Origin of the sequence: Synechococcus sp. O70.2, from assembly GCF_047462135.1 — a bacterium.
GTDB lineage: Bacteria > Cyanobacteriota > Cyanobacteriia > Thermostichales > Thermostichaceae > Thermostichus.
In genome coordinates, this window is sequence record NZ_JANSIS010000002.1 from 1 (window position 1) to 114,587 (window position 114,587).

General features: G+C 60.3%; 99 protein-coding genes, 2 tRNA genes and 2 pseudogenes (1 of these 103 running past the window's edge). 64 read left to right on the top strand and 39 right to left on the bottom strand.

What is annotated here, in order from left to right; translation table 11 throughout:
- Positions 1–160 precede the first annotated feature (160 nt).
- The 6 genes from NW812_RS02555 to groES all read right to left on the bottom strand — a co-directional run bounded on the left by NW812_RS02555 (position 161) and on the right by groES (position 6,348).
- Positions 161–1,741 (bottom strand): iron uptake porin, encoded by a 1,581-nt coding sequence (locus NW812_RS02555; RefSeq protein WP_414393812.1) that lies wholly within the window; start codon positions 1,739–1,741, stop codon positions 161–163.
- Positions 1,742–2,026: 285 nt separating this feature from the next.
- Positions 2,027–2,098, bottom strand: a tRNA-Val gene (locus NW812_RS02560).
- A 38-nt stretch (positions 2,099–2,136) separates the two neighbouring features.
- Positions 2,137–3,300 carry a GuaB3 family IMP dehydrogenase-related protein gene (locus NW812_RS02565; protein WP_414393813.1) on the bottom strand — a complete coding sequence of 388 codons (1,164 nt, stop codon included), beginning with the start codon at positions 3,298–3,300 and terminating at the stop codon, positions 2,137–2,139.
- Positions 3,301–3,327: 27 nt separating this feature from the next.
- Entirely contained in the window at positions 3,328–4,164 is an 837-nt protein-coding gene (locus NW812_RS02570; RefSeq protein ID WP_414393815.1) for a DUF429 domain-containing protein, read from the bottom strand.
- Between the two features lie 147 nt (positions 4,165–4,311).
- The gene (gene groL / locus NW812_RS02575) at positions 4,312–5,946 is read right to left on the bottom strand and encodes a chaperonin GroEL (RefSeq protein ID WP_414393817.1); all 1,635 of its coding nucleotides are present in this window, start codon (positions 5,944–5,946) and stop codon (positions 4,312–4,314) included.
- A gap of 90 nt (positions 5,947–6,036) precedes the next feature.
- Positions 6,037–6,348 (bottom strand): co-chaperone GroES, encoded by a 312-nt coding sequence (gene groES, locus NW812_RS02580; RefSeq protein WP_414393818.1) that lies wholly within the window; start codon positions 6,346–6,348, stop codon positions 6,037–6,039.
- Between the two features lie 210 nt (positions 6,349–6,558).
- On the opposite strand from groES, the gene NW812_RS02585 reads away from it, so the two are divergent.
- Positions 6,559–7,371 carry a PhzF family phenazine biosynthesis protein gene (locus tag NW812_RS02585; protein WP_414393820.1) on the top strand — a complete coding sequence of 271 codons (813 nt, stop codon included), beginning with the start codon at positions 6,559–6,561 and terminating at the stop codon, positions 7,369–7,371.
- A gap of 52 nt (positions 7,372–7,423) precedes the next feature.
- On the opposite strand, the gene NW812_RS02590 is transcribed toward NW812_RS02585, so the two are convergent.
- Complete coding sequence (locus NW812_RS02590; RefSeq protein WP_414393822.1) at positions 7,424–8,407, bottom strand: apocytochrome f; 984 nt, start codon at positions 8,405–8,407, stop codon at positions 7,424–7,426.
- A gap of 142 nt (positions 8,408–8,549) precedes the next feature.
- A complete protein-coding gene (locus NW812_RS02595) occupies positions 8,550–9,068 on the bottom strand; it encodes a cytochrome b6-f complex iron-sulfur subunit (protein ID WP_414394364.1) in 519 nt (172 codons plus the stop codon).
- Between the two features lie 138 nt (positions 9,069–9,206).
- Here NW812_RS02595 and NW812_RS02600 point away from each other — a divergent pair, with 138 nt between their 5' ends.
- Positions 9,207–9,524: a DUF3067 family protein gene (locus NW812_RS02600; protein WP_414393824.1), complete on the top strand. Its 318-nt coding sequence runs from the start codon at positions 9,207–9,209 to the stop codon at positions 9,522–9,524.
- Between the two features lie 41 nt (positions 9,525–9,565).
- On the opposite strand, the gene NW812_RS02605 is transcribed toward NW812_RS02600, so the two are convergent.
- Complete coding sequence (locus NW812_RS02605; protein WP_414393825.1) at positions 9,566–10,807, bottom strand: ATP-binding protein; 1,242 nt, start codon at positions 10,805–10,807, stop codon at positions 9,566–9,568.
- A gap of 248 nt (positions 10,808–11,055) precedes the next feature.
- Here NW812_RS02605 and lepA point away from each other — a divergent pair, with 248 nt between their 5' ends.
- The 5 genes from lepA to NW812_RS02630 all read left to right on the top strand — a co-directional run bounded on the left by lepA (position 11,056) and on the right by NW812_RS02630 (position 15,590).
- On the top strand, positions 11,056–12,867 hold the full coding sequence (lepA, locus tag NW812_RS02610) for a translation elongation factor 4 (protein WP_414393826.1): 1,812 nt from the start codon (positions 11,056–11,058) through the stop codon (positions 12,865–12,867).
- A complete protein-coding gene (gene yqeK / locus NW812_RS02615) occupies positions 12,860–13,501 on the top strand; it encodes a bis(5'-nucleosyl)-tetraphosphatase (symmetrical) YqeK (RefSeq protein WP_414393828.1) in 642 nt (213 codons plus the stop codon). Before lepA ends, yqeK begins: the two co-directional genes overlap by 8 nt.
- 12 nt (positions 13,502–13,513) lie before the next feature.
- Positions 13,514–13,885, top strand: coding sequence for a ribosome silencing factor (gene rsfS, locus NW812_RS02620; RefSeq protein ID WP_414393830.1), 372 nt, complete (start codon positions 13,514–13,516; stop codon positions 13,883–13,885).
- Positions 13,886–14,320: 435 nt separating this feature from the next.
- On the top strand, positions 14,321–14,641 hold the full coding sequence (locus NW812_RS02625) for a hypothetical protein (protein ID WP_414393832.1): 321 nt from the start codon (positions 14,321–14,323) through the stop codon (positions 14,639–14,641).
- Between the two features lie 37 nt (positions 14,642–14,678).
- Positions 14,679–15,590 (top strand): histone deacetylase, encoded by a 912-nt coding sequence (locus NW812_RS02630; protein WP_414393834.1) that lies wholly within the window; start codon positions 14,679–14,681, stop codon positions 15,588–15,590.
- On the opposite strand, the gene NW812_RS02635 is transcribed toward NW812_RS02630, so the two are convergent.
- The 5 genes from NW812_RS02635 to sppA form a co-directional block, all read right to left on the bottom strand.
- Positions 15,587–16,738, bottom strand: coding sequence for an NAD-dependent epimerase/dehydratase family protein (locus NW812_RS02635; RefSeq protein WP_414393836.1), 1,152 nt, complete (start codon positions 16,736–16,738; stop codon positions 15,587–15,589). The two genes, NW812_RS02630 and NW812_RS02635, sit on opposite strands and share 4 nt — an antisense overlap.
- An 86-nt stretch (positions 16,739–16,824) precedes the next feature.
- Positions 16,825–17,763 carry a fused MFS/spermidine synthase gene (locus NW812_RS02640; RefSeq protein ID WP_414393838.1) on the bottom strand — a complete coding sequence of 313 codons (939 nt, stop codon included), beginning with the start codon at positions 17,761–17,763 and terminating at the stop codon, positions 16,825–16,827.
- 27 nt (positions 17,764–17,790) lie between these two features.
- Positions 17,791–18,249 (bottom strand): adenosylmethionine decarboxylase, encoded by a 459-nt coding sequence (gene speD / locus NW812_RS02645; protein ID WP_414393840.1) that lies wholly within the window; start codon positions 18,247–18,249, stop codon positions 17,791–17,793.
- A gap of 225 nt (positions 18,250–18,474) precedes the next feature.
- Positions 18,475–19,686: an alanine racemase gene (alr, locus tag NW812_RS02650; RefSeq protein WP_414393842.1), complete on the bottom strand. Its 1,212-nt coding sequence runs from the start codon at positions 19,684–19,686 to the stop codon at positions 18,475–18,477.
- Between the two features lie 43 nt (positions 19,687–19,729).
- Positions 19,730–20,755: a signal peptide peptidase SppA gene (gene sppA, locus NW812_RS02655; protein WP_414393844.1), complete on the bottom strand. Its 1,026-nt coding sequence runs from the start codon at positions 20,753–20,755 to the stop codon at positions 19,730–19,732.
- Positions 20,756–21,128: 373 nt separating this feature from the next.
- Between sppA and NW812_RS02660 the strand changes: the two genes are divergently transcribed.
- From NW812_RS02660 to NW812_RS02675, 4 genes are all read left to right on the top strand, one after another.
- A tRNA-Ala gene (locus tag NW812_RS02660) sits at positions 21,129–21,201 on the top strand.
- Positions 21,202–21,375: 174 nt separating this feature from the next.
- A complete protein-coding gene (locus tag NW812_RS02665) occupies positions 21,376–22,566 on the top strand; it encodes a hypothetical protein (RefSeq protein WP_414393845.1) in 1,191 nt (396 codons plus the stop codon).
- Between the two features lie 11 nt (positions 22,567–22,577).
- Positions 22,578–25,001, top strand: a complete 2,424-nt coding sequence (gene priA / locus NW812_RS02670; RefSeq protein ID WP_414393847.1) for a primosomal protein N' — start codon at positions 22,578–22,580, stop codon at positions 24,999–25,001.
- Positions 25,002–25,127: 126 nt separating this feature from the next.
- A complete protein-coding gene (locus NW812_RS02675; RefSeq protein ID WP_414393849.1) occupies positions 25,128–26,210 on the top strand; it encodes an isocitrate/isopropylmalate dehydrogenase family protein in 1,083 nt (360 codons plus the stop codon).
- 24 nt (positions 26,211–26,234) lie between these two features.
- Here the strand turns inward: NW812_RS02675 and NW812_RS02680 are convergent, their stop codons facing one another.
- Positions 26,235–27,161: a D-isomer specific 2-hydroxyacid dehydrogenase family protein gene (locus NW812_RS02680; RefSeq protein ID WP_414393851.1), complete on the bottom strand. Its 927-nt coding sequence runs from the start codon at positions 27,159–27,161 to the stop codon at positions 26,235–26,237.
- Positions 27,162–27,572: 411 nt separating this feature from the next.
- On the opposite strand from NW812_RS02680, the gene pheT reads away from it, so the two are divergent.
- The 3 genes from pheT (at position 27,573) to NW812_RS02695 (ending at position 33,046) form a co-directional block, all read left to right on the top strand.
- Positions 27,573–30,044 carry a phenylalanine--tRNA ligase subunit beta gene (pheT, locus tag NW812_RS02685; protein ID WP_414393852.1) on the top strand — a complete coding sequence of 824 codons (2,472 nt, stop codon included), beginning with the start codon at positions 27,573–27,575 and terminating at the stop codon, positions 30,042–30,044.
- Positions 30,045–30,144: 100 nt separating this feature from the next.
- Positions 30,145–31,041: an acetylglutamate kinase gene (argB, locus tag NW812_RS02690; protein ID WP_414394366.1), complete on the top strand. Its 897-nt coding sequence runs from the start codon at positions 30,145–30,147 to the stop codon at positions 31,039–31,041.
- A 160-nt stretch (positions 31,042–31,201) separates the two neighbouring features.
- Positions 31,202–33,046, top strand: a complete 1,845-nt coding sequence (locus NW812_RS02695; protein ID WP_414393854.1) for an ABC transporter ATP-binding protein — start codon at positions 31,202–31,204, stop codon at positions 33,044–33,046.
- On the opposite strand, the gene NW812_RS02700 is transcribed toward NW812_RS02695, so the two are convergent.
- Positions 33,043–33,249, bottom strand: coding sequence for a hypothetical protein (locus NW812_RS02700; RefSeq protein WP_414393856.1), 207 nt, complete (start codon positions 33,247–33,249; stop codon positions 33,043–33,045). The two genes, NW812_RS02695 and NW812_RS02700, sit on opposite strands and share 4 nt — an antisense overlap.
- A 171-nt stretch (positions 33,250–33,420) precedes the next feature.
- Between NW812_RS02700 and NW812_RS02705 the strand changes: the two genes are divergently transcribed.
- The 3 genes from NW812_RS02705 (at position 33,421) to NW812_RS02715 (ending at position 35,844) form a co-directional block, all read left to right on the top strand.
- Positions 33,421–33,792, top strand: a complete 372-nt coding sequence (locus tag NW812_RS02705) for a hypothetical protein (RefSeq protein ID WP_414393858.1) — start codon at positions 33,421–33,423, stop codon at positions 33,790–33,792.
- Between the two features lie 70 nt (positions 33,793–33,862).
- Positions 33,863–35,374 carry an AAA family ATPase gene (locus tag NW812_RS02710; protein ID WP_414393860.1) on the top strand — a complete coding sequence of 504 codons (1,512 nt, stop codon included), beginning with the start codon at positions 33,863–33,865 and terminating at the stop codon, positions 35,372–35,374.
- A gap of 119 nt (positions 35,375–35,493) precedes the next feature.
- The gene (locus NW812_RS02715; protein ID WP_414360780.1) at positions 35,494–35,844 is read left to right on the top strand and encodes a DUF1257 domain-containing protein; all 351 of its coding nucleotides are present in this window, start codon (positions 35,494–35,496) and stop codon (positions 35,842–35,844) included.
- 81 nt (positions 35,845–35,925) lie between these two features.
- Here NW812_RS02715 and NW812_RS02720 read toward each other — a convergent pair whose 3' ends face one another.
- Complete coding sequence (locus tag NW812_RS02720) at positions 35,926–37,164, bottom strand: phosphoglycerate kinase (protein ID WP_414393861.1); 1,239 nt, start codon at positions 37,162–37,164, stop codon at positions 35,926–35,928.
- Positions 37,165–37,299: 135 nt separating this feature from the next.
- Here NW812_RS02720 and pds point away from each other — a divergent pair, with 135 nt between their 5' ends.
- From pds to NW812_RS02735, 3 genes are read left to right on the top strand one after another with little or no spacing between them, the layout of a single operon-like run.
- On the top strand, positions 37,300–38,712 hold the full coding sequence (gene pds, locus NW812_RS02725) for a 15-cis-phytoene desaturase (RefSeq protein ID WP_414393863.1): 1,413 nt from the start codon (positions 37,300–37,302) through the stop codon (positions 38,710–38,712).
- 48 nt (positions 38,713–38,760) lie between these two features.
- Positions 38,761–39,648: a phytoene synthase gene (locus NW812_RS02730; RefSeq protein WP_414393864.1), complete on the top strand. Its 888-nt coding sequence runs from the start codon at positions 38,761–38,763 to the stop codon at positions 39,646–39,648.
- 50 nt (positions 39,649–39,698) lie between these two features.
- Positions 39,699–40,514, top strand: coding sequence for an ABC transporter permease (locus tag NW812_RS02735; RefSeq protein ID WP_414393866.1), 816 nt, complete (start codon positions 39,699–39,701; stop codon positions 40,512–40,514).
- Here the strand turns inward: NW812_RS02735 and NW812_RS02740 are convergent.
- Positions 40,511–40,933: a hypothetical protein gene (locus NW812_RS02740; RefSeq protein ID WP_414393868.1), complete on the bottom strand. Its 423-nt coding sequence runs from the start codon at positions 40,931–40,933 to the stop codon at positions 40,511–40,513. The two genes, NW812_RS02735 and NW812_RS02740, sit on opposite strands and share 4 nt — an antisense overlap.
- Before the next feature lie 427 nt (positions 40,934–41,360).
- Here NW812_RS02740 and NW812_RS02745 point away from each other — a divergent pair, with 427 nt between their 5' ends.
- The gene (locus tag NW812_RS02745) at positions 41,361–41,930 is read left to right on the top strand and encodes a DUF3727 domain-containing protein (RefSeq protein WP_414393870.1); all 570 of its coding nucleotides are present in this window, start codon (positions 41,361–41,363) and stop codon (positions 41,928–41,930) included.
- Between the two features lie 82 nt (positions 41,931–42,012).
- Entirely contained in the window at positions 42,013–43,794 is a 1,782-nt protein-coding gene (locus NW812_RS02750) for an NFACT family protein (protein WP_414393872.1), read from the top strand.
- 104 nt (positions 43,795–43,898) lie between these two features.
- Here NW812_RS02750 and NW812_RS02755 read toward each other — a convergent pair whose 3' ends face one another.
- On the bottom strand, positions 43,899–45,095 hold the full coding sequence (locus NW812_RS02755) for a serpin family protein (protein ID WP_414393874.1): 1,197 nt from the start codon (positions 45,093–45,095) through the stop codon (positions 43,899–43,901).
- A gap of 120 nt (positions 45,096–45,215) precedes the next feature.
- Positions 45,216–46,430, bottom strand: coding sequence for a lipopolysaccharide biosynthesis protein (locus NW812_RS02760; RefSeq protein WP_414393875.1), 1,215 nt, complete (start codon positions 46,428–46,430; stop codon positions 45,216–45,218).
- A 148-nt stretch (positions 46,431–46,578) separates the two neighbouring features.
- Between NW812_RS02760 and mrdA the strand changes: the two genes are divergently transcribed.
- The 4 genes from mrdA (at position 46,579) to NW812_RS02780 (ending at position 51,382) form a co-directional block, all read left to right on the top strand.
- Positions 46,579–48,471, top strand: coding sequence for a penicillin-binding protein 2 (gene mrdA, locus NW812_RS02765; RefSeq protein WP_414393877.1), 1,893 nt, complete (start codon positions 46,579–46,581; stop codon positions 48,469–48,471).
- A gap of 280 nt (positions 48,472–48,751) precedes the next feature.
- On the top strand, positions 48,752–49,060 hold the full coding sequence (locus tag NW812_RS02770) for an HU family DNA-binding protein (protein WP_414393879.1): 309 nt from the start codon (positions 48,752–48,754) through the stop codon (positions 49,058–49,060).
- A gap of 60 nt (positions 49,061–49,120) precedes the next feature.
- The gene (locus NW812_RS02775) at positions 49,121–50,302 is read left to right on the top strand and encodes a pyridoxal phosphate-dependent aminotransferase (RefSeq protein ID WP_414393881.1); all 1,182 of its coding nucleotides are present in this window, start codon (positions 49,121–49,123) and stop codon (positions 50,300–50,302) included.
- A 168-nt stretch (positions 50,303–50,470) separates the two neighbouring features.
- Positions 50,471–51,382 (top strand): hypothetical protein, encoded by a 912-nt coding sequence (locus NW812_RS02780; protein WP_414393883.1) that lies wholly within the window; start codon positions 50,471–50,473, stop codon positions 51,380–51,382.
- Positions 51,383–51,402: 20 nt separating this feature from the next.
- Here NW812_RS02780 and NW812_RS02785 read toward each other — a convergent pair whose 3' ends face one another.
- Both NW812_RS02785 and NW812_RS02790 read right to left on the bottom strand, forming a co-directional pair.
- Positions 51,403–51,879, bottom strand: coding sequence for a bis(5'-nucleosyl)-tetraphosphatase (locus NW812_RS02785; protein ID WP_414393885.1), 477 nt, complete (start codon positions 51,877–51,879; stop codon positions 51,403–51,405).
- 148 nt (positions 51,880–52,027) lie between these two features.
- Positions 52,028–53,449, bottom strand: coding sequence for a DUF2079 domain-containing protein (locus NW812_RS02790; protein ID WP_414393887.1), 1,422 nt, complete (start codon positions 53,447–53,449; stop codon positions 52,028–52,030).
- A gap of 358 nt (positions 53,450–53,807) precedes the next feature.
- Here NW812_RS02790 and NW812_RS02795 point away from each other — a divergent pair, with 358 nt between their 5' ends.
- The 4 genes from NW812_RS02795 to NW812_RS02810 all read left to right on the top strand — a co-directional run bounded on the left by NW812_RS02795 (position 53,808) and on the right by NW812_RS02810 (position 59,329).
- Positions 53,808–55,532: an electron transfer flavoprotein gene (locus tag NW812_RS02795; RefSeq protein WP_414393888.1), complete on the top strand. Its 1,725-nt coding sequence runs from the start codon at positions 53,808–53,810 to the stop codon at positions 55,530–55,532.
- Between the two features lie 142 nt (positions 55,533–55,674).
- Positions 55,675–57,081, top strand: a complete 1,407-nt coding sequence (locus tag NW812_RS02800; RefSeq protein ID WP_414393890.1) for a sugar transferase — start codon at positions 55,675–55,677, stop codon at positions 57,079–57,081.
- A gap of 18 nt (positions 57,082–57,099) precedes the next feature.
- Complete coding sequence (gene purC, locus NW812_RS02805) at positions 57,100–57,870, top strand: phosphoribosylaminoimidazolesuccinocarboxamide synthase (protein WP_414394369.1); 771 nt, start codon at positions 57,100–57,102, stop codon at positions 57,868–57,870.
- Positions 57,871–57,919: 49 nt separating this feature from the next.
- Entirely contained in the window at positions 57,920–59,329 is a 1,410-nt protein-coding gene (locus NW812_RS02810; RefSeq protein ID WP_414393892.1) for a DUF2157 domain-containing protein, read from the top strand.
- Positions 59,330–60,318: 989 nt separating this feature from the next.
- Here the strand turns inward: NW812_RS02810 and hemC are convergent.
- Positions 60,319–61,305 carry a hydroxymethylbilane synthase gene (gene hemC, locus NW812_RS02815; protein WP_414393894.1) on the bottom strand — a complete coding sequence of 329 codons (987 nt, stop codon included), beginning with the start codon at positions 61,303–61,305 and terminating at the stop codon, positions 60,319–60,321.
- Between the two features lie 265 nt (positions 61,306–61,570).
- On the opposite strand from hemC, the gene NW812_RS02820 reads away from it, so the two are divergent.
- The 6 genes from NW812_RS02820 (at position 61,571) to NW812_RS02845 (ending at position 67,426) form a co-directional block, all read left to right on the top strand.
- The gene (locus NW812_RS02820) at positions 61,571–62,032 is read left to right on the top strand and encodes a YlqD family protein (RefSeq protein ID WP_414393895.1); all 462 of its coding nucleotides are present in this window, start codon (positions 61,571–61,573) and stop codon (positions 62,030–62,032) included.
- A gap of 178 nt (positions 62,033–62,210) precedes the next feature.
- The gene (locus tag NW812_RS02825; RefSeq protein ID WP_414393897.1) at positions 62,211–63,638 is read left to right on the top strand and encodes a glycosyltransferase family 2 protein; all 1,428 of its coding nucleotides are present in this window, start codon (positions 62,211–62,213) and stop codon (positions 63,636–63,638) included.
- A 70-nt stretch (positions 63,639–63,708) separates the two neighbouring features.
- Positions 63,709–64,701 carry a ketol-acid reductoisomerase gene (ilvC, locus tag NW812_RS02830; protein WP_414393899.1) on the top strand — a complete coding sequence of 331 codons (993 nt, stop codon included), beginning with the start codon at positions 63,709–63,711 and terminating at the stop codon, positions 64,699–64,701.
- A 23-nt stretch (positions 64,702–64,724) separates the two neighbouring features.
- On the top strand, positions 64,725–66,032 hold the full coding sequence (gene serS / locus NW812_RS02835; RefSeq protein ID WP_414393900.1) for a serine--tRNA ligase: 1,308 nt from the start codon (positions 64,725–64,727) through the stop codon (positions 66,030–66,032).
- Between the two features lie 90 nt (positions 66,033–66,122).
- The gene (locus NW812_RS02840) at positions 66,123–66,557 is read left to right on the top strand and encodes a BlaI/MecI/CopY family transcriptional regulator (RefSeq protein ID WP_414393902.1); all 435 of its coding nucleotides are present in this window, start codon (positions 66,123–66,125) and stop codon (positions 66,555–66,557) included.
- Positions 66,554–67,426, top strand: a complete 873-nt coding sequence (locus NW812_RS02845) for a M56 family metallopeptidase (RefSeq protein WP_414393904.1) — start codon at positions 66,554–66,556, stop codon at positions 67,424–67,426. Before NW812_RS02840 ends, NW812_RS02845 begins: the two co-directional genes overlap by 4 nt.
- Here the strand turns inward: NW812_RS02845 and NW812_RS02850 are convergent.
- Positions 67,379–69,562: a tetratricopeptide repeat protein gene (locus NW812_RS02850; protein ID WP_414393906.1), complete on the bottom strand. Its 2,184-nt coding sequence runs from the start codon at positions 69,560–69,562 to the stop codon at positions 67,379–67,381. The two genes, NW812_RS02845 and NW812_RS02850, sit on opposite strands and share 48 nt — an antisense overlap.
- 120 nt (positions 69,563–69,682) lie before the next feature.
- Here NW812_RS02850 and NW812_RS02855 point away from each other — a divergent pair, with 120 nt between their 5' ends.
- On the top strand, positions 69,683–70,099 hold the full coding sequence (locus tag NW812_RS02855; RefSeq protein WP_414393908.1) for a thioesterase family protein: 417 nt from the start codon (positions 69,683–69,685) through the stop codon (positions 70,097–70,099).
- A gap of 243 nt (positions 70,100–70,342) precedes the next feature.
- Complete coding sequence (ilvB, locus tag NW812_RS02860) at positions 70,343–72,139, top strand: biosynthetic-type acetolactate synthase large subunit (protein WP_414393910.1); 1,797 nt, start codon at positions 70,343–70,345, stop codon at positions 72,137–72,139.
- Positions 72,140–72,209: 70 nt separating this feature from the next.
- On the opposite strand, the gene NW812_RS02865 is transcribed toward ilvB, so the two are convergent.
- From NW812_RS02865 to tatA, 5 genes are all read right to left on the bottom strand, one after another.
- The gene (locus NW812_RS02865) at positions 72,210–73,823 is read right to left on the bottom strand and encodes a glycoside hydrolase family 57 protein (protein WP_414393912.1); all 1,614 of its coding nucleotides are present in this window, start codon (positions 73,821–73,823) and stop codon (positions 72,210–72,212) included.
- A 124-nt stretch (positions 73,824–73,947) separates the two neighbouring features.
- On the bottom strand, positions 73,948–75,423 hold the full coding sequence (gene glgA / locus NW812_RS02870; RefSeq protein ID WP_414393913.1) for a glycogen synthase GlgA: 1,476 nt from the start codon (positions 75,421–75,423) through the stop codon (positions 73,948–73,950).
- Positions 75,424–75,552: 129 nt separating this feature from the next.
- On the bottom strand, positions 75,553–75,984 hold the full coding sequence (locus tag NW812_RS02875; RefSeq protein WP_414393915.1) for a DUF2996 domain-containing protein: 432 nt from the start codon (positions 75,982–75,984) through the stop codon (positions 75,553–75,555).
- Positions 75,985–76,026: 42 nt separating this feature from the next.
- Positions 76,027–76,392, bottom strand: a complete 366-nt coding sequence (locus NW812_RS02880; protein ID WP_414393917.1) for an NAD(P)H-quinone oxidoreductase subunit M — start codon at positions 76,390–76,392, stop codon at positions 76,027–76,029.
- Positions 76,393–76,589: 197 nt separating this feature from the next.
- Positions 76,590–76,844 carry a twin-arginine translocase TatA/TatE family subunit gene (gene tatA / locus NW812_RS02885; RefSeq protein WP_414393919.1) on the bottom strand — a complete coding sequence of 85 codons (255 nt, stop codon included), beginning with the start codon at positions 76,842–76,844 and terminating at the stop codon, positions 76,590–76,592.
- Between the two features lie 239 nt (positions 76,845–77,083).
- On the opposite strand from tatA, the gene glgB reads away from it, so the two are divergent.
- Both glgB and NW812_RS02895 read left to right on the top strand, forming a co-directional pair.
- Complete coding sequence (glgB, locus tag NW812_RS02890) at positions 77,084–79,384, top strand: 1,4-alpha-glucan branching protein GlgB (RefSeq protein WP_414393921.1); 2,301 nt, start codon at positions 77,084–77,086, stop codon at positions 79,382–79,384.
- A gap of 24 nt (positions 79,385–79,408) precedes the next feature.
- Positions 79,409–80,803: a TldD/PmbA family protein gene (locus tag NW812_RS02895; protein WP_414393922.1), complete on the top strand. Its 1,395-nt coding sequence runs from the start codon at positions 79,409–79,411 to the stop codon at positions 80,801–80,803.
- A gap of 24 nt (positions 80,804–80,827) precedes the next feature.
- Here NW812_RS02895 and NW812_RS02900 read toward each other — a convergent pair whose 3' ends face one another.
- Both NW812_RS02900 and lpdA read right to left on the bottom strand, forming a co-directional pair.
- On the bottom strand, positions 80,828–82,129 hold the full coding sequence (locus tag NW812_RS02900) for a class I SAM-dependent methyltransferase (protein ID WP_414393924.1): 1,302 nt from the start codon (positions 82,127–82,129) through the stop codon (positions 80,828–80,830).
- Between the two features lie 71 nt (positions 82,130–82,200).
- Positions 82,201–83,583 (bottom strand): dihydrolipoyl dehydrogenase, encoded by a 1,383-nt coding sequence (gene lpdA / locus NW812_RS02905; protein ID WP_414393926.1) that lies wholly within the window; start codon positions 83,581–83,583, stop codon positions 82,201–82,203.
- 112 nt (positions 83,584–83,695) lie between these two features.
- Between lpdA and NW812_RS02910 the strand changes: the two genes are divergently transcribed.
- The 13 genes from NW812_RS02910 (at position 83,696) to NW812_RS02970 (ending at position 94,765) form a co-directional block, all read left to right on the top strand.
- Positions 83,696–84,475 carry an HAD family hydrolase gene (locus NW812_RS02910; RefSeq protein ID WP_414393927.1) on the top strand — a complete coding sequence of 260 codons (780 nt, stop codon included), beginning with the start codon at positions 83,696–83,698 and terminating at the stop codon, positions 84,473–84,475.
- Positions 84,475–85,329 carry a M28 family peptidase gene (locus NW812_RS02915; protein ID WP_414393928.1) on the top strand — a complete coding sequence of 285 codons (855 nt, stop codon included), beginning with the start codon at positions 84,475–84,477 and terminating at the stop codon, positions 85,327–85,329. The genes NW812_RS02910 and NW812_RS02915 overlap by 1 nt, the downstream gene beginning before the upstream one ends.
- A gap of 244 nt (positions 85,330–85,573) precedes the next feature.
- Positions 85,574–86,335: a ChaB family protein gene (locus tag NW812_RS02920; protein WP_414393930.1), complete on the top strand. Its 762-nt coding sequence runs from the start codon at positions 85,574–85,576 to the stop codon at positions 86,333–86,335.
- 154 nt (positions 86,336–86,489) lie between these two features.
- The gene (locus tag NW812_RS02925; RefSeq protein ID WP_414393932.1) at positions 86,490–87,425 is read left to right on the top strand and encodes a DnaJ C-terminal domain-containing protein; all 936 of its coding nucleotides are present in this window, start codon (positions 86,490–86,492) and stop codon (positions 87,423–87,425) included.
- A complete protein-coding gene (locus tag NW812_RS02930; RefSeq protein ID WP_414393933.1) occupies positions 87,422–87,703 on the top strand; it encodes a chaperone modulator CbpM in 282 nt (93 codons plus the stop codon). Before NW812_RS02925 ends, NW812_RS02930 begins: the two co-directional genes overlap by 4 nt.
- Before the next feature lie 61 nt (positions 87,704–87,764).
- On the top strand, positions 87,765–88,514 hold the full coding sequence (locus NW812_RS02935; protein WP_414393935.1) for a photosystem reaction center subunit H: 750 nt from the start codon (positions 87,765–87,767) through the stop codon (positions 88,512–88,514).
- 102 nt (positions 88,515–88,616) lie between these two features.
- Positions 88,617–89,009 (top strand): 50S ribosomal protein L21, encoded by a 393-nt coding sequence (gene rplU / locus NW812_RS02940; RefSeq protein WP_414393937.1) that lies wholly within the window; start codon positions 88,617–88,619, stop codon positions 89,007–89,009.
- Between the two features lie 37 nt (positions 89,010–89,046).
- Positions 89,047–89,310, top strand: a complete 264-nt coding sequence (gene rpmA, locus NW812_RS02945) for a 50S ribosomal protein L27 (RefSeq protein WP_414393939.1) — start codon at positions 89,047–89,049, stop codon at positions 89,308–89,310.
- A 93-nt stretch (positions 89,311–89,403) separates the two neighbouring features.
- Positions 89,404–90,897, top strand: coding sequence for a cellulose synthase (locus NW812_RS02950; RefSeq protein ID WP_414393941.1), 1,494 nt, complete (start codon positions 89,404–89,406; stop codon positions 90,895–90,897).
- Positions 90,898–91,100: 203 nt separating this feature from the next.
- A complete protein-coding gene (locus NW812_RS02955; RefSeq protein WP_414393943.1) occupies positions 91,101–92,861 on the top strand; it encodes an MBL fold metallo-hydrolase in 1,761 nt (586 codons plus the stop codon).
- A gap of 59 nt (positions 92,862–92,920) precedes the next feature.
- On the top strand, positions 92,921–93,676 hold the full coding sequence (locus tag NW812_RS02960; protein WP_414393944.1) for an ABC transporter ATP-binding protein: 756 nt from the start codon (positions 92,921–92,923) through the stop codon (positions 93,674–93,676).
- 112 nt (positions 93,677–93,788) lie between these two features.
- Positions 93,789–94,370, top strand: a complete 582-nt coding sequence (locus NW812_RS02965) for a TIGR04376 family protein (RefSeq protein ID WP_414393945.1) — start codon at positions 93,789–93,791, stop codon at positions 94,368–94,370.
- Positions 94,371–94,471: 101 nt separating this feature from the next.
- A complete protein-coding gene (locus NW812_RS02970; RefSeq protein WP_414393947.1) occupies positions 94,472–94,765 on the top strand; it encodes a PipX family protein in 294 nt (97 codons plus the stop codon).
- 6 nt (positions 94,766–94,771) lie between these two features.
- Here NW812_RS02970 and pheS read toward each other — a convergent pair whose 3' ends face one another.
- Together pheS and NW812_RS02980 are read right to left on the bottom strand one after the other, a co-directional pair.
- Entirely contained in the window at positions 94,772–95,773 is a 1,002-nt protein-coding gene (gene pheS / locus NW812_RS02975; protein WP_414394371.1) for a phenylalanine--tRNA ligase subunit alpha, read from the bottom strand.
- Positions 95,774–95,885: 112 nt separating this feature from the next.
- Positions 95,886–96,497, bottom strand: a complete 612-nt coding sequence (locus NW812_RS02980; RefSeq protein WP_414393949.1) for a chromophore lyase CpcT/CpeT — start codon at positions 96,495–96,497, stop codon at positions 95,886–95,888.
- A gap of 679 nt (positions 96,498–97,176) precedes the next feature.
- Here NW812_RS02980 and NW812_RS02985 point away from each other — a divergent pair.
- From NW812_RS02985 to murJ, 6 genes are all read left to right on the top strand, one after another.
- Positions 97,177–97,695, top strand: coding sequence for a phycocyanin subunit beta (locus NW812_RS02985; RefSeq protein ID WP_414393951.1), 519 nt, complete (start codon positions 97,177–97,179; stop codon positions 97,693–97,695).
- Positions 97,696–97,780: 85 nt separating this feature from the next.
- The gene (locus tag NW812_RS02990) at positions 97,781–98,263 is read left to right on the top strand and encodes a phycocyanin subunit alpha (RefSeq protein ID WP_414393953.1); all 483 of its coding nucleotides are present in this window, start codon (positions 97,781–97,783) and stop codon (positions 98,261–98,263) included.
- 166 nt (positions 98,264–98,429) lie between these two features.
- Entirely contained in the window at positions 98,430–99,287 is an 858-nt protein-coding gene (locus NW812_RS02995; RefSeq protein ID WP_414393954.1) for a phycobilisome rod-core linker polypeptide, read from the top strand.
- An 18-nt stretch (positions 99,288–99,305) separates the two neighbouring features.
- Entirely contained in the window at positions 99,306–100,142 is an 837-nt protein-coding gene (locus NW812_RS03000; RefSeq protein WP_414393956.1) for a HEAT repeat domain-containing protein, read from the top strand.
- Positions 100,143–100,313: 171 nt separating this feature from the next.
- Positions 100,314–100,658, top strand: coding sequence for a DUF4278 domain-containing protein (locus NW812_RS03005; protein WP_414393957.1), 345 nt, complete (start codon positions 100,314–100,316; stop codon positions 100,656–100,658).
- A gap of 169 nt (positions 100,659–100,827) precedes the next feature.
- Positions 100,828–102,423 (top strand): murein biosynthesis integral membrane protein MurJ, encoded by a 1,596-nt coding sequence (gene murJ, locus NW812_RS03010; RefSeq protein WP_414393959.1) that lies wholly within the window; start codon positions 100,828–100,830, stop codon positions 102,421–102,423.
- Here murJ and sigC read toward each other — a convergent pair.
- Entirely contained in the window at positions 102,420–103,520 is a 1,101-nt protein-coding gene (gene sigC / locus NW812_RS03015; RefSeq protein ID WP_414393961.1) for an RNA polymerase sigma factor SigC, read from the bottom strand. The two genes, murJ and sigC, sit on opposite strands and share 4 nt — an antisense overlap.
- A gap of 541 nt (positions 103,521–104,061) precedes the next feature.
- Between sigC and NW812_RS03020 the strand changes: the two genes are divergently transcribed.
- Positions 104,062–104,625 (top strand): cofactor assembly of complex C subunit B, encoded by a 564-nt coding sequence (locus tag NW812_RS03020; protein ID WP_414393962.1) that lies wholly within the window; start codon positions 104,062–104,064, stop codon positions 104,623–104,625.
- Positions 104,626–104,629: 4 nt separating this feature from the next.
- Here NW812_RS03020 and mutS read toward each other — a convergent pair whose 3' ends face one another.
- Positions 104,630–107,305, bottom strand: coding sequence for a DNA mismatch repair protein MutS (mutS, locus tag NW812_RS03025; protein WP_414393964.1), 2,676 nt, complete (start codon positions 107,303–107,305; stop codon positions 104,630–104,632).
- Between the two features lie 373 nt (positions 107,306–107,678).
- Between mutS and NW812_RS03030 the strand changes: the two genes are divergently transcribed.
- The 3 genes from NW812_RS03030 (at position 107,679) to NW812_RS03040 (ending at position 110,138) form a co-directional block, all read left to right on the top strand.
- Complete coding sequence (locus tag NW812_RS03030) at positions 107,679–108,815, top strand: FecCD family ABC transporter permease (RefSeq protein WP_414393965.1); 1,137 nt, start codon at positions 107,679–107,681, stop codon at positions 108,813–108,815.
- Positions 108,812–109,645, top strand: coding sequence for an ABC transporter ATP-binding protein (locus NW812_RS03035; RefSeq protein WP_414393967.1), 834 nt, complete (start codon positions 108,812–108,814; stop codon positions 109,643–109,645). Before NW812_RS03030 ends, NW812_RS03035 begins: the two co-directional genes overlap by 4 nt.
- 70 nt (positions 109,646–109,715) lie before the next feature.
- A complete protein-coding gene (locus NW812_RS03040; protein WP_414393969.1) occupies positions 109,716–110,138 on the top strand; it encodes a hypothetical protein in 423 nt (140 codons plus the stop codon).
- Here the strand turns inward: NW812_RS03040 and ftsZ are convergent.
- The 4 genes and pseudogenes from ftsZ to wecB form a co-directional block, all read right to left on the bottom strand.
- A pseudogene (ftsZ, locus tag NW812_RS03045) lies at positions 110,020–111,043 on the bottom strand (cell division protein FtsZ); the annotation flags it as partial. The gene NW812_RS03040 and the pseudogene ftsZ sit on opposite strands and share 119 nt — an antisense overlap.
- 75 nt (positions 111,044–111,118) lie before the next feature.
- Positions 111,119–111,400, bottom strand: a complete 282-nt coding sequence (locus tag NW812_RS03050) for a hypothetical protein (protein WP_414393971.1) — start codon at positions 111,398–111,400, stop codon at positions 111,119–111,121.
- A 37-nt stretch (positions 111,401–111,437) separates the two neighbouring features.
- The gene (locus NW812_RS03055) at positions 111,438–111,692 is read right to left on the bottom strand and encodes a hypothetical protein (RefSeq protein WP_414393973.1); all 255 of its coding nucleotides are present in this window, start codon (positions 111,690–111,692) and stop codon (positions 111,438–111,440) included.
- A 151-nt stretch (positions 111,693–111,843) separates the two neighbouring features.
- Positions 111,844–112,975, bottom strand: a pseudogene (gene wecB, locus NW812_RS03060) (non-hydrolyzing UDP-N-acetylglucosamine 2-epimerase).
- A gap of 923 nt (positions 112,976–113,898) precedes the next feature.
- Here wecB and mgtE point away from each other — a divergent pair.
- On the top strand, positions 113,899–114,587 hold the start of the coding sequence (gene mgtE / locus NW812_RS03065) for a magnesium transporter (protein ID WP_414393974.1). It continues 691 nt past the right edge of the window; only the first 689 of its 1,380 coding nucleotides appear in the window; the start codon lies at positions 113,899–113,901; the stop codon falls past the right edge of the window.

Here is a 114,587-nt window from a genome sequence, read left to right on the forward strand (position 1 = left end):
GCCACTAGCTGCGGGTCGTGGAAGCAGGAAGAAAGCGTCAACCTGGAGCAAAAGTCCGCTTTTGTCCAGCGTTGTATCAGAGCGGCAAGGCTTGGGAAGCAAAAAAGGGATCCGCAGTGGCGGATCCCTAAATTTTTAACCTAGGCAGGACAGCAAGGGGTTAGAAGGTAAACACTGCCCGCAAAGCCCCCACACCAATGGTTGGGTCGTTGTCTCCTGGCCTGCCGCCGTTGGGGTTGCTTACAAAATAGGCAGCAGGTGTCAAGGTAATGTACTCATTGACCGGGAAGCTGTAGTAGACGTCCACTACGAAGGGGCGGGTATCCCACACGCCAGAATTGTCAGTGGTCACGATTGGCTGGCCGAAGACCACACCACCTTTGGCACCCTCCACGAACAGATCCGGGAAGACAAAGCCAAACAGCCAGCCGTTGAAGCTTTCGTCACCTGGATCGATAGTGCCAGCTGGTACCACATTAGGCAGGTTGTAATCGACATTGCCAGCGGTGAACCAGCCGGACACCGTAATCCGTGGACTTACATCCCACTTAGCGGCCACCGTAAAGGCATTGACCCGCGCAGAGGTGGTTACCTCAGTCCGGCGCAGCGGCCCTCGGAAGAGGTTACTGCCGGTGGCCAAGAAGCTGGGGCCTTTTGTAGCATCCTGCAGATAGGTGGTGGCGAACTGCAGGTAGAACTCCAGATCTTTTGTAGGCAAAAAGCCCAGCTCCACCGTGTGAGCGCTGTCGTTGCCCGTCAAACCGCTGTCACCAAAGCCGCTGCCTAAGTCCTGGGCGCCGCGAGTGCTGTAGGCGTAGGCTAAGCGAAGCTGGTCGCTGAGACGAGAGCGGAAGCCAAACAGCGTTCCACTGGGCACATCTCCCGTGGATTTGGGAAGGTCGGCAAAGTCAGAAAGGGCATCGAAGGGAACGCTGTATTGAAGGACGCTGGGCACCCCTGTGCCCGTGATGCCGGCGTAGATGGTGGCAGCGCCGTTAAAGGCAGGGAACTGATAGACCAACTGGGCCAGGGTGAAAGTGCCACCGCCACCCCCGCCAAAGCCAACGCCTGGATCCCCAGAGAAGAAGGCGGTTACCGCATCGCGAGCCTGCAGGCGGATGCGCAAACGGTCGCGGCCAGCAAAGGAGGCGTCGAAGTTCAGCCGCACCCGATAGGGCAGGGTAATGTTGGCTTGGTCCTGCTCAGCCACAACCCTTCCCCCAACAACCCGATCCTCTGTCAGGGCGCTGCCCAGAATAGCCGTAATCACCTCGGCATTCAACTTGGTAACCGGGTTGAAGACCTTGCCTTTGAGGTCGTTAATATCGGCCTCTGCTGCCTCTACCCGCCCCCGTAGAGCCGCCAGCTCAGCCGCAAACTCCTCCTGCAGCCGCTGCAGCGTAGCCAGGTCCTCTTTGGAAACCTTGTCGGCCAGCCCAGCAGCGATCAGCTCGTTAATGCGATCCAAGCAGGCGTTCATCCCAGCGGCAAACTCATAGCGGGTCATGGCTCGGTTGCCGCGGAAGGTGCGGTCGGGGTAGCCGGCAATACAGCCGTAACGCTCGACCAGAGATTGCAGCGCCTGGAAAGCCCAGTCAGTAGGCTGCACATCCGAAAGTTCAGAGATGGAGGTGACCGGCCCCGTCGCTTGGGCATAGGCCACCCCAGGGGTCAAGACTGCCGCTGCACCTAGAGTCCCAGCCAGCAGCGTTTTCCAGTAGTTCGCGTGTTTTGCGGGCATGTTTCTCTCCTTGTTCTTTGTCCTCACACCTGTCTTGGCTGTAGCAGTGCCTTCTAGAAGTAACAGGCCGTCTACCTCGAGAGCGAGCCTGACAATTGCGGACTTTAGAAGAGCAACATAGTACAGCCCCAGTCCATACCGTCTACCACTTTACACACTTTTTGAGCCAGACTCAATGCGAGATCCCCAGGGCTAGATAATTCAGGCTCCACACCCATTACTCTACCTCAGGGATCCGGCCCTGGCTAGCGGGTGTATCCCCCAAGCTGCCAGCCCGGATGGGGATGGGCGGTACCGGACTCGAACCAGTGACATCCTGCTTGTAAGGCAGGCGCTCTACCGCTGAGCTAACCGCCCTTGGGGATCCCGGCTACTGAGTTTAGCATTGGCAGGCGCTATCTCCCCATGCCCAGGCTCTGGGCTTTCTGGTACACCTTGCCCTCGGTGAGCAGGGAAGGGGCAATGCAGATCTCCACCTGCTGCATTTCCTTGAGGTTGGCGGCGCCCAGGGTGGCCATGCTGGTGCGCAGAGCACCCCAGAGGTTGTGGGTGCCGTCATCGAGGCGGGCGGGGCCGCACAAGATTTCTTCCAGGGTGCCGGTGCATCCCACGCGGATGCGGGTGCCGCGGGGCAAGACGGGGCTGGGAGTGGCCATACCCCAGTGAAAGCCGCGACCGGGCGCCTCTTGGGCACGGGCCAAAGGGGATCCGATCATCACTGCATCGGCCCCACAGGCAATGGCTTTGCAAATGTCACCCCCGGTAACCAGGCCGCCGTCGGCGATGATGGGAACGTAGGTGCCGGTTTCGGCCAGGAACTGGTCGCGGGCGGCAGCACAGTCGGCAATTGCGGTAGCCTGTGGCACCCCCACCCCCAGCACGCCGCGGGAGGTGCAAGCGGCCCCCGGGCCGATGCCCACCAGGACCCCCGCTGCTCCTGCTTGCATTAGCTCTAGGGCCACCTCGTAGGTGACGCAGTTGCCCACCACTACGGGAATGGGCATAGAGCGGCAGAACTGGGCCAAATCGAGCTTTTGCATGCCCTCAGGCACCTTGTGGTGGACGGAAACCACAGTGGCCTGGACGAAAAACAGATCCCCCCCCGCTTCCGCGACCAGGGGACCGTATTGGGCAGCGTGGGCGGGCACACAGCTAGCGGCAGCAATGGCGCCGGCAGCTTTGATCTGGCGAATGCGCTCTTGGATTAGCTCTGGCTTGACCGGCTCGCGGTAGAGGCGCTGCATCAGGGGGACGAACTCGTCTTTGCCAACTGCGGCAATCTGCTCCAGCACCTCGTCGGGATCCGCGTAGCGAGTTTGGATCCCATCCAGGTTCAGCACTCCAAAAGCCCCCAGCTTGGAGAGCAAAATCGCCATCTTGACGTCCACCACGCCATCCATGGCGCTGGCAATGATGGGGATGGGTCGTTGGATCCCTCCTATAGTGAAGTGGGTATCCACCAGGCTGGGATCCAGGGTTCGCCTGCCCGGCACCAGCGCAATCTCATCCAGTCCGTAAGCCCGTCTTGCCTGTCGATTGCGGCCCAGTTGGACGTTCATTTCTTTCCTCTTTAGCAAGAGGATCCCTTAATTAATCATGCCGCCAAGGAGGTCTCTAAAGCCAGAGAAAGTTTTGGAGTCAACTGGCTTCTTGGGCAAGGGTGTGAAGATGTGCCCTTCCTGCAGACTTCCGAAGCTGTGGCAGCGCTGGGATCCCCAGCGGAAGCCGTAGAGGGCAATGTAGGCGCACATCAAGGCATCGACTTGGTCTTCGTAGCTTTTGAGCTGGCGGCCTCTAAGGGATCCCACCTCCACTTGGAGCAGGGGCTCGTGGCCCTGCAGAGAGGGATCGGCGCTGGCCAAGGCGCGCAGATGTTGCTGGTACAGCCGCCAGGCCTGTTCTCGCTCCTGCCAGCTGCGGCGGGGACGCGCCTTGTAGGGGAGGCTGCGGCTAAGGCCAAACAGGCTCACGATGGCACTGTGGGGGAAGACTTCAGTAACTTGACGGGCCAAGCGCCCCTGCTCGATGCTGGCCTGCTCCTGAAAGCCGTAGCGGGCGAGGGCTTGCACCAGCGCTTCTCCTCGCACCTGACCATTTCTTTCCAGAAGCCGGCGGTTGGCGGGGTGAGCGCCAGCAGCGTAGGGTCGAAACACACGGTTGAGTTCGGCTTCTGCCTGCCGCTGGCCCCTCAAGTTAGGAACGCGCAAGGGGGCATCCACTGCCACCAGGCAGGGATCCCCTCTAGCTTGGGCTTGGATGTAGTCCACAATTTCCTCATTGGTCCCCAGAAGGCGGCTGTCCAGGAGGTAGCCTGTCAGGTTTTGAATGGCGGGATCCCGAATCTCCACCTCCAGCGTCGCCACCCCCGAAGGGTTGCGGGCTGACCAGGCCAGATCTAGGCCAATGCAGACTAACCGTGCCACGCCGCCTTCTCCTCTGCGCCCCCTGGGATAAGGAAAAGGGATCCCACCTGGGATCCCGAAAGATTATTTCAGGCAGTCAACTCTACCCCGGCAAGGCAGCAGACTCTCTGCTACCTGGAGAAGCCGTTGCCTCTTCGTGCCGGAGGATTAGTAGTCGTAGTCATCCGCGCCGCCGCCACCGCCAGCTGGCTTGTTGTTCTTGGGTTCGGGCTTGTCCACCACAATAGCTTCGGTGGTGAGCACCATGCCGGCAATCGAGGCAGCGTTTTGCAGGGCAGAGCGGGTGACTTTGGCTGGGTCAACGATACCCGCTTCGAACATATCCACATAGGCGTCGTTTTGGGCATCGTAACCCACCGTGAAGGGCTTCTCTTTCACCCGCTCCAGCACAATCGAGCCGTTCTGGCCGGCGTTCTCGGCAATGCGGCGCAGCGGAGCGCCCAGAGCACGGGCCACCAGCATAGCCCCCACCAGCTCATCGCCAGACAGGTTGGCCTGCGCCCACTCCGTAACCACCGGGATTAGGTGGGCCAAGGTGGTGCCGCCGCCGGGGACGATCCCCTCTTCTACTGCCGCCTTGGTGGCGTTGATGGCATCTTCCAGGCGCAGCTTGCGATCCTTCATTTCCGTTTCGGTGGCCGCGCCCACTTTAATCACCGCCACACCGCCAGCTAGCTTGGCCAGGCGCTCTTGCAGTTTTTCTTTGTCGTAGGTGGAGTCGGTCTCTTCAATTTGGCGACGGATTTGCTCGCAACGGGCTTTCACCGCCGCTTCGTTGCCCTCCGCCACGATGGTGGTGTGGTCTTTGGTTACCGTGACGCGGCGAGCCGAGCCAAAGGACTCAAGACGTGCATTCTCCAGCTTCAGGCCGCGCTCCTCGCTAATCACTTCGCCGCCGGTGAGGATGGCGATGTCCTCCAGCATGGCCTTGCGGCGATCCCCAAAGCCGGGCGCTTTCACCGCCACCACGCTCAGCACGCCCCGCAGCTTGTTCACCACCAAGGTGGCCAGGGCTTCCTTCTCAATGTCTTCGGCAATGATCAGCAGCGGACGACCGGCGCGGGCCACTTGCTCCAGAACCGGCACCAGGTCTTGCACCAGGGTAATCTTCTTGTCGGTGATTAGGACGTAGGGGTTCTCCAGAACCGCCTCCATCCGCTCCGTGTCAGTGACGAAGTAGGGGGAGATGTAGCCTTTGTCAAAGCGCATCCCCTCCGTCACTTCCAGCTCGGTGGTCATGGACTTGCCTTCTTCTAGGGAGATCACCCCCTCGCGGCCCACTTTTTCCATGGCCTCGGCAATCATGCGGCCCACTTCCTCATCGTTGCCAGCGGAAATGGCCGCCACCTGGGCAATGGCTTTGGAGTCTTCTACTGGGCGGGCATGTTCAGCAATTTTGTCCACTAGGAACTTCACCGCCTTGTCAATGCCGCGCTTGAGGGCAATGGGGTTGGCGCCAGCAGCCACGTTCTTGAGCCCTTCTTTCACCATGGCGTGGGCCAAGACCGTAGCTGTAGTGGTGCCGTCGCCAGCGATGTCGTTGGTTTTAGAGGCAGCTTGACGGATGAGAGAAACTCCCGTGTTTTCAATGTGGTCTTCCAGCTCAATTTCTTTGGCAATGGTTACCCCATCGTTAACAATCTGGGGTGCGCCAAATTTTTTCTCCAGCACCACGTTGCGCCCTTTGGGGCCAAGGGTAACGGCTACGGCCTCTGCCAAAATGTCCATGCCGTGTTCAAGAGCGCGACGGGCTTCTTCGCTGAAAATAATCGACTTAGCCATAGTCAACCTCCAACGGTCAGCCAACGAAGGATAAGCTAGAAGCTAGCAGCAGTTGGTCTCTTTTACAGCACTTGCCGCCTCTTGCTAGAACTACTGAACAATGGCGAGGATGTCCCGCTCAGCTAGCAGCACATACTCCTCGGTACCCAGCTTCACCTCCGTGCCGGCGTACTTGGAGTAGAGCACTCTGTCGCCTACTTTCAGCTCTATTGGAATAACCTTGCCATCGTCATTGCGCTTGCCAGGACCGACCGCAACCACTTCCCCTACTTGGGGTTTCTCTTTGGCAGTGTCAGGCAAAAAGATCCCGCCTGCGGTTTTCTCATCCTGCTGGGCAACTTTCACCAGCACACGGTCGCCCAGCGGCTTTAGCGTAGAGACGTTCAGCGTTACTGCAGCCATACCAAGTGTCCTCCGTGATGCCTATGGCAGGAAGTCAAAGGGTGATTGAGGAGTCAACTAAACTTGCATCCGTTGAGGCTTTAGCACTCTCGGCTTCCGAGTGCTAGTTTATCAGTCAGCTCTGCAGCCTGACAATAGCTGCAACGACAGACGAGGCGGTTGGGTGTGGATCTCCCGACTTCCTCTGCGCCTTTTGGGGGAGGAGAGGCGGTGCGAATTCCCTTGTTTCAGGTGGATGCCTTTACGGCAGTGCCCTTTAGGGGCAATCCGGCAGCGGTTTGCTTGCTGTCCCAGGAGCTGCCGCAGGAGCTGTTGCAGGCAATTGCGGCAGAGAACAATCTGTCGGAAACAGCTTTTTTGCTGCCCCAGGGATCCTGGGATGGCCTCCCCCACTACAGCCTGCGCTGGTTTACCCCCACAACGGAAGTGGATCTCTGTGGGCACGCCACCCTAGCTGCTGCCCATGTGCTCTTGAGCGAAGTTCACCCAGAAGCTCAGGAGGTGGCCTTCTCCACCCGCAGTGGCCAGGTGTTGGTGCGGCGGCAAGGAAAGCGGCTAGCGATGGATTTCCCCTCCCAGACTCCCCAACCTTGGCTGGAAGCGCAAGAACAGGTGGCGGCGGCCTTGGGGATCCCTCCTCTAGAGTTGTACCGCGGCAGCATGGGGGTAGCGGTGCTGGCTTCGGCGCAGCAGGTGCGGCAAGTCCAGCCGAATCGGGCTCAGGTGGAGGCGCTCTCTGTCTCCGGGTTAATCGTCACCGCTGCCGGAGCAGATTCAGAGGAGGGAGCGGATTTTGTTTGCCGCGTTTTCGCCCCCCGCTTGGGGATTCCGGAGGATCCCGTAACCGGCTCTGCCCAGTGTCTGTTGGCGCCCTATTGGTCGGAGCGGCTGGGTCGAACTGAGCTCAGGGTGCGGCAGCTCTCGACGCGGGGGGGTGAGCTCTGGTGTCGCTATCTCGGCGCTCGGGTGGAGATTGCCGGGCAGGCAGTGCTGGTGATGGTGGGAGAGCTGAGGATTCCTTAGAAAAAACACCCCGGCTGGTTCCGGGGTGCTGGGAATGATGGGAAGGGTGGGGCTAGCCCAAAAGTTCTGCCGCCTGAATAAGTTCCACTTGCTTTTTCTTGAGTACCAAGAGGAGCTGAGTGATAGCCACTGCCGCCAGGAAGGCCACCATCCACTTCACCCGATCCGGGCTCTGCAGCACCAGATCCCGCTCCACTTGGCCAAAGCCGCCCACGTTGGGGTTGTTGGTAACCGGATCCCCTTCTTTGACGCTGTCGCCAATGTTAACCACCAACTCCGGCCCCGGCGGCACCACCAGATGCTGGATACCGTTCTCAGTTTCGAAGCTGAGCACTCGCGTGCCCGGCAACTCGTATTCGGGTGGCACCAGGGCGGCCAGCTCTGCCGGCAGGTCGCTAAGATCCGACTCGATAGTGGCGATGCTGGTCAGGCGGCCGGTGGCGGGAGCGCGGAAGACGTTGTTGTTGCTGAGGCTGCCATCGGGGTTGATCTGGCCACGGCCCCGGTTGGCGCCAATGTAAACCCGATATTTCATGAAAGCCACTGAGGGATCCTCTTTCGGGTCAGGGGCTACCACCGGGAAGACGATTTCCTGGTGCTGCTCACCGGGCAACGGCCCCACCAGGAGGATGTTGGGCTTCTGGTCACTGTAGGGAGTGATGTAGGTCTCAGCGGTCTCCTGCCGCTGCTTTTCGGTCATTTCCTCCTCGGTGGCCAGGCGGAAGCCCTCTGGCAAGATCACCACCGCGCCAACATTCAAGCCGCCCTTGCTGCCATCTGCTAGCACCTGCTGCTTGCTTAGGTCGTAGGGAATCCCAACTTTAATGGTGAACACCTGACCGGGGGTAACCGCCTGCGGCACTTCAGCCCGGACAGGCATGGCGTTCAGGTGGCAGTTGGCGCAGACAATTTTCCCCGTTGCCTCGCGGGGGTTGTCGTAGGCCATCTGGGCATAGTAGGGGTAGGCTGCTGCTGGCGGAGATGCTACGACCATTAGCAGCAGCGCACACAAGGCCAAGAAAAAAATTCGCTTCATAAGCTCAACTCAAAATTGCAATTCCAATCTGCAAAAGCTCTTTGGATCCTTTCCTCGAGAGCCTGTGGACGCTCTGGCTAAGACCAACGCCGTGCCCTCTTCAGGCTTTCCTCTCGCCACCGCCAGCCCTGCAATGGCGCGTTTAGGCCTCGCGGAAATCGGGGCCCTGCCAAGGGCTAAAGCGAATGTTGTCGCCGTCCACCGTGGCGCTGACTAGCTCCAACGAACGGGGAGCCGGCCCCCGGATGACCTTGCCATTGGCTGCGTATTGGGATCCGTGACAGGGGCACTTGAAGAGGTTTTCTCCTGCATTCCAGGGCACCACGCAGCCGAGGTGGGTGCAGACGGCGTTGAGGCCGTAGTTAGCCACCGCTCCATTGTCGATCACGATGTAGGTGGGATCTCCCTTCAAGCCCTGGGCCAGAACGCGATCCGTAGCCGCGTGGGTAGCTAGCAGCTCGCTGACGCGAATTGGCCTGCCGAGGGCATCTTGGGCAATTACCCCCTCCCCTGTCCCACCGGCAGAGGGAGGAATGAAATACTTCACCACCGGGTAGAGGGCACCCACGACCACCACCCCCACCGAGCCGCTGAGAAGGGCGTTCAAGAGAACCCGCCGGCTCATGGGGGGCGCCTCAAAGTTGCTCATCGCTTCGGTCATAATGGTCAGGAAAGCCTGAGAAGTTTTAACGTTCGTTGACAAACGACACCATCCTAACCGAGCCCCCTAGCCAATTTCATTAAGAAATGCAAAGCTAGGAGCAGCTCGAGGGGGAGGCCGATGCATCCAAGCCAACCTATGACGGGATCCGAGTTGCAAGCTTTGCTGCGGGAGAAGTGGGGCTGCTCCTACGACGTGCAGCTGCGCCGCTTGGGGGGTAGGGTGGTGTTGTTGGTGATGTGGCGCTACCTAGAGCAGCCCTCTTTCCCCTTGACGGAAGCCGAGTATCTGGCTCGCCTGGAGTCGGTGATGGCCCATCTGCAGGCTTGGGGTGTGTGGGAAACGGTGCGGCGAGAAATTGAGGCTACCCGCCAGAAACCTCGCATAGGCAAGGCGGTGGCCATTCCTCTGAATTTGCAAGGGGTGGGAGAGCGGGCCTGCGAGTGGCTGCTGTAGCCTGGCTCTTCTCTACAACGGAAAACTCCACCGGCTTGCGGCTATCCAACTTCCACCAGGCCGGCCTGCAGGGCCTGCAAAAACTGGCGGGCGGTGCGACCGGAGAAGCCGTTCTGCTGCTGAGCCCAGATCAGCGCTTGGCGGCGCAAGGTATCTAAAGGCTGAGAGAGGCCCAGTCGCTGCGCCAAGTGTTCCACCGTAGCCAGATAGTCGGCTTGGCTAAAAGGGGCAAAGGTAAGGGTAAGGCCAAAGCGATCCCGCAGCGACAGCTTTTCCTGCACCGTATCCCAGGCGTGGATCTCTTGATCTTGGGGGTTGGGACGATCGCCAAAAAACTCGCGGATAAGGTGGCGGCGGTTGCTGGTGGCATAGAGGCGCACATTGGGCGGCGGTGGGACGAGATCTCCCTCTAGGAGCACCTTGAGCTGCTTAAACTCGGTTTCGTCCGCCTCAAAGGAGAGGTCGTCTACAAATAGGACAAAGGGCAGCGCCTGCTGTCGCAGCTCCGCCAAGATCTCCGGCAACTGCATCAAGTCTCTGGGTCTTAGCTCCAGTAGGCGCAGTCCCTGCGGGCCGTAGCGGCGCAACAACGCCTTCACCAGCGAAGACTTGCCGGTGCCCCGCGCTCCGTAGAGCAACACATGCAAAGCCGGATCCCCCCGCAGCAGCGCTTCGGTGTTGGCGGCCAGCTGCTGTTTCTGCCGTTCGTAGCCGTAAATCTCTTCCCATTCGGGCAAGTCGGGAGCAGGGATCCCTTCTAGCCCTGCTGGCCCCCAGCGAAAGGCCCAATAGCGGCCATAGAGCCCTGCCCCTGCTTGGCGGTAGTGGGCAATCAAGGCCTCCAGGCTCTGGCCCCAATCGGCCAAGGGGCGAGGATCCCAGCCAGAGCTGCTGCTGTTTTCATCTGGCCAGGAGATCCCTAGGCCCAGCGCCTGCATTTGCTCGGCGATCGTCTCCTGGCTATTGGCTAGGATTTGCAGGCAACGGAGATCGTGGCGGGCCGCTTGCAGAAGGGGTGCTGGGATCCCTTGCGGTTGCAGCGCCGCCCGCGAGAAAGGGTTATCGGCCCAGCGGATCTCCCGGATCAGCCACTCCCGCCAGCTCAAGCCCTGCTGGGCCAAAAGCTCAAACCAACGCCCATAGGCTCTCCAGCAGGGCAAGGGATCCCCGCTCATCAACTGCTGAATGAGCTCCTGCCAGGCTAGGGCCAGGGGATGGGCGCAGATGTCCCGAAACACCAGCAGCCTAGCCGCCGCTTCCGCCGCTTCTTCTAGGGGAGTCATTACGGCCCGCTACCCCAAGCCTTGCGCCAAGAGGGCTGCCTCCAAGTAGCGCGAAGAGGCACCCTACTACCTACTATGCAACAAACCTTAACCCTGGTTTGTCAGCTAGCCTTCACCCCCACCCAGGTGGCTAAGCCCTGCTTGCGCCAGGGTGCGGGCCACGGTGGTCGACTGCTGGATAAGCTTGGCTTAGCTAGAGGGACAAACAAGCTAGCATTGTAAAAAATCTTTGCCCTGACTTGGTTTCTATGACTGACGTCCCCGTCTCCCGCATTCGCAACTTTTCCATCATTGCCCACATTGATCACGGCAAGTCTACCCTTGCCGACCGGCTGCTGGAGGCAACCGGCACCGTCTCAGCCCGCGAGATGAAGCCGCAGCTTCTAGACAGCATGGAACTGGAGCGGGAGCGGGGCATCACCATCAAGCTACAGGCGGCCCGCATGAACTACCGTGCCCAAGACGGCCAGGACTATGTCCTCAACCTCATCGATACGCCAGGGCATGTGGATTTTTCCTACGAGGTCTCCCGCTCGCTGGCTGCCTGTGAAGGGGCGCTGTTGGTGGTGGATGCTTCTCAAGGTGTGGAAGCCCAAACCCTGGCCAATGTTTACCTGGCTTTGGAGAACAACCTGGAAATTATCCCCGTCATTAACAAAATTGACTTGCCTAGCGCCGACCCCGAGCGAGTCATTGCCGAGATCGAGCAGGTGATCGGCCTTGACTGCAGCGGGGCGATCCTAGCCTCTGCCAAAGTGGGCCTCGGTATCTCAGAGATTCTCGAGGCTATTGTGCAGCGGGTACCGCCGCCGCAGGATACGGTAGCGGATCCCTTGCGGGCTTTGATCTTCGATAGCTACTACGATCCCTACCGGGGTGTGATTGTCTATGTGCGCATTGTGGATGGGGAGGTGAAAAGGGGGGACAAGATTTGCTTCATGGCCTCTGGCCGGGAGTACGAGGTTACTGAGCTGGGAGTGATGCGCCCCCACCAAGAGCCGGTTGAGTCTCTCCACGCCGGGGAAGTGGGCTACATTGCCGCTGCCATTAAAAGCGTTGAGCACGCCCGCGTGGGGGACACCATCACCCTCGTTCATCGCAGGGCTCCTGAGCCTCTGCCCGGCTACAAAGAAGCCAAGCCAATGGTGTTCTGTGGACTTTTTCCCAGCAACTCGGATCAGTACGCCGAACTCAAAGAGGCCTTGGAAAAGCTGAAGCTCAACGATGCCGCTCTCCACTTTGAGCCGGAAGTCTCCCCTGCCATGGGCTTTGGCTTCCGCTGTGGTTTCTTGGGCCTCCTCCATATGGAGGTGGTTCAGGAGCGGCTAGAGCGGGAGTACGACCTGGACCTGGTGATTACAGCCCCAACGGTGGTTTATCAAGTTACCCTCAACAATGGCTCGGTGCTCCGGGTTGATAACCCCAGCAAGCTGCCTCCTCCCAACGAGCGCCTTAGCATTGAGGAGCCCATTGTCCGCGTGGAGATGATTTTGCCGGAGGAATTCGTTGGCGCGGTGATGGAGCTGTGCGAGACCAAGCGCGGCATCTTTAAGGATATGAGGTATCTGGCTCAGGGCCGCACGACGCTGGTGTACGAATTGCCTCTGGCGGAAGTGATCACTGACTTTTTTGACCAGTTGAAATCTCGCACCCGCGGCTACGCCAGCATGGACTACCAAATGGTGGGCTATCGGGCTGACGATCTGGTGCGCTTGGATATCCTCATCAATGGCGAGCCGGTGGACGCTCTCTCCACGATTGTGCATCGGGACAAAGCCTTTCAGGTGGGCCGGTCTCTAGTGGCTAAGTTGCGCGAGCTGATCCCACGCCACCAGTTTGAGGTGCCCATCCAAGCGGCGATTGGCTCGCGCGTCATTGCCCGCGAAACTATCCCTGCGCTGCGCAAAAATGTTTTGGCCAAGTGCTACGGGGGAGACGTAACTCGCAAGCGCAAGCTGCTGGAAAAGCAAAAAGAAGGGAAAAAGCGCATGAAGGCACTGGGAACAGTGGATGTGCCCCAAGAGGCGTTTATGGCAGTGTTGAAGTTGCAAAATGACTAACCTAGCCTTGCGGCGCGAGGAGGTGTTGGCCTGGCTGCAGGAGCGGGTGCCTCCTCCCCGCCTGCGCCACATCTTGGGAGTCGAGGCAATGGCCCGGCAACTGGCGGCTCACTACGGATTGGATGAGGAGAAAGCCGCTTGGGCAGGTCTGATGCACGACTTGGCTAAGTCTTTCCCGGCGGAGCAACTGTTGCAGCGGGTAGCTCGGGAGCGGGAGCTAGACGAGATTGAACGGGCTGAGCCCCACATCCTCCACGCCGAGGTGGGCTCCCTGTTGGCGCGGGAACAGTTTCAGGTGCAGGATGCGGAGATCTTGGCGGCCATCGCCAACCACACCCTAGGCCAGCCCGGCATGGGTCCGCTCAGTTGTGTGGTTTTTGTAGCCGATGCTCTGGAACCCAACCGCGGCAGCAGCCCAGAGCTGGAGCAGTTGCGGCGCCTGGCTTTTGTAGATTTATCTAAAGCTGTGGTGGGGGTTTGCGATCTAAGCCTGAGATTTTTGCTAAACCGGAATCAGGTGGTTCATCCACGCACCCTCATGACTCGCAATTATTTCCTGCTCCATCCTTTGGATCAAAAGGATTTCCAGAGGGCTGCGTCTCCAGTTCTTTCCGTCGTTTCAGGAGGGTCTTAGTTGCTACAGCTCATGCCTGCCCGTGCCAGGGATCCCGTCTATCGCATGGCGCTGAGTGCAGCTCGCGCAGCGGAAGAAAAAAAAGGTGGCGACATTGTCCTGCTGGATGTATCTCGGGTTTCCACACTGGCAGACTACTTTCTTCTAGTCAGTGGCTACTCGCTGACGCAAGTGCGCGCCATTGCCCAGGCAATTGAGGAAAGGCTTTGGGAGGAGTGGCAACGGACACCGCAGCGCATTGAAGGTCAAGACTCAGGCTCGTGGATCCTCATTGACTACGCCGATCTCATCGTCCACGTGATGATGCAAAACGAAAGAGAGTACTACGACCTGGAGTCTTTTTGGATCCAAGCCGAACGGGTTGAGTTGCCTTTAGCCGGCTAGATCCCTAGCTCTGCGGGTCGACCTTTCAGACTAGGACTTTGCCGGTTTTCCCTAGTCGGCTGTCAAGAAATATGTGAAGCACGTAAAGTTTTTAATAGTTCCATAGTTTCCTACATAGTTGCGTGCTAGCATAAACGCCGAGGAGTAGTAAGACCCTTGTTTCCAGGTGCAGAAGAGTTTCTATAGTCTTTGTTAAAGTTCCCACTCTGCACTTTCCAAAACGCCGATAATTTCCCGCTGGCGGTAATGCCAGCAGGAGCACAAGGTTAATAATTGACGACAGCTTCCTGCTAGTGGGGGAGTTGATTTACTTTGGCTTGAATGTCAAGCCTTTAGGGGAAAGTCTAGTGGCAAGAGCAGGGGAGAAGTAGGAGCTAGCGCCCTTTGTTTAATGCTTGTTTAAAAGCGGCCGAGATTCTTAGGAGGGAAGTTCTGATGGAAAAAATGTTGGTGAATATCATCGAGTACCTGGCATTGGCAGAACTGGAAACTTTACTCTGCACCGAGCACCCCCACCAGCAAGTGTTTCATGACGCCAAGGAGCGGGAATCCCTGCTGCAGCAGATTCTCAACCGGGTTCCCCCTGCTTATAGGTTGCTGGCTGCCGATGAATGCCCTAGCCGCGACCAGCTTAGCCCCTCAGAACTGGAGTTGCTCCGCTCGGTGGTGCGGGATGTGGTCAAGCAGAAGCTGCAACAGGACTCTTTTGAAGATCCCTACGTGGGAGCAGCGATGTCGGAGGTGTTCTACGGGTAGAAGGAGGGTTAGCTACACTGCGAAGGCGCTGCCTTAAATGCTGCCCGTTTACTATTCTGAAACTTTTCTTAGCCACAATACGGGTCCCTTTCATCCGGAACGCCCGGCCCGCCTGCAAGCTATTTCCAAAGCCCTGCGCAAGGCCCCTTTTGCCAACCAACTGGAGTGGCGGGATCCCCCCTTGGCTGAGCTGGGGGAGCTGGAGCGGGTCCACTCGCCTCGGCATATCCAACAGGTGGCCGAGCTGGCGGCAGCAGGTGGGGGTTACCTTGATGCCGATACAGTTGTCTCTCCAGGCAGCTTTGAAGCAGCGCGGCGGGCAGTGGGCGGCTGGATTGCTGCAGCGGCCTCGGCTTTGGCCACAGGACAGCCAGCTTTGGTGCTGTGTCGTCCGCCTGGGCATCACGCTGAGCCGGAGCGGGCAATGGGGTTTTGCCTCTTCAGTAACGCCGCCATCGCCGCCCTGTGGGCACTAGAGCAGTCAGGGGTCAGGCAGGTAGCCATTTTTGATTGGGACGTACACCACGGCAACGGCACCCAGGCGGTGGTGAAGCGCCATCCCCAACTGGCCTATGCCTCCATCCACCAGTTTCCTCTCTACCCCGGCACAGGACTGGCCGAGGAAACCGGGATCCACGGCAACCTCTGCAACGTACCTCTGCCTGCAGGATCCGACTGGTCGGCTTACGAAAAAGCCTTGCAGGAGAAGGTTCTGCCTTTCCTAAAAGCCTTTCAGCCCGATTTGCTGCTGGTGAGTGCCGGCTTTGACTGTGCCAAAGGGGATCCCTTGGCCGATATGCTGCTAGAGCCGGAAGACTTTGGTCGCATGACCCGTCTTTGCTTGAAAGAGGTAACCTCTAAGGCTGTCTTTGGCCTAGAAGGGGGGTATAACCTGGAAAACTTGGCCCGCGGCTGGCTAAGTGTAGCCCAGGCCTGTCTAGAAGGCTAGCCTCTCCATTTCACCTTAGGTAGAATCTGCCGCACGTCCACCCGGTCCTTGTACTTGAGGGCGAAGTTAAGCAGCGAATCCAGCAGCGAATCCGACAGGTAGTGAGGCTGAAGGCCCAGATCTAGAAGCTTGGTGTTCTTGGCGTTGTAGTAGTGCTCTTCCAGCTCAACGCGGGGGTTCTCCAGGTGTTGGATTTCCACCTTCAAGCCCATGGCAGCCGCAGCCTTTTGCACCATCACTGCTAGCTGCTCCACACTAAATTGTTCAGTGAACTGGTTCATCACCCGGAACTGACCTGGCTCAGGAGGATTGGCGATGGCCAGCTCCACACAACGCACGGTGTCGCGAATATCCAAGAAGCCGCGCGTTTGACCCCCTTTGCCGTAGACTGTTAGCGGATGGCCGACTGCTGCCTGAACACAGAAGCGGTTGAGGGCTGTGCCAAACACGCCATCGTAGTCGAGGCGGTTGATCAGCACCTCGTCCATGCCTGTTTCTTCCGTGAGCACGCCATACACCACCCCTTGGTTCAGGTCGGTAGCCCGCAGGCCCCAGACGCGGCAAGCAAAGTGAATGTTGTGGCTGTCATGGACCTTGGAGAGGTGGTACATGGATCCCGGCTGCTTGGGATAGGGCAGGGTATCCTTGCGGCCGTTGTGCTCGATGGTGATGTATCCCTCCTCGATGTCAATGTTGGGAGTGCCGTACTCACCCATGGTGCCCAGCTTCACCAGGTGGCAGTCGGGAAACTCCTCCTTGATGGCATAGAGGATGTTGAGGGTGCCCACCACATTGTTGACCTGGGTCATCACCGCATGTTCGCGGCTAATCATCGAGAAGGGAGCAGAGCGCTGCTCGCCAAAGTGCACAATAGCCTCTGGCTCAAAGCGGCGCATGCAGGAAATTAGGGCTTGGTAGTTAGTAACATCGCAAACAAAGATGGGAATATCCTTGCCAGTCAGCCCCTTCCAGCGATCCACCCGCTGCTCAAGCTGGGCAATGGGTGTCAGACTAGAAACTCCCAGTTGCAGATCCCAAAGCCGGCGGATATACGAGTCGAGGATGGCCACCTCGTAGCCCCTGTTGGATAGGTACAGGGCCGTTGCCCAGCCACAGTATCCGTCACCACCAATAACTAAAACTCTCATTGGGGAAGCGGAATTCGCCTGTTCACGAATCTACCAAGTTATGGCACCAAAGACAAATACCTCAGGAGCCCATTTTTACCAGCGACTTAGTCGACCTGAGGAGGGTTGTCTAGGGTGTAGACGGTGGTCTCAGCGGCAATGGCGCGGCGCACATAGACAGGAACCTGGTAAAGGCCCAGGAGGGCAGTGCCATCGAGGAAGCGCAGTTCCCCTCGACTGGGATCCAAGTGCTGAGCCAGAAGCTGGTCGATCTGTTCCGGCTCCGGCCTGGAGGGGATAGGAGTCTGAGCTGCTAGGGCAAATCCAAGAGGCTCGCCGTAGGTGGTGGCGTAGATGGCGTAGGGCTGCACAGCAGCAAACACGGTTTTGAGGGTGTGAACGATGCGGGTGTGCTGCTCCAACTCCAAGGGGCTTGTCGGCCCAGCCTGGAGGGCAAAAGCTCCACCGGGCTGCAACTTGGATCGGATCTGGCAGAAAAACTCCTGGGTAAAGAGGCGGGCGGCAGGGCCAGCTTCCACAGGATCCGAAAGATCGGAGAGGATGACATCCCAAACCGGCTCTGTCTGCTGGAGGAAGTCGAAAGCGTCGGCAATCACTACCTGTGCCCGCGGGTCCTCAAAGGCCCCCTGGTGCATTTCTGGCAAGTGTTCCCGACAGGCCTCCACCACCTCTCCGTCGATGTCCACCATCACCGCCTGCTCCACCGAGCGCCAGCGCAGCACCTCCCGCAGCGTTGCCCCTTCCGCTCCCCCCAGTACAAGCACGCGCCGAGGGATCCCACCCCCCTGGACAACTTGGAGGAGGGCAGGGTGGACGAGCGCCTCATGGTAGAGGAACTCGTCCAGCGTGGTGGACTGCCAATGCCCATCCAGCATCAAGCCCTTGCCGTAGGCCCCCATTTCGGCAATCAGCATTTCCTGAAAGGGGGTCTTTCGGTAGGCCAGGATGCGTGTAATAGCAAAGGCAGTGTAGCTCCAGGGGGTAAAGTACTCCTGGGCCCAGAAGAAGTTCCTTGGCAGGTTCATGGGTAGCTTGGCAAAGGTGGTGCGATCTCAGCGCCTTCGTCTAGCTGTTTCACAACTAACTGCCTCAGGCAAGGGCGTCACTTCCTCAAGGGACGCCGGCTCCGTGGTTCGGCGAGGCAGCTTGCGCAGCGAATGCCGTCGCGCTTGAAAGACCTCAATCAAATATTCACAGGCTGCTTCAGGCCGCGTATGGCGCCCGCAGGTAAACACATCCACCGCTGCATAACCCACTTCAGGCCAGGTGTGGATGGAGATGTGGGATTCTCCTAAGAGGGCCAGCGCCGTGATCCCCTGCGGCTCAAAGGGATGGTAAAGCTCACCCAAAAGGGTGGAATTGGAGCGTCTTGCCGCCTCCCGCAAGGCTTGCTGCACCAGGGAGACATCATCCAAGAGGTGGGCCGGGCAGTCGTACAGCTCTAGGATGCAGTGGATCCCGATTAGAGCCAGAGACCTATCCCCTAATTGGCCAGATAGCGTGTGTACCATACTATCCCCTAATTGGCCAGATAGACGACAAGAGCCGTGCAAGCAAAAGCACAGTTTTCTGATTGTCTCACAAATTGAGGCAGATTACAAGGAGCAGCGGCTTTCTTCTGGCCTATCGAGCAAGGGACGTGAGTTCTTCAAGCCAGAGGAAAAGAAGCAAGCTCAGGAAAAAGCCCCAGGGGACGGGAATTCTCTAACTGGTGGGAGCTTGCGCCAGTGGCAGGCTCAGGCGTTGACTAGCACCCTTGGCAGGCGAGCAGAAAGCCCGCAAAGCAACTCGTAGGGGATAGTGCCCAACTGATCGGCCCAGTTTTGGATCGATAAGCCCATGCTGCCCAGATGGGGGCCCAACAGCTCCACCACGTCTCCCACTTGGATGTCCGGCCTCTCGGTAACGTCCCACATGCACTGATCCATGGTGATGGTGCCCACCTGCTGGATCAGGCCGCCACGCACCCACCCTCGCAGCCAGCCGGAAAGCCGCCTTGGGATCCCATCGGCATAGCCAATGGCCAGAGTGGCAATGCGGCTGGGACGGCGGGTGATGTAGCGATGGCCGTAGCTGACACCCGTGTGGGCAGGCACCGTTTGAATGTGGGTCAGCCGCGCTTTAAGGCGCAGGATGGGTCTAAGCCCAGGCACCTGCAGGTGAGGAGCAGGAGACAAGCCGTAGAGGACTAGCCCCAGCCGCACGCGGGAGTAGTGAAGGCGGGTGAGGGCGGCGGCGGAGTTATCCAGATGCAACGGCGGCAAGGGATCCCCAGCCTGGCGGATCTGCTCTACCACCTGGGCAAAACGGGACTCTTGCTGGGCCATTGCCGGCGAGTTGGGCTCGTCTGCCGTTGCAAAGTGGGAGAATAGGCTACAGATCTCTAGCTCAGGGATCCGGCAGATCTGCCCCCACACAGCGGCAGCCTCCTGCCAAGGGATCCCCAGGCGGGTCATGCCGGTATCGACATTAACGTGGACCGGAACGGGCCGCCCGGCCCAGGAGGCCACCTGGCGCAGCAGGGGGATCTGCTCGGCGCGGGTAAGGCTAATCTCCAGCCGCGCTGCCATGGCCTGCTGGAGCTCCGCCCAGGTATTCAAAGCGCCCAGGATCAGGATCGGTGCCTGTAGGCCTGTCTGGCGCAGCTCGATCCCTTCGGCCAGCGTGGCCACGCATAGCCCCTTGGCCCCTGCAGCCACCAGCAGAGGAGCCACTAGCTGAGCTCCATGGCCGTAGGCATTGGCCTTGACCACCGCCCAGATCTCGACGTTTGGGCCTAGGCGGGCCTGCAACAGCCTTAGGTTTTCTCGCAACTGGGCTGCGTCAATTTCCACCCACGCGCGGCTGGTTAGCAGCTCTAGCTCCGGGTTAAACGCCGTCCAGGAGTCTGTCCTTGCTCCCGGCGCCGCAACCGCGGTCAAAGCAGAAGCGTCGCCCAACGTGGACACTTCTTGATCCACAACTCACCCTCACACCCGGCCAAGGTTAGATTTAGCGCAAAGTCCAGGCCGGCGCCATCCACAACAGCGGCAGCTCTGGGATCCCGCCAGCCTCCTCGTCTCCCAGCAGTTGACCCAGCCAGAAGCTTTGCCCTGCTGGAGGCAGCCCTTGGCTCAATAGCCGCCGCAGGGCGCGTTGGAACGGGTCTCTGGTTGCCGGCGACAGAGAGGGATCCCCGGTCATCCGCCGCAGATCCTCCACGGCTTCGGTGTACCCCCCCAAGGCGTCCACTAGGCCCAGCTCCACCGCCTGCGCTCCGGTGAAGAGGCGCCCATCGGCCAACTGGCGCAGTCGCACCTCATCCAAACTCTGCCGCCGCGCAATCATCTCCGCATCCAGCACCTCTTCCGCCCCTTTTTCCGGCAAGTGCTGGCGCCCGCGGGCCACATCGCGAATAAACTGGTCGAGGGTATTCTCCACCAGCTCTTGCAGCAGGCGCCGCTCTTGGGGAGTGGCAGGGCGAAAGGGGGAGAGCATGTCCTTGTACTCGCCGGTTTTGAAGGTCTGCGGCTCTATGCCGTAAGTGTCGAGCAGCTTGCTAAAGTTAAGGCCTCTGATGAGTACCCCTAGGCTGCCAGTCAGGGTGCCGGGGTTGGCGTAGATTTTGTCGGCAGCACTGGCCACGTAGTAACCGCCACTGGTGGCAATGTCCTCCAGGACGGCCACCACAGGCTTGCCGGCTTCGCGCAGGGCGGTAACGGCACGGTAGAGTTCCTGGCTGGAGCCCACGGCCCCGCCTGGGCTGTTGATGCGCAGCAGGACAGCCTTGACAGCGCTATCGTCAACCGCTTCCCGCAGCTGCTCTAAAGGGGAGGTGGGCAAGCCCACCAAGCTTGAGCGGCGCAAGCCGCCGATAGGACCCTCGAGAGCGACCACCTCGATGCGACTTGCCCCTTGAGGAGCTCCCCCTCGAGCCAACTCGGCTGCAGGGCGTCTACTGCCGACAAGGGTCGCAATTAGGCAAACCACCAGCAAAGCAGCCGCCAAAATGCGGTTCAACTGGCTTTCCTGAGTCACAACCCCCCCGTTGTCACTGACTTTGTTCTATCACCCAGCAGGCTTTTGTAGCGACTGCATCCCCACTGCTCTGCAGGCGAGCGAGGGGAAGGGCAGTGCAGACGGGGGAGGGTTGTAGTATACTGGCAGTTGTCACCCAGGTAGCCTACGGCAGGGTATTGCCAGGGCTAGAGCCCGGAGAAGTACGGGCAGCTGAGGTCCTCCACTGCGGACTAGGGGACTACGTAAAGCCCTTGCCAAGCGTGGGGTAGAGATCTTCCAAAGCTGGAGAGAGGTCAAAAGTAGCTGGTACCTTTGGTCAGCAAAGCCGCTTCTCTAGGCTAAAATTAGGAGTAGGGCTGTTGTCCACACCCTCTAGCTTCTAGTAGAACTTGGGGCTTTAGCTCAGTTGGTAGAGCACTTCAATGGCATTGAAGGGGTCAGCGGTTCGAGTCCGCTAAGCTCCATGGCAGTAGTCAGGCTGGGGAGTGAGGGAGTTAAGAGGAGCAGAAAGCTACGGCAGCTGCTTTGCCTAGCTGGGAGCCAGAAGGCATGGAGCTCTGCCGGCTAGCTTGAACCCCCCAGAAAATCTCCCTATACTTCAAGAAGCCTCGTCACCACCTCCACTGCTTCCTCTCCCTATGCAGGTTCCCTCCTCAGGCAAGCTGGACCCTACCCCTCCCGAGGCACAGGCTGGCCGTTCGGTCAAGGACTCTGTCTCGGAACCGGATCCCAAGTCAGAGCAGCCTTCGGCCCTGTGGCAGCAGCAGTTGGAGGCCCGGCTGCTCAAAGCTGAAGCGGAACTGCAAGAGCGGCGCACCCTTCAGGAAAGCCTGCAGGCTGAGGTGCAAGCCCTGCGCACTCAGCTGCAGGAGCGGGAGCGCGCCCTGCACCAGCTCCAGCAAACCTTGGCAGAGCAAAAGGTTCTGCTCTCGGAGCAAGAAGCTCAGCTAGCAGCACGACAACGACTCAACGAGCGGCAGCGCCAAGATATTGAGGCCCTGCAGGAGCAGCTTGAGCAGCTGCGGTTGGCCCATGCTCAGGAGCGCCGTCAGTGGGAACACCGCCAGCAGGAGCTCCAAGCCTCGCTGGTAGAAGCCCAGGACCTGGCTCAAAAACGGGTGGAGATGTTACAGCGTTTCAAGGCCGAGCTTTCTTTAGCCCGCACCCAACTGGCGGAAACGCAGGCAGAGCTGAGCAGACTGCGGGCTCTCTACACCGAGCAGCAGGCAGCTTGGCAGGGAGAGCGGGAGCGCCTTGAGGCGCGGCTAGCGGGCTATGCGGAGACGGAAGCGGAAGCGCAGCAGCGCTGGCAAGAACAACGGCAGGAATTGGAGGCAGCCCTCTCCCAAGCCCAGGCAGAGATTGCCCACTGGCAGGGGCAGTACGCCCAAGCTCAGCAGCGCATCGAGGCGTTGGAGCAGCAGCTTCAGGCGGCTTTGGATGAGCTTGCCGAGCAATCTGCCAAGCAATCGCAGCTGCGCTCTGCCCAGGTGGCCATTGCCCATTTGCAAGAACAAGCCGAAGCCTTGGAGGCGCAGGTGAAGGCTTTGCAGGCAGAGCGAGAGGCTCTTTTAGAAGAGAACCGATCCCTGAAAGAGAAGTGCGAGCAGCAACAGATGCATGTGCTTAGCCTCAAGGCGGCCCTGGAGCGCAGGGGTCTAGAGATCCCAGCTCGGGTTGATGGGGTTGCCAAAGGGGCTGACACACCCAAGGGAGCGGAGTCTCCTGCTTCCCTCCAAGCCGCCAAGCCCGCGCTTCAGCCGCGACCCCTGCTGGCTCGGGCTGGAAGGCGAGCAGTAGATCTGCCGCGGTTTTTGTCCCGTCCGTGAGGGATCCCGTTTTGCAGTCCGCTCCTCCCCGCTGGTTGGAGGTGTGGGTGGATCATCCTCGTTTGGGGGGGTGCTTCATCTACCGTGTGCCGGAGGGATGGGAGCCAGAGGCCGGCGACCTCCTCAGCGTCCCCTTTGGCCAGCAGGTAGCGGGGGCAGTGGCCCTGGGCTGGCGTGCCGAGTTGCCGGCAGGGGTAGAGCCCCAGTCGGTGCGGACAATTGAGGCAGTGGTGGCCAAAGGGATCCTGCCCAAGGAGTTCTGGCCCCTGTTGCAGCGGGTAGCCGATTACTATCTCACCCCCCTGGCGCAGGTGGTGCGCACGGTCTTGCCCCCTGGCTTGCTTAGCCGCTCCCAGCGACGGATCCGCCTGGTTCGATCCCCGCAAGGGGAATGTTCGCCGGCTGCCCAGGCTTTGCTGCGGCTGCTCCAGGAAAAAGGGGGGGAGCTGTCTTGGCGCTACCTCCAGCAGCAGGTGCCCGGCGCCGAGCTGGCCCTGCGGGAGCTGCAGCGGCGGGGTTGGGTGGAAAGTTTCTGGCAGGAGCAGCAGGGGGGTAGGGTAAAAACCCAGCAGGCAGCCACCTTGGTAGAGGACTCGCTGGAGGGGCTGAGCTTGCCCCAGCAGAAAGCGCTGCAGATCCTCAAGCAAAAAGGGGGGGAGCTGCTGCTAGCCGAGTGGGAGCGTCTGGCGGGGGTAAGCCGGTCGGTGTTGCAGAGTCTGGCCCGCAAAGGCCGGGTGCACCTCTACGAGCGGCCCCTGCTGCGGCTGGGGGAGGCCGGCCGGCCTGGGGAGAAAGATCTGCCCAAGCCTCTGACGCCAGCTCAGGCCGAGGCAGTGGCGGCCATTTGCCAAGCTCTGGGGCGAAACCAACGCTTTCTGCTGCACGGGGTCACCGGCTCGGGCAAGACAGAGGTGTACCTACAGGTCATTGCCCAGGTGCTGCAGCAGGGACGGTCGGCCTTGGTGCTGGTGCCGGAGATTGGCCTTACCCCGCAACTGACGGACCGCTTTCGGGCGCGGCTGGGATCCCGCGTGTGGACCTACCACAGCGGCCTCTCGGCAGGGGAGCGCTACGACCTCTGGCGGCAGATGGTGATCTCTGTCCCCCAGGTAGTAATTGGCACGCGCTCGGCGGTGTTTGCCCCCTTGGCCAATCTTGGCCTGATTGTCTTGGACGAGGAGCACGATGACAGCTTCAAGCAGGATCAGCCCCAGCCCTGTTACCACGCTCGACAAGTGGCGGAGTGGCGGGCTGAGCTGGCCAACTGTCCCCTAGTCTTGGGCAGCGCCACACCCGCAGTGGAAACCTACGCCGCCCACCTCCAGGACCCGCAGCGCTGGGTTCGTCTGGCCCTGCCGCAGCGCATTCCTCAGGCGGGGATCCCGGCCACTCTGCCCCAGGTGGAGCTGGTGGACATGCGCCAAGAGCTGCAGGCGGGCAACCGCGGCATTCTCAGCCGTCGCCTGCAACAAGCCTTGCACGAGACTTTGAAGAGGGGGGAACAGGCCATCCTCTTTGTCCCCCGCCGCGGCTACAGCACCTTTGTTTTGTGCCGCAGTTGCGGCTTTGTCCTCACCTGCGCCCACTGCGACGTCTCCCTTACCGTTCACCTAGAGGGCGGGCAGGAGCTGCGCTGCCACTACTGCGGCGCCCGCCAACCCCACCCCCAGCGCTGCCCTGCCTGTGGTTCGCCCTACCTAAAGCACTTCGGCACCGGCACCCAGAAGGTGGTGGAGGTGCTGCAGCAGCACTGGCCGCAGCTAGGGATCCTGCGCTACGACAGCGATGCCACCCGCCGCAAGGGATCCCACCGCAACTTGCTGGAGCAGTTTCGCAGCGGCAAGGCTCAGGTGCTGGTGGGCACCCAGATGCTCACCAAGGGGCTGGATATTCCCCAGGTGACGCTGGTGGGGGTAGTGGCTGCCGACGGCCTATTGCACCAGCCTGACTACCGCGCTGGTGAACGCACCTTTCAACTGCTCACCCAAGTGGCGGGCCGAGCAGGACGGGGATCCCTGCCGGGCCAGGCCATCATCCAGACCTACTTGCCGGAGCACCCCATCTTGCAAGCGGTGCTGGCCCACGACTACGAGGGCTTTGTCCAGGCCGAGCTGCGCCAACGCCAAGAGGGGGGCTACCCTCCCTACCGAGCCCTGGTCTTGATCCGCCTAAGCAGCACCTCCCTGGAGGCACTGGAGCGCTATTGCCAGCGCGTGGGCGAACGCCTGCAAGGGATCCCAGCCGAGATCCTAGGCCCAGGGCCAGCCCAAGTGGAACGGGTTGCCGGCCGCTACCGCTGGCAGATCCTGCTCAAACAGCTTCCTGGTCAGCCCTGGGATCGCACCCAGATCGATGCCCACTTGCGCAGCGCCCTTGGGCATATCCCCCAGGGGATCCGCGTCAGCCTCGATGTGGATCCGCTGCGGATCCTCTAGGGGTAGGTTGCCCTGGCCAATTCTTGGCCTCAACCCGTTCTATTTCTATAGTCTTTAAGCTTAGGGGATCCCTGGTCGACAACGGCCAAGGGTGCTTTGTGTGGCGTCAAGCAAGGAGAAGCGTTTGTGGCCTATCGTGTAACGTTGATTCCCGGCGATGGCATCGGCCCGGAAGTAACCAAAGCAATGACCACGGTCCTGGAAGCCACCGGGGTGGAATTGGAGTGGATCCGGGTGGAAGCAGGGGTAGAGGTGATTGAGAAATACGGCACGCCTTTGCCGCCGCAGGTGTTAGAGTCCATCCGAGAAACCAAAGTGGCCATCAAAGGGCCCATTGGCACCCCCGTAGGCACGGGCTTTCGCTCCGTCAATGTAGCCATCCGCAAAGAGCTAGACCTCTACGCCAACCTGCGCCCGGCCAAATCTATCCCTGGCATCAAAAGCCCTTTTCAAAACATCGACCTAGTGGTGGTGCGGGAAAACACTGAAGATCTCTACGCCGGGATCGAGTTTGAAAGGGGGACCCCCGAAGCTGTGCAGGCGCGAGAGGAGATGATGCGCCTTTCCGGCAAGTTCATCCGCGAGGGATCGGCCATTGCCATCAAGCCCATCTCAGAGTTTGGCAGCCGCCGCATCGTCAAGTTTGCTTTCGAATATGCCCGCCAAAATGGCCGCAAAAAGGTAACGGCCGTTCACAAAGCCAACATCATGAAGTTTACCGACGGGCTGTTTTTGCAGGTGGCGCGGGAGGTGGCCCAGGAGTACCCCGACATCGAGTTTGAGGATCGCATCGTGGACAACATGTGCATGCAACTGATGCAAAAGCCGCAGCTCTACGATGTGCTGGTGCTCACCAACCTCTATGGGGACATCATCTCGGATCTGTGCGCTGGCATGATTGGCGGGCTGGGGGTGGCGCCGGGGGCCAACATTGGCGATGGCATCGCTGTCTTTGAGGCCATCCACGGCTCAGCACCCAAATATGCTGGTCAGAACAAGGTCAACCCCTCTGCCCTCATCCTCTCCGGGGCCATGATGCTGCGCTACCTAGGCGAGCGGGAAGCCGCCGCGAGGGTAGAAGCGGCAGTGCAGTCGGTCATTGCCGAAGGCAAATACGTCACCTATGACCTGGCCCAAGGGGAGCCTGTGGGCACTCAGGAGATGGCCGAGGCCATCGCCGCCCGCGTCCAGGAGCTCGCTCGCGTCTAAAGCCGCAGCTTCAAGCAACCCCGCTCAATAGCCCAGAACTGGATCCACCACTCCCAACAAAGGCTCCCCCAGCCGAAAGCGGCGCACGTTTTCCCGCACCCGCTCAGACAAAGCGGGGATGATCATGGCATCGGTAACAGCTGTGTGGGGGGTAATTAGGCAGTTGGGCAAGCTCCAGAGGGGATGTCCAGGGGGCAGCGGCTCCGGGTCTGTAACATCCAGGGCGGCGCCCCGGATGATTCCTTCTTGCAAAGCAGCCACCAGGTCGGGAGTCACGATGTGTTTGCCGCGCGCCACATTGACCAGCCAGCAGCCGGATCCCATCTGCTCCAGCTCTGGCCGGGCGATGATCCCCTCGGTCTCGGGGGTAAGGGCCAAGGCCAGGATCACCACATCCGCCCCCGCCAGCACCGACTGCCGCTCTGCCAGCGTCACCACTCGGCCGGCTCCCGGCAAGGGATCCGCCCTGCGCCGCACTACATCGATGGCGCACTGAAAGGGCTGTAGCAACTGGATCAGGGCCTGGGCAATGCCCCCTGCCCCAAAAATCACCACCCGCTTGCCCCAGAGGCTGGTGCCGGATCCCGGCTGCCAAGTCTGGGCCAAAGCGCGGATCTTCAGATCCCGTAGGCCAGCCAGGGTGAGGGCCAGGGCATGCTCGGCCACTGCCTGGGCGTACACCCCCTTGCCGCAGGTCCACACGTAGGCGGGATGCAAGATCCCCGCTTGGGCAAAAGGCTCCACGCCCGCCCAGGGCAACTGCACCCAGCGGATCCCTTGGCCCTCTGCCAAGCAACGCCTTAAACCTGGCACGTCGAAACCATCGGTCCAGACCAGGGCTTCTGCTTCTGAGAGGGGCACAATTTCGCCGCCCCCTGCCAGGACTGCTGCCTTCAGCCAGGGGCGAAGATCCGCAGGCTCGACGGCAATGCGCTTGCCTTGAATGCCCATTGCGGCTGTCGGAGAAGTTCTTCACCTCTTTTTTGCCATCCTCCCCGCCCTAGAGGGTGGGAACTCTCGATGCCCTGCCCTAGGCTGCCTTGGTTGGGCCTACGGCCTGCCAAAGTACCCAGCAGGAGGGCAAAGCTTGTTGCGATTGGGGTCAGGACCTTGCCAGCCGGAAGAGATCCCAAACAGAGGGAGGAAAGGCAACTGGAAGAGTCTAGCTTGAAAAGTGATGCCTCTGCTTACCTCTGGCCTATGACGCTTTCCGAGTTCCTGCTCCTGATAGCCCTGCTCTTTCCAGGCATCTTGCTGTCATTGATCCTCATGGCCACCTTCGCTGCCGGGGGATAGGGAGTCTCTTGCCGGTTTTGGAGGGGGATCTGATAATGGGTGCGGCGTTGGCACCCTGGACTAGCGATGCGCATCTCCTTGAAGTGGCTGCGGGAACTGGTGGATTTTGAGCTTTCCCCAGAAGAGCTGGCGGAAGCCCTCACCATGGTGGGCTTTGAGGTGGAGGAGATCGAGGATCGCCGCCGTTGGGCAGAGGGAGTGGTTCTAGGCAAGATCCTGGCTGCCGAGCCCCATCCCAATGCCGATAGGCTGCGGGTCTGTCAAGTGGATTTGGGAGGCGAACAGCCGGCCACGATTGTCTGCGGAGCCGCTAACGCCCGTCCTGGCCTGCTGGTTCCTGTAGCTACGCCAGGCACCCATTTGCCGGCGGTGAACCTGACCATCGCCAAAGCGGAAAAGCGAGGGGTGCTCTCGGAGGGCATGATCTGTTCTCTAGCTGAGCTGGGCTTGGAGAAAGCTTCGGCGGGGATCCACGAATTTCCCCCCGATTTGGATCTCAAGGCCCATCCGCTGGGCTCTGATGTGCGCCCCCTGCTGGGCCTGGACGATGTGGTGCTGGATCTCACCTCCACCGCCAACCGGGCCGACGCTCTAAGCATGGTGGGGATTGCCCGCGAGGTGGCCGCCCTCACCCGCAACCCGCTACGCCTGCCACCCGTCCAGCCCCTGCAGGCTCTGCCCATCCCCAACTTCCAGTTGCGCATTGCCAATGCCAAAGCTTGTCCCGCCTACAGCGGCGTGCTGATTGAGGGGGTGAAGGTTGGCCCTTCTCCCGACTGGCTCAAACACCGCCTGGCCGCCGCCGGCATGCGCTCCATCAACAATGTTGTGGATGTTACCAACTTGATCCTGCTGGAATGGGGCCAGCCCCTGCACGCCTTCGATTGGGATCGCCTGCTGCAGGTCATGGGCAAGGAGGAACCCACCATCGAGGTGCGCTTTGCCCAGCCGGGAGAAACCCTGAAAACTCTGGACGGCCAAATCCGTACTTTGCACGCTGAAAACCATCTCATCGTTGCCGGCAGCCGACCGGTGGCCCTGGCTGGCGTCATGGGAGGGGAGGAGACGGAAGTAGACGAAGCCACCACCAAGGTTTTTCTGGAGGCAGCCCTCTTTGACCCCGTGGTCACGCGCCGCTCGTCCCGCTTGCAGGGGCTGCGCACTGAAGCCTCGGCCCGCTATGAGCGAGGGGTTAACTTGGCTACCCTTGAGCTGGCGCGGGATCGGGCGGTGCAGTTAATCTTGGAGCTGGCTGGAGGCGCGGTGGTGGGCCTGACCACGTTTGACCAGCGGCCACCCTTGGAGCGGACGCTCCAGCTGCGGCTGTCGCGGCTTATCGACGTGCTGGGGGACGAGGTGCAGCCAGAGGAAGTGGAGGAAATCCTGTCGGCTCTGGGCTTTCAGCTTTCCCGCTCTCAGGCAGTTGCCCCCAAGGCCGACCCCGCTACCGCGACGGCCAGCGTGGCTAGCTGCGTTTGGCAGGTATCTGTTCCCCCCCATCGCTTGCGGGATGTTGAGCGAGAGATCGACCTGATTGAGGAGTTTGCCCGCCTCTACGGCTACAACCGCTTCTCCGAAACCCTGCCCACGGAGCCGCTGGTGGGATCCCTCTCGACACGGGAAACTTTGACGCGGCAAATTCGCGAGGTGATGCGGGGCATTGGCCTGACGGAGGTGTACCACATCTCCCTTTGTCCAGCGGACGAGGACAGCTCCCTGGTCAAAATCGCCAATCCGCTTTCCCCCGAGTACTCCGCTGTGCGCAAGGCGCTGCTGCCTGGCTTGGTGGAGGCCTTCCGCTACAACTGGGCCCAGGGGAATGGCCCCCTGCAGGCTTTTGAGATTGGCCATGTCTTTGCCTATGCCCCTCCCTCCAGTCCTGAGCCCTATCAAGAGGCGGAGCACTTGGGGGGCATCCTGGGCGGGGATCTCAACCCCAATGACTGGCGGCACCACAACCGGCCCATGGACTGGTTCGAGGCCAAGGGGCTCTTGGTCTCGGCACTGGAGCGGCTGGGGTTTACCCCGGAATTTCGCCCGGATCCCCCTGAGGCGCAATCGCCGCTGTTGCACCCGGGTCGACAGGCCGGCATCTGGATTGAGGGATCCCGCCTTGGCCTATTCGGGCAGCTTCACCCCCGCCTTTGCCAGGAGAAAGATTTGCCGGAGGAGGTCTATGGGTTTGAGCTGGAGTTGGATCCCTTGCTAGCCAGCCTAGAGAGGCGGGGCCGGGTGCAATTTTCCCCCTTTTCCCCTTTCCCCGCCTCGGCCCGGGACATTGCCTTCTTTGCGCCGCTGGAGCTATCGGTGGCGGAAATCGAGGAGGTCATCCGCCAGGCGGCAGGCCCTCTGTTGCAGTCGGTGCAGCTTTTTGACGAGTACCGCGGCCAAGGGGTACCGCCAGGGCAGCGCAGTCTGGCCTTCCGGCTGGTCTACCGCGCTCTGGATCGCACGCTCACCGATGCCGAAGTGGAAGCTGCGCAAAACCAGGTGAGGGCCCAGCTAGAAAAGCACTTTCCGGTTACCTTGCGCAGCTAGCCGTCTGCTAGTTTCTAGTACGATCTTCGGGAAGTTTTACACGGGACTTTTGGCCGTGCAGAGCAACGCCTCTCTTTCGGCAGCAACCAGCTCTCAGGCTGTGGCCTGTGATCCCCTAACACGGGCGCAGATTCTCCTCGAAGCCCTGCCCTACATCCAGCAGTACCAGGGGCGCATCATGGTCATCAAATACGGCGGCGCCGCCATGGTGCAGCAGGAGCGCCGAGCTGAGGTGCTGCGGGATATTGTTTTTCTTGCCTGTGTCGGCATTCGGCCGGTGCTGGTGCATGGCGGGGGGCCGGAAATCAACAGTTGGCTCCAGAAGCTGGACATCCCTTTCAAGTTTGTCGACGGCCTACGGGTAACCGATGCCGCCACCATGGAGGTGGTGGAGATGGTGCTGGTGGGCAAAGTCAACAAACAGATTGTCCAGCTCATCAGCTTGGCTGGCGGATCGGCGGTGGGGCTGTGTGGCCGGGATGGCAACCTCATTAAAGCTCGCTCCCAGGGTCGAGCGGAAATTGGCTTTGTGGGGGAGGTGAGCAGCGTCAACCCGCAGGTGCTGCACACTCTGCTAGAGGGCAACCAGATCCCGGTCATTGCCAGTGTGGCCGCTGACGAGACCGGCCAAGCCTACAACATCAACGCCGACACCGTGGCCGGGGAGCTGGCAGCCTCTTTAGGGGCAGAGAAGTTAATCCTCCTCACCGATACCCCAGGTATTCTCAGGGATCCTGAGGATCCCAGCTCCCTGATTACGCTCCTGGATATCGAGACGGCTCGCCAGTTGATCCAGACAGGGGTGGTTAGAGGGGGAATGATCCCCAAGGTGCAGTGCTGCATTCGCGCCTTGGCCCAAGGGGTGCGGGCTGCCCACATTCTGGATGGCGGCTCCCCTCACTCCCTGCTCCTGGAGCTGCTGACCGATGCCGGTGTGGGCACCAAGATGGTCCCTTCTCAGTTCTCTGCCCAGTTGGGGAACGGAGCTTCCCTCTAGTCTTCGTTCGCGACAGCGGTGCGGCAATGGGATTTGCGCCCATGGCTGAGACATTGAACCACGGCTTGGCGGACCCTTGTCGGGTTTAGCTGGGCCCCAGCTCCTTGCTGGCGCGCACCAATCTCCACGAGGTGTCATCAGCGTTCTTGGGTAGAAGTCCGTGAGCCTTGCTACCTCTTCCTCCGAGGCCGCTTCCTCCAGGGATCCCCGAAGCGATTGGCGGCTGCTGCGGCTGCTCTGGCCCTACGCCCGGCGGCACCTGAAGCTGTTGTTGGCCGCCTTAGCCTTTCTGCCCCCCCTGGCCTTGGCGGATGCGGTGCAGCCCTTGATCCTGCAGCGGGCTCTGGATGGCCCCATCGCCCAAGCCTTTGCCCAGGGGGATAGTAGGCCCCTTGCCGGCCTCTGGCCCTACTTGGGCCTGCTGCTCCTCACGCTGCTCGTCCGCTGGGTTTTTCAAGCCTTGGAAGGGTATACCAGCCAGAAGCTGGGGCAGTTGATAACCCGCGACATCCGCAACGATCTCTTTGCCCACGTTCTGGCCCTGCCAGCTCAGTTTTTTGACCGCACCCCCGTGGGCAAGCTGATTACCCGCATCACCAGCGACGTGGAAGCGTTGGGGGACGTGTTTTCCACCGGTGCGGTTGGCATTGTCAGCGACCTGTTTACCCTGCTGGTCGTTGCCACGGTGATGCTCAGCCAGCGCTGGGATCTGGGCCTGCTGCTCATCCTCTTCGTCCTGCCTATTAGCGCTTTGGTCCTCGAGCTGCAGCGCCGCTTTCGCCTTGCCGACTTTCGCGCCCGGGAAGAGCTCTCCAAGCTCAACGCCTGGATCCAGGAAAACCTCTTGGGCATTGCTGTGGTGCAACTGTTTTGCCGGGAGCGGCTCAACAGCAAGATGTTTCAAACCATCAATCGGCGCCATATCCAAGAGGTGGATCAGACCATCTTCTACGACGCTGCCCTTTCTGCCGTTTTGGAGTGGGTTGCGTGGTTGGCAGTGGCTGCTCTCCTCTGGGTAGGCGGGCAGCAGGTCATCGCCGCTAGTAAGAGCAACTGGAGAGGATCCCTGCCCCTGCTTACGGAGCCCCTGACCTTGGGCAGCCTCTACGCCTTTATCCTCTTTTCCCAGCGCTTTTTTAACCCGCTGCGCCAGTTGGCAGAAAAGTTCACTGCCCTTCAGTCAGGGTTCACCGCTGTGGAACGCATCGACCACATCCTCAGCCTGCCGGTGGCCCTTCGGGATCCCGCCCAGCCGCGCCACCTGCCCCCCACTGCCAGAGGGGAGGTGCAGTTCGAGCACGTCTGGTTTGCCTACAACCCTGGCGAGTGGGTGCTCAAAGACCTCAGCTTCACCATCCGCCCCGGCGAAAAGGTAGCCCTCGTGGGGCCCACCGGTGCCGGCAAAAGCTCCATCATCCGCCTCCTTTGCCGCCTCTACGACGTCAGCCACGGCTGCATTCGCATCGACGGGGTGGACATTCGCGACCTGCCCCAGGCTGAGCTGCACCGTCACCTAGGGGTCCTCCTGCAGGAGGGCTTCCTGTTTTCCGGGGATATCCAGCAAAACATCACCCTAGGCGAGCAAGGGGATCTGGCCGAGGTAGAGCGGGTTGCTCGCCAACTTCACCTGCACGAGTTCATCGGCAGCCTGCCCCAGGGCTATGCCACCCCTGTGCGGGAGCGCGGCAGTAACCTTTCCAGCGGCCAGAAGCAGCTCATCAGCTTCCTGCGGGTCATGTGGCGGGATCCCAAGATCCTGGTCTTGGATGAGGCTACCGCTAGCCTGGATGTGGGCACCGAGGCCCTCCTCCAATCTGCTCTGCAAACTCTGCTGCGGGATCGCACTGCCCTCATCGTCGCCCACCGTCTCTCCGCCATCCGCGATGTGGATCGCATCCTGGTGCTGCAGCGGGGGGAGCTGAAAGAAGAGGGATCCCATGCGGAGCTCCTGGCCCGCAACGGTCTCTACGCCAAGCTCTATCGGCTGCAAGGTCTGGGTAGCTAGCGGGTCGAGCCGAAGCGAGAGCGAATTGCCCTTAGAGTGGTGAAGCTGGCATCCGCCAAAGCAATGCGCGCCCTACAGAGGAGCAGGTTGCCGCTGTCTAGGGCCGTATCTTTCAGGCTGGCCAAACCGTCGCCGGCTTGCACCAGGAAACGACGGCCCCACGTGAAGAAGCTTTTGCTGAAGGTGGCAATGAGGCGTTCCATGGGGAATGAACTTCTGCATCTCCTACTCAGCCTACTCTGCCAGCAGGGGATCTCCACAAGCCAGGAAAGCCCCCAAGAAGATCGTTACAGATTGTTAAGATTTTGCCGTCAAGACGTCAGGCTGGCTATGATGGCTTGCAAGCCCGGCGCGTAACGAGAAAACAGCTAGCCATGAGTCAGCGGCCAGAGGTTGGGGAAGGCCCAGAGGCCAAGCAAAAGGTAACGCTATATCTCTCGCCTGAACTGCACCGCAGGCTTAAGATCCGGGCTGCCGTGGAGAGGGAGCCGATGTCAGCGGTGGCCGAAAAGGCGCTTAGCTTCTACTTGCTCCACCCAGAGATCATCGAGGGAGTTCAGGGCAGTACCTACCGAGTTCACCGCTGTCCCGAGTGCAGTCACCCGTTTGTCATTCGCAACGGGGAGGTGGTCTCTCTCCGCCAACAGTCTGCCGCTGAAGCCATCCTGGAAGCGGTGGAGCCAGGATATTGGGAGGCTGCCACAGGTTCAGGGGAAGAGCGCCAGGACGCGCTGGTGCCCTGCTAGGCCGCTTCCCAGTTAGCGCCCACTTGCCTCAGCCTTTTTCCAGTTTCCCTCCGCGCAGTTGGTGTTTTCCATGCAAGAGCTCAGCATCCTCATCCAAGCTCAATACCCACTGCTTTACCTGGTTACCTCAGAGGAGGAGCGGGCGGAGGCAACCCTGGCGGCGATTGCCCGTACTCTTAGGCCGCAGCGGCGCTTGTTTACCTGGACGGTTACTCACGGCATTGTTGAATACGGCAACCCCCGCAGCCTAACCCAGCACAACACCCAGTCTCCCCAGCCTGCTATCCAGTGGGTGATGGAGCACAAGGATCCTGCCATCTTTGTTTTCAAGGATCTGCACGACTTTCTGGACAACCCTGAGGTCAAGCGCTGGCTGCGGGATGCTGTCGCCAGCCTCAAGGGATCCCACAAAACGCTTCTCCTCATGTCGCCGGTGCAGGTAATCCCAGTTGAGCTGGAAAAGGATATCTGCGTGGTGGACTTCCCCCTTCCCGACATGGCCACGCTAGAGCGCATCCTCAACCGGCAGCTGGAGCAGCTTCCGCGCGGGGGATCCCTGAGCCCCGAAACCCGAGAAAAGTTGGTCAAGGCAGCCCTGGGGCTGACGCAGGACGAGGCGGAAAAAGTTTACCGCAAGGCGGTGGTGATGCATGGCCGCCTCAGCGAGGCGGAGGTGGACATCATCCTTTCCGAGAAAAAGCAAATCATCCGCCGCAATGGCATCCTTGAGTTCATCGAAGAGGACGAGTCCATCGACGCGGTTGGCGGCCTTGAGGAGTTAAAGCGCTGGTTGCTGCAGCGTTCCGAGGCCTTTACCGAGCGAGCCCGCGCCTACGGGCTACCTGCCCCCAAGGGCTTGCTGATCCTGGGGGTACCTGGCTGCGGCAAGTCCCTGATTGCCAAGACTACCGCTCGTCTCTGGGGCTTGCCCCTGCTGCGCCTAGACATGGGCCGCGTTTACGATGGCTCCATGGTGGGGAAATCAGAGGCCAACCTCCGCAGCGCCCTGCGCACTGCCGAATCGCTGGCGCCAGCCATCCTCTTCATCGACGAGCTGGATAAAGCCTTTGCAGGAGCAGCAGGCTCTAGCGACTCCGATGGGGGCACCTCCAGCCGCATTTTCGGTTCCTTCCTCACCTGGATGCAGGAGAAGCGCGCGCCAGTTTTCGTAATTGCCACTGCTAACCGCGTGGATCGCCTTCCTGGAGAGTTCCTGCGCAAGGGCCGTTTTGACGAGATCTTCTTTGTGGATCTGCCCAACATCAACGAGCGCATGGAAATCTTTCGGATCCACCTGCAGAAGCGGCGGCGCGATATTAGTCGCTTTGACCTGCGCCAGCTAGCCGCTGCCTGCGAAGGCTTCTCCGGCGCGGAGATCGAACAAGTTTTGATTGCTGCCATGTATGAAGCGTTTGCCCAAAACCGTGAGTTTACCCAGTTGGACATTTTGGCAGCAACGAAAGCAACTCAACCGCTATCCCGCACCATGACGGAGCAAGTGGTAGCGTTGAGGGAATGGGCCCAGCAGCGGGCTCGGCCAGCAGCAGCTGCTGTAGCCGAGTACCAACGGCTGGAGTTCTAGTAAAAGGTTGAGGCCCACATCACTGCCGCATAGGTAGAGATGGCCTCAACCCTTCGCTAGAAGTCGCCCGTTGTTTCTGTTAACGTTCCAACCCCTACACAAAGGAGGAGAGAAACACCATGTCCCATTTTAGCACTCTGCGCACCAAAATCACCGACGGCCAAATCCTGATCAACTCCCTGCGCGATCTTGGCTACACCGTTAAGCTGAACGCCGAGGTGCGTGGCTACAATGGCCAGCGTGTTCGCGCTGACATCGTGGCCCAGTTGGAGGGCGACTACGATCTGGGCTGGTCCAAGAACCCTGATGGTTCCTACGACCTGATTGCCGATCTGTGGGGCGTGGCCAAGAAGTACAACCAAACCGAGTTGATCAACTCCATCAACCAGAAGTACGCCATCAACAAGACCTTGGCTGAGGTGAAGCGTCCCGGCTTGAACAACGCCAACGTTAAGGTGGTGGTGCACTAAGCCGGATCCTCTGTCCTCATCGCTAAAAAAGGGGGCTGGGCCCAGCCCCCACTTTTTTGCCTTTAAGGGGCTGCGCAGAACCTACGCTTCGCTGAGGGCGGCAATGCCGGGCAGCTCCTTGCCCTCAAGCAGTTCCAGGCTGGCGCCGCCACCCGTGGAAATGTGGGTCATCTTGTCCGCTAGGCCCGCTTTTTCCACAGCCGCCACCGAGTCGCCGCCGCCAATGATGGTGATGGCCCCGGCCTGGGTGAGGTCGGCCAGGGTGCGGGCAATGGCTTCTGTACCTGCGGCAAAGCGGTCAAATTCAAAGACGCCCATCGGCCCGTTCCAGACTACGGTCTTGCACCCCTGTAGGGCAGCCTGGAAGGCTTTGACCGATTCCGGGCCAATGTCCAAGCCCATCCAGTCTTCGGGGATGGCGTGGATGGAAACCGTTTGGGCGTTGGCTTCAGGGTCAAACTTATCGGCTACCACCACATCCACCGGCAGCAGCAGCTCGACGCCCCGGGCTTTGGCTTTCTCCATCAGGGAGCGAGCTAGATCCAGCTTGTCAGTTTCCACCAAAGACTTGCCAGTTTTAATCCCTTGGGCTTGGTAGAAGGTGAAAATCATGCCGCCACCCAGGAGGAGCTTATCCACTTTTTCCAAGAGCCGCTCGATGACGCCAATCTTAGTAGAGACCTTGGAGCCGCCGATGATGGCCGCCAAGGGCCGCTGCGGATTCTCGATGGCGCCGGAAAGAAACTGCAGCTCCTTTTCCAGGAGATAACCAGCTACAGCAGGCTGGAGGTAGGCAGTGACGCCAGCAGTAGAGGCATGGGCGCGGTGGGCGCTGCCAAAGGCATCGTTGACGAATAGATCGGCCAGCGAGGCCAGCTTGCGGGCAAATTCTGGGTCGTTGGCTTCCTCTTCGGGGTAAAAGCGAACGTTTTCCAAGAGGGCCACCTGGCCGTTTTCCAGGTTGTTCACCACCGCTTCGGCCTCAGGGCCAATGCAGTCGGGGGCAAAGGCCACCGGCTGGCCCAAAAGCTGGGCAAGGCGGACGGCTACAGGGGCCAGGCTGTTGCCCTCGCGGGTAATGTGAACAGCGCCGGTCTCTTTGTCTTTTTTGATGGGGCGGCCTAGGTGACTCGTGAGGATGACCTTGGCCCCTGCCTGGGCCAGGGCCTGGATGGTGGGCAGGGAGGCGCGGATGCGAGTGTCGTCAGTGATGTTGCCCTGAGGATCCAGAGGGACGTTGAAATCCACTCGCACCAGTACGCGCTTGCCTTTGAGATCAAAGCCAGATGACAACAGAGATCCCAGTGTTTGCTTGGCCATCTTTGTCGCTCCCCCTGGATTTTCTTCCGTATCCTACCAGGGATCGGATCCCGGCGGGAAAGCAGGGCTCTCGCAGCCGCCAGCAATTGTAACGGTTTGCAAATAGAATGGTAGTGTTGCTTGAGCGTCACCGTCATGCGCGTTGCCATTGCTGGGGGAGGGCTGGCAGGGCTGGCCTGTGCCAAGTACCTCTGCGATGCTGGGCATCAGCCGCTGCTTTTTGAGCGGCGGGATGTGCTGGGGGGGCTAGTGGCCGCCTGGAAGGATGCCGACGGCGACTGGATCGAGACGGGGCTGCACAACTTTTTCGGCGCCTACCCCAACACCTTGCAACTGTTCCGGGAGCTGGGCATCTCGGATCGCCTGCAGTGGAAGGAGCATAGCTTGATCTTCAACCAGCCAGACAAGCCGGGCACCTACTCCCGCTTTGACCTGCCGGACATTCCCGCCCCCTTCAACGCCATTGTGGCCATCCTGCGCAACAACGACATGCTCACCTGGAGCGAAAAGGTAAAGTTTGCTCTGGGGTTGGTGCCGGCCATGGTGCGCGGCCAGCGCTATGTGGAGCAGATGGATCGCTACACTCTGCTGGAGTGGCTGCGGCGGCAGGGCATTGACGAGCGGGTTAACACGGATATTTTCATCGCCGTCTCCAAGGCGCTGGCGTTCATCAACCCGGACGAGATCTCAGCCATGGTGCCCTTGACGGCCCTCAACCGCTTTTTGCGCCAGAAAGACGGCTCCAAGATTGCCTACCTGGACGGTGCCCCGCCGGAGCGGCTCTGCCAGCCGATGGTGGACTATATCGTAGCCCACGGCGGCCAGGTGCACTTGAACGCGGCGCTGCAGGCGATTGACCTCAACCCTGACGGCAGCGTGGCCGGCTTTCGCGTCGTCACTCCTTCCGGACCCCTGCAGGTAACTGCCGATGCCTACGTCTCGGCCCTTTCGGTGGATGCGCTCAAGGAGCTGCTGCCAGCTCAGTGGTGGGGGATCCCCTTTTTCCAAAAGCTGCGCGAGCTGGAAGGGGTGCCGGTGATCAGCCTGCAGATTTGGTTTGACCGCAAGATTACTCACATTGACCACTCCCTGTTTTCCCGCTCGCCTCTCTTAAGCGTGTATGCCGACATGAGCAACACCTGCCGCGCCTATGCCGATCCCCACCGATCCATGCTGGAGCTGGTGCTGGCCCCGGCTGCCGAATGGATCGAGCGCAGCGACGAGGAGATCTTTGCCGCCACCCTGGAGGAGCTGAAAAAACTCTTTCCCCAGCATCTCACCGGCCCCAACCCGGCGCGGGTGCGCAAATGGGTGGTGGTGAAGACCCCGCGCTCGGTTTACAAGGCTACTCCAGGCCGGCAGCAGTACCGCCCCACCCAAGTTACCCCCATTCCCAACTTCTTCCTGGCCGGCAGCTACACCTTGCAGCCCTTCCTAGGCAGCATGGAGGGAGCCATCCTCTCCGGCAAGTGGGCGGCTGAGGCTATCCACAAAGGGATCCCCTCCCCAGCGGCTGCTTGCTCACGTTTGGCACCGGCAGGGGTCTAGCTTCCCATAGTGTTGAGATGTGGCCCTGCGCCTCTGGAGACGAGCCCAATGAGTCCGCTTGAGCAGTCCTTTGCCCTCTGCCGCCAGATCACGGCTAAGCACGCCAAGACGTTCTATTTGGGGTCCCTACTCCTGCCTCGACCCAAACGGCGGGCCATCTGGGCCATCTATGCTTGGCTGCGGCAAACCGATGAGTTGCTGGATGGGCTAGAGGCCAGCCAAGTAGAGGTGGAAGTCACCCGCCGCAAGCTGGAGCAGTGGGGAGCTCATCTGGAGTCCCTGTTCCAGGGGGGGGAGCCGCAAGTCCCCACTGACCTGGCTCTTATCCACACCATCCGCACCTACCGCCTCTCCATTGAGCCCTTCCGCGAGATGTTGCGGGGGCAGAGCATGGATCTGGACATTCGGCGCTATGCCACCTGGGAAGAGCTGCAGGTCTACTGCTACCGCGTGGCTGGGGTAGTGGGCCTGATGTGCTCCGAGATCATGGGGTTTGTGCCAGGGCGGGATGGCCGCGAGGAGGCGGTGGCCTTGGGGATCGCCATGCAGCTCACCAACATCTTGCGCGATGTGGGGGAAGATGCCCGCCGGGGTCGGATCTACATCCCCCTTGAAGATCTGCGCCGCTTCAACTACTCGGAGCGGGATCTGTTTAACCACGTCATCGACGAGCGCTGGATGGCGCTCATGGACTACGAGATCCAGCGGGCTCGAGAGCTCTATGCCCAGGCGGAACGGGGGATCCCCACCCTGCAGCCGGACTCCCGCTGGCCGGTGGCCGCTTCGTTGATGCTCTACCGGCAGATTCTCAACGCCATCGAGCGCAACCACTACCAGGTGTTTCGCACCCGCGCCTATGTGTCCACCCTGGGCAAAGCCTTGGCGCTGCCGGTGGCCTGGTGGCGGTCGCGCCGCTCCAACTACTACGGCTATTAGCAAGCCGTTTGCAGTAGCGGCAGAAAACCAAGAAGTAGAAAGGAAAACCTATGGTCAGCCGTGCCCTGAGCCTACCCTATCGGCAAATCTGGGAAGACAGTTTAACCATCTTCTGGCGCGACTGGCTGGATCTGCGCGGGCGGGTCTGGCAGGTGGTGGCCTCGGGGCTGGTAGCCCCCCTCATCTACATCGTTGCCTTTGGGGTGGGGCTGGGCGGATCCCTGCGCTCAGAAGCCCTGGCCGATATAGCGGGATCCACGGCGGCGGGCTCTTACCTGCGCTTTATTCTGCCGGGGATGGTGGCGCTTTCCGCCATGACCATTAGCTTTGCCGGCACCACCTTCTCCATCTGTGGAGCGCGGCTATTTACCAAAAGCTTTGAAGAGCTGCTGCTTTTGCCCGTGCATCCGCTGGCGCTGCACCTGGGCAAGGTGTTGGCCGGCATTGCCCGGGGTTTGCTGACGGCTTTGGGGGTCTTGGCGGTGGGGGTGCTAGGTACAGGGGCCTGGGGCCTGCTTCACCCCTTGGCGCTGTTGGTGCTGCTTTTGGATTGCGCCGTCTTTGCCGGCATTGGGGTCATCGCTGGCTTGAAGGTGCCCAGCCTGGAGAGCGTGGGCGTGCTCACCAACTTTTTAATTACACCCATGTCCTTCCTAGGGGCCACCTTTTTCGATCCCAGTCAGTTGCCAACCTACCTGCAGGTTTTGGTCTACTGCCTGCCCCTTTCCTACGCCAGCATCGGCATGCGGGCGGCGGCCTACCAGCCCCTCTCCCACTTCCCCTGGTACACGGTTGTGGTGCTAGCGGGCCTAGCGGCCATCCTGGCCCTGGTGGGAGCCTACCTGTTTTCCCACCAGCAAGACTAGTTGCCTTGGCCAAACACCTCGGGGTAGCGAGCCAGTTGCTCCCCCAGATCCTGGTCGTAGCGCAGGACAATTACCCAGTAGCCCCGCCCCAGGAGCTGAGCTCGAATCTGGTGATCCTGCTCCGCTTGGGGAAGCTGGTCGTGCACGGTGCCATCACAGAAGATGCAGACGTTGGGATCATAGAAGAAGTCGACAACACAGCGGGGATCGGCAATGGCTTTCTGAGCGTCGTCGGGAAGGCGATAACCCCCTGCTGCGAGGGTCTCCAGAAAGCGGCGCTCCAGTTCCGAGCGGGGATCGATGAGCTGGCGCAGCCACTCCAGGTGCTCTTGACGGGAGCGGCCCAGGGAGCGCAGCTCGGTGCGGCTGTTGGCCAGCGCCCCCAAGAGATCCCGAATCCTGTACCGGTCGAGTTCCAACGCCTCCCTTTGGTTGGCAGCCGGGCAGCCTGCCAGAGAAGGTAAGTGCTTGTAGCGTCGGAAACATTTCTGGCACTTGGCAGGGGAAATAAGGCAGGGGTAACCCGCTCAAAGGGCAGGGTACCTCCCACCAGATGCATAAGCCGCCGGTGGACGTGAACCCCCTCCTCAGGGGTGCCAGTCAGGGGCCGGAGCACCAGGACTTCCTCGGTATCCCCCGGGAGCACCACCCACTCGCGGTGGCGAAAGCGAACAACTGAGCCAGGCTGCATGGAACCCAAAAGGCGCCACGGAACAAGCTTAAACTAGCTGTTGTCCAAGTAGAATCAAGAAGAAGCCTCGCCCTACTGCTACGGGTTTGCCTGGGTGGGCAGTGGGCTTTGGCAAGCCAGGAGGGTGGGGAGGATGTCAATCTGGGCTGTTTTCCATGGCTAAGTCTTGCGAAACCCTGGAGCTCCGCGACGAGCAAAACCAGCCTCTCAAGTGCGAGGTGCTAAGACGGGTGGTCATTGAGGATCAGGTCTATGCCTTGGCCACCCCCCTGGATGCCGTCATCAAAGTGCTGGTGTGGGAGGAGGAGCCCGGGCAGAATGGAGATGCAGAGATGGAAGGGATCCTGGATGAGCCGGATCCCGAGGAGCTCCAGGCGGCTCTCCCCACCCTCCAAGCGGTTTTGGGGGAGTTGAACCTGACCCTGCAGCAAAACGGCTTTGACATCCTGACGGTGCAGGGAGAGCTGCCCCCCGTGGAAGAGGAAGATGTGTTTGAGCTGGGCGAAAGCGAGGAGGAAGCCCAGGAGTTCCAACTGTTGGCTACTTTCTTCCACCAGGACAAAAAGTACGGCGTCTTTACGCCCCTTGAGCCGCCGCTCATTTACGTCGCCCTGCCCGACGAGGGGGATCCCTACCTGCTGGATCCAGAGGACTCTCCTGCTCTTTTCAATCAGCTTAGTGCGCTGCTCTTGGATCTAGACGAGGCGGGCGAGGATGAGGAGTAGGTGACGCCTCTCTCCCTGCGGCTTTGAGCTGCTGGCGGTGGCAGGGCGCCTAGACTTTAGCTCGCCCTAAGGAGCAGCAGGGATGCAACCGGTTGACCTGACCACCCTCCGGGCGGTGCTGGCGGATCTCAAACGGGCTGAGGCCGGCGGGGATCCCTTGCTGCCTGCCCGCGTGGAGTGGATCCAGCAGACGGATCTCTGGACAGTGGTGATTGGCCTACGCACCCTCACGGCCCGGCCTTGCTTGCTCCTGTCTTGGCATCCCCAGGCGGCCCGAGTTCACCTCTGTCAGGCTCCCCCCAAGGAGGCAGAGGACTTCCCATTTGGCCAACAGCTGCAGCGGCACCTGCGGGGCTTGGCCTTGACAGAGCTGGCGCTGCTGGACGAGTGGGAGCGGGTGATTGACTTTCGCTTTGGCCCTCGCCCTGGGGATCCCCCCCAACGCCACCTTTATCTGGAAGTCATGGGCAAGTACAGCAATGCCATCCTGGTGGACGAGGGGGGCGTGATCTTGGCCTGTGGCCACGGGGTCAGCGAGCGGCAGTCGCGGGTTCGCCCCGTGCAGCCGGGTCTACTTTACGAAGCTCCCCCTGCCCTCAGCGATCCCATCCCGCAGCCAGCCGAGCCCTTCTCCCAGTGGCAGGAGCGCCTTGCCTTGATCCCTGGCCCCATCAGTCAACGGCTGCTGCGCGGCTACCGTGGCCTCAGCCGGCATTTGGCAGAGGCGATGTGCCTGCAGGCCGGGATCCCACCCCAAACCCCCAGCAACCAACTCTCGCCCCAGGAGTGGCAGGCCCTGTTTTTTTGGTGGCAGGACTGGCTGGCTCGGCTGGAAACAGGCCGGTTTGAGCCGGCCCTCACCCCCCAGGGGTACACTGTTCTCGGCTGGGGGGGCTCTAGCGGGGATCCCGTTCAGCCCAACTTGCACCAGCTCCTTGAAACCTACTACCAAGCCCAGCTCAACCGCGAACGCTTTGAGCGGGAGCGGCAGCGTCTGGGGCAAAAGCTAGCTGCCCTGCTGAAAAAACTCCGCCAGCGGCGCGAGCACTTTGAGAAGATGTTGGCCGACTCGGCCCAGGCCGAAGCCTCCAAGCAGGCTGCCGATCTCCTCATGGCCCATCTCCACCTCTGGCGGCCAGGGCTGAGCTCGATTGAGCTGCCGGATTTTGCCAGCGGCCAGAGGGTCAAGATCCCCCTGGATCCGGAGAAAAACGCTGTTCTCAACGCCCAGGCCTACTACCGCAAGCACCGCAAACAAAAGCGAGCCCAGGAGGCCGTCCGACCTTTGCTAGAAGCTGTAGCGCAAGAGATCCGCTACCTAGAGCAGGTGGAAGCGTCCCTGCAGCAGCTAGAAGCCTACCGCGAGCCCCAGGACTTGGCCGTCCTCCAGGAAATTGAGGCGGAGCTGATTCAGCAAGGCTACCTAGAAAGCCCCAGCCGGCTGGAGGGATCTAGGCGGGCCTCCTCAGCCAGCTTCAACCCCTATCGCTTCACTAGCCCCAGTGGCTTTTCTATCTGGGTGGGGCGCAACAACTGGCAAAATGAGCGGCTGACCTTTCGCGTCGCCCAAGACCAGGACTGGTGGTTCCATGCCCAGGAGATCCCGGGCAGCCATGTGCTGTTGCGCCTGCCTCCAGGGGCGGTGGCCGAAAGCGAAGATCTCCAAGCGGCTGCCGACTTGGCGGCCTATTTTAGCCGCGGCCGCTTCAGTGAGCAGGTGCCTGTGGTGTATACCCGCCCCAAATGCGTCTTTAAGCCCAAGGGATCCCCCCCCGGAATGGTGGTCTACAAGCACGAGCAGGTGCTGTGGGGGCGCCCCAGCCGCGCTCAGTTGCTTGTGGAAAGCCTCCCAGCCCTGTTGTAGCCTCTACTTCGGGTCTACTACGGATCCCATAAACAGCAGCGTTTGAGCCGCCGGGTTGCCGCCGGATCCCGAGGCCACAATGGCCAACCAGAAGGGGCGATCCGCTACGATACGAATTGGAAGGGCTCTTGCCGGTCGAGAGCGGTGCGCGAGACAAGCACGCCAGTGGCGGCTGCCGCCTCGGATCCCTCTTCGTTGACTTCGAGGGCCGCCTTGTGCAAGACTCTGCTGACCCGTGTTGGCTCTGGGGTCATCTGGCTGAAATCGGCCCGACGGGAAAAGGCGATCCCCAGGCCCAACTGCTGCAAAGCCGGCCCCAGATCGGTCTCGTAGGCCAGCTTAAGCTTGGGGATCCGCACCGAGCCGGGGCGGGTGGGCAGGGATCCCGTCCATTCTTGCCACGTTTCTGGGCTGAGCTCCTGCCGCAGGGCTTCTAAGCTTACTCCCGGTTTCGGCAGCAGGATCAGCAGGGCCAGCTCCCCTTCCCCATAGGGCAGGCGCACCACCTGGAGCTGCTTGGTCTCCCGGTAGTCGTAGCGGCCGGATTGAGCCATCATCGGCACTCGGACACGGCTGCCATCCGGGCGGGTGAAGGGCTGGGGTTCTGTCAGGGCCGGATCGAAGGGCTGGGTCCACTTTCCCCTGAAATAGATGGCGTTGAGCAAAACCATCCTGTCTTCACGGCCGAGGCGGTCCACAAGGCGGTCAATCTTGCCCTGGGTGCGCTCGGCTACCCAACGGTTGATGGCCTGCACCGTTTGAGGGGATCCCAGCTCCACCCGATTGGCCACTGCTTGGTAATAGGTGGCCAGGGCTTGCAAAAAGGGAGGCCGCAAGGTGAGGGTGGTATCGACCCAAAGACCGTTGGCCATTTGCACCTGGATTGGCCCTGCTGTTTGCGATCTTTCCGCCAGCCAGCGCACCATCTGAGCCTGGGTCCAGTTCAACTCCTCGAGGGAGAGTTCCTGGGCCTCCAGGACCTTGGCCATTGCCGCTTGGGTCTCTCCAGCAGCGCCGTTGTACAGCAGGCTCAAGGCTAGGCGAATGCTCAAGGGGGAGAAAAAAAGGTTCTCTCGCGGCTGCTGCCGGAGCAAGTGATCGAAGAGTTTTAGCGCAAAGCGACTTTGGGCTTGCTGGGCCACCGCCTCTTCTCCATACCCTTCCCCGTAGGTCACGGTCGGCTGGAACGGGAGCCGCAGAGGGGTTTCCTGGGATCCCATCCCGTGCGTGGGCCAAAGGCCCAAGAGCAACAGGCCAAACAGAACCAAAAGCGGGATCTGGCTTGCCGAGAATCTGCTCATTCTTGGCTGGGGAACGACTCTGAGGCTATGGTATCGGGCTAGGGGTGGAGGGCTCTTGCCCAAACTGGCCGTTGTGGCTGCGCTTGAGGAGATCCCGGCCAAACTGGCCAAGGCTTTCCTCTAGTCCTCGTTCGCGACAGCGGTGCGGCCCAATTCCTGTCGGATTAGCAGCAGCAGAGCCAGCACCAAGGTCACTTCCGAGAGCAAGGTGGCCAGGGCTGCCCCTCGCCACCCCCACGCCGGGATCCAGATCCCGTTCAAAGCTCCATTCAGGACTAGGGCTGCCAGTTGTCGGCGGCTTCGCAGCTTTTGCAGGCCAGCGCCAGTGAGCAGATGAGACAGCAGCAGGTGGAGCCCTTCTAGCAAAATGACGGGACTAAGCCAGCGCAGGATGAGAGCTGTCTCTTGGTAGGCGGATCCCAGCAGCCAAGGAATCCCGTAGGATCCCAGGGCCACCCCCAGAGTAGCCAAGCTGCCATAGCCGACCACCCAGGGGAAAAGCTGGCGGGCGTAGCGGCAGCCCTGCAGCAGGCCCTGCTGACCCTGGCGGCACAGCTCGGCAAAGTGGCTAGTGAGCAGCGCAATCATCGGCGTTTGCGAGAAGTTGATGACCCGGTAGGCGGCGCTGTAGAGCCCCCCTGTTGCGCTCGAGGCCAGGCGAGGCAAAAGCAGCTTGTCTAGGTCGGCGAAGGTTTTTGCCGCAGCCAGCCCTACGGCAAAGTCCCAACCTGCTCTCAGCCGTGGCCCTACCTCTTGCCAGTCCAGAGCCGCAAGAGAAGGAGCGCACCACCGCCGCATCCTCCAGCTCATTGCCCCCAGCACTGCCAACACCATTAGCCCGTAGAGGATAGCCCATTGGGTCAGGGATCCCCAGCCCAAAACCATCGCCAGCAGCACGGCGCTAACCCGCCCTAGGGCCATGCCGGTGTCGATGAAGGCTACCCCGGCAACTTGCTCTTGCCCAATGAGAATCCCCCTGTACACTTCGGGGAGGGCAATAAACAGCAGGTCGCTCCCCAGCAGGATGCCCACCTCAAGGGGGGAGATCCCGACCAGCCAAAGGCTCAGCAGAGGTGTTAACAGCAGCACTATCCCGCCGCAGCCCAGCCCGACCAGCCACAAGCTGGGAGCGATCTCCTGGGCAGATGCTGCGGATCCTCGGCCGCTTAGGCGCTGGATCAGAAGCTCTGACTGGCCCCAATAGCCAAAGGGGGCAGCTAGATTGCTGCAGGCCAAGATGGCGGAGAACACCCCAAATGCTTCTGGGCCCAACAGCCGCGCCAACAGGACGAAATAGGCTCCAGACAACCCTAAGCGCAGGCCATTGCCCAGCATCAGCCAGGCTGCCTGGCGCAGTCGGTGCCTTGCTTTTCCTGGACGAGGCCTGCCAAAGCTAGAGATACTGAGTAGATGCTGAGGCTGTCCGCCTAGCTGCATCAGCGGGCCCCAAGGTCGGCTCCCATTCTTTTTCCGGCAGTTTTTCATGGCCAAACTTTACCCTGTTGCTCCTGCCCCGCCCAGCTCCAGCGCCTTAGGGGAGCGGAAGCCTCAAGCCTTGTTTTCCCCCCACTCCAAGCCGGCCGTACTGCGACAAGTCCTTCCCCCACCGCCGTCCCCTAGCCCCCCTTGCCTGGGATCCCCCCCGGCCAAAACAGTAGGCCAAGGCTATCGAGCCCTTGCCTTGCTCTTGCTGGCTAGCGGGTTGCTGTGGGGAGGACTGGGATCGCGGCTGGCCTACCTGCAACTGGTGCGTGCCCAGTACTACCGCCAGTTGGCCGACACCAACCGCATTCGCCTGTTGCCCCAGCCGCCGGAGCGGGGACGCATTGTCGATCGCAACGGCGTGTTGCTGGCCGGTAGTCAACTGTCCTACTCGGTCTTTCTCTGGCCGTTGGTGCAGTCGCGGCAGGGTTGGCAGGAGACGATCCCCAAGCTGGCTCAGTACCTAAACCTGGATGCCAAAGAAATTGCCCAAAAACTGGAGCAAGCAGGTTATCGCTCCCCATTCCCTGTGCGCATCCTGCGCAACGCCAGCCCCGAGGTAGTAACTCGGCTGGAGGAGAGAAGCTGGGAACTTCCAGGAGTGATGGTGGAGGCGGAGACGGTACGCTTCTACCCCCACGGCAGCTTGGCCGCTCACCTGCTGGGCTACACCGGCGAGATCCCCCCAGAGCAGCTGCGAGCCGATCCCAGCTATCGCCTGGGGGACATTGTCGGCCTGATGGGGGTGGAGGAACTGTTTGAGAGCCATCTGCGCGGCCAGGGGGGTGGGCGCCAGGTGGAGGTGGACGCCGTGGGAAAGGTGCTGCGGGTGCTAGGCGAACAGCCTCCTCAGCCGGGCAAAACCCTGCAGCTGACGCTGGACGTGCGACTGCAGCAGGCGGCAGAGCGAGCCCTGGGCCAGCAGAAAGGAGCAGTGGTCGCCATGGATCCCCGCGACGGCTCGATCCTGGCTATGGCCAGCTATCCCACCTTTGATCCCAACCTCTTTTCTGGCCGCATCACCCAAGCGCAGTGGGAGAGCCTGCAAAAGCAGGATTTTCCCTTCCTCAACCGCGCCCTGCGGCCCTATCCCCCTGCTAGCACCTACAAAATCATCACCACTGCCGCCGGGATTGAATCGGGGGTCTTCCCTCCTGATACGGTGCTGCAGACGGCTCCCTACATTAGCGTAGGCGGGTGGCGCTTCTGGGAATGGAACCGCGTCGGCTTCGGGCGGCTGAACTACCGTCAGGCGATAGCCTACAGCAGCGACACCTTTTTCTACCAAATTGCTCTAGGCACCAAGGCCGCCCCCTTGCAAGAATGGTCGCGCCGCTTTGGGTTAGGCCAGCCTACCGGGATTGGCCTCAAAGGGGAAGCTGCTGGGCTGGTGCCCGATGCCGCGTGGAAACAGCGCCACTGGCGCGAGTCCTGGTATGTGGGCGATACGGTCAACATGTCCATCGGGCAAGGATTTGTCACCGCCACGCCGCTGCAGATGGCAGTGGTGACGGCAGCGGTAGCCAACGGTGGCTGGCGGGTTCGTCCCTTGCTCTCCCAGCAGGTGATCCCGGAAAGCCCTGTGCCCCTGCGACAGAAGGTGGGCCTCTCCCCTGCCACCTTGCAGATCCTGCAGCAGGGGTTGCGGGATGTGGTAGTTTACGGCACCGGCGGCAACGCCAACCTGGGCCCAGGCTTTCCTCCCGTAGCAGGCAAAACTGGCACCGCTGAGGATCCGCCGCGGCGCTCCCACGCCTGGTTTGTCGGCTACGCTCCCTACGACCGGCCTGAGTTGGTGGTCGTGGTTTTTCTAGAAAACAGTGGCGGCGGGGGTGGATCCCGGGCAGCTCCGATCTTCCGCGAGGTGATGCGGGCTTACTTCCAAAGCAGCTAGTGATACCCCAGCTCCACCCTTTGCTAGGAGAGCATTAGCATGATCTCAGTGCTACCTTTGTGTTCAAAAAATTCTGCTCTGCTCCTCGATTGGGTTAGCACGAGGGAGTCCCTAAGCTCCTTCTCTAGCCGGCTTCTAGCCTAAGTTGGCTGTAAAATAGGTCAGTGATTTGGAGCCAAATGGCTACAATCCTATCGTCGGCAGCGGCTGTGCCCTGGCACAAGGCTAGCCCTGCTCCTACAGCCACAACTTCTCTGAGCAGCTCATTGAGGAGACCAGGATGAACAAGGCAGAGCTTGTGGAAGCCGTCGCTCATCGCGCTAACGTAACCAAAAAAGAGGCTGAGGCTGTCTTGACGGCAGCCTTGGAGATCATCGTGGAAGAGGTTGCCTCCCGCGATGAAAACGGAGAACCCAAAGGAAAGGTCACCCTAGTGGGCTTTGGTTCCTTTGAGGCCCGCAAGCGCAAAGAACGGGAAGGCCGCAACCCGAAAACCAACGAGAAGATGGTGATTCCCGCCAGCGTTGTCCCCACTTTCACCGCCGGCAAAGCTTTTCGCGATGCGGTGGCAGCTGGCCACAGGTCTTGAACCGCTGGGTTAGGCCAGGTCCCGTTCGCATAGGCGGGAGGGAGTCCTGAGGGGATTAGCGTGCAACGGCCTCGACATGGTGGCCACCGAGCTTGGGCAGCAGCGATTGCTGGTTGCCCGGTTGAGGCCATCGTGGATTTTTCCGCCAGCCTCAACCCCCTGGGCCCGCCGCAGTCGGTTGTGCAAGCCCTAGTTCGAGCGCTGGCGGCACCGGACCCAGTTGCCATCAGCTGCTACCCGGATCCCGACTATCGAGAGCTACGTGCTTGCTTGGCGCAGCGCTGGTCAGTCGACCCGGAGTGGATTTTTGTCGGCAACGGGGCGGCGGAATTGCTGACCTGGGCTGCTCGGGAGGCACAGGGGCTGGAGGTATGGCTGCCCCGTCCCGCTTTTGGCGACTATGAGCGGGCACTGCGGGCAGCAGGTGCCGTGATCAAGCCGCTGGATTGGCTGTCTTGTTCGGGATCGCCCACTGCTGCTTTGCTGCCAGAAGGGATCCCTGGCAACAAGAGAGGCCGGGTGCTCTGGCTAAACAATCCCCACAACCCGACGGGCCAGCTGATCCCGCGGGAGGCCATTCTGCCTCTTCTACCCCACTTTGAGCAGGTGGTGGTGGATGAGGCTTTTATGGACTTTCTCCCGGGAGACGCGCCGCAAGATCCAATTGATCTCTGCGCTGCAGCTGCTTGCCCCAGCGGGTCAGTGGCCCCTTTGCCCCGCAGTCAAACCTTGATCCCCTACCTTGAGGCCCACCCTAACACCCTTGTCATTCGCTCGCTGACCAAGTTTTTTACTTTACCCGGGTTGCGCATTGGGTTTGCAGTGGGCCATCCGGAGCGCTGGCGACGCTGGCGGCAGTGGCGAGATCCCTGGAGCGTCAATGGCTTGGCGGCAGTGGCGGCGGCAGCGGCTTTGGCTGACGCGGACTTTCGCCAGCGCACCTTGATGTGGTTGCCCAGGGCCCGCGAGCATCTGCTCAGAGGTCTGCAGGCGCTGCCCGGTTGGGATCCCTGGCCCAGCCAAGCCAATTTTGTGCTGGTGCGCTGCCCCCTCTCCGCCACGCAGCTTCAAGAACAGCTGCTGCGGCAGTACCGCATCCTGGTGCGGGATTGCCTAAGCTTCCCAGAGCTGGGGGATCGCTATCTGCGTATTGGCCTAAGAACTCTGCCGGAGCAAGAGCGCCTGCTCTCGGCCTGTCGAGAGATCCTGGAAAATCTCTCTCCTATAGCACCCATTGACTGATAGGGGCTTCTTTGGGGCCAAGCTCTAGAGGCCGGCCTCAGCTCTGTGGCATGGTATTAATGGCGTTGTCTCTGTCCCTTGCCCCAGTCCTGCTGTCAAGCTGTCAACGGCTAGAGTGTGAGGTTGGCTTTGCATACTGGTTCCTAAGCGAGGGAGGGTAGGTTATCTATGGACTTTTCTCCACTTCACTCAGATCCTACTCAGCCCCTGCCGCCGCCTCAGAAAACGCAGCTGACGCCCCAACGAACGCTTTCGGAAGTCCCTAGCCGTCTGCATCTGGATCCGCCCAAAGAAGGGAAACATTTCCGTCTCTGGCCGCGTTTACAGCGCCGGGAGTCCATCTCACGGCTGCGGGGGAGCCAGTCCGCTAGCAGCCTTCCCACCCACCGTCCTTTGCCTGTGCTGATCCAAGAGGTGGTGGAAGATTTAGAGGAAGAAGAAGTGCCCCGCCCTTCTAGAGGAGTTTCGCCCCTGGCGGCTTTGCTGGTTTGGGTGCTCTCTTGGGTGGGGATTGGCTTTGGGGTGCGCTGGCTACTCTGGCCAGAGGATCTGTCGCTGCCCAAAGCTGAAAAGAAACTTGCTTTGGTGGACTTGGCCCAGCTACCCCTGATTCCCGAGGTGGGGGAAGAGTCGTATTCAGGTGGGGTGACTCCCCCTGAGTTAGCGCTGGGGTTGACCACTCCTTCGGTGGAGGAACTGCAAGTTGAGCCCCTTGAAAATGTCCCCAACCCGCTGGATAGCCTGCAAACTCCTCCCAGCCAGGAGACATGGGTGGAGAAATTGGCAGCTAGCCTGGAGCGTCCCTCCCAAGACAAGCTGCCCCGGGCGGTACCTTTGACCGGCAGCGATCCCGACTCGCTGGGGCCAAACCGCGGCGAGGGCACTTTCTTGGTGCTGACCACCTACTCTGGGGAGGAGAGCTTGGCGCAGGCTCGCCGCATTGCCCGTGACGCCTTTGTTAAAGAGGTGAACGGCCAAAAGTTTGTACAGGTAGCAGCCTTTGCACAACTAGAATATGCCCGCTACCATGCCGAGACCTTGAAAAATCAGGGCTTTAACGTCACGATTGTCGAGCAGTAGCTTGGGCCGTTGAGTTGCAATCACCTTTGGCCTCCCCACAGCTCTTCTAGATAAGCTTGGCAGCGGCGTAGAAGCTGGCGGCTTTCTTCAAAGGTCATTTGTTCCAAAGCTTCGGCGTAGGAGCACCAGCGGTAGGCAGCCACCTCCTCCGGTTGAACCCGTAGCTCAGGGGGAGGGAACTGGGTTGGCAGGAGAGCGACGTAGTAGGTAACGGTCTTGGCCACGGCATTCCCGGCGGAATCGGTGAAGGTGTAAACCTCCTGCAGCGATAGAGGCTCGGACTGGCCCGGCAACACTAGAAAGTGATACTCGGTCAGGCCGGTTTCCTCGCGCAGCTCCCGCTGGGCTGCCGCCAGCTCGCTCTCACCCTCATCTTTGTGTCCTTTGGGGAAGGCCCAGTGCCCCTTTTGGTGCTGAATGAGCAGATAGAGATGGGATCCCTGGGCAGGTGGGAGGGGAAGCACTGGGATCACGCCGTAGGCAGCATCCGTCAGCATGAAAAGATTCTAGCTTTCCTGCCCCCCAAATCCTAGGCCTCAGCAAAGAGGGAGGATGTCAGCTGCTCGTCTCCCCACCCTCTTCTTGGTCGGTGGGGTTCGGGATTCTGAGCTGAGCTTCTTGGCCCCTGAGAGCAGCAGGCTAAGCCTAAGGTTTTTCCCGTAGCCTGGAGAACAGGTACACCCCATCGCGATGGTAGAGCAGTCGAAACGAGGCTTCTTTTTGTAAAGCTCGGATCAGAGCATGGGAGAACTCTAGGCTGCTGCGCCATCCCGGATGGCGGCTGTTCAGTAGCACATAATCAAAGGGATCCCATTGGTCAGGGGGGGATCCCTTAAAGCGGCTTTCGTCGGTAAAGTAAATAACCCGCCGGTGGGTGAGGTGGGGGCAGATCTCGTGGGTGGTGAGAACGCCCCCTTGAGTGGTGATCTGGGCAAGGGCCTCTCGAGTGGCCTGCCAAGTGTCGAGAGACTGGAGATAGATAGATCCGAAAAAAGTGTATTTGCCCAGAGCCAGAAAAGCCAGCAGCGACCAGGTCAGGGCCGCTTTCTTGGCAAAACGAGCTTGAAAGCAAGGCGTTTTCATCCTTTCAATAATAGCCAGAAATAAGGAGGGGACAACAGGCAGCGCATACTGGTGCACCAGATCCCGATAGGCAGGATTGCTGGAGAGAATGTTCAGCCCTAAAGTTGGCAGAGCAGGGATCCAGGGATCCCAGTGGCGCCAAGAAAGCCCCCAGGCCACGGGGATAATCAACAAAAATCCATAGAATAGGGTATCGAGAGAGAAGAATTTGCCCAAGACTAATGTTGGCTTGAGCACCAAGTTTTGGATGATCTCAGAAACAGAGCTGCCCAGATAGCTATAGTGGGAGATGGCCGCCGGCTCGCTGCCGCTAAAGTGAGGGATAATCCAAAAAGTGGCTATGCCAAACCAGGCTGAACCTAAGGCTACGGCCACCCAGCCGGCCACCTGGTAGCGCTGTTGCCAGCGCTTCTGGATTCGCCTGCTTTCGAAAAGCAGTAGCCAAACTCCCAGGGCAACAACATTGAGAGACAGCACCGCTTTGCAGCCAAGGATACCGCCCAGGCACAGCAAGAACCCCCACAGCTTGCCAGAGCGAATGCAGAGTATAGCTGCCAAAAAAAGGGGAACGGCCAACACCTCTGGGTGAAAATCAAAAAGGTTGGCGTTAAAGATAGCCGGGTAGAGAAGATAGGCGGCGGCAATGGTCTTCGCCTTCCCCGGATCAATCTCGGCCCGGAGCGCAAGATGGTAAACGGCCAGCGCTCCCAAAGTTAGCGCCAGAGATTGGATGCCGAACAGCCAATAAACCGAGGGGACAATGCGGTACAAGAAACTGATGGGATATAGGATGAAGGCCGCATGATCCCCGAGGATGTGGATCCCGCGGATGGTGGAAAAAGGAACTTCTCCACGGCTAATTAGATAAATTGATTGGTCAAAAATTCCGAGGTCGTAGCCGCCCGACTGAAATAAGTGATGCCGCACAACGCTGCAGCTCAAAAGAGCCAAGAAAGTGCAGAGCAGCATTGCCAACATAGACATAGGCAGAGGACGATCCTTCAACACTCGCCAAGACTGGGGGATCCCACCGGAGCAGATCCAGTTGCTGCCAACGAACTGTCGGTTCTACCCACCGAAGCCGTGTTGCTATCGCAAAAGCTAGGGATTGCTTGAACCCAGACGGCAGTGCAGACAGCTTGGCCCGAAGTCTGAGGAAAAACCCCGACAGTCTTGCTAGAAGAGGCACCGCGACCGTCCACCGATGAGAAGGAGAGTTGGCCATTGTCTCGGCTGTGGAGGCAGCGCAGAAGCTTGAGAAGGTCTAAAGTTTTGCTTTCTTTCCACCGCCTCTCTTTAGGATACAGGCAGGGTATCCAAAGCCGCTGGGTGGGAATTCTGCATGGGTGAAGCCATTCGCTACGACCTGCTTTTGGTGGGGGGGAGCTGCTCGAACCTAATCCTGGCCCATCGCCTTCTGGATCTGGCCAAGCTCTCTGGGCTTAAAATCTCCATTGCCATTTTGGAAAAAGCCCGGCAATTTGGTGGGCACATTGTCAGTGGCGCTATCTGCAACCCCCAGGTGATTGCCAAGCTTTTCCCGGATTTTGAGAGCCAAGGATTTCCCCACGAGGGGCGGGTGGAGGTGAGCCACCTGAGCATATTGGGATCCCAGGAACGGTGGGACTTGCCAGAGGCAGTGATCCCAAAGGGGTTGCGCAAACAGGGGCAGCTCATCCTCACCCTCAGCCATGTCATTCGCTGGCTAGCCGAAACCCTACAAGAAAAGGCTAAAGGGATCCCCAACGTCACCCTGGACGTATTCCCTGGCTTTGCCGCCCATGAGATCCTCTATGAGGGGGAGCGAGTCATTGGGGTGCGGGTGAGCGACTCCGGCCAGGTTTATGAAGACTGTGTCTTTGCCGAGCTCACTTGTTTTGGCGACAAGGGGTTTATCTCTGAGGACCTGATCGAAAGATTTCACCTGCGCCCCCGGCCGCAACTGTGGTCAGTGGGGGTCAAGGAGCTGTGGCAGGTCCCTGGCTCACTGCAGGGGCAGGTGTGGCATACCCTGGGCTACCCCGTTTTGGATGGCAGCTTTGGCGGCGGCTTTGTCTATGGTCTCAAAGATAACCGCCTGGCTCTGGGCCTCATCATTGGCCTCGACAGCAAAAATCCCAACCTCAACCCGCAGCAGCGCCTGCAGGAGTTCAAAGCCCACCCCTGGATCCAGTCCCTGATTGCTGGCGGCAAGTTGCTCAAGTACGGGGCGGCTGTCATTCCCGAAGGGGGCTACTACAGCTTGCCCACCCGCTTTGGCGTCGAAGGGGCCTTGCTCTTGGGCGATGCCCTGGGGGTGCTGGATGTGGGCAGCCTGGCCGGGATCAACAACGCCATGGAGACCGGCTACCTAGCAGCGGGCCTCATTCACGACGGCTTCTTGAAAGGAGATCTGCGGATCCAAGAGGCCTACCAAAAGGCGGTGATGGAGAGCTCCGTTGGCCAAGATCTCTACCGTAGCCGCTACTTCCGGGAAGCCTTTTTGGAAAACCCCCATCTGCTGGAAGCGTACCTGCCCCAGATCTGCCGCAGCGTGGATGCCGGCCACCCTTGGCTGGGATCCCTGCGCTGGGGCCTGCAGGATCCCGTGCGTCGCGGCAGGGAACTCCTGCGTGCCTATACCTTGCTGACGGGACGGGTCAGCGCCAGCGAGCCACCCCCACGGGGATATGTGGCCCCCCATGCCGCCATCCAGGCGGACTTTGTGGCCCCCAGCGTTGTGGATCCCGAAACATTGACCACTCGAGCGGGCTATTTCTCGCGATCCGAGGCCGTCTTTTTTGCGGATCCCCGCTACCCCGAAGGCAACCGCCATATCCTCGAGTTTAGCGCCGACACCTGCCGCCAGTGCATTGCCACCTACGACAAACTTAACCGCCCTACCCCCTGCGTGGCCGATTGCCCGGCAGAAGTCCACCACATCCGGGAACGCAACGGCCTCCGCTCCCACGCCATGGCTTTGGAAAACTGCATCCAGTGCCGCACCTGCGAGATTGTCTGCCCCTATCTCAACTTGCGGGTTAACCCCAGCTACGAGGGATCCGGCCCCGATTTCTACGGGCTGTAGTGTCCTCTAGGTTGGCTAGGGCAGCTCTCTGGCCAGTTGGGACGGCCAACCACTAGAATCCCAGTCTGGACTCTAGAGGAGACAGTTCTTGGCCAATCCCTTTAGCCAGAGGCAGTCCTCTTGGAGGAGGACGGGGCCCTTTTTGGGTAGCTACACCCTGAGCCTAGATCCGCACCACCTGTGGGTGCCCTTGGCCTGTTTTGGGGATGGGCTCTGTATTTGGCTGGCCTTCGGGGCAGCTTACTGGCTGCGCAGCCTAGGCCCTCACCAACTTTTGCCGTGGGATGTTTACGCTGGCTTGGGGTTGCTGACCGTTCTCAGCTACTGGGGCGTTCAGGCCGGTTTGGGAGGATACGGCGAATCAAAGCGCCTATCTCGCTTCGAGGAATGGGCCAGCTTGCTGCTGGGGCTGGGGGTGACCTTCGGCCTGGTGCTGGCAGGGGCCTTCTTCGTGCGCTCCGTCTCGCTCTCACGCTTGGTGGTGGGCTATGCTGGCCTACTAGCTCTGCTCGGCTTGACAGTAATGCGGGCAGCGCTGCGGCTGGGCATGGGCTGGCTGTACGCCCGCGGCCAGGGGAGGCGACGGGTCATCTGGGTGGGATCCGGACTGCTTTTGGCCGAGGTGCTGGAGCGGCTAGAGCGCTGTCCGGCCTTGGGGTTTGAGGTCAAGGCTTGGGCCGTGGCTGGGGATCCCTCGGCGCCAGAGCCGGGGCCTCTGCAGAAGCTGGAGCGGCTTGAGCCCGCTCATCTGGTGGCCTATGTACAGGCTCACCCTGAGATCCAGGAGGTGTGGTTTGGGCAGCCCCAGTTGGCCTCTGCGTCCCTCTTGCTGAGCTTGCAAGCCCTCTCCGTTCAAGTGCGCCTGGTGCCAGAGCTTCTCAGCTTCTTAACCGTTAACCTCCAGTTCCACTCTCTGGATGGGATCCCGCTGCTGACGCTGCGGCAGCCCCCTCTGCGCTATGCCCACAACCGTTTCCTCAAGCGAGCTGTAGATATCCTAGGGGCCTCCCTGGGTCTGGTGTTGCTTAGCCCGCTCTTCCTGGTCATCGCTCTGCTGGTGGCCTGCAGCAGCCCTGGCCCCATCCTGTATTGGCAGGAGCGGGTAAGCTTGGATGGGCGGCGCTTTTGGATTGCCAAGTTCCGCACCATGCGGGTGGACGCCGAAGCCTCTGGCCAGCCGGGCTGGACGCGCCCTGGGGATCCGCGCCGAACCAAGATAGGAGCCTTTTTGCGCCGCACCAATCTGGACGAGCTTCCCCAGCTTTGGAACGTTTTGAAGGGGGAAATGAGCCTGGTGGGCCCCCGCCCCGAGCGGCCCTACTTTGTCGAGCAGTTTAGCCAGGAGATCCCCAAGTATCCGGATCGGCATTTGGTAAAAAGTGGCCTCACCGGCTGGGCCCAGATCCACGGCCTGCGGGGAGATACCAGCATTGCCCGCCGCACCCAGTATGATCTCTACTACGTGCAAAACTGGTCGCTGTGGCTGGATCTGCGCATCTTGGCCATCACCTTCTGGCAAGGGATCTGCGGACGGTTGAACGGATATTAGGGGTTGCTCATGTCCTCCTTGCCCACGCCCCAAGAGCTCCTCTACGAGGGCAAAGCCAAACGGGTCTACCGCACCGCCGATCCCCAGGTTTACCTCTGCCAGTACAAAGACGACGCCACGGCTTTTAATGCCCAAAAGCGGGGATCTATCGCCGGCAAGGGGGAGGTCAACTGCACCGTCTCTAGCCGGGTGTTTGCCTACCTGGCGCGGCAAGGGATCCCCAACCATTTCTTGGCCCAAACCGGCCCCCGTGAGATGCAGGTGCGCGCCCTGCGGATCCTGCCTTTGGAAGTGGTGGTGCGCAACCGTGCTGCCGGCAGCCTCTGCAAGCGCCTGGGCCTGGAGCGAGGCCTTCCCATCGAGCCGCCGCTGGTGGAGTTCTATTACAAAAACGATGCCCTGGGGGATCCCCTGGTGACTCCCGACCACATCCGCCTGTTGCGCCTGGCCACGCCAGAGCAAGTGGAGGTGTTGGGATCCCTGGCTTTGGCAGTCAACACTCACCTTCGCGACTTCTGGAGGCGCTGCCGGCTGGAGCTGGTGGACTTTAAGTTGGAGTTTGGCTTGGACGAGGAAGGGCAGATCTGGCTAGCGGACGAAATTAGCCCCGACACCTGCCGCCTGTGGGATCTGGAGGGAGCTGAGCCACGAGTGCTGGATAAAGACCTCTTTCGCTTTGATCTCGGCGATCCGGCAGCCGGCTACCAAGAGGTGCTGCAGCGGGTGCTCCAGGCTACGGATCCCAATCTCCCCTCTCCCTTTGGGAAAGGGGTTGGGGGTGGGGGCTAGAATACTGGCGACATACCCTGCTACACCCGGCACCTTGACGGGATCCCCTGTGACTTCTCCCCGCCCCGACGACCGCTTCCGCCGTCAACTGGCTAATCTACTGGACACCTGGGTGGAGCAGGGGCTAATCCAGCCGGAGCAACGGGATCGCCTGCGGGAGTACTACCAGCTAGAGAGCTTGCCGCGAACAGCCGGCAGCCGCTTTACCCTGTTGCTGCTGCTGTTTGGCGCCGTGCTAGTGGGCTTGGGGGCGATCTCCTTCGTGGCCGCCAACTGGGACGCCATTCCCCGCTGGGCCAGAGCCTTGGGATCCCTGGCTCTCACGCTGGGGCTGCAGGGGGCCGGCTTTCGGCTTAGGCAGCAGGGCTCCCCGCGCTTGGGCAGCGCCTTGTTGATTGCCGGCGAGCTGTCTTTGGGGGCTGCCGTTGGCCTGACGGCCCAGTGGGTTCAAATCGGGGGATCCCCGGCGGGCTTGTTCTTGGCCTGGGGGCTGGGCAGCCTGGCCATGGCCTACAGCTTGGTCCACACTCCCAGCGGCATCTTGGCCTGTCTCTTATTCGCCCTGGCTGGGATAACTACCCTGTGGGAGGAGGGGATCGGCTCGGCTCTGGATCCTCTCTACCCCTGGCTGGCCCTTGGCCTACTGCTGCCCCTTGCCTATGGGTGCCGCTCCCGTTGGATCTTGGCTTTGGCATTGGTAAATTTCGGCCTGGCGCTAGAAAGGTTGGCAGGGCGCTGGGACAGGTCTGCAGAAAGCTTGACCCTCTGGCTGCTGCTTGGTCTTGCTGTCGTCTGGGGGCTGGGCTTTTGGCACCAACGCCGTGGGCAGTGGCTAGGCCAGATCTTGACCGGAGAAGATGGCCAGGAGGGCGAGCAGGAGCAAGGCTGGGATCTGGCTCTGGCGACGGAGGAGCTGGCCTCCCTAGGGTTGGGCTTTCTCCTCTACCTCTGGAGCTTTCGTGAGCTTTGGGACTGGGATCTCGAACCTGTACCCTTAGTCCAAACTGTGGATCCCTGGGCGGGCCTGTCGGCAGCAGGATTGCTATTGCTAGCTGGTTGGAGCTGGTGGCAGGGCTGGCAGGCAAAGAGTTCCCAGCCCGTTTCTGCTTGGCTGAAGGATGCTGCCGTTCTGTTCTCGCTGGTTGCCTTGGTGCTTTTGCTGGGGATCCGCAGCGCCCTGCCTTTGAACCTAACCGCAAAGGTAGCCTTGGCCTTCTTTGCTCCCTGGATCGTGACCCTTTTGCTCGTGGGATTGTCGGCAGTGCTCTGCTGGGAAGGGCTGCAGCAGGGGCGGCGGAGCCGCTTCTGGCAGGGGCTATTGGGCCTGACCTTGGTGGTGCTGACCCGCTTTTTCGAGTACCAGACCAACCTGATGACCAAATCGGCGGTGCTGGTGGTCTGTGGGATCGGCGTGATCTGGCTTGGGCTGAAGTTTGAGAGACGTATCTTCAATGCCTAGGAATCTTTCCTTTGGCTTTCTCAGGAGCTCAAGAGTCAATAGAAGTTTACAAAAATCGCGACACTTAGGGAACTTACTCTTCTCTGAAAAGTCTTTGTTGGTAGAAAGTTTCTTGGAGAACGTCAATGAAAAAAAACAGGCCTGGGCCTAGGTATACTGGCTCTAGTCTCTTTTGGTTTCTGGAGCTATGGCCCTTCCTCGATTGCCTCTGGTAGAGATCTGTTTTGGGGGCACTTTCCGGTAGCGCAAGCTCCAAGGCCGGCTGTGCCAGCAAGGCCCAGGACTCCAGAACCCGCGCCCTCCCCTGTTCCCGAAACTGAGGCCATCGATGAGCTGTTCCGCCAGATCCCCATTCTCCCCTCTCCAAGACCGTTGCCCACGCTCCCCTGCCCTCGGCCCATGAGGTTGCAGTCGGTGAGGCTGCAGGCTCCGCCACCCAGCCCCGCTGTTCCTTTGCAGCCAGAGATTCCAGCCACCATTTGGAACAAGCTCCAGGGTCCTTATGGAACTACCAACTGGTCAGAACCAAACCCAAATAAAGTCTTTGCTCACACTTTTCAATGGAATCCTCCTTGTAAAGCAGGCTGCCGGCTGGGAGGTACTCTGACGTTTGCCTACCGCAACAATTTGCCGGCTAGCAGCAACAGTTCTCCGGATGCGGGCAACGACAAGTACTACGTGTATAACGGCGGCACTCTAACTCGATGGGGGTTCCTATACGCTTCACCTGTTAGTTCGACAGGTCAGACTTTTACCAAAACCCTAACGCTCTCGCCCGCTGAAGTTGCCAACAACAAGGTTACGTTGGTGGTTCAAGACGACACGGCTGTCTTGGAAGCTAAGGTGGAGCTCAACTACTGCTGCTGTGAATGTGAGTTCCCTATCTGAGGCAAGTCCTTGGCAGCAGTAACGGCAGAGGGGGGGATCTAAAACTCTCCCTGCCGTTTTTCTTTCCCTTGGCCAGTTTCCCGAGAGCTAGCCAAGAGAATTTAGCAGCGAGCCTGGGCAAAGATCTCCTGCAAGATCTCGTCGGCTCCCTGCTGCTTCAGCTTCTCCGCCAGGGCCACCCCAACCGCTTCCGGATCGGCGGTGGATCCCGTCTGGGTATCGCGGATGAGCCGTCGCCCCTCTAGGTCGGCCACCATGCCGGTCAGGTGCAGCTCTTCCCCTCGAACTTGGCTGTGGACGCCGATGGGCACCTGACAGCCCCCCTCCAGCGCCCGCAGGAAAGCTCGCTCGGCCAAACAGCGGGCTGTCGCCTCCGCATCGGCCAAGGGTCGGATGAGCTCCAGAATCCGCTCGTCCCCCTGCCGGCACTCGAGCCCCAGGGATCCCTGGCCAACGGCGTACAGGGACACACTGGGATCCAGCACCTCGTGGATCCGGTCGGTTTTGCCCAGCCGCTTTAGGCCGGCCACCGCCAAAATCAGGCCGTCGTACTCCCCCCGATCCAGCTTGGCCAGGCGCGTGTTAAGGTTGCCCCGCACGTCCTTAAACTGCAAGTGGGGAAAGGCGTGGCGCAGTTGGGCCAGTCGCCGTAGCGACGAAGTGCCAATCACCGTCCCTTCGGGCAGGGTGGCCAGTTGGTAGCCACGCAGCTCCTCCCGCAGCACCAGCGCGTCCAAAGGATCCTCCCTCTGCGTAATCGCTCCTAGTACCAGGCCCTCTGGCAAACGGGTGGGCAAATCCTTGAGGCTGTGCACTGCCAGATCGCTACTGCCGTTGAGCAGACTGACCTCCAACTCCTTGGTAAACAAGCCCTTATCGCCAATTTTGGCTAGCGCCACATCTAGGATGATGTCTCCCTGGGTGGAAAGCGTGTGCAGCTCCAGCGGCAATCCTGGATGGTGGGCCTGCAACTGTCCCATTACCCAGTAGGTCTGGGCCAAAGCCAGCTCGCTTTTGCGGGAGGCGATCCGCACTGGCTGGGCAGCCCCTGCCGAGGGTTGCCAGGGAGTTGAGGCCAGTTCGCTCATGACTGCTGCAAAATCCGAGAACACCGTCTTTCACGCTAACTGACTTCGCGCCGCCGCAGGGCAGCGACCTTCAAGATCCTTAACCAAAGCTGCCATTGCCCCCAGCCCAGACTTTACTGCAGGGATCCCAGCCGGTAGGATAAAGTAGGTGAGTTCGCCGGCTCAGCAGGAGAGGATTTAGTCGGTTGAGCTTCTCTTCCCCAAGTCCAGAGTTTTTGAGGGGAGATTTCCCCGTCTGCTTGGTCATCTGCCTGGCATAGGTCTTATGGAAGAAAACAACGTCGGCAACGGCACTCAGTTACTGCTCAAGCGCACCATCCCTGTCAAGGTGGTGGTCACCCCCCTTTGGAAGAAAGAAATGCGGGAGCAATTGGAGCGGCAGATTGAAGCCACCGATGCTCAGATACAGCAACTGGAGTTTCAGGGTAAGCGGGCCATTGCCGAAATCGAAAAGCAAAGCCCTAACCCCAATAGCCCTCAGGTGCTCCAGCAGGTGGAAGCAGTGAAAAGCCGCGTGAACGAGCAAAAGGTTAGGCTCCTGGATCAGAAAAACCAGTTGCTCCAGCAGCTCAACCAACTGAGCGACCTGGAACTGAACCAGGAGGTGCTGCAGGGCAGCGTGGAGAGCTTCTTCTACGTGCAAAAGGGAGACAATCTGATTCAGAAAATGCAGGTGGAGATCCTGCTTGAAGATGGGGTCATCAAGGAAATTCGCGGCAACCCATGAGCTCCCCATTGGGGCAGGAGGGATCCCTTGCTGCAGGGGTGGCAGCCCAGGAGCTTAGGTTTTCAGCCCAACTCGGTGGCAACCCGGTGGTGACTATTAACGACCTCTGAACAGCCGCCAGGCCTAGGTTTAGGCAAGCCGGTTGATTTGGGCAAAGCTGTTCGACAAGATACTCCCCATGTCTGAGTTTGTCTGGTCAGAGGCGGTTCCCCTAGAGGATCTGGATCTCCCCGAGTGGTTGCTCACCTCAGCCCAGCGCCGCCGGCTTAAAGCTCTGCTAGTTTTAGCGATGGTGTGGGGGGTAGTGAGCCTGATGCATCAGGTAGCCGTGGCCCGTTGGCTTACTGTTGGCCTAGCTACCTTCATGGTTATCCACGTCAACCGCCTGTTTCGCCTGCAGCCGGCAGACCCGCCGCCTCCCTTACGGCTTCACCCCCTGGAAACCCCAGCTAGAGACGAGGTTGACAAGGGATCTCCCAACCTTCCCTCAGAGGCTTTGGCCTTGCAGGAGCCACCTCTGCCGCGGGTAACGGTGCTGATCCCGGCCAAAAACGAGAGCGCTGTGCTACCGCGGCTGCTGCACAGCCTTAGCCAGCTGGACTACCCTCGCAGCCATCTAGAGCTCTGGGCCATTGATGACGCCAGCAGCGATGCCACCCCAGACATCCTGCAGGAGGCCCAAAAATGGCTGCCGCACCTCCGAGTTTACCGGCGGCCCCCAGGGCGAGGGGGCGGCAAGTCTGGCGCCCTCAACGAGGTCCTCCCCCTGACCCAGGGAGAGATTATCCTTGTCTGTGATGCCGACGCCATTGTGCCCTCGGATCTACTGGTTCGCACCCTGCCTTTATTTGCTCAGCCTCCTCGTCCTGGTCGGCGGGCAGTAGGTGCTGTACAGGTGCGCAAAGCCCTGAGCAACCCCGACGTCAACTTCTGGACGCTGGGCCAGGTGGCAGAGATGGCCTCCGATGCCTACTTGCAACAGCAGCGGGTACTCATCGGGGGTATTGGCGAACTGCGGGGCAACGGCCAATTGGTACGGCGGGATGTTCTGGAAAAGTGCGGCGGCTGGAACGAAAGCACCCTCACCGACGACCTGGATCTCACCTTGAAGCTCCACCTGGCAGGGGTGGATATTGCCTTCCTCACCGAGCCCGCTATTGTCGAAGAGGGGGTTACCTCTTGGAAAAGCCTTTGGTACCAGCGTTGTCGTTGGGCAGAAGGGGGTTACCAGCGTTACCTTGACTATTGGCCAGGGGTCCTCAGCGGTCGCCTAGGCATGGCCAAGACCGTTGATCTCTGGGCTTTCTTTATCTCCCAGTATCTGCTGCCCATGGCTTTGGTTCCCGATACCCTCTGGGTGCTGTTGACGGGCCACTCCTCAGTGCTGCTTCCCCTGAACGCTCTGGTCATGGGATCCCTGACCCTGGCCTTCTATCGCGGCCTACGCCAGGTGGAGGGGCTACGCGGGCGGCAACTGTGGTGGCGTACGGTCCTGGGGTTGCTCTACATGCTCCACTGGCTGCCGGTTATGATTGTCACCACGGCTCGGATGTGTGTGCAACCCAAACGGCTGAGGTGGGTGAAGACCGTTCACTATGGCCACTGAACCTGCTCTGTTTTTCCCTGCCATCCTGGTATCCTAGTTCAAACGCAGCTACTCCCTACCCAGCCTAAGTATGGCTCGCCTCTACTACGATACCGACGCCAACCTAGAGTTCCTAAACGGCCAGACGGTGGCCATCATTGGCTACGGCAGCCAGGGGCACGCCCACGCTCTCAACCTGCGCGACAGCGGTGTCAACGTCCTCGTCGGCCTCTACCCCGGCAGCCCCTCTTGGCCCAAAGCCGAGCAGGAGGGGTTGACCGTCAAGACGGTGGCCGATGCAGCTGCTGCCGCTGACTGGGTGATGATCCTCTTGCCGGATGAAGTCCAAAAGGCTGTCTTCCAAAGCGAGATCCGCCCCCATCTGCGGCCGGGCAAGGTGCTTCTATTTGCCCACGGCTTCAACATCCACTTTGGCCAGATTCAACCCCCCCCGGATATCGATGTCATCATGGTGGCTCCCAAAGGCCCTGGTCACCTGGTGCGGCGCACTTACCTAGAGGGGCAGGGGGTTCCCTGTCTCTTTGCTGTCTATCAGGATGCCTCCGGGATGGCGCGGGAGCGGGCCATGGCCTATGCCAAGGCAATTGGCGGCACTCGAGCTGGCATCCTCGAGACCACCTTTCGGGAAGAGGCCGAGACCGATCTCTTCGGCGAGCAAGTGGTGCTCTGCGGCGGCCTTACGGCCCTGATCAAAGCGGGGTTTGAGACGTTGGTGGAAGCAGGCTATCAGCCGGAGCTGGCCTACTTCGAGTGCCTGCACGAAGTTAAGTTAATTGTGGATCTCATCGTCGAGGGGGGGCTGGAGAAAATGCGCCAGAGCATCTCCAACACGGCAGAATACGGCGACTACACCCGTGGCCCCCGCGTCATCACGGAGCAAGTCCGTGCCGAGATGAAGCGCATCCTTGCTGAGATCCAAAGTGGCCAGTTTGCCCGCGAGTTTGTCCTAGAAAACCAGGCAGGTAAACCCGTGTTGACTGCGATGCGCCGCCGCGAGGCCGAGCACCCCATTGAGAAAGTGGGCAAGGAGCTGCGGGCCATGTTTAGCTGGCTGAAAAAGTAAGAAGTTCTTGCTAGGCAGGTCTTGTGCTGGATCTAAAGCTGCTGCGGGATCGCCCGGAAGAAGTGCGCCAAGCCCTGAACAAGCGCGGGGCCGTCGCCGATTTGGACAGGATCCTAGAGCTGGATGGCAAGCGGCGCCAGTTGGAGACCCGGCGCGTTGCTCTGCAGGCCGAAAGCAACAGCCTGGGCAAGAAAGTGGGCGAGCTCATCCGGCAGGGGGCGGATCCCCAGGGAGCGGAAGTGACGGCCCTGCGGCAGCAAGGAGCAGATCTCAAGGCTGAGATTGCCCAGCTGGAGCAGCGGGAGCGGGAGCTGGAGGAGGAGATACGGACTCTTCTCCTCACCCTGCCCAATCTGCCCTTACCCAACGTGCCAGTGGGCCAGGATGAGACGGGAAACGTGGAGGTGCGCCGCTGGGGGGATGCGCTAAAACCTAACCACCCCGTTCTTCCCCATGACGAGATTGCCGAGAAGCTGGGCCTCTTGGAGGTTGGCCGTGCCGTCAAGGTAGCCCAGAGCCGCTTTGTGGCCATGGTAGGGGCAGGAGCAGCTCTGGAGCGGGCTTTGATTGCCATGATGCTGGAGCGCCACATTGCCGCTGGCTACACCGAGGTGATCCCTCCTTTTTTGGTCAACAGCGCCGCCTTAGAGGGGACAGGGCAACTGCCCAAGTTTGCCTCAGAGAGCTTTCGCTGTGCTGAGGACGACCTCTGGCTAATCCCAACGGCAGAAGTGCCCCTCACGAACCTGTACCGGGATGAGGTGATTCCGGCCGAACGTCTGCCGCTTTATTTTTGTGCCTACACACCTTGCTTTCGCCGCGAAGCCGGCAGCTATGGCCGGGACACCAAGGGCCTAATCCGGCTGCACCAGTTTCAAAAGGTGGAGCTGGTCAAGATTACCCATCCCCAGCAATCGGAGGCCGAGCACGAAAAACTCGTGCAGGATGCTGAGGCCATCTTACAGATGCTGGAGCTGCCCTACCGGGTGGTGGAGCTGTGTACCGGCGATCTCGGTTTTTCGGCGGCCCGCTGCTTCGATCTGGAAGTGTGGTTCCCCTCCCAAAACCGCTACCGTGAGATCTCCAGTTGCTCCAACTGCTGGGATTTCCAAGCCCGCCGCGCCAACCTGCGCTACAAAGAGGCTGGGCAAAAGGGTACCCACTTCGTCCACACCCTCAATGGCTCCGGTTTGGCGGTGGGACGGACTCTAGCCGCTCTGTTGGAAAATCACCAGCAGCCAGACGGCTCGATCCGCATTCCCCAGGCGCTGCGTCCTTTTCTAAGCCCTCGCTTCCTAACAGAAGACGGCACTCTCCAGAGTGCCCCCTGAGCCTTTCTATAGACTTCTTGTTCAGGAAGGAAGGGCGCTGCCGAGGCTTAAGCTAGCCTGGACTAAGTGCCCCTTCTCAGGCAGGGGATCATGTTGCCAAAGCATCGTCCCAAGCAACTGTCACTGGGCCCTCTGGAGTCGGAGATCCTTGAAATCCTTTGGGATCTCGGCAGTGCCAGCACTCGTCAAATCCACGAGCGCATTCTGGCCGACCCGGATCGGGAGCTGGCTTATGCCTCGGTAACTACCGTTTTGCGGCGCCTGAGCCAAAAGGGCTGGGTAAGCTGTGAGCGGCGCACCGATGCCGAGGGGCGGTCTTTGCCAATGCTGTGGCGGCCCCGTCTCTCTCGCCAGGAAGCTGCTAGCCTAAGAGCCTTTGCCCACTTGCAGCAGTTTTTGGCGGTGAGCGACCCAGACACCGTGGCCGCCTTTGCCGACAGCCTGGATCAGGCCAGTGTTTCCCAGTTGCAGGCGATTGCCGAACGGCTGCGAGCAGCCCGCCAGGCTAGGAGGGATCCCCAGTGAGCCACCTGGGCCTGTTGCTGTTGGGCTTGGCCTTCAGTTGGCTGTGGCGAGCCCAAGTGCGGCTAGATAGGGCGGGCTCCTGGGCGCAGCGCTGGCAGTGGGCCTGGATCCACTTCTTGCTGCCGCCCCTGTTTTTGCTAACAACCGCCCTGGCTTTGGCCTGGATGGGGCCACGGGGACAAATGGCTGGAGCGGGAGGGTGGTTTTCCTACGGCTGTGCGCTGTTGGTACTGGCGGCGGCCGCAGGCTTGGCCCTGCGCTGGATTGGGGAGTACTGGTGCTCCTGTCAACGCGCCCACCGGCAGGCCCTGGCGCAGGTGAATTTGTGTGGCTTTTCGGCTTACGTTTTGGACTTGGAGATCCCTTTTGCCGCTCAGGTAGGCGTGTGGAACTCGCAACTGGTAGTTAGCCGCGGCCTGCTGCAGCAGTTGGATGAAGAACACCTGCGGGCAGTGCTGATCCACGAAGAGGCCCATCGCCACTACCGCGATACCCTGTGGATGTTGGCGGTGGGCTGGCTGCGCCGCCTTAGCGCTTGGCTGCCGAATACGGAGCTTCTCTGGCAGGAGTTGCTGACCCTGCGGGAACTGCGAGCGGATCGCTGGGCAGCCCAGCGGGTGGATCCCTTGGTGCTGGGAGAGGCGCTGCTGCAGGTGGTGAGCTATGGGAGGGGACAGCAGCCGTCAAATGCCTGGGTTGGCTTTGCCCTGGAAATGGACCCCCCTCCAGGAGGGCGCCTGCAAGAGCGCATTGAGGCTTTGCTGCAGCCCAAAGGGCCTGAGGTCTCCGGGCCCTCGCCGTCTCGGGAGAGTTGGGGTTGGCTAGGGTTGGCGCTGTTGCCCCTGCTCGCTATTCCCTTTCACACCTAAAAGTCCAGCTCTGCCTACTGGCTGCTGCACAGGGGTGGGCAGTTCTTCTTGAGGGCTGAGGGTCTCCAGCGCTGGCAAGGCTGAACCTGGCATTGCCGCAGGGGCAGGGCTCGCGGCGGGATTGACAAGAGCCAACTCCTGCAGCGCCGCTTGGGCGGGCTGAAACTGGGGGTCTAGCTCTAGGCAGCGCTGCCAACTAGCCTGGGCCGCTTCCCGCTGGCCAGTCCGCAGTTGGGCTAGCCCCAAGGTATGCCAAAAGGCAGGCCGCTGGGGCTCCAGTTCTGTGGCCCGTTGGGCGTCGGCTAAAGCCAGCTCCAATTTCCCCAGCTTCAGGGCTTCCCAGGCGCGGTTGTTGAGGGCCACTGCGTCCTCGGGGGTCAGCAGCAAAACCCGCGAGTAGGCCTCCACCGCTTTTTCTGCCTCTTTCAGGTCGCCATAGACCAGCCCTAAGGCAAACCAGCCCCAGGGATCCTGCTCATTGAGGCTGGTTCTCTGCTGACTGGCAGCAAGGGCCTCCTCCAGCCGACCCAAGCGCCGCAGGCTTGTGATCTGGCCAAACCAGCAGGCTACGCTGCCAGGACGCTGCTGCAGTAGGCGTTGGAACTGCTCCAAACTAGCCTCGTACTGCCCCAACGCTTGCAGAACCGCCGCCAGGGCATAGCGGGCCGGAAAGTTCTCTGGCTGGATCTTCAGGGCCTCCTCGAAGTGGATGCAGGCCTCTTTGAGGTAGCCCAATTTCTGGAAAGCCACGCCGCGGGCATACCAGCCTTTGGGGTTGTCAGGGTCATAGCGCAGGGCGCGTTCCAGGGCTTTGCTGGCTAACCGGTACTGCCCCAGGCGCAACAGGGCCACGCCCAAGTTGTATAGCGTCACGGGATCCCGACGGCGCAGTCGCAGCGAGCGCTTGTAACACTCAATGGCTGAGCGCAGCCGCTGGCAGTGGAGCAGAGCATTCCCTTGGTAGCGCCAGACCCGCGCGCTCCTGGGATTGAGCTTCAAGACCCGGGCAAAACTGGCCGCCGCTGCACTGGGCCGCCGCAGCCGTCGCAGGGCAATCCCACGCGCCAACCAGCTGCGGGGTTGCTTGGGGTTATGTCGCAACGCCTTGTTCAAGCTGTTGAGGGCCAGCTTTGGCCGTTTGAGTTGCAGCAGACGAATGCCGCGATTGTGCCAGGCCAAGGCATCTTCGGGGTTGCTCTCCAGCACCCTGTCGTAGTTGACCACCGCCGCTTTGTACTGGCCCAGGCGCCCCAGAATTAGGGCCAAGCGCAGCCGCGTCTCCTCGTCATAGGGGTTAATGCTCAGGGATCCGTGGTAGCTGTCGATTGCCTCGCGGTAGCGGCCTAACTGCACCAACACGTCGCCGCGCCGACTCCAGGCCAGGGCAAAGTTGGGATCCATGTTCAAGGCGCGGTCGTAGGCAGCTAGAGCCTCGGTTAGGTTGCCTCGCTTGCGCCACTCCTCCGCTCGCTCAAACTGGATATCGGCGCTATTCCACTGAAACAGGCGCTGAAGAAATTGCAAAATGGCAATCTTGCGTGCCCCTTCCTCTGGCGTGGCGGAAGGCAGTTCGCCGGTGGCAATGCGCAGGATGGCTAGCTGAATGGCTCGTAGAAAAGCTTGGAACCCCCGCACTTCCTCATCCTCAGGAGGTTCCTCACGGCGGCGGTAGTGCAGCCGAAATCGCTGGAGATCCCCAGGGGCGGGAAAGCTGGGGTCCAAAAAGTGCATCAGCTCGCGGGCCCGGTACTCAAACAGCACCGGGTCTTCCTCAGAGCCGCTAAAATCCACCAGCGGCGCTTCTGCCAGGGGCTGAGGCAGCTCAGTGGGCGTGTGGAGCAGGGTCAAGAGACGCTGGTTTTGCCGGGGCGGGGCGTGGGAGAAGCCACTGTAGAGCTCATCTCGGGGCCAGGGATTGGCAACAAACTCCGGCGAGGCCACCACCCCAATCCAGCGGCACTGCTCGATGGCCAGTTGCAGTTCCAGCTTGCGGTTATCCCCGGGTTGCAGCATCCAGCGATCGAACCAGACCTTGAACCCCTCTTGGTCCAGCCGCTCGGCCAGTTGCCGTACCCAGCGGGTCTGGGCGCGGTGGTAGCGCAGGAAGAGATCGAATTTGTAGGGTCCTGAGGACATGAACGCCCCCTTGCTGCCTCCTTCCAGCTTATCTTTGCTACTGCCTCAGTGGCTTGGGGCTGTAAAATATCGCGAGGACAGCGCTCCCCCTCCCAGCGCTTCTGTGCTGCGTCTTTTTCCGTGAAACCCGTTCCCCTTGGCACCCGTGGCACTTGGCAAGGGATCCCTGGCCCTGAGCACACGGCAGAGGCCCTGGGCAATCCCGGTGTGCAGGTCATCGCCTCTCCGGCTCTGTTGGCGCTGATCGAGCGATGTGGCCACACCACCTTGCAGCCCTTCTACGAGGCAGAAGAAGCTGCCGTCGGGATCCGCTTTGCCCTGGAACACCGCTCAGCGGCGGTAGTGGGGGATCCCTTGCAGGTTGAGGTTGAAGTCGTGGCTGTGGAGGGAAGGCGCGTTCAGTTTCAGGCAGAGATCACCCAGCAGGGGCGACTGGTGATGCAGGGATCCTATACCTGTCAGGTGATTGATTTGCCCCGTTTTCTAGCCCGCTATGGATTGACGGCAGGGGATCCCAGTCGGTGCTCAAGCTCCTAGGGGGATAGCTGCTGGCCAGCTTTGCGGGAGTTTGCCTCATGGGGCAACCTCGCCAACAAGCTAGGGGGCTAGCGGCTACCTTCTTCTATCCAGAGCGCGGCAGACGCCGTCTTTACAGAGATCCACCCCCAAGCAGAGCCCCAGAGCAAACCCCTGCTAGACTGTTGAATTGAATTAAAAAGCTGGCCAGTCTTCTGATGCAGGCGCTCCAGGTTGAACGCTCGGTAGGGGGGAGAGGACATCGTGGCAACAGGGGCCTACGCACTGGTGGATAGCTTACATCGCCATGGGGTGCAGCACATTTTCGGCTATCCGGGAGGAGCGATCCTGCCCATTTACGACGAGCTGTACAAGGCCGAATCCCAAGGGCTACTCAAGCATTTCCTAGTCCGCCACGAACAGGCCGCTGCCCATGCTGCCGATGGCTACGCCCGCGCTACCGGCAAGGTGGGGGTGTGCTTTGCCACCTCGGGGCCGGGGGCAACCAATTTGGTGACAGGCATCGCCAACGCCATGATGGACTCTGTGCCTCTGGTGGCCATTACTGGCCAGGTGCCCCGCCATTTGATTGGTACTGATGGCTTTCAGGAGACTGACATTTTTGGCATCACCCTGCCCATTGTCAAACACTCCTACGTGGTGCGCGACCCCCGGCAGATGGCCCGGATTGTGGCCGAGGCCTTCCACATCGCCAGCACGGGGCGACCCGGTCCAGTGTTGATCGACATCCCCAAAGATGTGGGCCTGGAAGAGTTCGACTACCAGCCGGTCAGTGAGGTCAATATCCCCGGCTACCGGCCCACTGTGCGGGGCAACCCTCGCCAGATCCACGCGGCAGCCAAACTGATCCTGCAGGCCAAGCGACCCTTGCTCTACGTGGGCGGCGGGGCCATCATCTCCGGAGCCCATGCTGAGATTGCGGAGCTGGCCCACACTTACCAGATCCCGGTAACCACCACCCTCATGGGCAAGGGGGCCTTTGATGAGAATGATCCCCTCTCAGTGGGGATGCTGGGCATGCATGGCACGGCCTACGCCAACTTTGCTGTTACCGAGTGCGACCTGCTCATTGCCCTTGGAGCTCGCTTCGACGACCGTGTAACCGGCAAGCTGGACGAATTCGCCAAGCATGCCAAAGTTATCCACGTCGATATCGACCCAGCGGAGGTGGGCAAAAACCGCGTCCCTGACGTGCCGATTGTGGGAGATGTGCGCACCGTTTTGGTGGAGCTGTTGGCGCAGCTAAGCAAAATGCCCTACACCCCTGGCCAAACGCAAGCTTGGCTGGCGCGGATCGAGCGCTGGAAACGGGAGTACCCCTTGCAGGTGCCCTCCTATGAGGGCGTGATCGCCCCGCAGCAGGTCATTGAGGCGTTTCGGCGCCATGCTCCCCACGCCTACTACACCACTGATGTGGGTCAGCACCAAATGTGGGCGGCCCAGTTTCTGCGCACTGGACCCCGCCGCTGGATCTCCAGCGCCGGCTTAGGCACCATGGGCTACGGCTTTCCAGCAGCCATAGGAGTCAAGGTGGCCCTGCCTCACGAGGAAGTCATCTGCATCAGTGGCGATGCCAGCTTCCAGATGAATATGCAGGAGCTGGGCACGGTGGCCCAGTACGGCATTGCCACTAAGGTGGCCATTATCAACAACGGCTGGCAAGGCATGGTGCGGCAGTGGCAACAGGCTTTCCACGGCGAGCGCTATTCTCACTCCGATATGGCGGCGGGCATGCCAGATTTTGTCAAGCTGGCCGAAGCCTTTGGTATCAAGGGCATGCGCGTCGATCACCCCGATCAAGTGGACGACGCTATCCAGGAGATGCTGCGCCATGAGGGGCCAGTAGTGGCTGATTTTGTGGTCAAGCGGGATGAGAACTGCTACCCAATGGTGCCTGCTGGCAAAGCCAACTACCAGATGATTGGCCTGCCGGAAAAGCGGCAACTGGAGCAGGCTGCCGAGTTGATCTATTGCCCCAACTGCGGCGCTAAGAACCCCAGCTCGCACAAGTTCTGCCCCGAGTGCGGCGCTAAGCTCTAGAGCCAGGGATCCCTGCAGAGATCCCCGGCTTTAGCTGGGGGTGGTTGGAACTCCAGCCCTTCTGGGCACTCTAGAGCGGCCGGTAAACCCGGTAGTTGATATTGGGGAAGATGTTGTCCATATATTCCACCTTGGCCAGCCACTGCTCATCTTCGGGCGTAACTTTTTCCCGCCGAAACTGACCCGCTTGAATCTTCTCGTAGAGGTGGTTAAAGCGCAGTAGATGAGACTTGGTGCGGCGTACCGCGTAGGGAACCATCGTCCCCGTGCGCATGATAAAAGCCCAGTCCGAGGATTGAGCTAGCATCAGCTCCCGCGCTGCCTGGTTTAGGGCTCGCCACTCTAGGTCATCGGCGGGCTCACGGCGGCTCAGCTCAATCATGCGCTCGGTAGCCTTGTGGAGGTGGGGATAGATCCAGGCATTGGTGGGGTTGAGCCAGTACTCGTGGAAGCCGCGCGCCCCCCAGCTAGACTGAGCAGGTTTGCACACCTGGTGGGTAGGGTTCTCCCGCAGGTACTCCGCCAGGTGGGTCATGCGATAGGTATTTTGGTCGAAGTGGCTCTTGCGGATGAGGAAATCCAAAAACCAGGGTCCCTCATACCACCAGTGACCGAAGAGCTCGGCATCGTAGGGAGCCACCACCAACGGCGGACGCCCCATGACGCTGGACAAGTACTCGATTTGCCGTTGGCGGTTGAACATGAAGTTGCCGGCATGTTCGGCTGCTTTCTCTCGCGCCCAGTAGGGATCGTAGAGTTCCTTTTGCCCCAGATCCAGGTTGCGCCCGGTGATGCGGTGGTACTTGATGCCGGTGTTCTTCCGCTGGCCATTGGGCATGATGTAGGGCTTGATGTACTCGTAGTCGGCCTCGTACCCCAGGTCTTTGTAGAACTCGCGATAGACGGGGTCCCCAGGGTAGCCTACCTCCGCCGACCACACCTGCTGGGAAGACTCGTGGTCGCGACCGAAGACGGCAACGCCGGTCTCGGTAAAGATGGGGGCGTACATGCCGTAGCGGGGCCGTGGCTTGGCATATAGCAGGCCGTGGGCGTCGGTAATCATGTAGCGCAGCCCAGCATCGGCCACCATCCGCTCCAACCCCTGGTAGTAGGCGCATTCGGGTAGCCAGACCCCCCGCGGCCATTGGCCAAAGTGCTCGTTGTAGTGCTCACAGGCTACTATCAACTGCGCCCAGACTGCCTGGGGATACATCTGCATCAGGGGCAGGTAGGCATGGGTAGCGGCACAGGTGATGATCTCCAGGTTGCCGCTGTCTTGAAACTGCTTGAAGGCCTGCACCAGATCCCGGTCGTACCGCTCCCAGAGATCCCGCACCATGGCAAATTGCTTGATGTAGTGCTCCGCCAGGTAGCGAATGTGGCCGTTGTGGGCATTCTTGTCGTACTCCAGTTGGGCTAGCTCTTCCAACTTGCTGAGGTAGTGGTCGTAGCGCTCCTGCAGCAAGGGATCCCGCAGCATCGACACCAGAGGTGGCGTCAGGGACATGGTGAGGCGAAAGTCAATGCCATCTCTCCGGAGCCCCTCAAACATGTGCAGCAGCGGGACATAGGTCTCGGTAATGGCTTCGTAGAGCCATTCTTCTTCCAGCACAAAGTCCTGCTCGGGGTGGCGCACAAAGGGCAGGTGCGCGTGGAGTACCAGGGCAAGATAACCCAAACTCATAGGTAGAAGATAGCGGAGTAAGCTCGCCTTCCTGGGCAATAAAAAAGAGCGGGATCGCTACCTATCGTCCAGCATTTCCCCCTTGGCGGTCAAGGGCGGGGATCGCTGGGGATCGCTGGCTGGATCAGCGGTGACGAATGAACTCGTAGATCTCTAGGTATTCTTTGCCGGGGTAGTTCCAGGAGTAGTCGTAGCTCATGCCCTGGATTTGCAGCTGGCGAAACTGGTCGGGAGCGGTGTACCACAGGTCAATGGCCCGATCCAGCGCCGACTCCAGAGCCGCGTGATCTGTGTGGTAGAACACGTAGCCATTGCGTTGCTCCGGCAATTTGCGAGTGTCGTAGTCGCGGTCGAAAACCGTATCCGCCAGGCCGCCTACCCCTCTCACCACGGGCACTGTGCCGTACTTTAAGCCAATCATCTGCGTCAGTCCGCAGGGTTCGTAGTGGCTGGGCACCACGAGGATATCTGCCCCCGCATAGATGAGGTGGGAGAGCTCTTCGTTGAAAGCTAGCTCGATGTGAACATCGGGGTTGTCGTTGAGGTAACGTTTCTCATGGGCAAACCAGGCGCCAATTCCTGGCTCGGTGGCGGATCCCAGCAGGACAAACTGAGCATTTTTAAACAAGGAGCGATAGATGGCATGATGCACCAGATGTACGCCCTTTTGCTCATCTAGCCGCCCGATATAGGCCACAATAGGCTTGTCAACATCGCGTAGCCATAGCCGCTCCCGCAGGGCTTTCTTGTTTTTGGCCTTGTTTTCTAAAGTCTGTGCAGTGTATTGAAAAGGGATAAAACGGTCAATCTCGGGGTTCCAAATGTCGTAGTCAACGCCGTTTAAAATGCCGCGAAACTTGTGCTGGTGCAAGTAGAGCGTGTGTCCCAGTCCATAGCCGTAGTCGCCAAATCGTGCTTCCAGGGCGTGGGTGGGTGAGACTGTTGTTACAAAGTTGGAAAAGACAATCCCCCCTTTCATAAAGTTGAGGACAAAAGGGTTGAAGTTATCGCGCAGGCGGTCGTAGTGGAAGTAATAGGGCTCGCGATTGAGTCCCGTGGCCCACAGAATTTCCGGCCCCCCAAAGCCCTGATGCTTAAAGTTGTGAATGGTGTAGCACACCCGCTGGTTTTCCATGCCGTGGTACTTGTAAATCTCAAACAGCAGCACCGGCACCAGGCCTGTCTGCCAGTCGTGACAATGGATGATGTCGGGGCGCTTGTTGCTTTTGAGGAGAAACTCCAGGGCAGCCTTGCTGAAAAAGGCAAAGCGCATGTTGTCATCTGGGCAGCCGTAGTAGCAGCCGCGGTTAAAAAAGTTATCGCTGGAGTGGGGCTCAATGAAAAAGCAAAGGCGGCCATGCACCCAGCCGCAGTACACCGAGCAGTGAATAGCCCCGCCATACCAGGGCACCCAGAGGTCGCGGTAGGCGTCGTGCAGGCCCCAGATTTGGTCGTAGCGCATGACGTCGTATTTGGGCAGAATCAGCTCGACGCAGTGCCCCCGCACTTCTAGCTCCCGGCTGAGGCCGTACACCACATCCCCCAGCCCACCTGCCTTGATGACTGGGGCACATTCCGACGCAATCTGCACGATGTACATTTCGCAATCCCCTGCAGCATCGCCTTACCTTTCTTCACAAAATAATCCCTCCCCCCTTGTGAGCAGATCTCCCGCAAGGCTAAAAAAGGATCCCGCTGGCGGGATCCACAGGGTTGGCCAGGGGCTCCCTCAATACCACTGCTGGGCGTAGAGGCGCTGCACCAAGTAGAACACAAACAAGGGCACATCGACGCGGCGCTCGTCGATCATAAAAGACTCGAGAGTGCTGGCCGGGGATCCTGCAGTAGTGCAGCGGAAGAACTTACGGCCGTTTAGGGATCCCTCGGCAAAGAGGACGCTAAACTGCTTCTGGCCGCCGGCAAAGGAGCCAATCAGCGTCTTGCCTTCCAGGCGCAACTGCAAATCGTGGACGCCGCGTTTTTGAAAAGCGGCAATGGCCGCCGGGATCACCTCTTCTGTAATCAGTTGCTCGAAGGGTTTTTCTTCTTTGACTTCTTTGGCGGGTTTTTTTGCAGCAGCCTTGGAAGGGCGGGTTGCTTCCTCAGCAGGCTTGGCGACTTCGGCGGTAGTCTCCTGGGCGGGGGTAGGTTCTCCAGACATGGGCTGGACTCCGATAACAGCTAATGGGGAAGGGGAAAGAAGCTAGCTTTTGGGAATGTACTGATCCACAACTTTTTCCGCAGGGATCTGGGGAAAGCCTAGGCTGTAGTTGAGGGTGCGCCCTTGCAGGTTGTAGGCAATCTCCCCTTGCCGAAGCAGGGAGCGGATGAAGTGTTCCAGCTCAGATCCGATGCGCCGCAGGTTGTACTCCGTCAGATCCCGGCCTCGGTACTCCTCCACCAATTCCTCGAAGCGGGCATAGACCTTCTGCAGAGCAGCGTCGTTCCAGACTAGCTCGTTATCGGGATCCACATCGAGGGTCAGCACATCGTCGCGGGGCACCAAGCGGTTATCAGCCGTCACCTCGCCAGCAAAGATGTGAATGTGGCGGGTGGTGCACTTGAGCATGGCAGTTGCTCCGGTTGTAATCCTACACTTTTCCTCAGGGTATCACTCCTAGAGGCGTGTGGGACACCTGGATCTCTGCCGCCAATGGAAGGGAAGAAGGGGGATCCCTAGAGTGCAGGTAGGGCAGGCAGGGACTTCGACGTCCAAGGGGGGATCAGCCAGCTACAAAGACAGCCATCGATGCGGATAGGTCATACCTAGGCGGCATCCTTTTCAGGCACCTTCTCTGCCTTTGGCTTCTCGGCGCTGGCAGGAGACTCCTCCTCACGGCTGGGGTTATTCATCTCTTCCTTAAAGCTGCGCAAGGCTTTGCCAAGGGCGCTGCCCAACTCTGGCAGCTTCTTGGGGCCAAACACCACTACTGCGATCAGCCCAATCACCGCCAGCTCTGGCAGGCCCATGCCAAAGATGCTAACAGCCAGGATAGGTTTGCTCAACAGCAGGATAGCCATAAATCCTCAGAACCTGAAAAACAGAACAGGCTGACCAACCCAGCTTGGAAAGGGATTGCCCGTCTCACTCTAGCAAGTTCTCCCTTCCAGGAGAAAGCGCTTGGCTCCTGCTTTCTTGGGAGCTGGTTCTCGAGGAGGATAATGTCAAGGCAAGCTGGAGAACTCCTAGCGGGGACGCTCGAGCTAGAGCGGTAGCCAGCCGTCGTTAGACTGAGATCAAGGGTCTGCTGGGGGTTGCCATGGGCTTTCTCCTGTCTGCCGAGCAAGTGGTTCAGTTTGTTACCAACCAATGGCAGGATCCCTATGCTGTTTTGGGGCCGCAGCAGATAGAGCAGGGGGAGGTGTCCTTCTGGCTGGTGCGTGCCTTGGTGCCTAACGCGCGGCAGGTTTGGCTGGTGGAACGTGCCACTGGGCAGGCCCACCCCATGCAGCCGCTGCATCCAGAAACCCTGTTTGAGCTGCGCTTCGAGCCAGGAACCCCCCTGCCAGACTACTTTTTGCGAGCGCAGCGGGTTTGGGATCCGGAGGGCCAACACCTGGAAGAATGGGAGGATCCGTATCGCTTTCCGCCGGAGAAGGTCAACCACATCGGCGAGCTGGATCGCTACCTCTTCAACGAGGGCAACCACCACCGCATCTACGAGAAGTTGGGCGCTCACCCCATAAGCGTGGACGGGGTTCAGGGAGTGCACTTTGCCGTCTGGGCTCCCAATGCCCGCAACGTCAGTGTTATTGGCGACTTCAACCACTGGGATGGGCGCCAGCACCAGATGAAGCGCCTAGACGAAAGCGGCATCTGGGTCCTGTTTATCCCCGGCCTCGGGCCAGGAGCCATCTACAAATACGAGGTGAAGGCCCCCTGGGGGGACATCTACGAAAAGTCGGATCCCTACGGCTTCCAACAGGAGGTTCGCCCCAAAACCGGCTCCATTGTGGTTGACCTCAACACCTACACCTGGCATGACCAGGAGTGGATGGAAAAACGGGCTGCCACTGACCCGCTGCGCTCCCCCATTTCGGTGTACGAGGTCCACCTGGGATCCTGGATGCACGCCTCCACCGAAGACCCGCCCGCCGATGGCCACCTGGTGCCAGTGGAGCGCAAGCCCAACACCCGCTTTCTCACCTACCGGGAGCTGGCGGACAAACTCATCCCCTACGTTAAGGAGATGGGCTTTACCCACATCGAGCTCTTGCCCGTGGCCGAGCACCCCTTCGACGGCTCCTGGGGCTACCAGGTTATCGGCTACTACGCCGTAACCTCCCGCTACGGCTCCCCGCAGGACTTTATGTACTTTGTCGATCGCGCTCACCAGGAGGGAATTGGTGTCATTATCGATTGGGTGCCAGGGCATTTTCCCAAAGACGGGCATGGGCTGGCCTTTTTTGACGGTACCCACCTCTACGAATATGCTGACCCCCGCAAGGGCGAACACAAAGGCTGGGGCACCTTAGTTTTCAATTACGGCCGCAACGAGGTGCGCAACTATCTGGTGGCCAACGCCCTCTTTTGGTTTGACAAGTACCACGTTGACGGCATTCGGGTGGATGCAGTGGCCTCGATGCTCTATCTGGATTACGACCGCAAGGAATGGATCCCCAATTGCTACGGCGGTCGGGAACACCTAGAGGCCATCGACTTTTTCCGTCAGCTCAATACCCTTATTTTCAAGTACTACCCTGGTGTTCTTTCCATTGCTGAGGAATCGACTGCCTGGCCAATGGTGACCTGGCCAACTCACGTGGGCGGTCTGGGCTTTAACCTGAAGTGGAACATGGGCTGGATGCACGACATGCTGGATTATTTCCGCATGGATCCCTGGTTTCGCCAGTTCCACCACAACCTGGTAACCTTTAGCCTCATGTATGCCTTTAGCGAAAATTACATGCTCGCTTTTTCCCACGATGAGGTGGTACACGGCAAAAGCCACATGCTGGGCAAAATGCCAGGAGATCTGTGGCACAAGTTCGCCAGCTTGCGGGCTCTCTACGGCTACATGTTCACTCACCCTGGCAAGAAAACCCTGTTCATGAGCATGGAGTTTGGCCAGTGGAACGAGTGGAATGTTTGGGCAGATCTAGACTGGGAGCTGCTGCAGTATGAGCCCCACGCCAAGCTGCGCCACTACGTAGCCACTCTCAACCAGCTGCTGCGCTCGCAACCGGCTCTCTACACCCAAGACACCAAGCCAGAAGGCTTCCGCTGGATCGACTGCAGCGACCATCGGGGCATTATCTCTTTCATCCGCTATGGGGAGGATCCCAAGGAGTGGCTGGTGGTGGTCTGCAACTTCACCCCCGTGGTCTGGCCAAACTACCGCATTGGGGTGCCGGAGCGGGGGTTTTACCGGGAGCTCCTCAACAGCGACGCGGTGGAGTTCTGGGGCAGCGGCGTTGGCAACCTAGGAGGCAAGTGGACAGAGGACTGGCCCTACCACAACCTGCCCTACTCTCTTGATCTCTGCCTGCCCCCCCTTTCTACCTTGGTGCTGAAGTGGCAGCCGGAGGACTCCGCCGAAAACAAAGCTATGCTGGATTGAGTACGGCCTTCCCTGCTCATTGCCATGCGAGATCTCCTGCGCGACATCCTCCGGGATTACTCCGGCTTTGTGGAGCTGCGCTACCACAGCAAAGTCTTTCGCAGTGTCACGGCGGAAAAGGGCCGCATTGAGCGCACGGCAGTTCGGCGGCGCTCGGGGGTGGGGGTACGGGTGCTAGAAGACGGCACCTGGGGCTTTGCCGCCACCGGGGATCTCTCACCCGCAGCCATTCGCAAGGCCATTGCCGAGGCCCAGCAAGCGGCCCGCGCCAGCGCCAACTGCCGCAAGCAGAAGCTGAAGGCTTTGCCCCGCGTCCAACTAGCCCAGGGGGAGTTCTGCGAGCCCGGGGTGGAGGAAGTGGTCAACAAGCCACTCGAGGCGAAGATTCAATTGGCTTTGGAAACAGAAGCCCAGGCGCGCAAGTCCTCCACTCGCATCACCTCCGCCAGTTGCACCTACAACGAGATCTACGAGGAGAAAGCCATCGTCACCACCGATGGGGCGGATGTAGCCTTCCGGCTGGTGCGCCCCGAATTGCGGGTGCAGGCGGTGGCTGAGGCCGATGGCCAACTCAGCAGCGGCACGGAGTCCATTGGCGTGACGGGGGGGTGGGATTGCCTTTTTCGGACGGATCCCTTGCAGATGGCGGAGAAGGCGGCTGCCACGGCAGTGGATCTCCTCTCTGCAGGCTATGCCGAGGGGGGATGGGCCACCGTCATCCTCTCTCCTTCCATCGTGGGACTGCTGGTGCATGAAGCCATTGGCCACACGGTCGAGGCCGATTTCGTCCTCGCGGGCTCGGTGGCGGCTGGCAAGCTAGGGCAGCGGGTGGCCAGCGAACTGGTTACTCTCAAGGACTCTGGCCGTTCTGAATTTATGCCGGGGGCAGGGGGAACGCTGCCCGTGGACGATGAAGGTGTTCCCACCCAAACCACTACCATCATCCAGAATGGCATCCTGGTGAGCTACCTGCACAACCGGGAGACTGCCGCCCACTTCGGCGTCGAGCCCACCGGCAATGCCCGCGCCTGGGAGTACGCCGACGAGCCGCTCATCCGCATGCGCAACACCTACATCGAGCCGGGATCCCAGACGCTAGAAGAGATCCTCGCCAGCACCCCCGACGGCTACTTCCTGGATGGGGCCAGGAACGGGCAAGCCGACTCCACGGGCGAGTTCATGTTTGGCGTGGAGCGGGCCTACCGCATTCGCAATGGCAAGCTGGCGGAGCTGCTGCGGGGAGTTACTATCACCGGCAATGCCTTTGAGGTGTTGCAGTCAGTGGACGCTGTGTCGCGAGATTTCCTTTGGGATCTCGGATCCGGCCACTGCGGCAAGGGCCAGCCAGCCAAGGTGGATGCCGGCGGGCCCTACATTCGCTGCCGCGCCATTGTGGGTGGCCGCCAGCCCGCCTCGTAGCTCCTTAGGAAGGGGGGGAGTTAGTTAGGGAGCAACTCGCAGCACTAGCCGATCCGCTTCCCACTCCCGAAAGAGGCGAAGGACGTGCTCGGCTCTCTCGGCGTGGTCGGCCAAGATCTCGGCGCCAGAACGAGCTTGCTTGGCTAGGGGCAACAACAGCTCCACCACCTGGTAGCGGCTGGAGGCGATCATCTTGCCGGGAATGCGAGCAATGGACCAGAAGATGTCCATTTTTTGAGCCGCGATCTGGGTCGGATCCACCTTGCCCAGCAGATCCGAAAAGGGGATGGTTTGATCCCAGTAGCGCACTTTGCCGTGCTGGACAAAGAGGGGGTTGAGCTGCCAACGGGAGCTTTGGAAAAACTCAGGGGTAAAAGGATCCCAACTGGCCACCTTTTTGCCCTGATGGCAGCACCAAAAGAGATTTTGCGTGTGGTAAAGAGGCTCCAGATACTCGATAACTCGTAGCTGGTCGAGGCGAGAAAGGGCCTCGTAGCGGCGATGGAACTCGGTGTGAGTAGCAGCAATTAAAGGCTTGGCGTTCCAGTAGTCCAAGTAGGGGGCTACATCGATAAACTCCAAGCCCGCCTGGGCCAGAAGGTCGGGGATTTCGCCGATGTCAAAAGGAATGTCGTTGGCGTGGAAGAAGTTGTCGACGATGTTCTCGTCTGCTAGGTAGTATTCCTCATGGGCCTTGGCGTGCTTGGCCAAGAGGGAGTTGGGATGAGCTGCCTTCAGCAGTTGCCGCACAAATTCGATCTTTTCCCGGGTGGCCGGTGGAGTAATCCCCAGCAGCTCCAAGGCACGACGAATGCGGTAGACATGCCAACGGCCTGAGCGGTTGTAGAGCATCAGGGCCATCACGCCATCGGGTGCTAACCGCGAGGCCAAGTTCTTTAGGGCCTTGACGGGATCGGCGGTGTGGTGGATTACCCCATAGGAGCTGATCATGTCAAAGCTTCCCTCCGGCCAGGTGGAGGGATCCATGAGATCCCCATGATGCACCGAGCAGTTGCGCAGGCCGTGGTACTTGATCCGCTTCTGGGCAATCTCCAGGGCTGGGCGGCTGAGGTCGATCCCTACCACGGCGTCATATCCGGGGTTGCTGGCGGCGATGACGTGCATCTCCCAACCAGTGCCGCAGCCGGCCACCAAAAACCTGGCCCCAGTGGGCTCTTGCAAGGTGCGGGTGCGGGCGTATTGGGCCAAGGTATAGCTGCCCAGGCTGGAAAAGCCCTCAAAGGGCTGGTCGTAGGGAACAGGGGGATAGGGGAAGGTTTCGTACTGGGCTTGCACTGCCCGTGTAATTTCGGCTTCGGTAACCAAGAGGACTTCCTCCTGCGTACTTCCCTCCCAATCCTATGGCTTTCTCAAGGGCTGGAGGGGAAACCTGCTGGCTAGGCCACTGCCAAGCTGTGGGCAGCTCGCCGGTAGGCCTCCTCCAGCGTCTCTGCCAAGGTGGGGTGAACATGCACCAGGCGGGCCAGCTCTTGCACCGTGGCGCGGCGGGCGATGGCCTGGGCTGCCTCGTGGATGAGATCCGCTGCGTGGGGACCAAAGATGTGGGATCCCAGCAAAAGCCCCGTCTCCTTGTCGAAGACCAGCTTCACCATGCCCTCAGTCTCGCCAGAGGCAATGGCCTTGGAGTTGCCGCCAAAGTAGGTGCGCACCGTGCCCACGCTATAGCCCTCGGCTTTGGCTTGGGGCTCGGTTAGCCCCACAAAGCCCATCTCGGGGTGGGTGAACACTGCTGCCGGGATGCTCAGGTAATCCATGTAAGCAGGGCGTCCACAGATGTTTTCCACCGCCACCCTCCCCTGGGCTGCTGCCGCGTGGGCCAACATCATCTTGCCCGTCACATCGCCGATGGCCCACAGGTGGGGCAACTCCGTGGCCATGCGGCTATCCACCGGCACAAAGCCGCGCTTGTCTAACTCCACCCCTAGCTCTGCTAGGCCCAGTTCCTCGGAGACCGGGATCCGCCCAGCGGCCACCAGACAACCATCCACCTGCAGCGTCTCGCCATTGGATAGGTGGATGGTTACCGGCTGACCAGGGATTACCTGTTTGGCCAAAACCCCTACGTAGGTCTGGATTTGCCTGGATTTGATCAGCACCCGCTGGGCCAGGCGGGCAATGTCGGGGTCAAAGGCTGGCATCAGCGTCTCCAGGGCTTCGATGAGGATGACCTGGGATCCCAGCGCCGTGTAGACGTCGGCAAACTCTTGGCCAATGTAGCCGCTGCCGATGATGGCCAGCCGCTCTGGGATCCACTCCAGCCGCACCGCCTCGTCGCTGGTAAACACCGTGCGGCCATCCACCTCGATCCCCGGCGGCACGAGGGGTCGAGAACCCGTAGCCAAGATAATGTCCCGCGCTGTGTAGGTCTGGGATCCTCCTTCCCCCTGCACTTCGACCGTTTGCAGCCCTGCCAGCCTGCCTCGTCCCCTCAGGATCGTTACCCCCAGCTTTTCCAGCGAGCGGGTCATGTCGGCGCGGATCTTCTCCACTACTTGGGTGGCGTGGGCGGCAATCGCCTCCCGGTCAGCCTGGATGGATCCCACCTGCAGCCCTAGCTGGGAGCTGTTTTGCAGTTCCCGCAGGCGTCCTGAGGCGGCCAGCAGCGCCTTGGAGGGGATGCAGCCGCGGTTGATGCAGGTGCCGCCCATTTCGGCGCACTCGACGATGGCGGTTTTTAGGCCGGACTCGACGGCATGCAACGCCGCGCCATGGCCGCCAACGCCAGCACCGATGATGATCAAGTCAAAGTCAAAGCTCATGGCGAGACTTGGATAACCGGTGCCTCATTTTCTCATCTTGTTGGCCTTCCTAGGAACCGGCTAAGAGGATCTAGCATAGGGTGGCTTGCCCCCTTGACCAGAGGCTGGCCGGATGGAGCTGCAAGCTTTGATTTTCGACGTGGATGGCACGCTGGCAGATACAGAGCGGGATGGGCACCGCGTGGCCTTTAACGCGGCCTTTGCTGAGGCAGAGTTGGACTGGCACTGGTCGGTGGAGCTCTACGGCCAGCTCCTGGCTATCACAGGCGGCAAAGAGCGCATTCGCCACTTCATCGAGACCTGCCAGCCGCCACTGCCTGCCGAGGAAGACCTGACGGCCCTGATAGCCCGGCTGCACCAGGCTAAAACTCGCCACTACACAGCTTTGTTGGCCCAAGGAGGGATCCCTTTGCGCCCTGGAGTCAAGCGCCTCTTGCAGGAAGCCAGGGCCGCTGGGATCCGTCTGGCCATCGCCACCACCACCACGCCCGAAAACGTGACGGCCCTCTTGGAGCAGACCCTGCCGGAGAGCCTGGGCTGGTTTGAGGTCATCGCTGCCGGCGATGTGGTTCCCGCCAAGAAGCCAGCTCCGGACATCTACTTCTACACCTTGGAGCGGATGGGCTTAGATCCCCAGGAGTGCCTGGCCTTTGAGGACTCGGAGAACGGGCTGCGCTCGGCACAGCAGGCAGGTGTCCCCACCGTGGTGACGGTTAACGATTACACTCGAGATCAGGATTTTTCTGGGGCAGCTTTGGTGCTGGATCATTTGGGAGAGCCTGATCTGCCTTTTCAAGTGTTGGCGGGAACGGCAGGATCCCACAGTTACTTCAGCCTGGAGCTGGCCCGCCAGGTTCACGCCCAAGCCATCCACTCTGAGGTAGAAAACTGATGCCGGAGGTGGGGAGCGAAGACCTGCAGCGGCGCTTAGAAGCCCATCTCCGCCAGGTAGCCCAGCCCCGCGATCCCGACTGGTCGCCCTTGGGCCACCGGCAGGTGGAGCAGTATATCCAAAAACAGCTTTCCGAGTGCGGCCCGGTGGAGCCTTTCCCCTTTGAGGCCAACGGCCGCCAGCACTGCAACTGGATCTTGAAGTTGCCCGGATCCCGCCCGGGTCGGCCGCCTATCCTGGTGGGAGCCCACTTTGACGCTGCCCCGGCCACCCCTGGAGCCGACGACAACGCCAGCGGCGTGGCGGTACTGCTGGAATTGGCCCGCCATTTTGCTGCTGACCCTGCCCCTTCTCCTCTGTGGCTGGTGGCCTTCGACCTGGAAGAGCGGGGGATGATAGGCAGCAGGGCCTACGCCCGCTTTCTCAGACAACAGCGCCAGCCCCTGCGGCTAATGCTGTCGTTGGAGATGCTGGGCTACCGGGATCCCACCTCCGGATCCCAACGCTACCCCGCCGGCCTTGAGAAGCTTTACCCCAACCGGGGAGATTACATCGGTCTCATCGGCAACTGGCCCACCTGGGGGGATCTGCTCAAGCTGCAGCGTGATTTTCAGAAAGTGGGGATCCCTTGCTGTTGGTTGTTGGCCGGGCAGCGAGGCTTGATCCTACCTGCCACTCGCCTGAGCGACCACTCCCCCTTTTGGGATGCGGGTTACCCTGCCGTTATGGTTACCGACACCGCCTTCTTGCGCAACCCCCACTACCACAAGCCAAGCGACACCCTCGAAACCCTAGATCAAGACTTCCTGACGGGGGTCTGCCAGGGCTTGATGGCCGGGATCTGCTTGCTGTAGCTCCTCCAAACCCCCCAGTCATTCCGGCAGCAAGTAGCGTGCGTTGAATCCCAACTCCCCTCTCCTGGAAGGAGGCTGGGGGTAAGGGTAGAGTTGGCATCCTCAGTACGGAGATTTCTCCAGGGGGTTCGCGATTCTGCGACTGGATCCTTTGTTGATGAGGGGAGACAATGGATGAGAGTAGTAATGGGGAAAAGGTTAAAAAACCTGCCTTGGCACTGTAAAACTCAGCAGGAGATTGCGTATGAGCGCTTTTGCCCAAGCTCCCAAAAAGTGTGTTTCCGCCACCTTCAAAGAAGAGGGCAAGGTGCGAGAGTGTATCCAGCGGCTTTTGAACCGTGGCATTCCCAACGATCGCATCTCCATTGTTGGCCGCAACTTTCAAACCGAAGCCAAAATTACCGGGTTTATCACCCGCAAAGATGTGGTTCTGGACGGTCTGACCAATGGGGCCATCTATGGATCCCTGTTCGGATCCCTGCTGGGGCTGCTCACTGGCGTGGGGGTGCTGTTCATTCCCTTTTTGGGGGCAGTGGTGGCTGCTGGGCCTCTGGGAGCCGCTTTGTTGGGGGCAACGGGCGGCGCTTTGTACGGAGCACTGGGAGCGGGCCTGGGATCCGCCCTGATTGCCTTGGGTATGCCGCAGGAGAAAGCCGCCATCTACCAAACCCGGGTACAGGCGGGCGAGTTCTTGTTGGTGGTGCAAGTACCGGAAGAGAAGTCGGGCGAAATTTACTTGCTGCTGCAGAGTGCTGGCGGAGAGGAAGTTTCCATTGCCGACTTGAACTTGCCCGGTAAGCCAGAGGGAGACTTAACCCCAGAGAGCATCTCGCCGGAAATCCGCGCTGACCTCTCGGAAGAAGCGCAGCAAACCTTTGTGGAAGCCTACAACCAAGCCAAACAAGAGGGCAATAACTCCACCCATGCACTCTTCAAAGCTTGGGAAAAGGTCAAGCAAATTTTCACACGAGATGAGAAAGGGATCTTCTCCAAACGCAAGACCTAGCCCAAAAAGTTTCCGAAGTAGCAAGAGCACAGTAAAGCGCCATCTCGCCGCTCTGCCTGTACGTGTTCTGGGTCTGCTCCAATTTTTTTAGCTGCAACCTTATATCTTGAGAATAGCCCGAAAAACTCTAACCTAACCTTGCAGGGGTGAGCCTATGGCTGCGAGTGACTTCAAGGATTACTACAAGATCCTGGGCGTCAGCAGAGATGCCTCTGCCGAGGAAATCAAGCGCGCCTATCGCAAGCTGGCTCGCCAGTATCACCCCGACGTGAACCCCGGCAACAAAGCAGCCGAGGAGCGCTTCAAGGAAATCAACGAAGCCTACGAGGTGCTCTCCGATCCAGACAAGCGGCGGCGCTACGACCAGTTTGGCCAGTACTGGCAGCGGGTGGGTGCCGGCTCTGCGGCTGGAATGCCGGGCATGGAGGGCTTCGCCCAATACGCCAGCTTCGAGGAGTTTATCAACGAGCTGCTGGGCCGCATGGGATCCCGCCGCGGCGGCTTTCAGGGCTTCACCACCGGGTTTGGGCCGTTCGTCTCGGTGGATCTGCCGGGGCAGGATGTGGAGGGCACCCTGGGCCTCACCTGGGCAGAAGCTTTCCACGGCACCCAAAAGCGGCTAAGCGTGGACGGCGAAACCCTCACCATCCGCATCCCCCCCGGCGCCAAACCGGGCAGCCGCCTCCGCGTCAAGGGCAAGGGTCAATATAGCCCCTTTGGCGGCCCAAGAGGAGATCTCTACCTCACCCTGGAGCTGCCTCCCCACCCCTTCTTCCGCTTCGAGGGCGACAACCTGGTTTGCGAGCTGCCCATCACCCCTGACGAGGCGGTTTTAGGCGGCACGGCGGAAGTGCCCACCCCCACCGGTCGGGTGCAACTGAAGATCCCTGCCGGCGTGGATAGCGGCCAAACCCTGCGGCTGCGCGGCCAAGGTTGGCGGGATCCCCAAGGCCATCGGAGCGACCTGCTGGTGCGGCTGAAGGTCGTCACGCCCAAATCCCTTTCCCCAACTGAGCGGGATCTCTACGAAAAACTGCGGCAAAATCGAAGCTGGGATCCCCGCGCCCGGCTGCAGGAGGTGAGTCTATGAGCCTGGCCATTGTGCGGGTAGAAGAACGGCTCTATACCTTTGAGCAGGCAAGCGAAGTAGCCGGGATCCCTCCTCACCTGCTGGAGTGGTTGCTCGGGCAAGGCCTGGTGGAAGCCGAAAGCTGCTACCTCAACCCCCAGCAACTGCGGCGCTTAATCCAGATGACCCGCCTGCATCGCGACTTGGGCCTTAACTGGGTCGGGGCGGCCATGGTTTTGGACATGGCCCAGGAAATTGCCCGCCTCAGGGCGCAGCTACACTACTACCGTGGAGGCTAAGCAGCCCAAGGCTTTAGCCCCCTTGAACCCCGCTGCTTGTCAACTTCAGGAGAACTTCTGTATGGAACAAATCGTCCGACGCAGCCAAGTGGTGGGCCTGCTGGCCATAGATGGCAGCACTGCCACAGCCCTGGGCACTGTCGAGGAAGTCTGGGTCGATGGGCAGGGACGGGTCTGCTACTTCACCAGCCAGCAGGGATACACCCCCTTGGAGCAGATTTCTCTCATCGGGCCAGACGCGCTGCTGACCTACTCTACCGTTTTTGATACCCCCCTAACCCCCATCAGCTCTCTTTACCGTCGCACAGTGCGCATTGGGAATCGAGAGGTCGGCTGGATTGAGGATTTTCTCTTTGACTGGGAGACTGGAGCGATTGCCGCTTATATTCTGGGTGGCAGCATTGCCGAGCCTTGGGGGGGGCGCGCCGTTCTCTTGCCTGAGGACGTAGAGGCCATCGACGTGGACGCGGTGGTAGTCAAGGAAGATGCTCCCCAGCGACTCCAATCGGAGGCCGAGGGCCTAAAGAACTTTTGGAGCGAAAAGTCTCGCCAAGTCAAGCAGCTCATTCAGCGCATGGGGGATCGCCTCAAAGCCCTAGTCAGCCCGCAGGATCCGCCCGAGGTAGTGCGCGTCAAGGTCAAGCAAGTGCGGGACGAGCTAGCCAAAGGGGGCAAGTTCGACCTTTCCCTGCTGGATGAGGCGGCAGAGTTCCTACAGCAGAAATGGGAAAGCTGGCAGCAGCGCCTTAAACGGGCTGCCCAGCGCATGCAAGCTGCCCTCCAGGCCGCTTGGGAAAAGCTGACCGAATGAAGCTGACAGGAAGCAAGTTTTTCCGCTAGGATTATAAGTTGCTGTCAACGCTCGGATCAGGTTTTAAGACCCGCAGGGGCACCTGTACGGCAAGGAAAAGGCATGACCTACGCGATTGTGGAAACCAGTGGCAAGCAGCTTTGGGTAGAGGCGGGGCGCTTTTACGACATCGATCACCTGCCTGACACAGAGGAAAACAGCTCTTTGGCCCTCTCCCAGGTCTTGTTGATCAACCACGAGGGACAAGTAACCCTAGGGCGTCCCTATATTCCCGAGGCGGTGGTGAGGGCACGGGTTTTGCAACACCGCCGGGGCAACAAAATCATCGTCTACAAGATGAGGCCGAAGAAGGGAACCCGCAGGAAAAGAGGCCATCGTCAGCTCTTGACCCGTGTGCTCATTGAGTCCATCGAACTGAACGGGACGCCACTAGCCACAGCCCCAGCAACTTCGCAGCCTGCTCCAGAGCCAGGGATCCCTGCGGCGGAGAACTAGAAGTTTTCAGCGGCAACACAGGTGCATAGGAGGCGCTATGGCTCATAAAAAAGGAACGGGCAGCACCCGCAACGGCCGTGACTCCAATTCCAAGCGGTTGGGTGTGAAGTGCTTTGGCGGCGAGCTGGTTCATCCCGGCTATATCCTGGTCAGGCAACGGGGCACCAAGTTCCACCCAGGGGTGAACGTGCGCATTGGTAGAGATGACACCTTGTTTGCTGTGGCTACAGGCATTGTTACCTTTGAGCGCTACGGCAAACGGCGGCAGAAGGTGAGCGTTTACCCCGTGGCTGCGCAATAGGCAGCGATTTTTCCAAGCAACCTGTCCCCCAGCCTGCTCTTGTGCAAGGGAAGGGATCCCAGTTTGGCCCAGTGCCCAATGTGGAGAGTGCATGTGAGATTGAGGGGGGTGCGGGTGCATTTGTTTCGTTGGGTGGGGTTGCTGCACCTCATTGCCGGGGTGGCCTATCTTTACTGGCGGATTACCGAGGGGCTGACCGGTCTGGGATCCCTTTTGTTTTGGGGTGCGGAGGCCTATGTCTGGCTGGCGGCAGTGGGGTTTACCCTTAGCCGCTACGCCCAGGTGCCGAGCGAGACCCTTCCCTCTCCCGAGGTTCTGCAGCCGGCGTTTTCTCAGCTGCCGCGGGTGGACGTGCTGGTCATACGTCAGCGGGACTCTCTGGAGGCCACTCGGCAGACGGTGCTCTCGGCCCTACGCTTGGATTACCCCTGGGAGCGGCTATTTGTCCACATCGTGGATCGGGTTGAAGACAGGGAAATGGCCAAGGTGGCGCAGGCCATTCCCTGCGAGTACTGGCCTTGCCCCAGCCCCACGACCGATCCGCTAGCCTACCTGCTGGGATCCGGCCATCTGCAAGGAGAGTACCTGCTGCTACTGCAGCCAGGCCATTTTGTCGAGCCGGACTTTTTGTGGCAGACTTTGCCTCTGTTTTACGACTTTCCAGAGCGGGCCCCCATTGCCAACTCAACCGGCTTTGTCCAGGCCATGCTGCGCACCCTAGGTCGGCCCCAGGCCGTTCACCCCCTGCAGCAACTGCTGGCGGTGGGATCCCACGGCTACCAGGCAGCGCCGCTATTGGGATCCGGCTGTCTCATTCGGCGGGCGGCCCTGGAGGGGATCCCGCACATCGACATTCGCCGTCCTGTGCAGTTGGGGTGTCAGATGCACTGTCGCGGCTGGCAGTCCTACCTGGCTCGCCAAGCCCAGGTCACTGGTGCCTTGTTGCCCTTGCGCAACCGCCGCGTGGCTCTGCTGGCCATTTTTTCGGCCTTGCGGGAAAATCCCTTCTGGGGCAAGCCGACCACCCAGCAGCAGCGCTTTCAGTACCTGTGGCTGGCCCTCTGGGCCGCTGGAGGGGCGGCGGAGCTAGCTTATTTGGCGGTGCCGATCCTCTTCCTCTGGACGGGCTGGATGCCAGTGCCGGCCTTTGACAGGGTTTTTTTTGCCTGGTTTCTGCCCTATGCCCTGCTGGGGCGGCTCAGCTGGCTGTTGGCCTTTCCTCCCTCTCGGTGGGGGGCTGCGTGGCAGTCAGAACGCCAGACAGGTAGCCAGTTTTTCCAGTCCATCCAGGCGTTGGTGCAGGCAATGCGGGGGGTGCCTCCCTATCCCGAGCAGCCATCCCAACTCTCTCTTGGCCCGCAGGCCTTGGCCATTGCGTTGACCCTAGCAGCAATGGGGGTGGGATCCCTGCGCTTTGCTGGCAACTGGGATCCAACCTGGCTAGAGCTGCTGTTTGGCCTGGTCTGGGCCTTCTACAACCTGATGATCCTGACGGTGCGCCCGGACGACCACGATTTTGCCGGCTTTGCCTTGGGTAGCCGCAACCCGGCGCCAGCAGAGATCTCAGATGCACTCCCCAACTCCTAAAGTGGAAGCTCTTAGCTGGCTGGAGGCAGGCAGAGGCCAAAAGCTATGCTGGAACTGGAGAAGCAATAGCGCTATCGATAGGGCGAAGTGCCAGAGACTGCCTCCATGGACGGATGGAGAGCAGAGGTCTCCACCTAAGCTCTCCGTGGGTTTGGCAAAGCTTGAGCGTGCTCTTCTAAAAGACAACCGAAGACAACGCACCTGTGGAGTCAAAGAGACCTCCCCTTCGACTATTCCCCCTAGGCACAGATCCCCGCTGGCAGGGCTGTGCCTACTGGCTGGAGATGGGATCCTACCGTTTGCTTCTCGATTGTGGCTTGCCTGCTCCCGCTCTCCTCAAAGCCTTGCCAGGGATCCCCGATGCTGTTATCTGCAGCCATGCCCACTTTGACCATGTGCAGGGGCTACCTGGCTTTTATCGCCGCTACCCACAGGTGCCCATCTACGCCACCCCGGTGACGGCTCATTTGGCCAGCGGCCTCTGGGAGCGCGGCATCTGGCCAGACTACGACCGGGAGATTCGCTTTCCTCCTTTTCGGGCGCTGCCTTTTGGCCAGGCGCGGGAGATCTTGCCTCACTTGATGCTCACCTTCTTTACCGCCGGGCACCTGCCGGGGGCAGCGGCAACCCTGTTGCAAAATACCCAGACTACTCCAGCTCAAACCTGCCTGTACACTGGCGACTGTTCCCTGGCCTCAACTCGCTTTGCCCCTGGCTTGGATCTGAGCGCCTTGCGCCATTGGCAGCCGGATGTGCTGCTCATCGAGGCCTCCCTGGGCTCTACTCGCCATCCACCCCGTCGCCATCTGGAAAACCGCCTGGTGGAGCGCCTGCTTGGCGCCTTGGCGGCAGGCCAGACGGTGCTGTTCCCGCTGCCAGTGCTGGGGTTGGGCCAGGAGTTGATTTTCCTCCTCAAAGCTCACCACCGCTTTACCCAAGCTTCCCAGGAGCTGACGGTGTGGGTGGCGCCAGGCCTAGCTGCAGGCTGCGATCTCTACGAACGCTTGCTCCCCTACCTGCCGGAGCCCGTGCGCAATTTTGCCACCTACCAGCCCTTGTTCTGGGAAGACCGCCTGCAGCCGCGGGTGCAGCCCCTTACGGCGGTGGATCCCTTGCCCCAGGGCCTGTTGCTGTGCGACGCCGATGCCGATCCGGAGGCCTGGGAGCCCATCTGGTTACGCCTGTTGGCCCAACCGCAGCGCTCCTGCCTGCTGCTGCGGCTGCCGGAAGTGGAGCTGGCTACGCCGTTGGAGCAGTGGCCAGCGCCGCTGCGCTCCCGCATTGAAGTGGAGTGGTTGGCCTGGCACAGCCACAACGATGTTGGGCATCTTGCCCAGATCGTCCACACCTTTCGCCCCCAACATGTGGTTTTGGTGCACGCCAGCCCCCAGCAAGCGCAGGAGCTGGCGGATCTGCCCGAGCTGTGCAACCGTTACCATGTCCACTGCCCCCGGCCTGGCCATTGGCTGGAGCTGGTCGACAGCCGTCTGCAAACCTTGGTCAAACCGTCCGAGTTCCTCAGGGATCCCGGCGTGCGCTACGAGGGGGAGGTGGAGGAGATCTGGCAGGAACAGGGCTCGCCTCGCTCCTTGGCCGGGGTTCAGGTGCGCCTACCCCCCCAGATTACCGAGGATCCTCGCTGGGCCGCCTGGGCTGAGACCGGCTTGGTGGAGGCTCGCTGGCAGGGATCCGAACTGGTGCTGCGCGGCCTTTCGCCGCGAGAGCTGATCCGGCCGGCGGAGGTTGCCCCCTCCTCTGGCCTTGTGCTGCGCCCCAAGCCCGTCCCTGTCTTCGCTGCCGGGGGCATGAGGTGCCAGAGCTGCCGCTTTGCCCGCCAGAGCTTGTCCGCCCACACCCAAGTTCTTCGCTGCGATCAAGAGCGCTCCCCCCTCTACCGCCTCCAGGTAGATCCCCAGGGGAGCTGCCCCTATCACCAACCGCGGGAGATCTGCTCTTCCGGCTAGTGCCCAGGGCAGTCGCCGCCCAAAAGCCGGCTAGAATGGGGCCAGTTGCGGTGTCAACCATGCTCGAGCAACAACCCTGGGCAGATCGTCGCCAGGGGGCGGTTGGATCCCTGGAGCGTCCCGCCGAGACCCTGGCCCCAACCCGCCTGCCCTTGGTGCAAATGGTGGGGGTTAACAAAGTCTACCCGCTGCTAGAGGGCAGTTTCCAGGCTCTCTACGACATCAACCTGACAATCTGGCCGGGAGAGTATTGCGCCATCATGGGACCCTCGGGCTCCGGCAAGTCCACCCTGATGAACCTCATGGGCTGCTTGGATCGGCCTAGCTCGGGGCGCTACTGGCTAGACGGCGTGGAAGTCTCTGCCCTGCCGGATGGGGAGCTGGCCCGGATTCGCAACCAAAAAATTGGCTTTGTCTTCCAGCAGTTTCACCTCCTGCCCGTCTTAACCGCCCTGGAGAACGTGATGCTGCCCCTGGCCTATGCCGGGATCCCCGAGTCAGAACAGCGCCGGCGAGCTAAACAGGCTCTAGAACAAGTGGGCTTGGGAAGTAAACTCCACCAGCGCCCAGCCCAGCTCTCTGGCGGCCAGCAGCAGAGGGTGGCGATTGCCCGCGCCATTGTTAACCGGCCACAACTGCTTTTGGCCGATGAGCCGACTGGCGCCCTGGACAGGCGCACCGCCCAGGAAGTGCTCAGCCTTTTTGCTGAGCTCCACAGCCAGGGCATTACTCTCGTCGTAGTTACCCATGACCTAGAGGTGGCGCGGGCCGCCCAGCGCCTCATCCACGTTGCCGATGGACATTTGCTGCCCTAGACCTGGACCTGCCTGAACAATTGGGCTCTTGAGGACTGGCCGGCTTCCTCCTCTCTAGGACTAGCTAGCTTGCGCTAGTCTAAACACAATCCCCTGAGCCTCTAGCAAACTTATGGGACTCATTGAAGATATCAGCCGGTTTTTGGAAACCCGCCTAGAGGAATTCCTCAGAGCCCATCCGGAGATTGAGCTGCAGCTCCTTGCCGAGGAATTGCGCCAGCAAGAAGAAGAAACTCGGCAGCTGCTCCAGGAAAGCCTTGCCCAGCGGCAAGCTCTCCAGCGCAGCATTCTCCAGTTGGCAGAGGAAATCAAGACCTGGCACTTTCGCATCGAAAAGGCCGAACGGGCCAACCGCCCGGATCTGGCTGAGGGAGCGCGCCGACGGGAAGCCGAGCTTTTGGAGCAAGGGAGCCGGTTATTCAACCAAGGGAAGGCTCTGGAGGAGAGAATCCGGCAACTGGAAGCTCTGCTGCCGCAAATTGCCCAGCGCCGCCAAGAGGTGCGCACCAAGCTGCAAGAAGTCAAAGCCGCCCAAACCCAGAAGGCCAGCGAGCCGGATCGGAAGTTCAACCCCTGGGGCAGTCTGTTTGAGGATAAGTTGGAGGAGGAATTTCGGCGGCTGGAGATGCAGCTCGAAGTGGAAAAAGAATTGGACACCATAAGGAAGAAGGTGCAGGAACAGCGGCGGCAATAACGGCTTCCTCGTGAAAAACTCTTTCTTATAGCCCCGGTGATGCTGTCTTTGAAACAAGTTCCTTCCCCCAAGAGCGGCCCAAGAGTGGTACGCTATTGCGCATGAAAGAGTTCTATCTAAATCACCCCACATTTGGTCTGCTCTACGGCCTGTGTCAGGTTAACGAAGGGGAGGCCATCTTCACCACCCTTTATGCCCAAAGGCTGTTTTTTCGGGTCTACTTCAAGCCCCCCGCTGACGACGACCCCTCTGCTGTGGAAGAATTGGTCTTTGACCCGATTAGCCGCAACGAAGCCCGCCAAGTTCTCGAAGAGCAGATGCGCTTGCTGCGCCGCGCCAACCGCAAAGACGAGCTGGAACATCTGCAGTTGGTTTACAAACGCACCTTTTCCTAAGCCGCTCTAGAATTGCGACAGAAAGCGCAGGTCGCTGCTGTAGAACAGCCGGATATCCTGAACGCCGTGCAGGAGCATGGCCACCCGCTCGACACCGATCCCTGCCGCAAAGCCGGTGTAGCGCTCTGGGTCATAGCCAACTGCCTGAAACACATTGGGATCCACCATGCCGCAGCCGAAAATCTCCAGCCACTTGGAGCCAAAGCGTACGTCCATTTCAGCCGAGGGCTCCGTGAAGGGAAAGTAGCTAGGCCGAAAGCGGGTTTCCTGCTGGCCTAACAGGCGAGTCACGAACTCCTTGAGGGTGCCCTTGAGGTCAGTGAAGGTAAGGTTTTCCCCTACTGCCAAGATTTCCACCTGGTGAAACACGGCCGAGTGGGTGGCATCGACCTTGTCGCGGCGCATCACCCGTCCCGCGTGGACAATGCGCAGAGGCGGCTGGTGTTGCTCCATGTAGCGCACCTGCACCGAAGAAGTTTGGGTGCGCATCAGATAACCCTTTTCTAGATAGAGGGTATCCTGCATGTCCCGCGCCGGGTGGTCGGCAGGGGTGTTGAGGGCTTCGAAGTTGTAGTACTCCGTCTCGATCTCCGGGCCATGGACTACCGTATAGCCCATTCCCACAAAGATGTCGAGCATGCGGTCAATGGTGGCCTGCAGCGGGTGAACCCGGCCCAGCGGCCGGCGCGGCCCCGGCATAGTGACATCCAAACGCTCTGCTTCTAGGCGGGCTTGGAGCTTGGCTTCAGCTAGGGTCCGTTTGCGCTCCTCCAGGCTGGATTGCAGGGCCTCTTTGAAGCTGTTGGCCAAAGCTCCGATAGCTGGCCTTGCTTCCGGCGGCAGCTTCCCCATTCCCCCCAAGATCTTGGAGAGCTTTCCCTTCTTGCCCAGGTAGTCGATGCGGATTTGCTCCAGGGCGTCTAGCTCGGCAGCCTGGGCCACTTGGGCAAGTGCTTCTTCCTGAAGGGTGAGCAGCTGTTGGCGCAGGATGTCCTGTTCCTCTTGCATGGAGTCGGTCATTCCCCCACTTGTGGTAGCCCAGCCAAGCAGCTAGGAAGGAGGATCCCTGCTGTGGGCTAGGTCACTTCTTCAACCGTATCATTTTTGCCTGCAGCGCCTCCTACTGCAGCAGCTCCCTCTGCCAATCGACAACTTTGCGAAAGCGAAAAGGGCCTGCCAATGCCCCCCACACCTGGCGGTGGGTAACTGGATCCATGCCTCGGTCGTGGCTGCAGAACTCGCTTTCGCTCAACTGCAGCGTGGTCTGCAAATAGGTGGTTTGGCCGTTGCGCACTACCCAACAGCGACACCCCGGCTCTGTGGTGCCGACAAAGTGGGATCCCTGCCTCTTCACATGCACATCACACCCCGGCAGGTAGGCCAGATCCGCAGGGCTCAATTGGCTGAGCTGCCCGGCTCTTTCGCGGGCACAGCCCCGCCACCGCTGGGGCTCCAGAGGACGGTAGTTGCGAATCACGATCCCGTCCCCTACTTGGGTAAGCTCCACCACCGCCTGACGATAGGGCTCCTCCAGATGGCCGCTGTAGGCCTGCTCCACATAAAAGCCGATCCCTGCCAACACACCGGCTGGCAAGGGGCGATAAGCCACCCGGATGGAGGCAAAAAAAGGCGGGTTCTCCCAGGCTTGCTCTTGGTTGCTGAAGTCTCCCGCTAGCCACCGCGCCATTTGCAGCAGCTCGGAAGAGAAGGTGGGCTGCAACTGGATCGCCATAGCCTCAAAGCCAGAGTAGGGGCCACTACACGGCTAAGTCTGGGGTTTTCCGGGCCGCGTTTTCCCGGTGAAAGCCTGCTCAGATTTTCTCTCAGCTTTGCCTTACCTAGGAGACTGACACAAGTGTTAAATTATGTGTACTTTATGAGAAAGTTTACCTGGATACAGAAGTTGGCTGCAAAGCCATGAGCAAGGCTGTCGTCGTTCCTGATATTGTAAACTCATGTAAAGTAGCATTGTTTTTTGTAAAAACCAAGGCCCCAAAGGATTTGGACAAAAAGGCCAGAGTTGCCTACTAGGAGCAGATCTGGGGTTGTTTGCATCTAGTAAAGGCCCTTTACATTTTTTGATTCAATCCCTCCCCGACCTCGCGGTAGAAGTAAGAACTGGAAGCAAGGCAAGCTGGCTTTTCCTCACTTACCCAGTGCAGGGTGTCAGCAGCAAAAAATCCTTGTTTCACCCCGATTCCCCACAGTCTGCCAGCAAGTGGCTTCATTCTTGAAGCTGGCTAGGCAAGGTGAGGTGGGGGGGATCCCTAGCGGTGGTTCTGTTGGGGCAAAGATTTGCGCTAACAGGGCTCTTCGGTAGGGAAGCTGCAAAAGACTGCTGGGTTCGTAGAGCGCTTTTGCCCTCTAGTAGAGATTTAACCTCTTTTGCTTTCGCTAGGAGATTGAGAACCATGAACGACGTATTTAGCAAAGTTGTTGCCCAAGCTGATGCCAAAGGCGCTTTCCTGGGAGAAAACGAGTTTGCGGCACTGCAGCAGGTGATTGCTGACGGAAACAAGCGTTTGGACGCAGTGAACCGCATCACCAGCAACGCCTCCAAAATCGTGACCGATGCTGTCCGCGAATTGTTTGCTGAGGAGCCTAATTTGAATGCTCCTGGCGGCCCTGCCTATCCAAGCCGCAACGTGGCTGCCTGCTTGCGGGATATGGACATCATCCTCCGCTACATCACCTACGCCGTGGCGGCTGGAGACCCGAGCGTCCTGGATGAGCGCTGCCTGAATGGCTTGCGGGAAACCTACCAAGCTCTTGGCACCCCTGGCAGCTCTGTGGCCAATGGCATCCAGAAGATGAAAAAGGCGGCAGTGGCAGTGGTCAATGATCCCAATGGCATTACGCGCGGTGACTGCAGTGCTTTGATTGCCGAAATCGAGTCCTACTTCGATCGCGCCGCTGCTGCAGTGGTCTAGTATTCCGCAGCTATTTGCAAGCTAAGCTTTGAATCCTTTGTATTGTTGCCTTGACTTGAGCTGAGGTAAAGGAGCGTTTTGAGTCATGCAAACCCCAATTGTTGATGCCATTGCCACTGCCGATAGCCAAGGACGCTATCTCAGTAACAGCGAATTGCAAGCCATCAGCGGCCGTTTTCAGCGGGCAGCCGCTAGCATGGAAGCAGCTCGCGTCCTGAGCAGCCGTGCCGAGGAGCTGGTGCGCGGTGCCACTGAGGCCGTTTATGCCAAGTTCCCCTACACCACTCAGCCAGGGGGACAATGCTACACCCAGGCGGGTAAAGACAAGTGTGCCCGCGACGTGCGCCACTATCTGCGCTATATCACCTACTGCTTGGTTACCGGTGGCACTGGCCCCCTGGACGAATGTATGCTGGCCGGGATCCGAGAGATCAATGCTGCTTTTGAACTCTCTCCCAGTTGGTACATTGAAGCCCTACGCTACATCAAGGCCAACCATGGCCTGACCGGGCAAGCAGCCACTGAAGCCAACGCCTATATTGACTACGCCATCAACGCGCTCAGCTAGTTCTTAACCCCAAAGCTGGGTTCAAGGCAGTAGGGATCCCCGGGGTGAAGGGGATCCCTCTCCGTAGGCTGCAGTGCCCGTGGCTCTGCAGGGAGGAGATCTTGAGGGGGTAAATCTTTCAGTTTCAAAGTTGGTCTAGCTGGTTTGTCGGATTTGAGGAGTTAGCATGAGCGGAATTACAGCGGCAAGCCGGATGGGGATCCGGGCCATCACAGAGACAACTCCTTTAGAGTTGCGCCCCAATGCCAGCCAGGAGCAGCTCAACGCCATCCTGCGGGCTATCTATCGCCAGGTTTTGGGCAACGATCACTTATTTGCCTCCGACAGGAAGGAGCTGGCCAGTGCGGAATCGTTGCTGCGCCAGGGCAGCTTGACGGTGCGAGAATTTGTGCGTTTGCTTGCCAAGTCGGAAGCCTACAAGCGGCGGTTTCTCTACCCCAACTCGCAAACCCGCGCCATCGAGCTTAACTTTAAGCATCTCTTGGGGCGAGCTCCCACCAGTTCAAAAGACATTGCCCGCCACCTAGATATCTATCACTCGGGAGGCCACAGCGCGGAGATTGACTCCTACATTGACAGCCCAGAATACCTAGAAGCGTTCGGCGATAACATTGTTCCTCATCCACGCGGCTTTGAATACCGCAAGGCCCACACCACCCGCGACTTTACCAACCTCTTTGCTCTTTACGGAGGCTATGCCAACAACGACCGCTCCCAGGGGCGGAGGCCGCGCCTGATGATTCCCCTGGCCACTGGGTTTACCCCAGCTATTCGCCGCATTGGGGTACGAGGACTGCTGCCACCCAGCCCCATTTCCAAGCACTTGGGGCCGCCCACGGGTCAGTCTGACCGCATGTTTTGCATTGAGGTAACGCGGCTGCTCAACCCACCCTCGGCCCTAGCGACTTCTAGCCGCGTGCGCAAATCCAACCAGCAGATCTTCGTTTCTGCCGATCAACTCTCGGCAACAATGCAGCGACTTCTCAAAGCGGGCGCCAAGATTGTCAGCGTCCGCAGCGCCTAGCTGTTGGAGTTTTGGCCTGTGGACTCCTTGAGCCCAGTAGCTCCTCCAGACTCCTATCCGTCGGCGGATCTCACCCCGGCTGGGCAAATTGCCAAGCTGCGATACGGGGATCCGGGAGAACGCTACTACGCGGCTTGGTGGCTGGGGCGCATGCGGGTGAGAGAGGGGATCCCGGCCCTCATCGAGGCGCTGGCCGATGAGACCGATCGCACGGCCCAGGGGGGATATCCGCTGCGGCGCAATGCCGCCCGCGCCCTGGGCAAGCTGGGATCCCCTGCGGCGATCCCGGCTCTAAAAGAGGCTTTGCGCTGCTCCGACGGCCAAGTGGTGGCGGCAGCAGCCCAGGCGCTGGTCGAGATTGCCCTGGCCAACTTCCTCGACCGGGATCCCGCCCAGCTTGAAGACTTGGGAGGAGCATTGCTGCAGGGGCTGCGCCGCGCGGAGCAGGGTCTCCAGACCGAAAACCTTGCTGCCTTAGAGGCCCTCATCGAAGCGCTTGGACAACTGCAGGTGTCTTCTGCCCTGGAGCCGATTCGCCTCTACCGGGATCACCCCTCCCTTCGTTTGCAATGTGCGGCAGGGCAGGCCTGTTACCGCTTGACAGGAGATCCCACTTTTCTTGAGCCTCTGCTGTCGCTGCTGGCTCATCCCAACGTTCATCTGCGGCGGGCTGCCCTCTTGGATCTAGGGGCCAGCGGCTATTTGCCGGCAGCTCCGGCCATTGCGGCAGCAGCAGTAGAGGCTAACCTCAAGCTGCTTGCCCTCAAGCAGTTGGTGGAGGTGAGCCTCAGACGTGGAAAGGAAGACGGAACTAACTTGCACCAGGTGCTACGGCTAATCGACGAGCTGCTTTAAAGTTGACATCCAAAGGCTTATTTTGTTAAAGCTGATACAGAATGAAGTTGGGTTTTACCCTCTGGGCCACGCCAGGGAAGCTGAAGCTGTTGTCCTACAGCTCCCGAGAAGCGGGCTACGGAAGTTGCTTTCCCCGTCAGATGGCCGCCGTCTACTTGGGGGACTCTTCATATGCAACTGACCTATCGCGGCATTGCCTACGTCTTTGTCCCTTCTGCCCCCGCGAGCTGCCAGCGGCAGGCGGTGCGAGTGCGGTACCGGGGCCTAGCGTGGGACTGGCCAGCTCAATCGGCATCTGTGGCGCTGCCACAGTCTTTTGCCCTGACGTATCGAGGCCTTGCCCTCAACCCAGTGGCGAAGACAGCGAGCAGGGCGCCGGCAACTATCTCCCCGCATATGGAAACCCATCGGCAGAATCTGCTGCGCCGGCTGCAGGAGCGCATCCGTTCCGCCCAGGCCCGCGGGGATGAGCATCTGTTGCAGCAACTGGAGCAGGAGCGACAACTCCTGGCCTGAGCTCTTCCTCGACCTCCCTCCACAGGTCAGGAGAATGCGGGATAATAGTGCTGCCCTATGCCGAACGAGGGGGGTAGCGGCTGTGAGCTTGCGGGTGGATTTCGAGAAGGAAGGGACGGCAGCATCTCGCCAGTTGCCCCCTGCCAAGGCGGCGGTGGGGAGCTAGGGCATGAAGGAAGGGATCCCAGGGGGCTCTTCCTCTCACCGTTCCTTGCTCTCAGTAGCGGGGCTAGTGGCTGGTGCTACCCTGCTCAGCAAGGGTATGGGGTTTGTCCGGCAGGCTCTGATTGCGGCAATCTACGGCTCGGGGCTGGAGTACAGTGCCTTTGGGGTGGCCTATGTCCTGCCCGGTTTCTTGTTGATCCTGCTGGGCGGGATCAACGGTCCTTTTCACAGTGCCATCGTCAGCATTCTTAAAAAGCAGCAGCTCTCAGGAGAAGCAGCAGCCCGCTGGCTGGAGTCAATCTCCACCTTGGTGGGCTGTCTTCTCTTAACCGTGACCTTGGGCCTATGGTGGGGAGCAGACTGGGTAGTGCGCCTGACGGCGCCGGGATCCAGCCCTGCAGTTCATGCCCTTGCTGCCCAGCAACTGCGGATCATGGCGCCGCTGGCCTTGCTCTCGGGGTGGATTGGCATTGGCTTTGGGGCACTCAATGCGGCCGAGCACTACCTCTTGCCTGCCCTCAGCCCCCTGATCTCCAGCCTGGCAGTCATCGGGATCCTGCTTAGCTTGGGGTGGACAGGGATCCCAACCTTGCTGGCCTGGGGCGTACTTGTCGGGGCCATTGCCCAGTGGTTGGCTCAGGTACCGTTGCAGCAGCGGCTGGGGCTGGGGCGGCTGCGGCTGCGCTTTGAGTGGGGATCCCCGCAGGTGCGAGCCGTGGGCCTGCTCATGCTGCCAGCGGTCATCTCCTCTGGCATGATCCACATCAATGTCTACGTGGATCTCTTTTTTGCCTCCTTTGTGCCCGGGGATCGCACCATCGGCAACTTGGGCTACGCCCAGCTTTTGGTGCAAACCCCCCTGGGGATCCTTTCCAACATGGTGCTGGTGCCTTTGATGCCCCTCTATGCCCAACTAGCAGGAGAGAGAGACCGCTGGCCCGAGCTGTGCCGGCGCATCCGGCAAGGGTTGATGGTGACCGCCATCCTCACCCTGCCCCTTGCCATGCTGTTGGTGGCCTTGGCCGAACCCATTGTCCAGGTGGCCTACCAACGGGGTCGCTTTACGGCGGAGGCAACCCAGGAGGTGGCGGCTCTGCTGATGGCCTATGGCCTGGGGATGAGCCTTTACCTGCTGCGGGATGTGCTGGTGCGCATCTTTTACGCTCTGGAGGACGGAACCACGCCCCTGCGCATCAGTGGCCTAGCCATTGGCCTCAACGCCCTTCTGGACTTCCTATTTCTACAGGTCTTTGGGGCACCAGGCATTGCCCTGGCCACAGCAGGGGTTAACCTAGTAGCCCTGATTGGACTGGGGATCTGCCTTCACCAGCGCCTGCCAGGGATCCCCTGGCAAGAGATGGGACAAGCCCTACTGCCCCTGCTGGGGATCACCGTCCTAGCTGGTGGGCTTAGCCACTGGCTGTGGATGCAGCTACGCGCCTACGAGATCTTGGGGTCTCCCCTGCTCACCGCCCTTGTCTGGGCTGGGCTGGCCGGTGGCCTGGGCCTAAGCCTAGTGGTAGCTGGAGCTCTGTATCTGCGGATCCCAGAGGTGGAGGGGCTAGCCCTCCAGATCTGGAGGCGGCTTGCTCGCCCCTAATTGATGGCCTCCAGGTAATCGCGTACCCGGTTGCGCCGCTTAGGCTGCCGCAGCTTCTGCAAGGCTTTGGCCTCGATTTGCCGTACCCGCTCCCGCGATAGATCCAAAGCGCGGCCAATTTCCGCTAGCGAGTAGGTGCGACCATCCCCCAGCCCAAAGCGCATGCGAATCACATCCCGCTCGCGGCTGGTGAGATCCTCCAACAGCTGCTGCAGATCGCGCTGGAGGGCCTCGCGCATCATCATCTCTTCGGGAGAGATGTCATCGGTCTCTAGCAGATCCCCTAGCTCGGTGTCCTTGTCTTTGCCCACCTTGGTTTCTAGAGAAACCGAGCGCGGCACCCGCACCAGCAGCTCCCTGACCTGGGGCACGGTCATCTCCAGCTCGGAAGCAATGTCCTCAATGGTGGGGGTACGGCCTTTTTCCTGGGAAAGCTTGCGCTGGGCCTTTTTGATCTTGTTTAGCTTCTCGGTTATGTGGACAGGCAAGCGGATGGTGCGGCTTTGGGTGGCGATAGCCCGGGTGATCCCCTGCCGGATCCACCAGTAGGCGTAGGTGCTGAAGCGGTAACCCTTTTTGGGGTCAAACTTCTCCACTGCTCGCTCCAGGCCCAGCGTGCCCTCCTGGATCAAATCCAGCAGCTCCAGGCCGCGGTTTTGGTATTTTTTCGCCACCGACACCACCAGGCGCAGGTTGGCCTTGATCATCTGCTCCTTGGCCCGCTTGCCGATGCGCTGGATCTGTTGCAGCTTTTCAGGCGTAAGGTTGGCCCACTCGGGGAACTGGTTGGCCCTAGCCACCCATTCTGCCAGAGTAGGCTCCCGCCCCAGCTCTTTCTGCAAACGCAGGCGCACATCCAAGAGCTTCATGTAGTCTTGGACTTTTTGGGCCAGCGCCACCTCCTCGTCTCGTCCCAAGAGGGGAACACGTCCAATCTCCTGGAGGTAAAGGCGCACCAGGTCGGTGGAGGGTCGAGCTGGCCCCTCTTCGGCGTACTCGCTTTCGGCAAACTCCGCCTCTTCCTCCTCCGTCAGGTCGAGGAGGTCGGTTGGGGTTTCAAACAAAGTGTCGTTGGCTTCAGGTTCGTAGATAGACATGTAAGTGCTACTGAGTGAAATAGCAACAGAGACAGTCAAGCAGCTGGACTAACATTGAAGAGGGGGCTAAGTTGAGGGTTCCCCAAGGACAGTGGCTGTGCGCTGTCATCATCCCCGCGGAGACAACACTCTCCTCTGGCTAAGTCCAACCCTGGAATCCTGCCCTCGGTAGGGAACAGCTGAGATAGCCACGAAGGAAGCCACCTGCTGGCGAAGTGTAAGCCCCTTATCATAACTTTAACTTAATTATAGTTGCCTCTCTCAGCTTAGCTGCATGAGATTGGGCGCAGATTTCTCCCCCCTGAGCCGTCGTCACGGTTGCTGGAAAGCGCAGGGTTTTTGCTGCTGCGCCATTGCTCCTGCGTCGAGGTAGGATCTACCAAGCGTGGCTACTGCCGGAGGCAACCAACCTCTCTGCAGAACTTAAACTAGGAGGTAGAGGGTCAACTTCCACGAGCTATTTTTCTGCCCCTTTCCTGCTACGGTGGAGAGGCTACAGGTCAAGCCGCCCGACCAGATGGGGTTCGTTCCTGTCATCCCTATGAACTGGGTAGCTACATCACTCCCTCTCTCCCTGAAGGGAGAGGCCATTTCTACCCTAGCGCTGACGCTGCTTCTGGGGATCGGCCTATTCTTTTTTCTGCGAGCCTCAGGTAGAGATCGCAGCGAAACCCGCTTCTATTCTAGCAGCCGCAGTCTGGAGGAAATGGGATCCCTTCTCCGAAAGCACCTGGAAGGGCGGGCCTATCGCTTGCAGTTTGCCGATGCCGAGGGGATCGCCACCTTTGTCGGTCAGGCCCGGCCCAGCGTTGGGTTGGCTGTTTTTTTGACAGGGCTAGCAGGAGTGGGTCTGGCCTGTCTGGCTCTGGTGCTGTCCCTGCTGGAGCCGAGCTGGAGAGCCTGGCCCTGGACGCTGGTGCTGGCCGCTCCCTGGGCGGGCTGGTACTACTGGCGGCGCAACTACCGACTGGAGCGGCTTCGCCTGAAGCTGCAAGAGGCTGACCCACCCCCTGGATCCCTGCTGTGGGTGGAGGGGCAGCGGGATGAGCTGGAGGTGCTGGCTGCCAGCTTGGGGCTGCAAGAGCGGGAGCCGGAGCGAGGGTAGAGCCCTAAGGCTCCTCGGAAAAGAGGGAGCCCGGGATTAGAGACAGTTGCTCCGCCGGGGCGGGGTTGCGGATCTCGAGGGGTTCAGGGTGTTGTTCAGCCTGTTTTTTCTTGGGGGAAAGGCGGCTTTTCCCTTGGCTGCGCAGGCCCAGGCCAATGCGGCTGTGTTGTTCCACTAGGGCCAGCACCTGCTTGGCCCGCTCGATCACCGGCTGGGGCAGGCCGGCCATGCGTCCTACCTCGATGCCGTAGGAGCGGTCGGCCCCACCGGGCTGCACCTGGTGCAGGAAGATGATGCGATCCGGCAGCTCTTTCACCACCACCTGGAAGTTGGCCACGTTGGGCAGCAGGGTCTCCAGTTGGTTGAGCTCGTGGTAGTGGGTGGCAAAGATTGTGCGGGCGCGCACCTGGGTGGCAAGGTACTCAGCCACCGCCCAGGCAATGGAGAGGCCGTCGAAGGTGGCGGTGCCGCGGCCAATCTCGTCCAAAAGCACCAGGGAGCGCTCGCCGGCGTGGTTGAGGATGTTGGCCGTCTCGTTCATCTCCACCATGAAGGTGGACTGTCCCGTGGCCAGGTCATCGACAGCGCCGATGCGGGTAAACACGCGGTCACAGAGGCCCAGCTCCGCCCGCCGCGCCGGCACAAAGCTGCCCATCTGGGCCAGGATCTGGATGAGCCCGATCTGCCGCAAATAGGTGGATTTGCCCGACATGTTGGGGCCAGTGAGGACAATCAGATCCGGGCCGTGGGGGGATCCCAGACGCACCGAGTTGGGGACAAATAGGCCCTGGGGCAAAGACTTCTCCACCACCGGATGGCGCCCTTCCTCGATGACTAGGCGGCGATCTTCCGTGATCACGGGACGGGTGTAGCCCTGCTGCACGGCCACCTCGGCCAGGCCAAAGAGGGCATCGACGGCGGCCAGGGTCTGGGCCACCTGGCGGATGGCGGCAGCTTGGGATCCTGCCTCTTGGCGCAGCTGCACAAACAGCTCGTATTCCCGCTGGTTGATCTCAGTCTGAGCGGTGAGGACGCGGGCTTCTTTTTCCTTGAGCTCAGGGGTGATGAAGCGCTCTTCGTTAGTCAGGGTCTGCTTGCGGATGTAGTCTTTTGGCACCTGCTGGGCCTTGGCGCGGCTGATGCTGATGTAGTAGCCGAAAGCCTTGTTGAAGCCAACTTTGAGGGTGGGGATCCCAGTGCGCTCGCGCTCGGTTTTCTCCAACTGGGCAATCCACTGGCGGTCTTGCTCCACCTGCTGCCGCAGCCTGTCCAGCTCCGGATCGACGCCGGGCCGGATTAGCCCCCCTTCGGTGAGCACAGGGGGAGGGGAGGGCAGGAGGGTGTGCTCGATGCGGCGGCCCAGGTCAACCAGGGCGGGATCCACCTGCTGCAAGCTCTGCAGGAGAGGGGTCTTGGCTTCGGCCACCAGCTCCGCCAGTTGGGGCAGTTTGCCCAAGGAGGAGCCCAGGGCCACCAGCTCGCGCGGGTTGGCGGTGCCGGAGGCGACGCGGTTGGCCAAGCGCTCCAGGTCATAGAGAGAGTCCAGCAGGGATCCCAGGCGGGTGCGCAGGGAGGGGTTTTCCAACAGCTCCTGGATGGTGTCCTGGCGGAGGCGGATTTGCTCAAGATCCCGCAAAGGCTGCAGCAGCCAACGGCGCAGGGTGCGTCCTCCCATGGCGGTGCGGCTGTGATCCAGCACCCAGAGCAGGGATCCGACAAAGGCCCCCTCGCGGATGGTCTGGGTGAGCTCCAAGTTGCGGCGGGTTTGGGGATCCAAGATGAGGTAATCCGTCAACTGGTAGGTGCGAGGGGGACGTAGGAGGGGATGGCCCCCCTGGGGAGAAGGCTGCACCAGGTTCTTTTGCGTCTCCTCCAGGTAGTGCAAGAGCCCTCCCGCCGCCCGAATTGCCAGGGGCAGCCCCTCGCAGCCCAAGCCCTCCAAAGAGCGCAGGCCATAGGTCTGTAGCAAGTTTTCTCGCGCCACCGCCAGCTCAAAGGGCTCCACCGGGCGCAGGGTATAGGTGTACTGGCCGGGCAGGCCCAGGGGAGCTTGGGGATCTCCAGGCCGAATTAAGCCCAGGCCCAGCCCTTCCTCGGTGGGCAGCAGGATCTCCGCCGGCTGCAGCCGGGCCAGCTCCTGTTCTAGCTGCTCTTGCCCCTCGCTCTGGCAGACCCAGAACTCGCCGGTAGAAATGTCGGCGTAAGCCAGGCCCCAGGGGGTTTGCTTGGAGCCTCTCAGGCGGACCACGGCGGCCAAGTAGTTGTTTTGCCGTGCCTGCAGCAGCTCCTCTTCGATGACCGTGCCGGGGGTGATGACCCGCGTCACTTCCCGCCGCACCAAGCCTTTGGCCTGATCCGCCGGCTCCATCTGGTCGCAAACAGCCAGGGCATAGCCTTTGGCCACCAACTGAGCCGCATAGCGGTCAAAGGCGTGGTAAGGGATCCCGCACATGGGCACCCGTCCTATGGCCCCTGCCTCCCGCCCGGTGAGCACCAGCTCCAGCTCCCGCGACACCACTTCCGCGTCCTGGAAAAACATCTCGTAGAAATCCCCTAGGCGGTAGAGCAAGATGGCGTGGGGATACTGCCGCTTCAGCTCTACGTAGTGCTGCATCATGGGGGTGAGCAGGGCGGGATCCACCTCTAAGGCATCCCAAGTAGGCTCGGCGGAAGAACTCATGGCATCAAAACGTGGGCCAGCAATGGGCTGAAGGTTCGGAGTCTAGCCAACTCGGGCCGACCAGCTTGGGCCATTCTAGATCCAGGTCTAGATGAAGTTTGAGACGTTTCCCCAGCCCTTCTCCCCTGATTCCCATTTCGCGGTTGGTTGCCATGACCTCGCTCAGGGTAGTTGGATCCCCCCTGAGATAAGTCTGAATGGCTGGGCAGAGGCGCTGCCCGGTCTTGTCCAAAAGCCCTGAAGCGCAAGAGGGAGAAATTTAGGCACAAGCTATTGAAACTGACTTGCAACATCCAAGAAGCCTTGCTATTCTAGCGACTACGTTTTGTTGAGTTTGACTTTCAATAAAGCTCGGGAGGGAGGCCTGGCCAACTTGGCTGAGTTTTCCATCCTGCCCTTGCGGGCGGAGGGGGTTTCTTGGCCTCAGAAGGCTCTCTTCCTGGGCAAAGCTCGAGAGGTTTTCCCGGTGCTGGTCGATCGCGAGTGTCCGTATACAGAGGTTGAGGGGGACAGAGGCTGGGGGCAAAGAAAGCGGCTGCTCTCGCCAATCGGTTTGACCTGTTTGCTATTGAGTTTCATTTTCCTAGTACTTTTGGTCTCGATTGCTTTGGGATCCGTTCCCATGACTTTCCCAGAACTCTGGCAAGCCCTGTGGGGGCAGGGGGATCCCATTCGGCAGACGATTGTTTGGCAGTTGCGGCTGCCGCGGGCGCTCTTGGCCCAGTTGCTGGGGGCGGCTCTGGGGATGGCAGGGGCCCTGTTGCAGGGGATGCTGGGCAATGGGCTGGCGGATCCCTACCTGCTGGGCATTTCGGCGGGGGCGGGCCTGGCGGCGGTGGGGTTGCTCACCTTGGGAGAGTGGACGGCTTGGGTGACCCTGGCCGCTTGGGTGGGCGGGGTGCTGACTACCGTGTTGGTGTACGGGTTGGCGCGTACTCCCTCGGGACTGGCGGTGGAGCGGCTGATCTTGGCGGGGGTGGCCGTCAGCGCCCTGTTTGGGGCCATTAGCTCCACCTTGTTGTTGATGGCAGATGACCGGGTGCAGGTGGCTCTCACCTGGCTGATTGGCAGCTTGAGCGGGCGGGGCTGGCCAGAGGTGCAGGTGGCCGGGGCGTATATCCTGGTCGGCTTGGGATTGGGATGGGGGCAGGCGCGGGCTTTAAACCTGCTGAGCTTGGGGGAAGAGATGGCGGTGAGCTTGGGGATCCCTCTAGTGCGGACGCGGGTGGTGATTGGTCTGGTGGCGGCTTGGCTGGCGGCAACCGCCGTCAGTGTGGGGGGGTTGATCGGCTTTGTCGGTTTGGTGGTGCCCCACATGGTGCGGCAGGGGGTGGGATCCGATTACCGCTGGCTGTTGCCCCTTTCTGCCTTGGCGGGGGCGACCCTGCTGAGCGGCGCCGATATCCTGAGCCGTTTGGGCCCGATAGAGCTGCCGGTGGGGATTGTCACCGCTGTGATGGGGGCTCCCTTTTTCGGCTGGCTGCTGTGGCAGCAGGGGGCAGGGCGATGAGAGAGCCCATCCTGCAGGTCGAGGATTTGAGCGGGGGCTACGGATCCCGGACGGTGGTGCGACAGGTGAGCTTCAGCGTGCAACAGGGGCAATGGCTGAGCATTGTCGGCCCCAATGGTTCCGGCAAATCGACGGTGCTGCGACTGTTGAGTCGGGTTCTGATTCCCCAAGCTGGGCGCGTGTACTTGGGCGGTCGGGATCTGCACGCTCAACTCACTCCAAAGCAGGTGGCCCGGCAGTTGGCTCTTTTGCCCCAGCAGCAGCGGATCCCGGCAGGGCTGACGGTGCGGCAATTGGTGAGTCTGGGGCGTTCTCCCCACCAGCCCTGGTGGGCGTGGCAGTTGACGCGGGCCGATTGGCAGCGGGTGGAGTGGGCTCTGGAGCAGACAGGACTGGGATCCCTGGCGCTGCGGCGGGTGGAAACCCTTTCGGGGGGTGAGCGGCAACGGGCTTTTCTGGCGTTGGCTTTGGTGCAGGAGCCGCAGGTGTTGCTGTTGGATGAGCCCACCACCTTTTTGGATCTGCGCCACCAACTGGAGCTGCTGGAGCTGTTGCAACGGCTGAAGCAGGAGCAGGGCCTGACGGTAGTTACGGTGCTGCACGACCTGAATTTGGCCATTCGCTACAGCGAGCAGATTGCCTTGCTGGGATCCGGCCAGATGCAGGCCCTGGGGTCTCCCTTGGCGGTGTTGACCCCCAGCCGGGTGCGACAGGTGTTTGGCCTGGAGGTGGAGTGGATCTCGACTCCGGTAGGGCCACAGCTTTGCCCCCTGCGCAGCACAGCTCCAGCGGCAGCAAGGCTCCTCTCCCTGCCGGTGTCAGGGTGCTGAGGGAGGGTTTGTCCGGTTTTGCAGTGAGTTTTTCCTGGGGTGGATTTGAGGAGTCTGAGAGGTTATGCGCGTGAACGGTCGTTGGTGGCGGGTGGTGAGTTTGGGGTTGAGTTTGGGAGTGGGCTGGGGATCCCTGTCCCAGGCTCAGCCCAATGCCCGGATCCCTGATTCGACAACTCCGCCGCTGTTGGCCCAGGCCACTCCTGCGCCGACCACCTTGCAAGAGCAGATTAGGGAGCTGGAGGCGCAAATCGAAGCTGCCCGCCAGCGGGGGGATCAGGCAGAGGTGGAGCGGCTACAGGCCGACCCGCCTGCCAGCATTACCGTCATCGACCGGGACCGGCACCAAGATACCAGCATACCTTCACCCTACCCTACGAAGGGGGCCGTCGGCGGCGCAAGAACTCGGGAGTATCTAAGCCTCCAGACATCGGCGGCTCAGGCTCCGGAGGCTGTCGAGGCGGCAGCCCAGAGCCCGTGGGAGTGGGCTTAGGAACCCCCGACTTGTTGGAGGCAGAAACTTTGGTTGCAGCAGGGATGGTGGCTGGACGGGCTTTCTCTTGGAAACCGGTCGATGACCGTGATGCGCACTTCCCCCTGCATGCGCTCGTCTTGGACGGTGCCGAAGATGATGTTGGCCTCGGGATCCACTGCCTCGGCGATGATCTCGGCAGCCACCGTGACCTCATGCAAGGACAAATCCGGCCCACCGGTAATGTTGAAGAGGACACCTTTAGCCCCTTCGATGGAGGTTTCCAAAAGCGGCGAAGATACAGCGGTAATGGCGGCTTCGCGGGCGCGGGACTTGCCGGATCCCATGCCAATTCCCATCAAGGCAGAGCCGGCATCGGCCATCACGCTGCGCACATCGGCAAAATCCACATTGATCATGCCGGGAATGAGAATGATATCCGAGATGCCCCGCACCCCCTGCCGCAGCACATCATCCGCAACGCGAAAAGCCTCTTGGACAGGGGTTTGCTCGGAGATCACCGAAAGCAACTTGTCATTGGGAATTACAATCAGGGTATCAACTGCCTCCCGCAGCGCTTGGATCCCTTCCTCGGCCTGCTTGCTGCGGCGCTTGCCCTCAAAGGAAAAGGGCCGTGTCACCACTCCCACCGTCAGGGCACCACTGGCTTTGGCAATTTGGGCGATGACGGGTGCTCCACCCGTGCCCGTGCCTCCCCCCATGCCGGCGGCAATGAAGACCAGATCTGCCCCTTTGATGGCTGCTGCTATTTCTTCGCTGGATTCTTCTGCCGCTTTCTGGCCAATAGCCGGGTTACCGCCTGCACCCAAGCCTCGAGTCAGCTTCTGCCCAATTTGCAAGCGGTTCACCGTCGAGGACTGGGCAAGGGCCTGCGCATCGGTATTGACGCTCCAAAACTCAACGCCCACTGCTGATAGAGCGCCACTTTGTAGAACTGAGGCTTTGGCATCCTGTAGAGATTCAGGGATCCGGACTTGCATTCAGACCAGCTCTAGGTGGATCTCCGCTTTTAGCCGTTGGGGGAGGGAAATTTTGAATACATCTCCCTGATTCATTTCGTGGGCATCTTCCATGCTGGCCAGGGCTTCCACCACTTCTTCGGAGTTGGCGGTTAGCACCACAACGGGGCGCTCGCAGGCAATGGGGAAATCGTGCCACGTGCCGAGGTGCAGCAGCAGCCCATGCCCGGCAGGGAATCGCAGGGCTTGTACTTTGTCGAGATCGGGAGCTTCTTTGGGATGGTTGGGAGGAGCTATCACCATGATGAACGGCCTTGCCCCAGGCCGACAAACAACTGGGTCATACGCATGTGGCGCTCCAGCCAGAGCACAGGTGGATATCCGGGCAGGATCTTAGCCGTACGGATAACGGCTCTACCGGTGTATTGAAAGTCGATGTTTTGTCTTCCAGGACACGCCCCTGATAACAGGGGATCCCCAGCCCAGGATTGGCCACATCGTCCCCTATAAGTTGGCCGAAGGGTTGCACATTTTCTGGGGTGGCATCCACAATCGGCACCTGGACAACGGTGGTGGCAGTTGCAGTCGTGCTCATGGTTTGCATCCTCGCTCTTGATTGGACTGGGGTCAATTGGATTGGAGTCAGGCTTTCTATCTTAATTAATTGTCTTATTGAGATTAGTTGTCTTATTGAGAGCAATAGGTAAAGAAACGGTTTTCCCGGTAATTTGATTCTTATTTAATTCTTAACTTTGTTCTTCTCGAGGGCTTTGCGGGTTAAACCACCGCTCGATGATGTGGCGAATTTGCCGGGCGGCAGTGCCATCGCCAAAGGGGTTTTGGGCTTGGGCCATGCGGGCATAGGCTTGTGGGTCTGTGAGCAATTCTCGGGCTACCTTCAGGATCTTTTCGGGGTGTGTGCCTACCAGGCGGGCGGTGCCGGCAGCAATCGCTTCAGGACGTTCGGTGGTCTGCCGCAGCACCAGCACCGGTTTGCCCAGGGCAGAGGCCTCTTCTTGAATGCCGCCGGAGTCGCTGAGGATGAGGGTACAGCGCTGCATGGCGCTCACCCAGAGGGGATAGTCCAGAGGCTCAGTGAGAAAAGCCCGCTCATGGGATCCCAACAGGGCTTGCAGGGGATCCCGCACCAAGGGGTTGGGATGGAGGGGCAAAAGAAGGGCGGTATCGGGAAACTCGGCCAAGATCTGCAGCAGAGCCTTGCCGATGGCGGTTAGGGGATCCCCCCAATTTTCCCGCCGGTGCACGGTCAGGACACGGTAGCGCTGCCAGTCCAGCCCGGGAATGGGGCAGGGGATCCCTTGGGAGGCCACTTGCAGTAGGGCGTCGATGACAGTGTTGCCGGTGCAATGGATGGATCCCACCACGTGGCTTCGCTTCAGGTTGTCAACGGCTTGGGGGGTAGGGGCAAAGTGCAGGCTGGCCAACTGGGAGATCAGGCGGCGATTGGCCTCTTCGGGGAAAGGATTGTAGAGATCATCGGTGCGCAGTCCGGCTTCCACATGCCCAACCGGGATCCGGTGGTAAAAAGCTGCCAAGGCGGCAGCGAAGGCGGTGGTGGTATCTCCCTGCACCAAAACCAGTTGAGGATGTTGCTCTTGAAAGTAGAGTTCTAGGCCCCGCAAGGTGGCTTCGGTGATGTCCGTCAAGCTTTGGCGGGGGCGCATGATCGCCAGATCCCGATCCGCTTGCAGACCGAATAGCCGCATCACCTGATCCACCATTTCCCGGTGTTGTCCGGTCAAGATCGGCTCGGTGCGCAGATGGGGACTGGCACGCAGGGCTTGGATCCACCGGGGCCAGCTTAATGGCTTCGGGCCGTGTGCCCAAGATCACGGCAACGAGGGGAAGGGAGGCCATAAGCTCAAGGACATCGGCACCTATAGGAGATGGGAAGCGCAGCTCATTGAAGCAAGGCCACCAACAAACCACTAACAAAAACCACTAACAAAACAGAGGCGGCGAAGGGTGTGGGTTGCTCAAGGTCGCAAGCCACCGAGATGTAGACTCTGCTGAGTCAGGCTGAGGGCAATGTCGAGACGAGAGGAACCACAAGGGGGCTATTGCTGCTCACCCCGATCTTACCCCTCCAGCTGCCCCACCAATTTTTCACCGGATGAGCTGGAGAAAAAGGGTTGACGGGATCCCACTCCTTCAACTAGCCTAAAGGGGGCTGAAGAGATCCTCTTCTGGCTGTCCGGGTTGTTTCGGTTAACCTTTTTGGAGGAAAACGTTCAACAGCATGGACGCTTCCGGTAGTTGTAGCGCCAGCCACCAGTGGATGGTCTTCGAGAAGCACGTTCTTGAAGATTGGGCTCTTACTGGTGTCTTCTTTTTCCCCGCTGACAGCTTCTGTCGTCGCTTGAGAGGATCCCGTTTCGCCAACGCGAAGGGGTGGGAGAGTTTTCCCGGCTAGCTTTTGACTTGGGTGGCTCTCTCAGTCGGCGACGAACAGATGAGCTGAGCAGAGCCTTACCTGAGCAATGGGTTTGTACAGCCCTGTTCAGAAAAGGGGAGATCAGGAGTAATTCCGAGGGGATTCCCCTTGACTTTCCCGTTGTGGGTTTTGGGGTTTCCGCAGGCCTGGGGATCCCTTGGAGTCCCTTTTATCGGCTTGGGCGCTTGCGATCCAAGCTGGGCTTGGAGGCCTGGCGCTAGACCTACGGCTTGCTGCGCGGCCATCCAAGGGTTTCAGGGCTTCCCTGTGAGCCTCGGAGCACCGGTTGGCTGTTGACCTCCTGGTTCTCTTCATCCCGGCTGACCCCAACGTTCGGAGGTTTATCATGCGGCACAACATTCTTCGCGATCTCCTAACCCCTGCTTCCTTGGAAGCCGCCAAGCGAGAGGCCAACCGCGCTCCCATTGCCGAGCTGGTGCAGCAGTTGATGGAGATTTCACCTCGGGAGCGGGCTTTGGCTTTCCGCTTGCTGGAAAAAGACAGAGCCATTGCAGTGTTTGAGTATCTGCGGCCCGAAGAGCAGGCCGATCTCATTCGCAGCATGGAAAGCCCAGAAGTGATCCAGCTCGTAGAGGCTCTGCCACCTGATGAGCGGGTACGTCTGTTTGAGGAGTTGCCGGCCAAAGTAACCAAGCGCCTCATTGCCAACCTCAGCCCAGAAGCTCGGGAAGCAGTGAATATCTTGCTGGGTTATCCAGAGCGCAGTGCCGGTCGGCTGATGAACCTGCGCTACTTGTCGGTACGGGATACCCTCACCGTCGGGGCTGCTCTGGCCAGCGTGCGGGACTCTCAACTGGGAGACGATGAGCTGGATGTGATTTTTGTGGTGGACGATCAGCGGTTCTACAAAGGTTTGGTTCGCACCGTGCGCCTCGTGAAAGCAGATCCGGATTTGCCCATTCGGGAGCTGATTGAGGGATCGGATATTTTTGCTCGGGTTACCGACCGGGATCTCCAGGCAGCTCGTTTGCTCAAAGATTCCGGCTTGCCGGCCATTCCGGTGGTCGACAGTGA

Coding starts and splice junctions, on each gene's coding strand:
- NW812_RS02880 (WP_414393917.1), bottom strand. CDS start 76,392: ATGCTCAAGTGCACCACCCGCCACATTCACATCTTTGCTGGCGAGGTG.
- NW812_RS02980 (WP_414393949.1), bottom strand. CDS start 96,497: ATGGCGATCCAGTTGCAGCCCACCTTCTCTTCCGAGCTGCTGCAAATG.
- NW812_RS03005 (WP_414393957.1), top strand. CDS start 100,314: ATGCAACTGACCTATCGCGGCATTGCCTACGTCTTTGTCCCTTCTGCC.
- NW812_RS02745 (WP_414393870.1), top strand. CDS start 41,361: ATGGCTAAGTCTTGCGAAACCCTGGAGCTCCGCGACGAGCAAAACCAG.
- rpmA (WP_414393939.1), top strand. CDS start 89,047: ATGGCTCATAAAAAAGGAACGGGCAGCACCCGCAACGGCCGTGACTCC.
- pheS (WP_414394371.1), bottom strand. CDS start 95,773: ATGCAAGAGGAACAGGACATCCTGCGCCAACAGCTGCTCACCCTTCAG.
- NW812_RS02875 (WP_414393915.1), bottom strand. CDS start 75,984: ATGTCTGGAGAACCTACCCCCGCCCAGGAGACTACCGCCGAAGTCGCC.
- NW812_RS02795 (WP_414393888.1), top strand. CDS start 53,808: ATGGGTGAAGCCATTCGCTACGACCTGCTTTTGGTGGGGGGGAGCTGC.
- NW812_RS02760 (WP_414393875.1), bottom strand. CDS start 46,430: ATGCTGGGCAATGGCCTGCGCTTAGGGTTGTCTGGAGCCTATTTCGTC.
- NW812_RS02915 (WP_414393928.1), top strand. CDS start 84,475: ATGCCGGAGGTGGGGAGCGAAGACCTGCAGCGGCGCTTAGAAGCCCAT.
- NW812_RS02750 (WP_414393872.1), top strand. CDS start 42,013: ATGCAACCGGTTGACCTGACCACCCTCCGGGCGGTGCTGGCGGATCTC.
- NW812_RS02960 (WP_414393944.1), top strand. CDS start 92,921: ATGCTCGAGCAACAACCCTGGGCAGATCGTCGCCAGGGGGCGGTTGGA.
- sigC (WP_414393961.1), bottom strand. CDS start 103,520: ATGTCTATCTACGAACCTGAAGCCAACGACACTTTGTTTGAAACCCCA.
- NW812_RS02895 (WP_414393922.1), top strand. CDS start 79,409: ATGCGAGATCTCCTGCGCGACATCCTCCGGGATTACTCCGGCTTTGTG.
- glgB (WP_414393921.1), top strand. CDS start 77,084: ATGGGCTTTCTCCTGTCTGCCGAGCAAGTGGTTCAGTTTGTTACCAAC.
- NW812_RS02930 (WP_414393933.1), top strand. CDS start 87,422: ATGAGCCTGGCCATTGTGCGGGTAGAAGAACGGCTCTATACCTTTGAG.
- NW812_RS02730 (WP_414393864.1), top strand. CDS start 38,761: ATGAGTCCGCTTGAGCAGTCCTTTGCCCTCTGCCGCCAGATCACGGCT.
- NW812_RS02680 (WP_414393851.1), bottom strand. CDS start 27,161: ATGGGCATTCAAGGCAAGCGCATTGCCGTCGAGCCTGCGGATCTTCGC.
- NW812_RS02755 (WP_414393874.1), bottom strand. CDS start 45,095: ATGAGCAGATTCTCGGCAAGCCAGATCCCGCTTTTGGTTCTGTTTGGC.
- NW812_RS02910 (WP_414393927.1), top strand. CDS start 83,696: ATGGAGCTGCAAGCTTTGATTTTCGACGTGGATGGCACGCTGGCAGAT.
- rplU (WP_414393937.1), top strand. CDS start 88,617: ATGACCTACGCGATTGTGGAAACCAGTGGCAAGCAGCTTTGGGTAGAG.
- rsfS (WP_414393830.1), top strand. CDS start 13,514: ATGCCTGCCCGTGCCAGGGATCCCGTCTATCGCATGGCGCTGAGTGCA.
- NW812_RS02605 (WP_414393825.1), bottom strand. CDS start 10,807: ATGACTCCCCTAGAAGAAGCGGCGGAAGCGGCGGCTAGGCTGCTGGTG.
- NW812_RS02985 (WP_414393951.1), top strand. CDS start 97,177: ATGAACGACGTATTTAGCAAAGTTGTTGCCCAAGCTGATGCCAAAGGC.
- NW812_RS02600 (WP_414393824.1), top strand. CDS start 9,207: ATGACGGGATCCGAGTTGCAAGCTTTGCTGCGGGAGAAGTGGGGCTGC.
- NW812_RS02785 (WP_414393885.1), bottom strand. CDS start 51,879: ATGCTGACGGATGCTGCCTACGGCGTGATCCCAGTGCTTCCCCTCCCA.
- NW812_RS02705 (WP_414393858.1), top strand. CDS start 33,421: ATGAGTCAGCGGCCAGAGGTTGGGGAAGGCCCAGAGGCCAAGCAAAAG.
- NW812_RS02715 (WP_414360780.1), top strand. CDS start 35,494: ATGTCCCATTTTAGCACTCTGCGCACCAAAATCACCGACGGCCAAATC.
- NW812_RS02625 (WP_414393832.1), top strand. CDS start 14,321: ATGGAAAAAATGTTGGTGAATATCATCGAGTACCTGGCATTGGCAGAA.
- NW812_RS02825 (WP_414393897.1), top strand. CDS start 62,211: ATGTCTGAGTTTGTCTGGTCAGAGGCGGTTCCCCTAGAGGATCTGGAT.
- NW812_RS02720 (WP_414393861.1), bottom strand. CDS start 37,164: ATGGCCAAGCAAACACTGGGATCTCTGTTGTCATCTGGCTTTGATCTC.
- NW812_RS02840 (WP_414393902.1), top strand. CDS start 66,123: ATGTTGCCAAAGCATCGTCCCAAGCAACTGTCACTGGGCCCTCTGGAG.
- NW812_RS02790 (WP_414393887.1), bottom strand. CDS start 53,449: ATGTCTATGTTGGCAATGCTGCTCTGCACTTTCTTGGCTCTTTTGAGC.
- NW812_RS02735 (WP_414393866.1), top strand. CDS start 39,699: ATGGTCAGCCGTGCCCTGAGCCTACCCTATCGGCAAATCTGGGAAGAC.
- mutS (WP_414393964.1), bottom strand. CDS start 107,305: ATGAGTTCTTCCGCCGAGCCTACTTGGGATGCCTTAGAGGTGGATCCC.
- NW812_RS02665 (WP_414393845.1), top strand. CDS start 21,376: ATGCAGGTTCCCTCCTCAGGCAAGCTGGACCCTACCCCTCCCGAGGCA.
- NW812_RS02820 (WP_414393895.1), top strand. CDS start 61,571: ATGGAAGAAAACAACGTCGGCAACGGCACTCAGTTACTGCTCAAGCGC.
- mrdA (WP_414393877.1), top strand. CDS start 46,579: ATGGCCAAACTTTACCCTGTTGCTCCTGCCCCGCCCAGCTCCAGCGCC.
- NW812_RS02710 (WP_414393860.1), top strand. CDS start 33,863: ATGCAAGAGCTCAGCATCCTCATCCAAGCTCAATACCCACTGCTTTAC.
- NW812_RS02935 (WP_414393935.1), top strand. CDS start 87,765: ATGGAACAAATCGTCCGACGCAGCCAAGTGGTGGGCCTGCTGGCCATA.
- NW812_RS02640 (WP_414393838.1), bottom strand. CDS start 17,763: ATGAACCTGCCAAGGAACTTCTTCTGGGCCCAGGAGTACTTTACCCCC.
- NW812_RS03055 (WP_414393973.1), bottom strand. CDS start 111,692: ATGAGCACGACTGCAACTGCCACCACCGTTGTCCAGGTGCCGATTGTG.
- tatA (WP_414393919.1), bottom strand. CDS start 76,844: ATGGCTATCCTGCTGTTGAGCAAACCTATCCTGGCTGTTAGCATCTTT.
- NW812_RS02770 (WP_414393879.1), top strand. CDS start 48,752: ATGAACAAGGCAGAGCTTGTGGAAGCCGTCGCTCATCGCGCTAACGTA.
- NW812_RS02925 (WP_414393932.1), top strand. CDS start 86,490: ATGGCTGCGAGTGACTTCAAGGATTACTACAAGATCCTGGGCGTCAGC.
- pheT (WP_414393852.1), top strand. CDS start 27,573: ATGCGCATCTCCTTGAAGTGGCTGCGGGAACTGGTGGATTTTGAGCTT.
- lpdA (WP_414393926.1), bottom strand. CDS start 83,583: ATGAGCTTTGACTTTGACTTGATCATCATCGGTGCTGGCGTTGGCGGC.
- murJ (WP_414393959.1), top strand. CDS start 100,828: ATGAAGGAAGGGATCCCAGGGGGCTCTTCCTCTCACCGTTCCTTGCTC.
- ilvC (WP_414393899.1), top strand. CDS start 63,709: ATGGCTCGCCTCTACTACGATACCGACGCCAACCTAGAGTTCCTAAAC.
- NW812_RS02970 (WP_414393947.1), top strand. CDS start 94,472: ATGAAAGAGTTCTATCTAAATCACCCCACATTTGGTCTGCTCTACGGC.
- NW812_RS02965 (WP_414393945.1), top strand. CDS start 93,789: ATGGGACTCATTGAAGATATCAGCCGGTTTTTGGAAACCCGCCTAGAG.
- hemC (WP_414393894.1), bottom strand. CDS start 61,305: ATGAGCGAACTGGCCTCAACTCCCTGGCAACCCTCGGCAGGGGCTGCC.
- NW812_RS03020 (WP_414393962.1), top strand. CDS start 104,062: ATGAACTGGGTAGCTACATCACTCCCTCTCTCCCTGAAGGGAGAGGCC.
- groL (WP_414393817.1), bottom strand. CDS start 5,946: ATGGCTAAGTCGATTATTTTCAGCGAAGAAGCCCGTCGCGCTCTTGAA.
- pds (WP_414393863.1), top strand. CDS start 37,300: ATGCGCGTTGCCATTGCTGGGGGAGGGCTGGCAGGGCTGGCCTGTGCC.
- NW812_RS02780 (WP_414393883.1), top strand. CDS start 50,471: ATGGACTTTTCTCCACTTCACTCAGATCCTACTCAGCCCCTGCCGCCG.
- speD (WP_414393840.1), bottom strand. CDS start 18,249: ATGGTACACACGCTATCTGGCCAATTAGGGGATAGGTCTCTGGCTCTA.
- NW812_RS02990 (WP_414393953.1), top strand. CDS start 97,781: ATGCAAACCCCAATTGTTGATGCCATTGCCACTGCCGATAGCCAAGGA.
- lepA (WP_414393826.1), top strand. CDS start 11,056: ATGACTGACGTCCCCGTCTCCCGCATTCGCAACTTTTCCATCATTGCC.
- NW812_RS03050 (WP_414393971.1), bottom strand. CDS start 111,400: ATGGTGATAGCTCCTCCCAACCATCCCAAAGAAGCTCCCGATCTCGAC.
- NW812_RS02995 (WP_414393954.1), top strand. CDS start 98,430: ATGAGCGGAATTACAGCGGCAAGCCGGATGGGGATCCGGGCCATCACA.
- NW812_RS02850 (WP_414393906.1), bottom strand. CDS start 69,562: ATGTCCTCAGGACCCTACAAATTCGATCTCTTCCTGCGCTACCACCGC.
- NW812_RS02595 (WP_414394364.1), bottom strand. CDS start 9,068: ATGACCGAAGCGATGAGCAACTTTGAGGCGCCCCCCATGAGCCGGCGG.
- glgA (WP_414393913.1), bottom strand. CDS start 75,423: ATGTACATCGTGCAGATTGCGTCGGAATGTGCCCCAGTCATCAAGGCA.
- NW812_RS02565 (WP_414393813.1), bottom strand. CDS start 3,300: ATGAACGTCCAACTGGGCCGCAATCGACAGGCAAGACGGGCTTACGGA.
- NW812_RS02590 (WP_414393822.1), bottom strand. CDS start 8,407: ATGAAGCGAATTTTTTTCTTGGCCTTGTGTGCGCTGCTGCTAATGGTC.
- NW812_RS03035 (WP_414393967.1), top strand. CDS start 108,812: ATGAGAGAGCCCATCCTGCAGGTCGAGGATTTGAGCGGGGGCTACGGA.
- NW812_RS02630 (WP_414393834.1), top strand. CDS start 14,679: ATGCTGCCCGTTTACTATTCTGAAACTTTTCTTAGCCACAATACGGGT.
- NW812_RS02635 (WP_414393836.1), bottom strand. CDS start 16,738: ATGAGAGTTTTAGTTATTGGTGGTGACGGATACTGTGGCTGGGCAACG.
- NW812_RS02555 (WP_414393812.1), bottom strand. CDS start 1,741: ATGCCCGCAAAACACGCGAACTACTGGAAAACGCTGCTGGCTGGGACT.
- groES (WP_414393818.1), bottom strand. CDS start 6,348: ATGGCTGCAGTAACGCTGAACGTCTCTACGCTAAAGCCGCTGGGCGAC.
- NW812_RS02700 (WP_414393856.1), bottom strand. CDS start 33,249: ATGGAACGCCTCATTGCCACCTTCAGCAAAAGCTTCTTCACGTGGGGC.
- NW812_RS02920 (WP_414393930.1), top strand. CDS start 85,574: ATGAGCGCTTTTGCCCAAGCTCCCAAAAAGTGTGTTTCCGCCACCTTC.
- NW812_RS02865 (WP_414393912.1), bottom strand. CDS start 73,823: ATGAGTTTGGGTTATCTTGCCCTGGTACTCCACGCGCACCTGCCCTTT.
- yqeK (WP_414393828.1), top strand. CDS start 12,860: ATGACTAACCTAGCCTTGCGGCGCGAGGAGGTGTTGGCCTGGCTGCAG.